We start from the raw sequence: 114,128 nt of genomic DNA, 5'->3' as shown, positions 1-114,128 counted from the left end.
CCTTAACTGAGGGGGTGGCCAGCATCCTGGCCTGGCGGGCATGGGCTTCCAGATCCGCCGCTGCGGGAGCGGGCAGATCGATAATGCCGCGGAGCGCCCCGCGCAGGCTGCGGTAGGCGCCGTCGACCTCCGACGGAGCAGCCGCGCCGTCGAGGATGAGATTCAGGGCGGTCCGGGCGGTCGCAAGCTTGCTCCGTTCCTGGTCCGTGAGCTTCGACTGCCCGCAGCGCCGGGCGTAGTTCTCCGCCGTCCGCAGGGCCACCTCAAACCGGTCCACCGCCAAATGCAGACGGGCCGGATCAGATCCGCGTTCGGCTTCACGAATACCCTGCATGGCCACGAGGACTTCCCGGATCACCGGATCGGAGTAATCGGTCATCACCGGATAATCGATCAGGAGCGCGACGTCGGTTTCATACCGGGACCACGCCACGAGGGAGGAGTCCCGGCGGCGGCACGCGGCTTCCCAGGAACCCGTCCTGGCCTGTGCCTCGGCCCGGGCGGTGCGCTTACGCCGAAGCGCCCTGGAGGTTTTCTGCGCCCCGATACCCAGACCGGTCAGGGCTCCCACCGCCAGCGGAGGGATCACAAACGCGAGGACGAACGTGTACACCGGCGGAACGGCACCCCAAATGGCCCAGGCCGCAAAGCTGATCAGCGCGTACACACCCAGGACCACCATCCCGGCTGTGAACGCGAAAAGAACCAGTGCGGCCGCAGCCACTCTCCGGGCAATTCGCTTCAGCATCCCCACAGGATAGCCGCCCAAGCTGAATCGCGGCAGGGAATCCGGACAACCGGACGGCAGTGCACGAATCCGCTTTGAAACCAGCGGGGATGGCAAAAGAGGGCACACCGCGATTTGTGGCAAGACTGCGGATTTCCACAGTGAATCTTCAGGCAGGCCTACCTATGGTCAGGTGCATGGGGACATACAACGCACTTTCACCGAAGATCCGGGCCGCGGACTACCTCACCCTCCTGCCCGGGAGGCCCACCTCCGAAACCCGGCTATCCGCCGGAGCGGCACCGGAACCAGCGGCGCTGCCGCCGCTGGAGCCGGGCCAGGTTTACGTCACCACGAAGGGCACCGCCTACCATCCCGGCTGGTGCCAGGTGGTGCAGCGGACCTGGGAGTTCAACCGGTCCGCCCTGCAGATCCTGGCCGGTGCCAATACCGGGGACCGGCGGCTGTGCCGGTCCTGCGAGCGGGACTCAAAACTCCCCTGAACCGCGCCGGCCTCCGGCGGGGCCGGGCGAGCCGGAAGGAGTTCAGGCGCTGCCCGCGCGGGTAGCTTCAAGCGAACGGATCAGTGCCGCAGCATCGTAAGGGCCCCGGTGCCGCACACCGTTCACGAAGAACGTAGGGGTCGAATGCAGGTCCATGGCTTCGGCATCCAGGGCATCGTCCCGCACCCGGTTAACGACGTCGGCTGAACGCAGATCTGACTCAAAACGGTCCAGGTCCAGTCCAAGGCGCTCCGCCAAGGCCAGCAGGTCTTCCGGATCAAGGTGATCCTGGTCTGCGAAAAGGCCGGAAGCATACGGGCCAAAGCGGCCCTGCAGGGAAGCAGCCTCCGCCGCTTCCGCGGCCAGCACCGCGTGGGGATGGACCCGGGTGAGCGGCAGATGCCGCCAGACCCAGCGGAGCTCCGCACCGAAGTACTCGCGCACCTCGTCAACAACGCCAGTGGCCCGGCTGCAGAACGGGCATTCGAAGTCCCCGTACTCCACCAGGGTCAGCGGCGCGTCCGGCGCGCCGAACACATGATCCCGGCCGGGGTCCACCGGGCGGGCCAGATGCTTGCCAACCGGTTCGATCGGGGCGCGCACCTCCAGCACCTTGAACACCACGGTGCCGAGCCCAAAGGCCAGCAGCGATCCCGACAGCACCCCCACGCGGGCCTCGTTGGCCGCAGCGGGGTCATGGATCGCCAGGCTGATGATAAAGAGCGAAATCGTGAACCCGATGCCGGACAGGGCTGCGCCGCCGGCGATCCGGCCCAGCGTCAGGCCGGGCCCGAATTCTCCCGCTCCCAGCCGCCGGAGCAGAGCTGAGATACCGAAGATTCCGGTGAACTTGCCCACCGCCAGGCCGCCGGCAACGCCCCAGGTGAGGGGGGAGCGCGCTGCAGCCGCGAGCGTGGCGCCGTCGAGCTGGACGCCGGCATTGGCCAGCGCGAACAGCGGCAGGATCAGATAGGAAACCCACGGCGCCAGCGCGCTTTGGAGCCGCTCGTTGATGGAAATGGACTCCCGCAGGCTGCCGGCCGCGGCACGCGCATACTCGGAGTTGGGTGACTGCCGGAACGTCTGTGCCAGTTCCAGCGCCCGTTCCACCTCGTGCCGGCGCGGCGCGAAGACCGGAACAAACAGTGCGACGGCGACACCGGCCAGAGTGGGGTGGACACCGGCGTAGTAAAACGCCAGCCACGTTGCCGCGGCCAGGACCGCGTAGGCCGCGCCCCGGCCGCGGGGAAGATACCGGGAGGCAGCGACAGCGGCCAAACCGCCGAAGCCTGCCAGGAGCGGCAGAACCTGCAGCTGTTCCGTGTAAACCAGGGCGATGATGCTCAGCGCCGCGACGTCGTCCACCACTGCCAGGGTGAGCAGGAAAATCCGCAGCCTGCCGGGAAACCTTGGTCCCACGATGGCCAGGGCTCCGAGCAGGAACGCGGTGTCCGTCGAGATCACCACACCCCAGGCATGGGCGTACTCCGTACCCCCGGCGATGACCAGGAAGATCACGGCGGGCAGCGCAATGCCGGCTGCCGCGCCGGCGACCGGAACCACGGCCCGGGAGCGGTTGGTCAGTTCCCCGAGCGCGAACTCGCGGCGCACTTCCAGCCCGACGGCGAAGAAGAACAGGGCCATGAGGAGATCGTTCACGACTTCCTGCAGCGTCAGCTCCAGGTCCCAGCGTCCGGCCCGCAGCTCAACAGTCGTTTCCCAAAACTCTGAATAGGTGAAGGACAGGGGAGAATTCGCCCAGAGCAGGGCCAGCAGCGTGAAAAGCAGGAGCAGGGCCGCGGCCCGTTTTTCCTGGCCCAGAGCACCCAGGCGGACGAGCAGCCCGCTGACACTGTGGCTGCTGGACATGGGCTGATCCTTCCTCCGGGCCGGATGCTGCGTCAGAGACTAGCGGTCACCGCGGAGGCGTTCCATCTCCCGGCGGTCCTTTTTGGTGGGGCGCCCGGTGCCGCGGTCCCGCTGCGGCAGGCCAAGCGCCGGGGCCGGGGGACGTTCCGGGGTGTGGTCGGTGAAGCAGTGCGAGGCGGCTTCGGCGCCCACCCGTTTGGAAATGAGTGCCCGGACCTCCAGGATCCGTTCGAAGCCCGGCTGCCGGACCCGGATGCTGTCTCCGGGTTGTACCGGCTGCGCGGCCTTGGCCGGGTTGCCATTGAGCTTGACATGCCCCGCACGGCACGCTGCGGTGGCAGCGGAACGGGTTTTATAGGCACGGATGGCCCACAGCCAGGCGTCAATCCGCACGCTCTTCGGGGTGCTGGTTGGAATGCTCATGATGGTCCCGAGTTTAGTCCGGACGGGGCGTGCGGGTCCTCAGCAGCCTGGCAGCGTCCGCTTGGGCCTGCACCGCCTCCGGCGAGAGCAGGATCCCGTCCACGGCCTGCGCGGCGGCGGGACTGCGCTGCGCCTCGAGCAGGCGGCGCAGCTCTGCCGGGGTGTAGGGATCGGGGGAGCCGGCATGGGCCATTGCATGGCAGTTGGGGCACAGAGGAACCAGATCCACCGCCGGGTCCAGGGCATAGGTCTCGTCCACCAGCCGGGGCGGCACAATGTGGTGAACCTGCATCAGCTGTGCACCGCCGGAACCAAAGGCCGCGGCAAAGTCGAAACCGCAGGCAGCACACGCCGGACCGTGATGGACCAGGCACATCCGCGCGGCGTCGGGATCGTTCTCCCAGCGGCTCGCCAAGGACCAGCGCAGCGCCTGCTGGGGCAGCGTGCCCGGGACGGGAGAGACGGCCCGGCCGGGAACACCGGCCACCTGCCGGGCCCATGCGGCGCGCAGCGCATTCCCGGCGCGCCCGTCGAGAACCGCAATGCCGCCGTCGCCCTCGAGGGCATCCGCTGGCAGGTCAGGCAGCAGCGCGGGCAGCGGAATCTGCTCTCCCAGCGGCAGGAGCATGTCGATGTCCACGTCCGCGACGGTGAAAAGCGTTCCTTCGCCCGCATCAGCGATGTGGTACGGAAATGACACGACGACGCCGTGGCCGGCCACGCCGGCAGCTTCACCGGGAAGCACGAACCAGGTATCGGAGCCGGGCTCGATTTCCGGGTTCGCCGAGACGTCCCAAACAACCCGGAAAAACCCGGCGTCCTGTGCCCCGGCTGCCGCTTCGGAATAATCCGGCTGCCAGGCTTCGGGCCACACCGGATCCCAGCCCAGCAGGACAGCGGTCACCGGCTGCTCCACCAGCGGAGTCTCAACGCGGCTGATACGTGAGACAGTCGGCGAACTCGGCTCCGGGACCAACACGCACGTCATGCGCATCGCACATCAGGTGATCGTTGAAGCGGCATTCGCCCCGCTGGCAGGCACCCACGCTCGCAAGGACTTTGGGAAGCCCCCCGGTTGCAGAGGTATCAATGAACGTCGCGCAGCTGGCGTGTTCCGGGGCGCCGCCGACGGTAATCGCGTACGCGGTGCAGCCGTCATGGTTGAAATCGCAGTTGTGGACAGAACAGTCGGAAACGGGTGCTACGTGGTTAGTCATGGTTCCTCCCGTGCAGTGGCCGGAGTACTTCTTGCCTGAATTCCGAACGTACCATCGTTGCCGGTGAATAATTAGCACGAATTTTCGGACCCTAATTCAGCCGGTATTCACTTCGGCGCACAGCCGGCTACCGGCGCAGGATCGACACGGCGAGCAAGATCGCGGCAACTGTCAGCGTGAGGCGCAGCAGGAAGGAGGCCTCGGGATAACCGCCCCGGAGCACGGGCCGCAGCCGTCCGGTGCGGGCCGGCCAGGAGCGGGCATCACAGCGGATCACGGTAATCGTAAAGATAATGCCGCCCCCCACACCGCAGACTGTGGTCAGCATGCCCACCAGCGTGGACTGCGCCGTCAGCCCGCCGGAGAGCAGCACGCCCACAGCCAGGCCCAGGGCACTGCCCCGGCCGACGAAATCCAGATAGCGGCCCATCGCCGGCAGGAAGACGCTCAGGAACCGGCGGACAGCGGGACCGCGCAGCAGCGCACCGGCTGCCTTGGTGCGCAGCGGCCGCACCGTGGATAACTCATCGAGGGTTTGCGCGTTCCGGACCGCGGGTTCCAGCTCTGCCACGGCATTCCGGATCAGTGCTTCCTGCTCCGGCACCAGCTCAGGACGCCTAAGCAGGGACGCCAGGGAATCGGCCGCCAGCCGGCGCTGAACGGCGTCGGGCCGCGACCGCCGTGCCTGCTCAACCCGGCGGAGCCAGCCACCGTCCGTCCCGCGCAGTATCAGGCGGGGATCGGCAACCGAGCGGGCGGCCCGCCGGGCGTAGGCCGCAGCGTTCTGCCGGCCGGCAGGAACACCGCTGCGCAGTTCAGCGGCCCGTGCCGAGACCAGTTCAAGGTAGCGGTCCTGGAGAGCGGGCAGGCCGGTGTTATCCCAGCACGCGCGCGTGACCGTGAACACCCCAAAGACCGCGGACACCAGAGCCGTTGTCTGGGCAACGGTCCAAAAATCCAGGACTGCCAGCAACTCCCGCACTTCCGCCCCCGCCTTCGTCTGGATATCCACCAAAATCCTGCCACACGGCTGTATTTGGAGCCGTACTTCAGGGTCGGTATAACCGGTATATGACCTCAGCGCAGCCGGACCATCTGATCGACGTGCTGGTCCGGCAGGCGGAGGGCGCGGGAATGGAACTTGATGCCGGCCAGCGGGCGGTCCTGCCGCTGCTGGCGCGTGCGGCTGCTGTGGCCGGGTCCGGGGATCCGGTTCCGGGCAGTTCCGTCTATCTGTGGGGACCGCCGGGCCGCGGCAAAACCTGGCTCCTCGACGCGTTCTACGCCTCCGTTCCGGTGGAGCGGAAACGGCGGCTGCACTTCCATGACTTCTTCCGTGAACTCCACGCCCGCACTTTTGCCGGGTACGGCAATCCGGGGTACCGCCAGGGGTCGGCGTTCGCGGACGGGTTGGACGAGCTCCTGGGCGACGCCCGGCTGGTCTGCTTCGATGAGTTCCATGTCAACGGGCCGGCGGATGCGGCGTTTGTCACCCGGTTCCTGGAGCAGGTCCTGGCCCGGGGGATCGTGCTGGTGGCGACCTCGAACTACGCACCGCAGGACCTGCTTCCGGATCCGATGTTCCATCACCTTTTTGAACCCGGAATCGCACTCATCACCGAGCACCTGCAGGTAGCCCGGCTGGACGGCGGGGTGGATTACCGTTCCCAGGACCGGTGCCGGCCATCCGGGTTCGCCGCCGGATACCACCTGCGCCACGCGGGAACCCAGCTCCTGACCGCTGCTGGACTGTGCCCTCCGGCACCGGAGGAAAGCCGGGTCCTGAGGCCTGGCAGCGTTCCCCTTACCGCGGACCGCGCGGGGAACGCCCAGCTCTGGTTCCGATTCTCCGAGCTGTGTGAGGCGCGTTCAGCGGCTTCGGACTATCTGGCGCTCGCAGCTGAGTACCCCCACTGGGTGGTTTCGGATGTCCCGCAAACCGGCCAGGCCGGTCCCGACGCCTGGCAGCGCTTCGGCAACCTGGTTGATGTCCTGTACGACGCCGGCTGCCGCCTGGACGTGATTGGCTTTGCCGATTACGACGGCGTGTTCCCGGGTGCTGCGCACGAGGTTGACCTGGCACGTACCCGCAGCCGTTTTGGCCTGCTGAGGGTCCTGAAGTAGCAGCACCGGGGTCAGCGCAGGGAGTCCAGCCTGGTTTCGGCCTTCTCAACGGCCCGGCGTGCCGCCCGGGCCTCGCGGCGGGCTGCGTCGCGGGACCGTTCCAGGGTCCCGCGGCGCCGGTCCACGGTGTTGACGCTGCGTTCGAGTTCCCGGATCTGTTCCTTGAGCTCGTCGATCTCATCGGTCAGCCGGTCCCGGGCCGCGGTTTGTTCTTCCAGGTCCGCCAGAACGGACGCGAGCCGGGATTCGGCCTGGCCGGCTGAGTCCCGTGCGGCGGCCAGCTCCTGTTCGGCGGCGGCGAGTGCTTTGGCACGGCCGGCCTGCTGTTGCCGGCTCGGTTCGCTGTCCTTGGTTTTCCCGGGGGCCGCCGGGCTGCGGCGGCCCTCTTTTGTCCGGGTGCCGGCAGTCACCAGCGGCGACGCGGTGTCCGGCTCCGCTACCGCGCCGTCAAGGTCCACCGGTTCCCAGCCGTTGGCTTCCAGACTGCGGACCAGACGTCCCGTTGCCAGTGCCGCGGCAGCGTCGGCGTCTGTCATTGCGGCCCACAGTGTCTGTTCGACCTCGGCCGCCACCGCAGTGCTGACCGGATTGCCAACCTCGTCGGCCAGTTCGCGCGCCTCCCGGGCCAGGGAACGGAGCATGCGGTGCCGTTCGGCGTTAAGCCTGCGCAGTTCCTCCCGGTCAAGGTCCTGCTGTGCCTCGCGCAGGGAGGCGCCAAGAGTCAGGACGTCCGTGATTGCCTCTTCCCGCTCCCGGACCAGCAGGTTTGCCAGCCACGCGGCGGCGGAGGGCTTGGGCAGGGCCTTGAGCCGCTTCCCCAGCTCCCGTTCTCCACGGCGGGCTGCCTCCGCTGACCGGGCGTTACGGGCAGCGGTGAATTCGGCGGGCAGCAGCCCGTAGAGGCCGGTGACTATCTCCGCCGGATCTGCTGCCGAAGACTCCTGGGCGGCATTCATGCCGGGTGCGGACCGAACCGGCCGACGGCCACGAGGACATTCACCACCAGCAGGATTGCCGGCAGCGCCACGCGCTGCCGCTCACCGCGGCGCAGATGGACGAGCACGGCCAGGGCCATCATGACAGCCAGGGCACAGGCCGCGATGGGGGTGAGGACGGGAGCGATGTCCGTGGCGGCGGGAAGCAGCAGGCCAATTGCTCCAAGGATTTCAGCAACACCGATGAGTTTGACGGCCCACGCCGGGAAATCGGCGGGCCAGCGGAGCACCCGGACCAGTTTCGGATACGGCTGAACCAGGCGCATGACACCCAGGCCAAAATACAGCAGCGCCAGCACGATCTCCGCAACCCATAGAAACACCAGCATTGATGGTTCCTTCATCCCCCTGTGATGCCGGAAGCCCGGCACCGCCATCCTATCCAGCCGAGCGTGGCCCGCATACTGCCCGTCGTTCTCCCGGGGCCCAAACTGATCGGCGGACTGTCAGGCCCGGAACGCAGACGGCACCGCGGTGCTGGAGCGGACCACGAACTCCGTGGGGTAGAACCCGTGCAGCAAGTCAGCAGGGACACGGTTGTGCTGCAGCAGCGAAAGCACCGCATTGACCGCGGCGACGCCCTGGCCAGCCGGGTCCTGACTGATAGTGGTCAACCCGAAAACCTCCCCAAGTTCGTGTCCGTCAATGCCGATCACCGACACATCCTCGGGAACCCGGAAACCCAGCTCGCGGGCTGCCAGGATCGCACCGATGGCTATTTCGTCTGCCGCGCAGAAAATCCCCGTCACCTGGCCGGCAGGATCGGCCAGCAACCGTTTCGCAGCGGCGAAGCCGCCGGCGACGCTGAACGGGGAGTTGCTCAGCCACTGCGGTCCTGACGGCAGACCAGCTTCGGCCATGGCATGGAGATAGCCGTCCTGCCGGGTGCTGCCCAACCGGAAGTCCCGCTCAAGTTCTTCGCCTCCACCGATGTGCGCGATCCGGCTGTGCCCCAGGGAGATGAGATGGCGGGTGGCCAGAGCTGAGATGCTGAACTCATCGACCCGGACTGTTGGTGTCTCCGGCAACGGCCCCCCAATGGCCACGATCGGTTTGCCGACCTCGCGGAGCTGGCCAAGCTCCTCATCTGTGAGCCGCAGCGCGACCGTGATAACGGCATCGAGCCGTTTGCGGCGCAGCATCTCCTTCAGCACGCTTTCTCGGTGGCCCGGGCCGTCGCTCGTGTTGTAGAGCGTGAGGTCGTAGCCGGCTTCGATCAGGGCAGATGCCGCACCCTCGAGGACCTGCGAGAAGTACCAGCGCCCTACAGTGGGGATGACGATTCCGATGTTGCGGCTGCGCCCGGAAGCCAGGGAAGAGGCGTTGTAGGAGATGACAAAGCCAAGCTCGTCTGCCGCTAGTTGGACCCTCCGGCGGGTAGCATCCGAGACCCTGCCCTTCCCGCTGAGCGCCCGCGAGACGGTTGCAGCCGAGACCCCTGCCCGGACTGCGACTTCCTTAATACCTGCCCCACGGGCGTTCCGTTCCACGCTGCCTAGGCTAGCCGAAGCCACACTGCGGCGTCTGGGGCCAGAAAACCGTCCTGCCCGGCCTCCGGGACGCTGCGCACCAGCAGCTCACCTGCCGGCAGCTCCACCGGTTCCGACCCCATATTCATCAGGGCCAGGACGTTCCCGTTGACCAGCGCCACCACACTCTGTGCATCGTGCTCCGGCCACCAGGCCAAGGACCCGTGGCCCAGGTTTAGTTCGCGTCGCAGTGCCAGGGCATCCCGGTAAACGTTCAGCGTTGAGTTGGGATCCTGTTCCTGCAGGTCCCTGGAAAGCTCCCGCCACTGCTCCGGTTGCGGCAGCCAGCTCTGGCCGGTGCTGCTGAACCCGTACGACGGCGCGTCCGCCACCCAGGGCAGCGGCACGCGGCAGCCGTCCCGGCCGAGGCGCTCCCCGCTGGTCCGGTGGAAGGTGGGGTCCTGCCGGTGGCTGTTCTCCAGCATGGTGTGGTCCGGCAGGCCGAGTTCCTCGCCCTGGTAGAGGTAGACCCCGCCGGGCAGGGCGAGCATCAGCAGGGTGGCCGCCCGCGCGCGGCGAAGGCCAAGGTCGTGGTCTGGCTGCTGGTCCTCCGGTCCCAGTCCGTCGCCGGGACGGGTATGGCCGGGGGCCTGCCCGAACCGGGAGACGTGGCGGACGACGTCGTGGTTGGAGAGCACCCAGGTGGTGGGGGCACCGACCTTGTCGAACGCTTTGAGGGAGGTTTCGATGGTGCTGCGCAGATTCCCGGCGTCCCAGGGGTGGTGGAGGTAGGCGAAGTTAAAGGCCTGGTGCATTTCGTCGGACCGGACCCAGTCGGTGAGCCGGTCCAGCGGGTCGATGGTGGCTTCGGCGCAGAGCACGCGGTCGCCGTCGTAGTCCTCGAGGATTTTGCGCCAGGACCGGTAAATGTCGTGGATTCCGGCTTGGCCGAACATGGGTGCCTCGTGGCCGGGGAAGCCTTCGATGGAGGCGCCGTCGGCGCGGCCGCCCCAGTCCGGGAGACCGGACTTTTTGATCAGGGCGTGCGCGACGTCCACGCGGAAGCCGCCGACGCCGCGGTCGAGCCAGAAGCGCAGGATGCGTTCGAATTCCTTGTGGACGGCGGGGTTGTCCCAGTTGAAGTCGGGCTGGGTGGAGTCGAAGAGGTGCAGGTACCACTGGCCCGGGGTGCCGTCGGGGTTGGTGATGCGGGTCCAGGCGGGACCGCCGAAGTGGGACTGCCAGTTGTTTGGCGGGTTTTCGCCGTTTTCTCCGGTGCCGTCGCGGAAGATGAACATGTCCCGGGCGGGGGAGTTTTCCGGGGCGGCGAGGGCGGCCTGGAAGAGGGGATGCTGGTCGGAGCAGTGGTTGGGGACCAGGTCAACGATCACCCGGATGCTGTGTGCCTTTGCGGTGGCGACGAGGGCATCGAAGTCTTCCAGGGTGCCGAAGAGGGGGTCGACGGAGCAGTAGTCGGCGACGTCGTAGCCGGCGTCTTTCTGGGGGGATTTGTAGAACGGGGAGAGCCAGATGGCGTCGATGTCCAGTTCGGCGAGGGCGGGGATTTCGGCGGTGATGCCGGGAAGGTCACCGATGCCGTCGCCGCGGAGGTCGCGGAAGGAACGGGGGTAGATCTGGTAGATCACGCTGGAGCGCCACCACTGACGGTCGCGTTCAGCGGAAGCCTCATGGACCGGCACCAGGCAGGCGCCCGGAAGCGGGGTGGACGGGTCGGCAACGGAGCTAAGCATGCCTTGCATCCTAAGCGACACCCCGGGGAAGAATGCAAACGCTTGCGCAATATTTTCCTGCGTGTTGTTCGGGAGTTTCCCCTCTCCCATCTGCAAGATCCCAAGCGGCGCACCTGGAAGAACGGTTCTAATGTGCGGATTCATACTGTGACTGGACGCACAGTGCGCACACGCTTACACTTTCCCCATGCCATCGTCCGGGTCTCGGTCAGGCATACCTTGTCTCCCTGGCCTGCAAGGCCATTCATCACCCGCCCAAAACACAGAAGAGGTACACCAATGAAGGTGCGCACAACGGGTACGACGGCGTTTGGCCGGCGTACCTTTACTCTCGGTGCCGTGTCGGTCACCGCGGCCCTGGTCCTCAGCGCCTGCGGCGGTTCCGACGCCGGCGAGTCCACTGAATCATCCGATCTCGCTTCCGGCGGAGCCACCACGCTCACCATGTGGGTGGACGCCGAACGCTCACCCGCCCTGACCGACGTCGCTGCCCGGTTCAAGGAAGATACCGGCATCGAGGTCAAGCTGGTCACCAAGGACTTCCAGCAGGTTTCCGACGACTTCATCACCCAGGTTCCCAGCGGCAAGGGCCCGGATCTGATCGTCGGCCCGCACGACTGGCTGGGCAAGTTCGTCCAGAACGGCGTTGTCGCCCCGATTGAGTTGGGCGACAAGGCCGGGCAGTTCCAGGACACCGCTGTTCAGGCCATGACGTACGAAGGCAACACCTACGGTGTGCCGTACTCCATCGAGAATATCGGCCTGCTGCGCAACACCGACCTGGCACCGGAACCGGCGGCGACCATGGATGAGGTCATAGCCAACGGCAAGGCCGCCGTGGACGCCGGCGCCGAGTTCCCCTTCCTGGTTGGTCTGGACCCGAAGCAGGGCGACCCGTACCACCTTTATCCGCTGCAGACCTCGATGGGTGCTCCGGTCTTCGGCACCGATGAGACCGGGGGATATGACCCGTCGAAACTGGAGCTGGGCAACCCCGGCGGTGCTGAATTCGCAGCTAAGCTTCTGGCCTGGGGCGAAGCCGGAGACGGCATCCTGAATTCGAACATCTCCCCGGACATCGCCAAGGAGAAGTTCAACGCCGGCGCCTCACCGTACTTCCTTACCGGCCCCTGGAACGTCCCGGATGCTCAGGCGGCAGGCATCAACCTCGCCGTCGACCCGTTGCCCACAGCCGGTGACCAGCCGGCTCAGCCGTTCGTCGGTGTCAACGGCTTCTTCATCAGCGCCAAGAGCCAGAACGCACTGGCTGCCAACGAGTTTGCCCTGAACTACCTCACCACCGAGGCCGTGCAGGACGCGATGTTCAAGGCCGGCGGCCGCCCGCCGGCGCTGACGGCTTCCTTCGACAAGGCCGCCAGCGATCCGATTGTTGCTGCCTTCGGCGAGATCGGAGCCGAAGGCGTGCCGATGCCGGCCATTCCGGAAATGGAAGCGGTTTGGGCTGACTGGGGCGGCACAGAGCTGGCCCTGATCAAGGGCGAGGGTGATCCTGCCGCCGCCTGGGCCACCATGGTCTCCAACATCCAGTCCAAGATCACTAAGTAGCGGCACCCAACTAGCCGCAGGCGCCAGCAGGTCCGGGCGGGTCACCCCGTCCGGACCTGCGCCGGAGGAGAAACACCATGGCCGTATATCTGGACGCTCCAGTCCGCCCCACCCAATCCGCACCGGTCCGCAAGCCGAAACGCGGCCCGGATTCCCTGGCCGGAACGCTCGCCAAGATCGTGCTCCTGGGGCTCGTGGACGCATTTGCCGTCTACGTTCTGATTGTCCTGTTCCTTGCAGAAGAGTGGATAATCCTGGCGGTCACGGCGGCCGTGACACTGAGCATCAACTGGATTTATCTGCGCCGCGGCGGGCTCCCTGCCAAATACCTGGCCCCCGGTGTCCTCTTTCTGCTCATCTTCCAGGTCTTCGTGGTGGTCTACAGCGGATACGTCGCGTTCACCAACTACGGAGACGGGCACAACAGCACCAAGGAAGACGCCGTTGCCGCCATCTCGCTCACTGCCCAGCAGCGCGTACCGGACTCCCCGGCGTACCAGGTATCCGTACTGGAGAAGGGAAACGAACTCTTCCTGCTGGTGACCGACCCGGACGGACGTGTCGAACTCGGCGGCACCGAACAGCCGCTGGAAGAAGTCCAGGACGCTCAGATGGGAAGCGCCGGTAAGGCAACCGGCGTCGACGGTTATGAAACGCTGGCCTTCAATGACCTCCTCAGCCGCCAGTCGGAGATCCTGGAACTCACGGTTCCCTTCTCCGACAACCTCGAAGACGGCACGCTGAAGACCGCGGACGGGTCCAACGCCTACGTCTACAAACCCGTCCTGGTTTACGACGAATCCGCGGACACCTTCACCAACGCTGAGACCGGCACGGTCTACCGTGACAGCGGCGAGGGTAACTTCGTCTCCGACACAGGGGAAGCGCTGCCTACCGGCTGGAAGATCCACGTCGGTTTCGAGAATTTTCAGCGCGCCGTGACCGATCCCGATCTGCGCGGACCGCTGTTCAGTGTGATTGGCTGGACCTTCACCTTTGCGGTTGCCTCGGTGGGCCTGTGCTTTGGGCTGGGGCTTTTCCTGGCCCTGACGTTCAACCATCCGACTCTCAAGGGCAAGCGGACCTACCGGATCCTGATGATCATGCCCTATGCCTTCCCGGCGTTCCTTGCCGGCCTGGTGTGGTCCGGAATGCTGAACCAGGAGTTCGGGTTCATCAACAACTCCCTGCTCGGCGGTGCGTCCATCCCGTGGCTGAATGACCCGTGGCTCGCCAAAGTGAGCGTACTGCTCGTGAACACGTGGCTGGGTTTCCCCTACATGTTCCTGGTCTGCACCGGAGCCCTGCAGTCCCTTCCGGAGGAAGTCAACGAAGCCGCCAGGATGGACGGAGCCTCGGCATGGCGGATCTTCCGCTCGATCAAGCTGCCGCTGCTGCTGGTCTCGACCGCGCCCCTGCTGATCTCCACGTTCGCGTTCAACTTCAACAACTTCAACGTGATCTTCATGCTCACCGGCGGCGGCCCGCGCTTCCCAGGCACCAGCCAGGACATCGGCGCCACCGACCTGCTGATCACCGTGGTGTACAAGGTCGCCTTCGGGCAGGGAACAGGCCGTGACTACGGCCTGGCCAGCGCCCTGGCCATTCTGATCTTCATTATCGTGGCAGTCATTTCCGCCGTCAGCTTTAGGCAGACCAAGTCGCTGGAAGAAGTGAACTCATGAGTACCTCCACAGCCGTTCCGCCGCGTTCCACGGCACCCGTTCCGGTTTCCCGGCCAACCGTCCGTCCACCCCGCCGCCGTTTCGGCGCCTGGTTCCGGGACACCGGCTGGCGCCACCTTGTGGGGCTGGTTATGACAGCCTTCGCGCTGCTGCCGCTGGCCTATGTCCTGTCCGCCGCGCTGAGCCCCACTGGAACGCTCGTCGCTTCCAGCGGCCTGTTCCGCGACATTGGCTTCGAGAACTTCCAGGCGCTGTTCACCGATCCACAGAAGCCGTTCGGCCGCTGGTTCCTCAACACGGTGGTAATCGGGCTTGTTACGAGTGCCGCCACGGTGTTCCTCGGAGCGCTGGCCGCGTACAGTTTCTCCCGGATGCGGTTCACCGGCCGGCGCGTTGGCCTGCTGAGCTTGCTCCTGCTGCAGATGTTCCCGCAGATGCTCGGCGTCGTCGCCATCTTCCTCCTGCTCTCCGAAATTTCCGACATTGTGCCCTGGCTGGGCCTCGGCAGCCAGCTGGGCCTGATCACGGTTTATCTCGGCGGCGCACTGGGTGTGAACACCTACCTCATGTACGGCTTCTTCAACACCGTGCCCAAGACTCTGGATGAAGCTGCCCGCATCGACGGTGCCGGACACTTCCAGATCTTCTTCACGATCATCCTGCGCCTGGTCACACCCATCCTGGCGATCGTGGGCCTGCTGACCTTTATCACCACCACGGGTGAGTTCATGATCGCCTCGATTGTGCTGAACGACCCGGACTCCCAGACACTCGCCGTCGGGCTCTACTCCTTCGTCGGTGACAACCAGTCACGGACCTGGGGCGTTTTCTCGGCCGGGGCCGTACTGGCCGCACTGCCGGTGATGGCACTGTTCCTGTTCCTGCAGCGTTACATTGCCTCCGGGCTGGTGGCCGGGGCAGTCAAGGGCTGATCCGGCTTCCTCAGCGCCTAGAAACCGACGACGTCGTGGGGCACGTAGTGCTCCTCCAGCAGGTCCAGGTCCTCCGGGGTGAGCTCCAGATCCAGGGCCCCGACGTCGTCCTCTAAATGGCTGACACTCGTGGCCCCGATGAGCGGCGCGGAAACCACCGGATGCGCAAGCACCCAGGCGAGGCCCACCTGCGCCCGCGAGACTTCGTGGGTCTGCGCCACCTGGCCCACGGCGTCGGTTATCCGGCGGTCGGTAGCCTCCTGCATGCCGTACAAGGCATTGCCGAGTGTGTCCTGCACACGCCGCCGGCTCACCTCATCCCACGGCCGTGCCAGCCGTCCCCGGGCCAGCGGGGAATACGCCAGGACGCCGATGCCCTGATCCAGGCACAGCGGGTACATTTCCCGCTCCTCTTCCCGGTAAATCAGGTTGTAGTGGTCCTGCATGGTGATAAACGGTGCCAGGCCGTGTTCACGCTGCAGGCACAGGGCACGGGAAAACTGCCAGGCGTACATGCTGGAAGCGCCTAAATAACGGACCTTTCCATCCCGGACCAGCTGATCAAGGGCTGCGAGGGTCTCCTCCAGGGGAGTGGAAGCATCCCAGCGGTGCACCTGGTAGAGGTCAATGTAATCGGTGCCAAGCCGTCTCAGGCTCTCCTCCACCTGCCAGAGGATGTGTTTACGGGAAAGCCCCCATCCATTGGGTCCGGGCCCCATTTCCCCGTGCACCTTCGACGCAATCACCACTTCCTCACGGCGGGCATACTCGCCCAGCGCCTGACCCAGGATCCGCTCGCTGTCACCGTTGGAGTAGACGTTGGCGGTGTCGAAAAAGTTGATGCCCAGTTCGACTGCCCGGCGGATGAGCAGCCTGGCCTCCTCCTCCCGGAGCGTCCAGCCATGGGGTCCGCGGTGTGGGTCACCAAAGCTGAGGCAGCCCAGGCCGACGGCGGAGATGGTTGCCCCGGAGCGGCCGAGTTTGACGTAGCGCATGGAGTTCATGGACCTTGCCTCCAGGATGCCTTGGACAGCAGGTGCACCGGCGCCTGCATCGGTACTGCCGATGCTACGGCGACGGCTCCGCGCGGTACAGGGTTGAGGGCGGGATGTGCCTGCACCAGGCTGCTTGGGCAGCGCCTGCGCTGCCGGGGCTGCCAGCCGGGCAGCGCACCGACCTATACTGAGCCATGGCTTCCCCCGACCTTCCCGCCGTGCGTGCTCCGGGACGGGATGTCCCAGCGCCTGCCGCCGGTGTTCGTGGGCCGGGCGGGGGTCCAAGCCGTTCTGCCGGGGGGATTCGGGCGCGGGAGCTGCTGCTGGACTACCTGCAGGAGCAGCTCGGCGAACTGCTCAGGGAGCAGCAGCGGGTCCAGTCCGGGGAAGCGGACGCGATCCACAAAATGCGGGTCAGTACCCGGCGGCTGCGTTCGGCCCTGGCCAGTTACCGCAAGCTCCTCTCTCCTGAGCCGGGGAGGTCCCTTCGCGGTGAACTCAAGTGGCTGGCTCGCGTGCTGGGGGCAGCCCGTGATGCCCAGGTCATGCGCCACCGGCTGCAGGACCTGGTGGCGTCCCAGCCGCCGGAACTGGTCCTGGGGCCCGTCTCGGCGCGGATCGATGAAGAACTGCTCACCAATTATTCCGAAGCCGTGCGGATTATCGGCAGCGAACTGGCGGGGGAGCGCTATCTCCGGACGGTGGCGGGACTCCAGGACCTCGTCGCGGAGCCCGCCTGGACAGCGGAGGGAACCGGCCAGGACCGTTCCGCCGTCGCCCGGATGCTCCGCAGGGACCGTAAGCGCCTGCGCTCACGGGTCCGCCTTGCCCGGCAGGAAACGGACCGGGAAGCGCGCGCGGAGATCCTGCATGAAGCGAGGAAGGACGCGAAGCGGCTGCGGTATGCGGCAGAGACCTGGCGGCCCGACGGCGGAGCGGCTGCGGAGACCATGATGAACGCAGCTGAAGCGCTGCAGAAAATCCTCGGAGAACTCCAGGACAGTGTGGTCGCCCGGGCGCTGCTGCAGCGTCTGGGCAGCACAGCCGGATCCGGAGAAAACGGCTTTACCTATGGCCGGCTGCACGCCATCGAGGAACACCGGGCGGACGCTGCCGAAAAGCAGTTCCGCCGGCTCTGGAAGGACTTCCCCAAACTCCCATGATCTGCCGGTCCCGGCGGGAAGGCGGGCGGACTCTGGACTCCGGCCGCCGCGCGGACTTAACCTGCTGGGAGCGGGTGCTCGTTCTTCCGGCAAAGACCGGGCGGCGGAGCGCAGCCGCTGACGGAGGGATCCAATGGAATCTCCCTGGGCACCCCTGCGGAACCGGATGTTCTTCATCCTCTGGCTGGCCCAGCTCGGGTCCAACATTGGCGCCTGGATGCAGACAGTCGGGGCCCAGTGGTATCTGGTGGAGACCGGCGCCAATCCGGCCCTGGTCTCCCTGGTGCAGACGGCGTCGCTGGCACCCACCCTGCTGCTGGGACTGATTGCCGGTGTCCTGGCCGACGCGTTCAACCGCCGGCGGCTGATCCTGGGGAGCAACCTCTTCGCGGCCGGAGCCGGGATCCTCCTGACCGTCATCGCCGCCCTTGGCCTCCTGACGCCGGACTCGCTGCTGCTCTATACGTTCCTGATCGGCTGTGGTGTGGCCCTGAGTGCCCCGGCCTGGCAGGCCGTCACACCGGCCTTGGTCCCGAGGTCCCAGATCCGGTCCGCCTCCGCGCTTGGCTCGGTGGCGGGAAACACCGCCCGCGCCATTGGTCCGGCAGTGGGCGGCCTGCTTGTCTCCCTGGCCGGTCCGGCCTTCGTTTTCGGGATCAACGCGGCATCCTTCCTGGGAACAGCCCTCGCCGTTTTCATCTGGCGCAACGCTCCGGATGACCCGGAAGACCGCGAGCAGATCGGAGAAGCGCTGGCCGCCGGCATCCGGTACATCCGGGCAGCACCGAGGATCCGCCGGATCCTGCTGCGCTGCGTGCTCTTTATGGTTCCGGCCAGTGCCCTGTACGCCCTGCTTCCAGTGGCCGTCAACGGGCACCTGCAGCTCGGTTCCAGCGGTTACGGACTGCTGCTGGCCGCCCTGGGAATCGGGGCGATCCTCGGCGTCGTGTTTCTCTCCCGGACCCGGAAAATCCTGCACGACAATGCCCTGCTCGGCCTGTCCGCAGGGGTCTTTGCGGCGGGTGTCTTCGCCGCCGGATACCTGCCGGTGCTGCCGCTGGCCATCCTGCTGGTCCTTTCCGGCGCAGCCTGGATCAATACGTTTTCCACCTTGAACAGTGCCATGCAGCTGACCCTTCCGGAGTGGGTCCGGGCCCGGGGACTTGCCATCTATTTGATGGTTTTCACCGGGACCCAGGCGCTGGCCTCCCTGCTCTGGGGTTCCTTGGCCACCGCCTACGGTTACGCTCCCGTGCTGGCGGCTTCCGCCGTCGTGCTGGTCCTAGTGGGCCTGAGTATCCTGGTGCTTCCTTTGCTGCCGCGCACCGGAAAACTGGACCGCAGCGTCCCGGATCCGGAGCTGGGGCTGGAAGTGGAAACCGAGCCAAAGCCAAACGACGGCCCGGTGACCATCCTGGTTGCCTACGAACTTGCCCCCGAGAATATTGAAAGTTTCGTGGAGGCCATGCATGAAGTCCGGCTCTCCCGCATGCGGACCGGTGCCACGGTGTGGGAACTGGTGCATTCGGTGACCGATTCCCGGGAATTCCGGGAGATTTATGATGTCCCCACCTGGCGGGAGTACATGCGGCAGGAACACCAGCGCCTGACCGGTGAGGACCGGGCAAACATCCGGCGGGCGGCGGCAATGGCGGTGGAGGAACCCCGCACCCGGTGGTTCCTCCCCGCGTCAGCCTAGCCGGCCAGTGCTTCGCGGACCCGCGGAGCCACTTCGGTGCCGTACAACTCGATGGCGGTCATCAGTTTCTCGTGCGGCAGGGTGCCTAGGCTGTACTTGAGATCGAACCGGGACAGCTCCAGTGTTCGGGCCGTGCGCAGGATCTTGGCGGCCACGGTCTGCGGTGAGCCGATAAACAGGGCTCCGTCGGGACCAGCCATGGCTTCGTATTCCCGGCGCGTCGCCGGAGGCCAGCCGCGCTCGCGGCCGATCCGGTTCTGCATCCGTTCATAGTGCGGCCAGGCTTCCTGCAGAGCCTGTTCATCAGTTGCGGCGATGTAGCCGGGGGAGTGCGCACCGATGGGCAGCGCGGGCTTGCCGAACTCCTTCAATGCCCGTTTGTAGAGGGACACAAACGGCGTAAAACGCGCCGGTTCCCCGCCGATGATGGCCAGCATCAGGGGCAATTCGTAATGCGCTGCCCGGACGACTGACTGCGGCGTACCCCCGACGGCGATCCAGGCCGGGAGGGATCCGCTCTCCGTGGGCGGGTAAACCGGCTGGTTCTCGAGCCCGGGCCGGGTGGAACCCTGCCAGGTCACCGGTTCTTCGCGGAGCAGGCGGGTAAAGAGTTCCAGTTTCTCCTCGAAAAGGACCTCGTAGTCCGCCAGCTCGAAGCCGAAGAGCGGAAAGGACTCGGTGAAGGAGCCGCGGCCGAGGATGACCTCCGCCCTGCCGTTCGACACGGCATCGAGGGTGGCGAACCGTTCATAGACCCGAATCGGATCGTCCGAGGAGAGCACCGTCACGGCCGAGCCCAGCCGGATGCGGCTGGTCTGCCCCGCGATCGCCGCGAGCACGGTTTCAGGGGAGGAGACGGCGAAGTCGTCGCGGTGGTGCTCGCCGATTCCGATGAAGTCGAGTCCGACCGAATCGGCCAGGACCGCTTCGGCCACAACGTTGCGGATTACCTGTGCCATCGGAAGCGTGTCTCCGGCGGCGTCGACAGTCACATCCCCAAAAGTATCCAGTCCAAGTTCAATGTGCTGTGCCACTCACTCCACCCACCAATCATCGTATGCTTTTGCATCTATTATTGCGGACAACCCGTGCGGTGCCTGACCTATTCCCGGCAGGTCGCCTGGGGGAAGGCAATCCGCAGCGGGTGCCCGGTGCCCGGAGAGCCGCAGAGTGCCGTACTGGTGTCAGGCAGCCTGCGGATAGACTGGGAACGGCCCGGAGCCGGAGCTCCGTGCGGGGGCAAAAGGATTGATCCACCAACCGAGGACTAGTTGAGGAACTTTGCGAGATTTTAGTGCACGCCTGGCCACTGCCGAGGAGATTGCGGACTGGGACAGTCACGTTCAGGCGAACCCGGGCGGCGGTAACGTCCTTCAATCCGCAGCCTACGCCGAAGTTAAGTCGCACCACGGCTGGAACCCGGTTTATGTGGTTTTTACCTGCGCGGACTACACCTCCTACAACCTGGTGATCGAGAAAAAGGTCCCTGTCCTGGGCAGCCTCTGGTACCTCATTAAGGGGCCGGATGCCGCAGCGCCGGAGGACGTCCCGGCCATGGCGGCGGCACTGGGCGACTTCATCAAGCTGACCGGACGCCGGGTCTTCGCCCTCAAGGTGGAGCCGGATGTTGTGGACGGTGAAGACGTGCAGAAGCTCTTCACCGGTGCCGGACTGGTCAAAACCTTCAACCTCCAGCCCAATGACTCCACTGCGCTCCTGGATACGACTCCGGACACGGAGCAGATCCTCAAGAACATTTCCTCCCGGGCGCGCAACGCAGTGCGGCGGGCCATCCGTGAGGGCGCCGACGTGCGCCGGGTTGAACCCACGGAAGAGAACATGCAGGCGATGTACAAGCTGATGAGCCACATCGAGGACCGTTCCTCCGCCCGGATGCGTTCCTATGAGTACTACCGCCGGTTCTGGTCCAACTTCGTGGCCGCGGGGCAGGGCCGCTTCTACTTCGCCTTCGAAGACGGCGAGCCGAGCGTCGGTGCTTTTGTTATTGCCTATGGAAAGAAGGGCACGTACAAGGACGGCGGCTCCAAGCCGCGGCGCAAGCAGTACGGTGATTCCCATCTGGTGCAGTGGACCGCGCTGACCGAACTCAAGGAAGACTTCGGAATCGAAGAATACGATTTCTGCGGGACGCCTCCGAGCAGCGAACTGAAAAACAAGGAACATCCCCACCACGGGCTGGGACTGTTCAAGACCAGTTTCTCGAAGACCGTCACCGACTTCGCCGGGTGTTACGACCTGGTCCTGGATCCGCTCCGGTACCGGATCTGGAACACCATTGGCGAGCGCGTGACGCGCCAGATTTACTGGCGCCGTCACCACCAGCCGTTCTACTAAACCGCACACACGAAGGGACCTCTCGGGGTGGACACCGTGGATAACGACGACGACCGCCACAAGCCTGCCTCGAATCCGGAGCCTGTGGCCGGTCCGATTCCGGTCATCAAGGTGCCGGAAGCCACCGCCAGGAAAGCCAAGTCCCGTCCCGTGGCAGCACCGGCCGCCCGCCGGGAACCGCCGGTGGAGACGGCTTCGCTTTCCCTGCCCGGAACCGGCGGGCTGCGCAGCACCAAACCCAAGCCGCCGCCCGCCACCACCTCGGTAGTCCGGCTGGCTAAGGCCGCCGCGCGGAAAACCGTTCCTTCGCAGGGCGCCGGGTCATCGGGGCCGCGGCAGGGCACCGGGGCACCAGCGGCGCCGCGGCCGGGAGTGCCGGGCCGCCCGGGTAAACCCCGTGCCCGCAAAACTGCCCCACGCCAGCACAGCCAGAATGCGGCGCAGCGCGCGGATTCCTCCTCGGCTGCCGCGCGCAGGATGCTGCGCCGCCTCGTGCAGGGTGAAACTCCGCCGACCCAGGCCATGTCAATTGTCGAACGGCTGGCCGGCAGCCCGTATGCGAACCCGAGGGTCCGTTCCGGCGGGCCGGACGCCAGTGCCCGCAAAACACTGGACCTGGCGCTGAGCATGGCGGAAACCATGTTCCGCTACGGTGCCGGTGCGCTGGAGGTGGAGACAGCGATGATTGCTGTCACCGCGGCCTACGGCCTGGACAACATCGAAGTGGATATCACCAACCAGTCCGTCCTGCTCAACTATTCACCCAAGGATCAGACCCCCATTACCGTGATGCGGGTTGTGCGCTCCTGGACGAACAACTATGCCGGACTGGCCCTGGTCCACCGGCTTGTCACGGACATCGTGGACGGCAATGTGTCCCGCCCCGAGGCAGCGCAGCAGCTGAACGCCATCGTTCACCAGCCCAAACCCTTCCCTCGGTGGGCGGTGACGTTCTCCGCCGGATTGTTCGCCGCGGCCATCGTGGCCTTCATCGGCAGCGGTCCGCTGGGATCCGCCGTCGCATTCTTCAGCACCATCCTGGTCAGCCTGCTGCAGCGGTTGCTGGGGCGCTGGCGCGTGCCGGACTTCTTCACCACAGCCGCCAGCGGTTTTCTGGTCACGGCCTTGGCCATGCTGTTTTGGGCCCTGGACGCCACGGATTCACTGGACCTGAACATTGCCCCGGGCATCGTGGTGGCCGGTGGAATTCTGCTGCTGCTGCCAACCGGCCGGCTCGTTTCGGCGGTCCAGGATGCGATCAACGGCTTCCCGGTCACGGCAGCGGGCCGGTTCCTGTCCGCTTTCCTGACCTTTGCCGCGATCGTTGCGGGCATCGCCGTCGCGCTGGTGATGGGTGCACTGGTGGGTATGCCCCGCTTGGAAGTTACCGAAGTTGCGTCTTCCCAGTACCCCTTTGCGGTGACCGTGCTGATCCTGGCCGTGGCTCTGGCGACGATCAGTATCACCGAACAGTCGCCGATGAACCTGATCCTGCCCACGGTGCTGATTGGTGTGGGCGGGTTCCTGGTTGGGAGCCTGTCCGAGGCAGTTGGGGTGGGGCCGCGGCTGACTCCGGCGGTTGCGGCCATCGCCATTGGTATGGCCGCACGCATCGTAGCCCTGCGGATGGGCGCACCTCAGCTGGTGATTGCTGTGCCGGCCGTTCTTTTCCTGTTCCCCGGGCTGAGTATTTTCCGCTCCATGTACGGGTTGAGCATCGGGCTGGACGATGTTTCCGGCGGCGTCATCGGCCTCTTTAACGCGCTGACGGTGATCCTGGCGATTGCGGGCGGCGTGGTCTTCGGCGACAACCTGGCTCGTCCCCTCACCCGGAACCTGAACGGCAATGACCGGCGTAACCGCCGCCGCTGACGTCCCGGTCCGGGTTCGATGAGCTACAGGACCTTGCCGGCCGGAGTGCGCTTTTCGGCCTGGAATGCGTCTTCCGTTCGTCCTGCCGCCCAGTAACCGGACAGCGAGACCTGGCCGCGTTCGAGCTTATGCCGGGTGAAGAATATTTCCCGCAGGGATTTCATCGCCTCACGCTCGCCGTGTGCGAAGACCTGGACCTGGCCGGGGCGCCAGGCCAGCGCGCCCACGGCCTCCGTGAGGAGTGCACCCGGCGCAGCCTCTCCCCGGTGCACCCAGGTCACGGTCATGCCTGCGGGGGCAACCAGCGCCAGCTCGTCGGCCGGGCCGCCCACCTCGATCAGCACGTGCCCGGTGGCGGCTGCGTCGAGGGTTTCCAGGGCGGCTGCGGTAGCGGGAAGCGCGGACTCGTCCGCGGCGAAGAGATACCAGTCGGCGTCGGGGTCGGGGCTGAAAGCGCCGCCCGGGCCGCCGAACGTGATCAGCTCGCCGGGTTGTGCGGAGTCGGCCCACGGCCCGGCAATACCGTCCGCGCCGTGCACCACAAAGTCCATGGCCAGCTCGCGCTTCACGATATCAACCCAGCGAACCGTGTAAGTGCGGGAGACCGGCCAATTCTCGCGCTCGTTCTGTTCGCGGAGGGTTTCCAGGCTCACGGAGCCGTCCAGCGGCCTGCCATCGGGGCCAAACCAGATTTTGCAGTATGCATCGGTGCGTCCATTTGGCTCGAAGGTATCGAAGCCCTCGCCGCCGGCCACGATGCGGACCATATGCGGGGAAAGCTGCTCGCGGCGCAATACCTGCATGGTGTGGGCCGGGCGGGTGCGCCGCGCAGGGGCTTCGGCACGGATGGCAGGGACGTCAGGCATAGCGGATCTTCTCCTTGGGGGTTTGCCTCTACCGTACCCCGGGCAGCCGCCAGTCCACGGGGGCTGCGCCCTGGGCAAGTAACATCTCGTTGGTGCGGCTGAAGGGCCGGGAACCAAAGAATCCACGTGCCGCTGAGAGCGGGCTGGGATGTGCTGATTCAATCCGCGGTACACCGTCGAGCAGGGGAGCCAGGGCCTGTGCCTGGCGGCCCCAGAGGATGGCCACCAGGGGAGGGCGGGTGCCGTCGGGGAGCCGGCGTGCGGCCAGGGCGCGCACCGCCAGGTCCGTTATCTCCTCCCAGCCGCGGTTCCGGTGCGAGTTCGCCGCACCCGCCTCCACCGTCAGGGCACGGTTCAGGAGCAGGACCCCCTGGTCCGCCCACGCGCTGAGATCGCCGTGCGGCGCCGGGGGAAGAGCCAGGTCTGCAGCAAGCTCCTTGTAGATGTTGGCCAGGGAGCGCGGCAGCGGCCGCACTCCCGCCTCAACGGAGAAGGAAAGCCCGACGGCGTGGCCCGGTGTCGGGTACGGATCCTGCCCGGTAATCAGCACCTTGACCTCAGCCATCGGGCGTTGGAAGGCACGGAGGATGTTGCCCGGGGCGGGCAGGATGCGGCTTCCGGCCAGACGCTGCCGCTCCAGGCTGTCCCCCAGGGCATACAGCCGGGATGCCGCCGGCTCCAGCGCCTGGGCCCAATCAGCGGCCATCACCTCCGTCAGCGAGGTGCCGCTGACGAACGGAATGGCCGCGTCCGCGGACTCTGGCAGGCCCGGGCCTGGCTCCCCGCCGTGGTGTGCGGGGTGGGGGTCGTAGCTGAAGAGGGCCGGTTCATCGCTGCTGATCACCCTTCCAGTCTTGGCTATTTGCGCCGGGGATCCCAGCCGGCGCAAAGCCGGGCTAAATGACAAGCCTGTTATTCCGGTTTACGATTGCTGCAGGAAGCAGACTCTTTTCCCTGGACACCCCGCTATGCGGCTGTGCCCGGGGGACGGGACGGGAAACGGGGACAACGCAGTGGCAGGATCAGCCGAAGCCGGGGAATTTTCACTGGACGGTGCCGTCGATCCTGATAGTCCCCTGAGCGAACGTGAGCAGCAGATGCTCTCCCTGGAGCGTTCCTGGTGGAAGTACGCCGGCGCCAAGGAACAGGCGATCCGTGACCTGTTTGGACTTTCTGCGACCAGCTACTACCAGATCCTCAACGCTCTGATCGATACCGAGGAAGCACTCGCGCACGATCCGATGCTGGTAAAGCGGCTGCGTAGACTACGTACTACCCGCCAGCGTGCGAGGACCGCCCGCCGTATCGGTTCAGACGCCTAGGCCGAGCCACAGACCAAGGACAGCAAACACAACCATGAGCCAATATCCCAGGGACGAGTTCGACAAGGTCCCGGAGACCTCGACGCGGCAGGGTGTCCACCGTGAACGCCTTATCCCCGCCCGTTCCAGCGGCGTCGGACTGATCATTACCGTTGGTGTCCTTGCTCTGCTGGTAGGGCTCGCTGCTTATTTCGTGCTTCCGCGCCTGGGGATCGGCGAGGGAAATGCCAGCCCGGCCGCTTCTGAGACGCCGGCCGTGGAATCCAGCGAAGCCCCCGCAGACGCCCCGGAGGAGACACCCTCTCCCACGCCGTCGTCCTCCCCTTCTTCCTCCCCTTCTTCTTCACCTTCTTCCTCAGCTTCGGAGACTCCGTCAGAGACGCCTGAACCGTCCCCCTCGGCGCCGGTCGCTGATCGGTCGCAGCCGGTAGTCGTCTTCAATGCCAGCGGGATTTCCGGCCTTGGTGCCGGTATCTCGGCCAGAATCGGAGCCGACGGATGGACGACGGCTCTGGTGGGGAACTGGGCGGGAACTCCGCTGCAGACCTCAGTGATTTTCTACAACGGCGAGGCTCAGCGGGCGAACGCGGAGGAACTGTCCGCGCTCCTGGGGATTCCCACGCTGAGTGAGTCACCTGAGTTCTCGAACGTCACCGTGGTGGCGGGGCCGGGATTCCAGTAGCCGGAACGGCCGCTGCTGCCCCTAGATAAAATCTCCATAACTATCCTCCCGGCCCATGCTTGTTGGTCACGCGTGTGGCTAAAGTAAGGGCCAGCCTCCCGGAGACAGAGATCCGGCCACACCTCGGCCGGACTCGACCGGGCGGCTGTTCCGGTGGATCACAGGCCGCCGGAACGGAACCGAAAAGGGGAGAGAAGCATGGCGCAGGGGATCGTCAAATGGTTCAACGGGGAAAAGGGCTACGGATTCATCACCGTTGATGAGGCCCAGACCGACGTTTTTGTTCACTGGTCAGCGATCCAGTCCGCGGGATACCGCACCCTGGAAGAGGGGCAGCGGGTGGAATTTGAAATCGGTGAGGGGCAGAAGGGTCCGCAGGCCGAAGACGTCCGGACGGTGTAGTCCAACAGGCCAGTAACTGACAGTGCCGGCAGCCGGTATTCCGGCTGCCGGCACTGTCAGTGTCCGCAGGCTGTCCGCGGCGCTTATTCGCGCAGTGGGACACCGCGGGCATCGGTGCGGAATGTTTGTGCTCCGGCCAGGATCATGATCCCTTCCACGAACCCCCACATCGCGGAGAGCCCGAAGGTGAACCAGAAGGTGAGCACCGTGACCAGGATCTGCACCACGCCGATGGTGGTGTAACCGAGGTAGAACCGGTGGACGCCAAAGCTGCCGAGGAAGATTCCCAGCAGGCCGGCTGCCAGGCGGGACTTCGGCGGGTCCACTGCGTAGTAGTAACCGGGAGGGTACTGTCCCTGAGGCACCGGCTGATAGTAAGCGCGGTGCGGCTCCTGCGGGTTGGGGCCCGGCGCTCCATAGTCCCCGGGGGCCCGGCCATAGGGTGGTGGCGGTGGGGCAGGGTGTGGGCCAGGCGCGGACGGCGACGGGGACGCACCGGTGTTCTCGTCTCCTTCCGGAGAAGGAATCGGCGGCTGGTTCATGGACATGGTCCGGTCCTCACAGGGTCGGGGAATGCCTGCCGGCTTTGCGGCGCCGGGCGGGCGGCTGAGAGCTGCTGCAGAACCAATCTACGCCGCCCCGCCGTCAATCGGGTGAGGCGCCTGGCAGAATGCCGGCGCGTGTTTGCTGCGGCAGGGGAATAACACTGAAACCCCGGTCACAAGCCACCGTGACTGCTTGCACTCAAAGGGCGGGAGTGCTAATTATTGACTTAGCACTCTTACGGGTTGACTGCTAAGTCGCCGGTGTTGAGTGAACCAGCAAGCCACTGGGGTGAGGGGCCGGGACGCACGTAAAGAGATCGTGCGCGTGGCTCCGTCCGTCGCGGGCATCTCAGCCAGGAATGCAACATCCAAGCATGACTGTTCCGGAAGGACGATAGCCGTTATGGCCAAGATCATTGCATTTGACGAAGAGGCACGCCGCGGCCTCGAGCGGGGCCTGAACACCCTCGCCGACGCCGTCAAGGTCACCCTCGGCCCGCGTGGCCGCAACGTCGTACTCGAAAAGAAGTGGGGTGCCCCCACGATCACCAATGACGGCGTTTCCATCGCCAAGGAGATCGAGCTGGACGATCCCTACGAGAAGATCGGCGCCGAGCTGGTCAAGGAAGTTGCCAAGAAGACGGACGACGTCGCAGGCGACGGCACCACCACGGCAACGGTTCTCGCTCAGGCCCTCGTGAAGGAAGGCCTGCGCAACGTTGCTGCCGGCGCCGATCCCCTGGGCCTCAAGCGCGGCATCGAGAAGGCTGTTGAAGCCGTCACCGCCGAGCTGCTGAACTCCGCCAAGGAAATCGAAACCAAGGAGCAGATCGCTGCCACGGCTTCCATCTCCGCCGGTGACCAGCAGATCGGCGACCTGATCGCCGAGGCGCTGGACAAGGTTGGCAAGGAAGGCGTCATCACGGTCGAGGAGTCCAACACCTTCGGCCTGGAGCTCGAGCTCACCGAAGGCATGCGCTTCGACAAGGGCTACATCTCCGGCTACTTCGTCACCGACGCTGAGCGCCAGGAAGCTGTCCTCGAGGACCCGTACATCCTGATCGTCAATTCCAAGATCTCCAACGTCAAGGACCTCGTTGCCGTCCTCGAAAAGGTCATGCAGTCCGGCAAGCCGCTGCTGATCATCGCCGAAGACGTTGAGGGCGAAGCCCTGGCAACCCTGGTTGTCAACAAGATCCGCGGCACCTTCAAGTCCGTTGCCGTCAAGGCTCCGGGCTTCGGCGACCGCCGCAAGGCACAGCTGGCGGACATCGCCATCCTCACCGGTGGCCAGGTCATTGCCGAGGAAGTTGGCCTCAAGCTCGAGAACGCCACGCTGGACCTGCTGGGCAAGGCACGCAAGGTTGTTGTCACCAAGGACGAAACCACCATCGTTGAGGGTGCCGGCGACGCCGACGAAATCGCGGGCCGCGTCAACCAGATCCGTGCCGAGATCGAGAACTCCGATTCCGATTACGACCGCGAGAAGCTGCAGGAACGCCTGGCCAAGCTGGCCGGCGGCGTTGCAGTCATCAAGGCCGGTGCCGCAACCGAGGTTGAGCTCAAGGAACGCAAGCACCGCATCGAAGATGCTGTGCGCAACGCCAAGGCAGCAGTCGAAGAAGGCATCGTTGCCGGCGGCGGCGTAGCACTGATCCAGGCTGGCCAGAAGGCATTCGCCAACCTCAAGCTCGAGGGCGACGAAGCAACCGGCGCTAACATCGTCAAGGTCGCCATCGACGCTCCGCTGAAGCAGATCGCGTTCAACGCCGGTCTGGAGCCGGGCGTCGTGGCCGACAAGGTCCGCGGCCTGTCCGAAGGCTTCGGCCTGAACGCTGCCACCGGCGAGTACGAAGACCTGCTGGCAGCCGGCGTCAACGACCCGGTCAAGGTGACCCGCTCTGCACTGCAGAACGCGGCTTCCATCGCCGGTCTGTTCCTGACCACCGAAGCAGTTGTTGCCGATAAGCCTGAGAAGGCTGCTCCGGCAATGGGCGGCGGGGACGACATGGGCGGCATGGGCGGTATGGGCGGCTTCTAGTCCCCATCCCACCGGCCAGAGCCGGTAAGCGCCACAAACGCTGAGAGGGCGCGGTACCCAACCGGGTGCCGCGCCCTTCTTTTGTCCTGGCTAGCCTCTCTGCGGTCCGTCCAGCGCCGCTCAGCGCATAAACAGTGCGGTGTTGGCAGCTTCTGTGTCTGCGTACTGGGCCGAGGCGTAGGCCAGCGCCTGGTTGATGCTGGCCAGGGACTCCTCCACCCGCGCCTGGGTGGCGCGCCAGTCTGCGATCAGCAGCTGGAAGTTTGCCGACGCCTGCCCCTGCCAGGACTCGCCCAGGGACTGAAGCCCGGCCTGCATAGTGTTGACGTCCGTCTGCAAACGGTCGATGGTGCCGCGCACCTCGGCACTCTTGGCAGCCAGGATGTCACTGTCTACGAAAAAACCCGCCATGGAACCCCTCCAGTCCTTATGGCCCGCCGGGTGCGGTCCTGGGCCAGATCCTAGGCAGGAGTACCGGGCTGTCCGCGGGTGAACCGGGGCGCTGTGGACAAGCCGCCTGCACCGGAAATCCCAGAGCACAGTGTGGAGGAGCAGCTGCTCCCGATTCAGCCTCAGGCGCCGGCAGCTGCGGGGCTACGGCTGCCGCCGGTCATCCTCCGGCCCGCGGCTGTTCTCCGGGGTGCCGGGCTCCTGGTCGCGGGAGGCGCGTGCCTCCACCTCGAGGCTGCCGTCCTCAGCCCTGGGTGCACCGTCCTTCCGGCTGCCCGCCGGTGCCCCGGAGGCGCCGCCGTCGTCCTCATGGTCCGGCATGCTTTCGGGCTGCTGATAGGGGAGCCGGATGGACATGGTGGCGCCGCCGCCTTCCGTCTCTGTCAGCCGCACGGTGCCGTCGTGCTGGGCCACCAGGGCCGCGACGATGGCCAAACCAAGCCCGGTGCCGCCGGTTTCCCGGTACCGCGAGGAGTCGGCCCGGTAAAACCGCTCGAAAACCCGCGCTGCGTCCTCCTCGGAAATACCCGGCCCGTGGTCGCGCACTTCCAGTACAGCGTCCATGCGGTCATGGATCACCGGTGCCACCCCGACAGCCACCTCAATGGGGGAGCCCGCGGGGGTGTAGCGCAGCGCGTTGGTCATCAGGTTCGCCACCACCTGCCGCAGCCGTGCTTCATCGCCCATGGTGGGTGCGCTCCGGGGAGAGCTGCCGCCCAGCCCCACCACCTTGATCTCCCGGTCCGGCGCACTGGCCCGGGCGTCGAGGGCGGCGTCGTTGCCCAGGATCATCAGGTCCACGGGGCGGTATTCCAGCGGACGCTGCTCATCCACACGGGCCAGGGTCAGCAGGTCCTCGACAAGCTGGCCCATGCGCTTCGCTTCGCTTTCGATGCGTCCCATCGCCGCGCCGATGTCCTCGGGTTTCTGCAGCGCTCCGTGCCGGTACAGCTCGGAGAAGCCCCGGATCGTGACCAGCGGAGTCCGGAGTTCATGCGAGGCATCCTGAACGAACCGGCGCATCTTCTGTTCGGATTGGGTGCGCGCGGCGAAGGCCGTTTCGATGTGGGCCAGCATGGCGTTCAGGGAGCGTGAGAGCCGGCCGATCTCAGTGGCGGGGTTGCCGACTTCGACGCGGCGGGAGAGGTCACCGGCGGCGATGGCGGCGGCGGTTTTCTCAACCTGGCTGAGCGGGCGGAACTGGCGGGTAACGGCCCAGTAAGCGATCCCTGTGGCGCCCAGCGTTCCCAGCAGCCCGACGGAGAACACGAGCGAGGCGGCCTCGTCAACGGTCTCCGCCACGGAGTCCAGCTGGACGGCGACGGCGACCGAGCCCGGGAAGTTGGCGATCGGAAAGACCTGGACCCGCCAGCCCTTGCTGCCGGGCGCAGTGCCCGGGACGTCGAAGCCGCGTCCGGCAATCTCGCTGACGGTTTCCGAGTTGAGGTTGCCGAGCACCGGGGTGTCGAAGTTGTCTTCCGAATGGGTCTCCGGCCCGTGTTCGCCGTCGTCATTGAGGTAGAGACCGTAAAACCGGAAGAGCGACGTATCCACAGCCGGCCCGCCGGAAATGAGGTAGCGGGAGATTGCGGTGGCGTTGTCCTGGATATCGGCGTCCAGCCGGCTGACCAGGATCTGCCGCAGCACATAAATGGTCGCGAGGCCGGTGATGGTCACAGTAACCACCATCAGCACTGCCATGATGGCCACCAGCTGCGATCGCAGTGAGGCCGATTTCCAGCGCCGGGTCAACGTTTAGCGCTTCTCCGTGGTGCGCAGCAGATAGCCAACTCCGCGTTTGGTCTGGATCAGCGCCGGAGCGTCCGGGCTGCGGTCGATCTTGCGGCGCAGGTAGGAGATGTAGGACTCCACAATCGAAGCATCGCCGTTGAAGTCGTACTCCCAGACGTGGTCCAGGATCTGCGCCTTCGAGAGCACCCGGTTGGGGTTCAGCATCAGGTAACGCAGCAGCTTGAACTCGGTGGGGGAGAGATCGATGGTGACGCCGCCGCGGCGCACTTCATGGGCGTCGTCGTCGAGCTCCAGGTCTTCCACCCGGATGACGGCGTCGTCGTCGTCGAGGGGCTGGGTACGCCGGAGCACGGCCCGGATCCGGGCCACGACCTCGTCCAGGCTGAAGGGCTTTGTGACGTAATCGTCGCCGCCGACCGTGAGTCCGGTGACCTTGTCCTCAGTGTCGTCCCGTGCGGTAAGGAACACCACGGGGAAGTGCCGGCCGGCAGCCCTGAGCCGGCGGGTCAGGGTAAAGCCGTCCATGTCCGGGAGCATAACGTCGAGGACAGCCAGGTCGGGACTGTGCTCGTCCACCGCTGCCAAGGCCTCCCGGCCGTTCCCGGCGGCTACGACGTCGAAGCCTGCGAAACGCAGCGACGTGGAAAGCAGCTCGCGGATGTTGGGTTCGTCGTCGACGACGAGGAGCCTGGCTTCGGGGGCAGACGATTTGTTCACCCGCCTAGTTTCTTACATTTAGCTGGACGTTGTCTGTAGGCCGGCAGAAAGAGAGCTGGAAATACCCAAGGTGGCCGCTGAAGCTGCCGCGGCGCCGGAGGGCGCTCCTGCGCCGGGTTAGACCGGCTTGCCGATATCCGCGGCGTCCTGGATGGAATACGCGTAACCCTGCTCCGCCAGGAACCGCTGCCGCTTGGCCGCGAAGTCCTGGTCCAGGGTGTCGCGTGCGACGACGGTGTAGAAGTGCGCGGCCCGGCCGTCGGCCTTGGGCCGCAGCAGGCGCCCCAGCCGCTGCGCTTCCTCCTGGCGCGAACCGAAGGAGCCGGACACCTGGATGGCCACGGAGGCTTCGGGTAAGTCGATGGAGAAGTTCGCGACCTTGGACACCACCAGGGTCTTCAGCTCACCCTTACGGAACAGGTCGAACAGCCGCTGGCGTTCCTTCACCGGCGTCTCGCCCTTGATCACCGGGGCATTGAGGCGTTCGGCGAGCTCATCGAGCTGGTCGATGTACTGCCCGATCACCAGGATCTGGTCTCCCTCATGGCGGTGGACCAGCTGCTCAACCACCTTTGACTTGGTTTCCGACGTCGAGCACAGCCGGTACTTGTCGCCGTCCTCCGCCATCGCGTAGGCGACCCGCTCGTCCCGGGGCAGGTCCACCCGGACCTCGATGCAGTCGGCGGGCGCAATGTAGCCCTGCGCCTCGATGTCTTTCCACGGCGCGTCGTAGCGCTTGGGACCGATGAGGGAGAAGACCTCGCCCTCGCGTCCGTCCTCGCGCACCAGGGTGGCGGTCAGGCCGAGCCGGCGGCGGGCCTGCAGGTCAGCGGTCATCCGGAAAATGGGTGCCGGGAGCAGGTGGACCTCGTCATAGATGATCAGGCCCCAGTCGTTGGCGTCCAGGAGTTCCAGGTGGGGATAGAGTCCGCCGCGCTTGAGCGTCAGCACCTGGTAGGTGGCGATCGTGACCGGACGGACTTCCTTCACCGCCCCGGAGTATTCGCCGATCTCGTCCTCGGTCAGGGACGTGCGCTTGAGCAGTTCGTCCTTCCACTGCCGGGCGGAGACGGTGTTGGTCACCAGGATCAGGGTGGTGGTGGAGCTGGTCGCCATGGCGGCCGCCCCAACCAGGGTTTTTCCCGCGCCACAGGGCAGGACGACGACGCCGGAGCCGCCGGCCCAGAAATTCTCCGTGGCCAGCTTCTGGTACGGGCGCAGCGCCCAGCCGTCCTCGTTGAGCAGGATGGGGTGGGGAGTGCCGTCCACATACCCGGCGAAGTCCTCAGCGGGCCAGCCAAGCTTGAGCAGCAGCTGCTTCAGCTGACCGCGCATGGCCGACTGCACCACCACGGTTTCACCGTCAATCCGCGGCCCAAGCAGGGGCTGGATCTTCTTGGCGTGCAGCACTTCCTCGAGCACCGGGTAGTCGTTGGTCCGCAGGACCAGACCGTGCTGCGGGTCCTTCTCCAGCCGCAGCCGGCCGTACCGGGACATCGTTTCCTCGATGTCGATCAGCAGCGAGTGCGGCACCGGGAAGCGGGAATAGGTGAGCAGTGTGTTCAGCACCTGCTCGGCGTCCAACCCGGCCGCCCGGGCGTTCCACAGGCCCAGCGGAGTCAGCCGGTAGCTGTGGATGTGCTCGGGGGCCCGTTCCAGCTCAGCAAACGCCGCAATCGCGTGGCGCGCTTCGGTGGCCTGTGCATGATCCACTTCCAGCAGGATGGTCTTATCACTCTGGACAATCAAAGGTCCGTCAACCATGTGCCGGGCTGCCCTCCACTATTTCCACGTCCATAATCCGATGTATCGACACTACGCGCTCAACGTCGCGGCGTGGATCAAAGACCCGTACCCGGCCTTCTCCCACTGACAGAGGAACAAAAATCTCCTGCCGCTCATTCCCCTGGCTGTCCACCACGCCCATGCGGACCGAGCTTTTAATCCGGATGGCCGTGCGGAGGGTTTCCAGGCTGACCAGCGGCATTGACTCATCGTGCTTCTGGGCGCCGGCAGGTCCGCGGCCGCGCAGGGCGGCTATCTGAGCATCGAGGTCGGTGTCGCTCAGTTCCCACTGATTCACCCGGACCCGGGACGACGACGACGCGGGCACAGGCGGGCGGGCATGGGAACCGTTGGCTTCCCGGGCCCGGCCTTCCATCACCGGAGCGTAGCCAAGATCCCGGATGGCGAGTGCCAGTTCCTGGGGAGTAGCTGCCGAGGAAATGACGGTCGGCGCAAGCCGGGTCAGCCCGAGCGAGGCGGAGCGCGGATCAGCCATCAGGGCGTTCAGTCCGGCTTCGTCATCGCTGCGCAGGTAGCTCCAGGCCGCCCCGATGCGCAGGCGTCCGTGCCGGGCGGCGGTGTCCTCCACCAGGTACCGCAGGGGCTGGGGGATTTCGGTGGCCGAATAGTGTGCCAGGAACTCCAGGATGGACGCCGCATCCATCTCCGCGTCCAGGGCCCGCCGGATGGAATCGGCGGAGAACCGGTAGATTGCCGCGGGTCCCTGGCCTTCGGGGGTCGACATCAGGGCCAGCTGGCGGGCCACGGACGGTTCCAGGTAGCCGGGAGCAACGGCGGTGAGGTCAGCCTGCAGCAGGAAGGAGCTCAGCGGCTCGGGCAGAGCCTCGCGCAGCCGGCTGGCCGCTTGTTCAAAATCGGACGCGGCAACGGCCGCACCGAGTTCGGTGAGGGCGCCGGAACCGATCAGGCCCAGCTGGGCCGCTTCTTTCAGGATCCCGGGTACCAGACGGGCGAAGCGCCGCTGCAGGCGCGGCTGGTGCCAGGTGAGAGCGCTGAGCAGATCCTCGACGTCGAAGGCGCCGGAATGCGATTCGTGGCCTTCGCCGTCCGCGGAGAGGGCCGCGAGCATTTCCAGTGTTCGACGCCGGACCAGGGGAGCGTCCGGGCGGGAGAGCTCCCCGGCGAGGGCATTCAGCGATCCGCCGCCGGGCAGCGGGCCACCCACCAGGGACGGTGCCCGTTCCGCTTCCAGCCAGGACTCCACCAGGCGGCGCCACTGCACCTCGCGGTCCAGTGTCAGCCAGTCATTCTCCGCGGTTCCCCAGCGGGCGGTGGCGGCGTCGAGAACCAGGAGCCCGGAGAGCGCCGCCAGTTCCAGCAGCCAGGCGGTGGCCCCGATATCCAGCCGCAGCGCTTCGGAGACCCGGCGGACTTCCCGAACCCCGACTCCGCCTGAACGCAGGGTGCCAACGGGTGCCGTACTGGTCAGGGAGAGCAGCTCGGTGAGCAGGCGCAGGGTCTCAGCCACCGCTCCGAAGGCAGCATTGTCCCGCAGCGTGTGCGGCACGGGCCGGGGCTCCGGAGCCACGGGTTCCAGCTGGAAATCCGAGACGATGACGTGGCCGCGGGAAGCCTGTCCCACGGGCCGGGGGAGCTCCACATGCAGGGCATCGAGCGGAACCAGCAGACCGTGTGCCACGAGCCATTCCACCGGTGTAGGGGAGGGATTGTCGAGGACCGCCCGGCTGATGGCGGCCTTCTTGGGAATCGTTCCGACCGGCGAGTATTTGAAGCGCCGGAGCAGTTCACCGGTCTGCGGCGGGGCATCAGCCATGAGTGCCTCCCAGCCGGCCGGGTCTGAGACCAGATGGTGCAGCGAGTGGGCGGCGGTTGCCGGGGTATCGGCCTTCTCCAGGGGAAGCCCGCGCTCGCGCAGTCCCTCGACGATCCCCACCAGGCGCTGGCCGAACTCGGGCTGCTGGGCAGCCAGGGTGGAATAGGGCCGTCCGAGTCCGGCCGGATAGGCGCCCAGCGCATCCCCCAGAACGGAGACGGGCAGGTAGAAACGGCGTCCGGCATCGGCTTTGGGGGCGCCCGGGTGCGGCGTGGCGCGGCGGAGGAGGGCGAGGCTGTGCAGGTAGCTCAGGATCGAATCCAGGGCCTTGATGGTGGAACCGGCAATCGAGGCTTTGAGCCAGGACGCGGTGGTGCTCAGGTGGGAATCTTCATTGGTGGTCAGATCCAGTGCTTCCAGCACCTGCAGCTGAGGAGCGGTGAGCTTTTCCAGGGCGCGCTGTACGCTGATGCGCGTTGAAGCGCGGGCCGCCAGGGCCTGGAAATCCGGGACCGGGGGAAGTGCCAGGTCCGGCCGGGCGGTGAGGAGCTCACGCAGTTGTTCGTCACTGCGCGCTGCAAGGTCTTCTGCCAAGGCTCGGATCGCGGACATCGTCCAATACGTTACCCGAGTAGGGCCAAAAACAAACGGGTTAGCCGCGCCGCCGGTGCACGATTGAGCCAATTACCAGCCCGGCCATCAGGAGAAACGCGGCCGGCAGTGCGTAGAAGGCTCCGGCAGCGAAACCGGGCCAGATCTCCGCCCCTCCCAGCGCCTGCAGCAGAAGCAGTCCCAGGCTGGCGACGCCGGCGACGGCCAGCACGGCGGCCAGCACGGTCAAGATCCGCCGAACCGCCGAACGGCGGGACCGGGGCACGGCGCCTGGTCCCGGCGCAGTGCTTCCGAACGCGGAATTGGCTGTTTGTCCGGGGGTTTTACCGGTCTCGGGCAGGCGGGGCTCCATGGGCTTAAACGCTAGCAGCTAAAAATTCACGCTCACAAAGCTGCGGCCGGGGGAAGGCTTGGGGGCAGGGGATATTCTAAAGGGAACAGACTTCACCGTAGTATCTCTCTAGGTGTCCGGCCGCTGCCGGCGGATGCAGTATGGCGAGCAGTAACATACGTGCGCGTGAGCGCGCCGTACCCATTAACGAAGAACTTCAGACAAGAACGAGGTAAGCGAAGTGCCCATCGGCAAGGTCAAGTGGTTCGACACTGGTAAGGGATTTGGATTCCTGGCCACTGACGACGGCCAGGAAGTATTCCTGCATGCCTCAGCGCTTCCCTCCGGTGTGACCGAGGTGAAGCCCGGAACACGCATGGAGTTTGGTGTCGCAGACGGGCGCCGCGGCCCGCAGGCGCTGTCCGCCCGGATACTGGAGGCTCCGCCGTCGGTGGTCAAGGCTACGCGCAAACCTGCGGATGACATGGCTGTGATCACCGAAGACCTGATCAAGCTGCTCGATGGCATCTCCAATGGCCTGCGCCGTGGCAGGTACCCGGAGAAGAAGCACGCCGCCAAGGTCGCGGCGGTGCTGCGGGCCGTAGCCGACGACCTCGACGCCTAGAGGTAGAGCCTCCGAGTGAACAACGACACGACTGCTCCCACAGAAGAGCCCAAAAAGGCAACGGCCAGGAAAGCCCCGCGGCGCCCGTCCAAGCCGGATGCCGTGCTGGCTGCTGCGCTGGAAACGGCACGGGCTGGATTGCTTGAGGTGGTTCCCGAGGAACAGATCGGCGACTACATCGGCGTAGTTCCTGAGGCGGACCGGCTGGTAACGCACCGGTTCGCGGCCAATCGTCCCGGCTACCGCGGCTGGCAGTGGTTTGCCACCCTGGCCCGCGTTCCCCGCGGAAAAACCGCCACGGTTTGTGAAGTCGGGCTCCTGCCCTCGGAAGACTCGATCCTGGCGCCGGAATGGGTGCCCTGGTCCGAGCGGATCAGGCCCGAAGACGTGGCCGCCGAGGCGGCGGAAGCTGCCGCGGCCCAGGCCACTGCTGACGCAGCCGTCGAATCAGGCGCGGAACCCGAAGACACCGAAGCAGAACAGGACGCCGCTCCCAAGACTGCGGCAATGGAGGACGAATAACCGGTGAGTGTTTGGAACGCGGTTCATGATCCCGATAGGGAGGAGTGAACCCGGATGTTCCGTTCGCTTCGCATTTTCAACTACCGCATCTGGTTCCTGGGAGCGCTTGTCTCCAATATCGGCACCTGGATGCAGCGCACCGCCCAGGACTGGCTGGTTTATGACATCCTGACCCACCAGGATGCAGCAGCCATGGGGATTGTTATGGCGCTCCAGCTCGGTCCCCAGCTGCTGCTGGCCCCCTGGGCCGGCCTGATAGCGGATACGTATGACCGCCGCAAGGTCCTCCTCACCACCCAGGTGGCAATGGCTGCCCTGGGTGCGGGGCTGGGCCTGCTGGTGCTGTCCGGCCACGCGCATCTCTGGCATGTCTATGCGTTTGCCCTGGCCCTCGGCATTGTGTCAGCCATCGATGCGCCGGCACGGCAGAGCTTCGTTTCCGAAGTGGTCAGCGAAGAAAACCTGCCCAACGCCGTCGCGCTTAACAGTGCCTCCTTCAACGGTGCCCGGATGATCGGTCCGGCTGTCGCCGGTCTGCTGACCGTGGCAGTTGGTCCGGGATGGGTCTTCCTGATTAATACGGTGACGTTCGCGGCCATGATCCTGGCTCTGCTGAAGATGCGGTCCGGAGAGCTCCGCATCCTGCCGAAGGCTCCGGCCGGGAAGGGACGGATCCGCGCCGGACTGAAGTACGTGCGCTACCGGCCGGACCTGATCATGGTGCTGGTGGCCATCTTCATCGTGGGTACCTTCGGGTTGAACTTCGCCGTCTATATCGCGGCCATGGCCCGGACCGAGTTCGGCCAGGACGCCGGGATCTTTGGCCTGCTGAACTCGATCATGGCCATCGGTTCGGTGACCGGAGCCCTGCTCTCCGCCCGCAGGGACAAACCAAGGCTCCGGTTCATCTTCGGGGCAGCGGGCGCCTTCGGTCTTTCCTGCGCCGTGGCCGCGGCGTCACCCACACTGTGGATTTTTGCGCTCTCCCTGATCCCCACCGGGCTGTTTGCGCTCACCCTGATGACCAGTGCCAACGCGTACGTGCAGACGACGACGGCGCCGGTGATGCGCGGGCGGGTCATGGCGCTTTACTTCGCCATCTTTATGGGCGGCACCCCGCTGGGCGCTCCAATCGTCGGCTGGGTATCGAATGCCTTCGGACCCCGCTGGAGCCTGGGCGTCGCCGCGGCTTCCGGACTGATCACCGCCGTCATCGGCCTGGTCTGGGCCTGGCGGTCCCACCACCTGCGGCTGCACTATGACCGCACGGTCCGCCGCCGTCTGGTAGTAACGAGCCGGGAAACAGAACAGGACCCCAAGGCACCGTAGCGCCCGGGGTCCTGTCCGCGGATCGGACCGGGAGTCAGCTCACTCCGGTCCGGTCCGGCAGGATGCTACGAATGCTCGATCACGTAGTCGATGCAGTTCAGCAGGGCACTGACATCGTCCGGCTCGATTGCCACGAAGGTGGCGATGCGCAGCTGGTTGCGGCCGAGCTTGCGGTACGGCTCAACGTCCACAACGCCGTTGGCGCGCAGGGTCTTCGCGATTGCTGCAGCGTCAATCGACTCATCAAAATCAATGGTGGCGATGACGTTGGACCGGTCTTCCGGCCGGGTAACGAAAGGCGCCGCAACGGAAGAGGCCTCTGCCCAGGAGTAGATCCGGCTGGCGGAGTCCGCCGTGCGTCCGGCCGCAAAGGACAGGCCGCCGTTCGCGTTGAGCCACTGGACCTGGTCGTTCAGGGTCACCAGGGTGGCCAGGGCCGGCGTGTTGTACGTCTGGTTAAGGCGTGAATTGTCGATCGCCGTCTGCAGGTTCAGGAAATCCGGAATCCAGCGGCCGGACGCATTGATCCGGGCAGCCCGCTCAATCGCTGCGGGGGAGAACATGCCAAGCCACAGGCCGCCGTCGGAGGCAAAGTTCTTCTGCGGGGCGAAGTAGTAGACGTCCGACTCGGCAAGGTCGACGTCGAGGCCGCCTGCGGCGGAGGTGGCATCAATCAGGACCAGGGAACCTTCATCGGCGCCGGCAACCCGGCGCACGGGGGCGGCAACACCCGTGGAGGTTTCGTTCTGCGGCCAGGCGTAGACGTCCACGCCGGCTTCTGCGCGGGCCTCGGGGCGGGTGCCCGGCTCTGCCTTGATGATGCTTGAATCTGCCAGGAATGGTGCCTTGTTGGTGGCGGCTGCAAACTTGGAGCCGAACTCACCGAAGGAAAGGTGCTGGGCCTTGTTCTCCACCAGGCCGAAGGAAGCGATGTCCCAGAACGCCGTCGAACCGCCCACGCCGAGGACTACCTCGTAGCCTTCGGGAGCGGAGAACAGGCCGGACAGCCCTTCGCGGATGGAGCCGACCAGGTTCCGGACCGGTGCCTGGCGGTGGGAGGTGCCCAGGAGCTTGGCGCCGGCTGCGGACAGCGCCTCGATCTGCTGGGGACGTACCTTGGAAGGACCAGCACCGAAACGCCCGTCCTGGGGAAGAAGTTCTGCGGGGATCGTAAGCGTGGCGGTTTCGCCCATTATTGTTTGCTCCAAGCGGATTGGCAGGGTGCTGTAGATACTCCTCTATTCTGCACCTCCGGTCCCTGCCGCAGGTATTTGTGAACGGGAGTTGGCAACGGGCAGCGAAAGTGGATAATTGCCCCCGAATTGGCGCCATGGGCTAACGTGGAAGCGAACCTGCGGCGCAGTCTGCGCCGCAGTGGTTTTCAACCCAATCTTCCGCACGAATTCTAGGAGCGGCTGGTCATGACGGACCTCATCGACACAACTGAGATGTATCTTCGAACCATCCTTGAGCTCGAAGAGGAGAACATCGTGGCCCTCCGCGCGCGGATCGCAGAGCGTCTGCGGCATTCCGGCCCGACGGTCTCGCAGACCATCGGACGGATGGAGCGTGACGGGCTGGTTGTTGTGTCAGGGACCCGGCAGCTGGAACTGACCGAACTTGGCCGGCGCCGCGCCACCGAGGTTATGCGTAAACACCGTCTCGCCGAGCGGCTGCTGGCGGACGTGATCGGGCTGGACTGGGCGTACGTCCACGATGAGGCGTGCCGCTGGGAGCATGTGATGAGTGAACGCGTTGAACGCCGGCTCTATGACCTGCTCGGCCAGCCCACGGAGTCCCCGTACGGCAATCCCATCCCGGGCCTGGAGGCACTGGGCGGAATCACCGCCCTGGCCCCTGCGGACGGCTACCGGGACCTGGTCTCCGCCGTCAGCGCAGCCGCTCCCGGCACGCCGATGAACCTGCTGCGGCTGGCAGAACCCATCCAGGTGGACCCGGAGCTGCTGGCGCAGCTGGATGAGGCCGGGCTGCGCCCCGGCGCCTCCATTACCGCGGAGGTGGTCGGCGGGTACATCTCCGTCCGTGTGCCCGGCATTGAAGGCGCTTTGGAGCTCCCCACCGAAGTGGCCGCGCACGTTTTCGTCACCAGCCAGGCGTAGCCGGTCCGGTTCCGGAACCGCACGGTTTCCCGGTGGTTATGGCGGGCGCTGCCGGCCAGCTGTCCGGGGACTGGGTAACGGAATGGTATCTTTTGGGATTTTTCCCCTATAGTGACTTCTGACTACAGCAACAACACCGTTCACCGGTCCGACAGCCGAACCCTGCCACTGGACCGCAGGTGTAACCGTTCGCAGGCAGGGGCGGAGGACCCATCAACCGGCAGTGCCAGCACTGTCTTGGGGTGAAGCCTCCGAGCAGCACAGGAATTCCGCACAGCGGTACTCCCGCGCGTCGTGGGCCGAGTTCTCTACTCGAATCCGACAGCTAACTTCGCAGGCTTTGTAGAGAGGGAACCACTTGTCGAAGCACGTTGCTTCGGGCAGGCGCAGGGCCGAAACCACGGCCGCTCCAGTGCGCCCACGTGCCGCCGCCGGGACCACCGGCCGGCGACGCGCGGAACCTGTCCGCCGCCCGCTGGGGGGATCTGCCCAGAAATTTGCCATCACGGCCGCCGCCTCCGGGCTGGTGCTGACCGTTGCCCTGCCGACGACGGCAGCAGCCGTCGATCCGCTGCCGGCGCCGGAAGCCACTGCGGCTCCCGCCCCGGTTTCCGCCGATCCCAACGCCACACTGGAGTTCGACCGGGCGGCGCTGACCAGCAAGTTTGATCCGGATGCGAAGCTGCAGGGACTCAGCGTGGCCGGCTCGGATGTCATCCCGGCAGCTGCCAAAGGCACGCTCGCGACTCCGCTGGACTCCGAGCTGGTGCAGACCTCAGCCTTCGGTTACCGGGTCAGCCCCATCACCGGCGCGGCGGGAGAGCTGCATACCGGCCAGGACTTTGCGGCAGCCTGCGGCACTGAGGTGTCCGCCGCCGCGGCAGGCAAGGTTAAGTCCGCCGGATGGCACGCCTACGGCGGTGGAAACCGGGTAGTCGTGGACCACGGCAACGGGGTGGAAACCACGTACAACCACCTCTCAGCGATCAGTGTCTCTGTGGGGGATGAAGTCCAGCGCGGTGACCTGGTGGGAGCCAGCGGCACCACGGGCGCCTCGACGGGCTGCCACCTGCATTTTGAGGTACTCGTAAACGGCACTCCTGTCGACCCTCTCGGCTGGCTGTGACCGCTCCAATATCTTTTCGTGACCTGAGCGTGACATTTCCTTGATGTTGTTATATTCTCGTCACCGTGCCTGATCGGCCTAAAGGTCAAGCACTCTCAAGCGGATCGCCGAGCTCTGCCACCGTTTGAGATCCGTTCGCAAAATCGCATGGCAGAGGCGGGGGAACCAATTTCGGGTTTCGAAAGAAGCCCTAGGGGTTAAGTTGCCGGACTTCGCAGTCCGGCGGCCGGGTGACTCCCATCCGAATCCGACAGCTCACCTCGTAGGCATTGGGAGAGGCAAAAACTGTGTCATCAATCAAATCTGGCCGCCGTCGCGCTGCCACCGCTCCGACCAGCACGCTTACGGCCCTTTCCAAGGCTGTAACCGCCAACGCAGGAACCGTCGGCCGCCAGGCCGCCGTCGTCGTCGCAGCTTCCGGCCTTGTTCTGGCCGCTGGTATGCCGGCCCAGGCCGCTCCGGTTTCGACCGACCGCCAGGCACTTGAAGCAACCCCCCTTAACGTTGTGACCTCCAACGGGACCGTAACGGTCTCCGAGCAGGCACCCTTCGATCTTCCGGTTGCCCCGCTTGCGGGCTCGCTTTCCGGTGCTGAAGCCCGCGCCCAGATCGCTGCCGCTGAGCTGGCTGCAGCGGAAGAAGCCGCTGCCGCCGTCGCCGCCCAGCAGGAGGCATACGCTGCACAGCAGGCCGCCGCCGCACCGGCGCCGGCCCCGGCCGCCTCAGGCGTCACCACCGCCTCCTCCGCACCGGCAGCTGCTGCACCTGCGGTCAGCGCCAGCGGCGTTGCTGCGGGCCTGGTTGCGTCCGCCTACGCTCAGATCGGCGTCGCACAGGACTGCACCGCCATGGTCGAGAAGGCTCTGCGTTCGGTTGGCAAGTCCGTCGGCGACCTCGCCCCGGCCCAGTTCTTCGCCTACGGCACCGTAGTGGGATCCCCGCAGGCCGGCGATCTGGTTATCACCGGCGGGCACGTTGCGATCTACGTCGGCAACGGCCAGGTCATCAGCGGCGGTCTCAACGGCATGAACACCGGCCTCCACTCCCTGTCCGATCTTCCCGGCGCAAGCTTCGTCCGCGTCAGCTGACACGGTCAGATAAACGGAGCACACCGCCATGACCTCGACAACTGAGCGCGCCCGCCACCGGGCGCCTGTCCAGCGCACCAGCTCACTGACCGCGCTGGCCGACGCCGTCACCTCCAACGCGGGAACGGTCGGCCGCCAGGCTGCCGTCATCGCCGCTGCCTCCGGCCTGGTGCTCAGCACCGGCGTCGCCGCAAATGCAGCAGGACCGGAACTTTCCCGCGATGTGCAGACCAGCAAGCTGGATCTGTCTTCTATCCCGCTGCAGGTTCCCGCGGATGCCGTTGGCCCTGAGCTCACGTTCGCTCCGGTTCCGGGCGTCATCGTGGCCGAAGAGCCGGTAGTTGAGGCCGTGACGGTTCAGTCGCAGGAAATCACCACTCCGGCAGCTGAGGCTCCCGCCCAGGCGGCAACCGCCCAGACCGCAGCTGCTCCGGCGGCTTCCGCGGCACCGGCTGCCTCCTCCGGGATTGCCGCCACAATTGCCGCAGCTGCCTACGCCCAGCTGGGTGTGATGCAGGACTGCACCATGCTCGCTACCAACGCCCTGGCAGCGGCAGGCATCAACTTCCACGGATGGCCGGCGGGTTACCTCTCCCTGGGCCGTACCGTAAGCGCGGGCGAAGCAATTCCCGGCGATCTGATCTACTACGCCGACGGCGGCATGGGCATGGCCCACATTGCTGTTTACGTTGGCAATGGTCAGGCCGTCCACGGCGGTTTCTTCGGCAACCAGACCGTTGTTGCGCCGGCTGAGCTTGGCTCCGGCGGCGTGTACATCCGCGTCGGCGGCTAGCAGCAGCCAGAACCTGACACAGTTCACCAAAGGACTCTCCCCTCCGGGAGGGTCCTTTGGTGTTTCCGGACGCGAATCACGCTCAGCCTCCGCCGGTATTTCGAGCCGATTAAATAGCGGGAATCGAAATCCCGGCTTACCCTTGCAATGAAGATTCAAAGAACCGCAGTGCCGGTGGACCTTTTTTCTTGCCGGACCCGCGGGAAGGCGTAGAGGAACGTGCATGCGAACCCTGGTGCTGAATGCGGGCTACGAGCCGCTGGCCGTTGTCACCTTCCGGCGCGCACTGGTTCTGGTGCTGACCGGAAAGGCGAGTGTGCTGGCAGAGAGCGGTGTGCCTGTGGTGAGTCCGGCCGATGTTTTTGGGCGCCCCTCGGTGATCCTGCTGAACCGGTACGTCAGTATTCCCTACCGTGAGGACTCCGTTGCCACCCGCAGGGGAGTCCTGCGGCGCGACGCCCACTCCTGCGCGTACTGCGGCAAACAAGCCTCCACCGTGGATCATGTGGTCCCGAAGTCCCGGGGCGGTGAGGACAGCTGGGAGAACCTGGTGGCGTGCTGTCTGCGCTGCAACAACAACAAAGGGGACAAAACGCTGAACCAGCTCGGCTGGAAGCTGCGGTTTACTCCAAGGCCGCCCCGCGGCGCCCGCTGGCAGATCCGTGAACTTGACCAGCCTGCGGCTCAGTGGAGCCCTTTCCTTGGCGACACGGCCGCCTGATGAAACCTCAAACCGGGACGCTGCCGGTCTTCAACGCGGTGGTCCTCGCTGGCGGGAGGTCCTCCCGGCTGGGCGGAGTCCCCAAGGCAGGACTCATTCTTGAGGGGAAAACCCTCCTCGAACGTACTCTTGACACTGTTCGGCAGGCCGGCCGTGTCGCTGTTGCCGGGCCCGCCGAGCTGGAGGACGTCCTGCCCGCTGTACCCGCGCAGTGTTTCTTTGTCCGGGAAGAGCCTGCCTTCTCCGGCCCTGCGGCGGCCGTCGGGGCGGCGGTGGATGCGCTTTGCCGTGCCGGCGCCGCTGAGGACTCTGTGCCCCCCTGGACTCTGGTGCTGGCCTGCGACATGCCCGGGGCTGCCGGAGCCGTCCAGGCACTGCTGGCCGAGGCCAGCAGTGAGCCAGGCACGTCGCTCATGGCCAGGGACAGCAGCGGGGCGCTGCAGCCGCTGGCAGCTCTGTACCGGACGGATGAGCTGCGCGGTGCAGTGCAATCGCGCAGTTCGGTGAACGGACATCCCGGGGGACTGGAGAATCTCTCAATGTTCCGGCTCCTTGCTAGGGTGCAGTGGAGAGAGGTTGCCGTGCCGGAGGGAAGCACCGCTGACGTGGACACCTGGGCCGATGCCGGAAAGTGGGGGATCAGCCCGGGCAGCCGCGCTGTTTGAGCCCTGCCGGTTCCGCGCCGACGCCCCAGGAACAAAAGGAGCCAAGATGGGAAGCCAGCAGGAAACACTCGAGACCTGGGCGCAGCAGCTGCTGCGGTCCCTCGAACTTGAGGGAACAGCAGTCGACATTGACGCCGTCCTGGACCTGGCGGCAGCTGCAGCGCACAACGTTGTCCGCCCGGCGGCTCCGTTGACGACGTTCATCGCCGGCCTCGCCGCCGGACTGGCCGCGGGAAGCGGGCAGGCGGACGAGAACCTCGCCATGCGGGCGGCTATCCGTGCCGCCCAGCGCGAATGTGAAGCCGCAGCTTCGGAGGCAGGCAAGTGAACGCTCCGGTTCCGGTGATTCTCCCGCTGCAGCCCAACACCTCCTGGGACCAGGCCCGCAAGGCAGCCTATGCGGCCGCGCGTCCGCTGCCGTTTGAGACGGTCCCCCTCGCCGAAGCGCTGGGGCTGACTTTGGCATCGGATGCCCTCGCACTCCAGCCGGTTCCGCACTATGCGTCCTCGGCCATGGACGGCTGGGCCGTAGCCGGAGCGCCGCCGTGGAAAATCGTCACAGCGGAAGAGCCCGAGCATGAGCGCTGGCAGATCCATAAGGAATCCGGCCGCCGGCCACTGCAGCCCGGAGAAGCTGTGCCCATCCTCACCGGCGGGCTGGTGCCCGTGGGCGGAGAAGCGATCCTTCGGTCGGAAAACGGCCAGCTGAGCGAGGGGGACCCGGCAATCCTGGTGCCGGGGCCCACAGCCCGGAGCGATGAACCCCGTCCCGGTGAGCACATCCGGCCGGCAGGTGAAGAAGCCGCGGCGGGGGAGACCGCCATTGCCGCCGGGACAGTCCTTAACCCGGCGCATATTGCCCTTGCCGCCGTCTGCGGTCACGACACCCTGCCCGTGCTCCGTGCTCCGCGTGTTTCCCTGCTGCTGACCGGTGACGAAGTTATCGAAGCCGGTCTGCCCGATTCGGGTCAGGTCAGGGACACCTTCGGCCCGCAGCTCCCGCAGCTGATCGGCATGCTGGGAGGCCGGGTCGATGCCGTTCGGCGCCTGGCGGACCGGTTGGAGGACGTTATTGCCGCCCTGAGCACGGACGCGGTCGACGAAACGTCACTGGCCATGTCATCCGGGGACGTGCTCGTAACCACCGGCGGCACTGGGACTTCCGCCGCGGATCATCTGCGCCGGGCCCTGCATGCTGTGGACGCGGAACTGCTGATCGACGGCATTGCCATGCGCCCCGGTCATCCCACCCTGCTGGCACGCTTGCCGGACGGACGTTTCGTCGTCGCGCTTCCCGGGAACCCCCTGGCGGCGATGATGGCTGTCTTCACCGTGCTGCAGCCGCTGCTGGCCGGACTGCGGGGCGCCGAGTTCCCGCGGGAGCGCCACGTCCTGGCCGGCGTCGACATCGATCCGCTGCCTGGCCGGACCCGGCTGGTGCCGAGCCGGATCCAGGACGGACGCTCCGTACCCTCGCAGTACTACCGTTCGGGGATGCTCCGCGGGCTGGCGGACGCTGATGCCGTGATGGTGATCCCCGAATCCGGCTGCACTGCGGATGAGTCGGTTACCGCGCTTCCCCTGCCATGGCAGGTGAAGCAGGCTCCAGCCGGATAATTACGGATTTGGAGGTGGGGGTGCCGCTGACATCGGCCACGGAGTCCAGCGGCACGAGCACGTTCGCCTCCGGGTAGTACGCCGCAGCGCAGCCGGCCGGGGTGCTGTAGGCAACCGCCCGGAACCCCGGCGCCCGCCGTTCCACGCCATCGCGGTACTCGGAGACCATGTCCACCATGTCTCCGTCCTGCAGCCCGGCAGCCGCCAGGTCAGCGGCATTGACGAAGACCACGCGGCGTCCGCCGTAGATGCCGCGGTATCTGTCGTCCTTGGCATAGATAGTGGTGTTGTACTGGTCGTGCGCCCGCAGGGTCTGCAGGATAAGCCGGCCTTCGGGGACCCGCGGGTACTGCAGCTCATTTGCGGTGAACCGTGCCTTGCCGGTGGCCGTGGCGAACTTCCGCCCGTCCCGTGGACCGTTGGGAAGCACGAATCCGCCGCCGCCGTGCCGAATCTTCGCCTCGAAACCCTCAAAGCCCGGGATCACGTTTTCGATGTGGCTGCGGATCACCGAGTAGTCTGCCCGGGCGGCTATCCAGTCCAGTGTCGGGGCGTTCGCGCGGAACGGGGCCTTGGCGCCGGTGAACAGCCGTTCAGCGAGCTCACATACGATGGCCACTTCCGAGCGGACCTGCGGGCCGGGCGGATCCAGACGGCCCTGGGACGCATGGACGGCGCTCATGGAATCCTCCACCGTGACCCGCTGGTCCCCGCCGGCCTGGGTGTCCCTGTCGGTGCGGCCCAGGGCCGGCAGGATCAGGGCCCGGCGGCCGTGCACCAGGTGGGACTTGTTCAACTTCGTCGATACCTGCACGGTAAGCGCGGTGTTGCGGAGGGCCTCTTCCGTGACGTCTGAGTCCGGGGTGGCCCGGATGAAGTTACCGCCCATGGCCATAAAAACGCGCACCTTGGAATCGCGCATGGCCCGGATCGCGTTGACGGTGTCGTACCCGTGCCTCCGCGGAGACGCAAAGCCGAATTCGCCGTCTAGCCTGTCATGGAAGGCCTCCGGCATCCGCTCAAAGATGCCCATGGTGCGGTCACCCTGAACATTGGAGTGCCCGCGCACCGGGCACACGCCGGCACCGGGACGGCCAACATTGCCCTGGAGCAGCAGCACATTCACGACGTCGCGCAGCATGGGTACGGAGTGCTTGTGCTGGGTCAGGCCCATGGCCCAGCAGACCACCGTGGACTTCGCTGCGGTCATGCGGGCTCCGAGCGACTCGATCTGCGCCCGGGTCAGGCCGCTGGCCGTGCAGATTTCCTCCCAGGAAACCCCGCGGACAGCGCTCAGATACCCGTCCAGCCCATCGGTGTAGGAAGTGATGAACTGGTGGTCGAAGACGTTGCCGTGTTCCTCCTCCTGTTCCAGCAGGTATTTTCCCAGGCCTTGGAAGAGTGCCTGGTCCCCGCCGAGCCGGATCTGCAGGAAGTCGTCGGCGAGCTGGGTGCCCCCGCCGAACCTGCTGCCCAGGAGGCCCGACGCCGTTTGCGGGTTGTCGAACCGGAGCAGGCCGGCTTCCGGCAGCGGGTTGACCGCGATGATGGTGGCCCCGTTCTTTTTGGCCCGTTCCAAGGCCGTCAGCATGCGGGGATGGTTGGTGCCGGGATTCTGCCCCGCCACAATGATCAGGTCCGAGCCCTGGACGTCCTCCAGACTGACGGTGCCCTTTCCGATGCCGAGCGTTTCGGTGAGTGCCGAGCCGGAGGACTCGTGGCACATGTTTGAGCAGTCCGGCAGGTTGTTTGTTCCGATTCCGCGCACCATCAGCTGATAGAGGAAGGCAGCCTCATTGGAGGTCCGGCCGGACGTATAAAACACCGCCTCATCCGGGGAGTCCATGGCCGCGAGTTCCTCGACGATGATGTCGTAGGCCTGGTCCCAGCTGATAGGGCGGTAGTGGGTGCCGCCCGCGTCGAGCACCATCGGATGGGTGAGGCGGCCCTGCTGCCCCAGCCAGTAGTCGTCCATTTCCAGCATGTCCGCCACCGAATGCCCGGCGAAGAACTCCGGTGGGACCCGGCGTTTAGTGGCCTCCTCGGCAACGGCTTTGGCCCCGTTCTCACAGAATTCCGCGGCGTGGCGCTTATCCCCTTCCGGCCAGGCACAGCCGGGGCAGTCGAAGCCCTTCTTCTGATTGACCTGCAGGAGTGTCTGGGCACTGCGCAGGGGCCCCATCTGATCGAAGGACAGACGCAGGGAGTTGATGACTGCCGGCAGGCCCACGGCGTGCTTGGCCGGTTCACCGATCCGCAGCCGGGATTCGTCGATTCCATCTTTCGGAGCCTTGCTTGGCACAGCCACCACGTCCTTGTGTAGGAAATCACCTAGTCTGTTGCTAGGGCCAGTGTAGGACGTATCAAGGAGTGTAGGCATGGGACGGGTTTCACGGCGTGGCCGGGTCACGCGGTTCCGCACGGATGGCACGGTCAGCCGGCGGGATGACGTGCTGGCGGGGGAAGAGCCGTTGGAAATCCGTTTCCAGGGGCGTTCCTTTACGGTGACCATGCGCACCCCCGGAGATGACTTTGACCTGGTGGCAGGGTTCCTGGTGTCTGAGGGGGTCATCTGGGAAGCGGGGCAGCTCATCAGCCTGCGCTACTGCGCCGGGGTGGACGAGCAAGGGCAGCAGACATTCAATGTGGTGGACGTCCAGCTGCGTCCGGGAACCCCGCTGCCGGACACCGGTATGGAGCGGCACGTCTACACCTCCAGCTCCTGCGGCATCTGCGGAACGGCATCCATTGAAGCGGTGCGCAAGTCATCGCATTTCGACGTCGCTTCCGACGGCGTCCGGGTGCCGCTTGATGTCCTGGCCTCGCTGCCGGACAGGCTCCGCAGCCACCAGGCACTGTTCGAAAAGACCGGCGGTGTGCATGCGGCAGGACTTTTCACTGCAGATGGTGAACTGCTGTGCCTGCGGGAGGATGTAGGCCGGCACAACGCGGTGGACAAAGTGGTGGGCTGGGCGCTGCGGGCAGGGCTTCTGCCACTGCGCGGGACCGTGCTGCAGGTCTCCGGACGAGCGTCCTTTGAACTTGTTCAGAAAGCACAGCTGGCGGGTATCCCGGTCCTCGCTGCGGTCTCCGCGCCCTCCGCACTGTCCGTGGACCTGGCCCGGGACGCGGGCATGACGCTGGTGGGCTTCAGCCGGGGGACATCCCTGAACTGTTACTGCTTCCCGGAGCGCATCGAGGCAAAATCCTCCGTTGTGGCTGGCGCCGGGACCGGTGCCTAGCTGCTGGGCAGCAGCACTTCCACGCAGGTGCCCTCGTTGACAACGGATGTCAGGCTGATCTGTCCGCCGTGCTGGTGGACCATGTCCTGGACGATTGCCAGGCCCAGTCCCGTGCCGGGAATGGCAGCGGATGTCGCATTGGAAGCCCGGAAGAAGCGGCTGAAGAGCTTAGGCTGATCCTCCGCCGGGATGCCGATGCCAGTGTCCTGGACCCGGACGCGCGCCATCGCCGGAGTGCCGTCCGTCCCCGGAAGGAGATCGGCAAAGAGGCGGACGGCGCCGTCGGCGGGAGTGAACTTCACCGCGTTGGAAGCCAGGTTGGTGAAGACCCTCTCCAGCTGTTCCCTGTCCCCGTCCAGTCGAAGCCCGGCGTCTGCACAGGTCAGCGAGAGTTCGATGTTCCGGCTCGCCGCAGCGGGGGTCAGGGATGCGATGACCTGCTGCAGCAAATCCTGCAGGTTGATGTGCTCGATGTCCATGCGGACTTCTTCGGCGTCGCTGCGCGAGATGGTGAGCAGGTCGCCGATGAGGTGGTTCAACCGGTTCGCGTTCCGTCCGACGATCTCCAGCATCTGGGCGGTTTCGGGAGAGATCCCGCCGCCGGAGCCGTCCAGGATCAGGTCCAGGTAGCCGGTGATCGATGTCAGCGGGGTTCGGAGCTCATGGTTGATGGTGGCGACGAAGTCAGTTTTCTCCCGGTCCAGCTGGCGCTGCCGGGCCAGGACCGCCCGCTGGGCGGTGATCAGGTGCCCCTGCACCAGGCCGTGCGCCAGGTTGCCGCTGACATGCTGGATCAGCGAAAGTTCGGTGGGAGTCCAGACCCGGGCAGCGTTCTCCCCGGCAAGCCAGATGATGCCGAAAGGCCGGTCACCGTGGCCCAGCGGAACGATCACCGAGGTGCGCAGTCCCGCGTTCCGCGGTTCCGGATGGAGAATCGGGTGGGTGTCGCACTCCGGGTCCAGATGGTCCCGGGCCGCCAGCATCGTGTTGTTGTCCCACAGCATCTCGGCCACCGCGGCCGCCTGTGCGGGGTCCGGCACCGGGATGGACGCTGCCGCACCGGGCCTGCTCCAGGAGTTCCCCAGCTCCGGGACCCGTTCATCCGGAAAAATGGTCAGCAGCACGTGGTCCGCAGCGAAGGCATCGCCCAGGCCGGAAACCACGGCCTCAGCCATAATGTGCGGATCGTTCGTGGCCCGCACTGCCGCCGAGATGACGCGCGCTTTTCCCCGCAGGAGGTTGTTGGATTCCCGGCGGCGGCGCAGGGCCAGCGACTCCGCCCGGATGAGCGCAGCCCGGTAGGAGAGTTCGTTGCCGGTGAGCGGAGTCAGCACAAAGTCGGTGATCCCGCGCCTGACCATGTCCTCGACGTCGAGCAGTTCACCCGGCGTGACCAGGATGACCGGGGGGCCGGAACCTTCCGCGGCGGGGAGCAGCCAGCGCCGCAGCTCGGGTCCGGCAGCGTCCACGGCTGCGGTATCGACGACGGCGAGGACCGGGAGCGCGGCGGAATCGGCGGCGGTGCCGGCGGGCAGCGGCCGCAGTTGCGCCTGCATCAGCGCCTGCTCAACAGCCGTCCGAAGGCCGGGGTCACTGACAGCAACCAGCGCCGGGAAGTCATCGTTGGGGCTGTCCGTGAATGAGCCCTGATGGGTCGGCGCCGTAGTCATAGCGGCCTTTCGTTCTGTGTGCCCGGCCGGGTGCGGACCGTTTGCAGTGTATCCCAGCGGCGGCCGGGTTACCCGTGGTGCAGCCCACAGATGACAGGTGTGTCCGCAGCCGGGAATTCGGCGCCAGGCAACGCTGTTATGCCCCGCGTCGGATGGTCAGTGCCAGCACCTAAGCTGGAGAGTGCCATTACGTAAGGAAGCCGTCATATGAGCATGGAAGGCGCGGCCTGGAGTTCCCTGTACAAGATCTCCACCGCCAAAGGAACAGACAACAAAATTTCCCGGGCAACGCTGAAACGGATTGTGGCCTTCGCCTCGCCGTACCGGCGGCAGCTGATTGGATTCCTGCTGCTCTCCATCGGCGGCGCGTTTCTGGCCGTTGCGACGCCGGTCCTGGCCGGTGAAGTCGTTAACGCGATTGTCGCCGGCACCGCCGTGGACCGGGTTTTGTGGCTGGCCGGGCTGATCGCCGTGGTCGCCATTGCCGACGCCGGCGTATCGCTGGCCACCCGGTGGTTCTCCTCCCGGATTGGCGAGCAGGTGATCCTGGACCTGCGGACAGCGGTGTTCGATCATGTGCAGCGGATGCCGGTTGCGTTCTTTACCCGCACCCGCACAGGTGCCCTGGTGAGCCGCCTGAACAATGATGTGATCGGCGCGCAGCAGGCGTTCAGCGGAACCCTGTCCGGTGTGGTCAGCAATATTGTGGCGCTGGTCCTGACCCTGGTCGTGATGCTCACGACCTCGTGGCAGGTCACGGTGCTGGCAATGCTCCTCTTACCGGTGTTCCTCATTCCGGCACGCCGGATGGGCGGGAAGCTGGCGGCGCTTCGCCGGGAAGCGGCGAACCACAACGCTTCGATGGGCTCCCAGATGACAGAGCGGTTCTCCGCTCCGGGGGCCACGCTGGTGAAGCTCTTCGGCCGGCCTGACCAGGAATCCACCGAGTTTGCGGTCCGCGCCGCCCGGGTGCGGGATATTGGCGTGAAGACGGCGATGATGCAGTCCATTTTTGTCACCGCCCTCACCCTGGTCTCTGCCCTCGCGCTGGCGCTGGTGTATGGACTGGGCGGCTACCTTGCCATGACCGGGACCCTCAACGCCGGCGACGTCGTGACCCTGGCCCTGCTGCTGACGCGCCTTTACGCCCCGCTGACCTCGCTGGCCAACGCCCGGGTGGAGATCATGAGCGCCGTCGTCAGCTTTGAACGGGTCTTCGAGATCCTGGACCTGAAACCGCTGATCTCGGAAAAGGAACAGCCGGCTCCGGTGCCGGATGGTCCGCTGGGCGTGGAGTTCAGCGACGTGAGGTTTGCCTACCCGACGGCGGACAAGGTCTCCCTGGCCTCCCTGGAGGACGTGGCGGTCCTGGACAGCCGCGGCGGCGAGGAAGTGCTGCATGGCATCTCCTTCCGGGTGGAACCGGGACAGACCGTTGCCCTGGTGGGCAGCTCCGGAGCCGGGAAGTCGACCATTGCCCAGCTGCTCTCCCGGCTGTACGACGTCGACTCCGGGTCCGTCCGGTTCTCCGGCACGGACGTCCGGGACCTTAGTTTCGCCGGAATGCGTTCTGCCCTGGGTATGGTCACGCAGGATGGGCACCTCTTCCACGAGAGCATCCGGTCCAACCTGCTGCTCGCGAATCCGGAGGCCAGCGAGCAGGAGATCTGGGATGCCCTGCGCCGGGCCCGGCTTGAACCACTCATCCGGTCGCTGCCGGACGGACTGGAAACCATGGTGGGGGAGCGCGGCTACCGGCTCTCCGGCGGTGAACGCCAGCGCATGACCATCGCGCGCCTGCTGCTGGCCCAGCCTCGCATTGTGGTTCTTGATGAAGCCACGGCTGCGCTGGATTCCACCTCGGAGGCCGCTGTCCAGGCGGCACTGACCGAGGCACTCCAGGGCCGGACCGCCGTCGTTATTGCCCACCGGCTTTCCACGATCCGCAATGCGGACCGGATTCTGGTGATCGAGGACGGGCGGATCGCCGAACAGGGCACGCACACGCAGCTGCTGGCGCAGGAAGGCCGGTACGCCGAGCTGTACCGCACCCAGTTTGCGGACGGGGACACTGCCGCTGCCGGCACCGCTCCGGAGGGCGGCACCTCCTCAGGGGCTGCCGGCTACAGCTAGGCGGCTGTGGGCGGTCACCGGTAGGCAGGCACAGGCCTGCCCACCGGTGACGGTTGATTTGCATGATCCACACAAATTTTTTATTAATATTTGTAGCGCCGCACCGGTGGGTGATTCCCCCTGCCGCGGTGGTCCTCCTTCCCGGTCCTGAGACCAGGAGGCCCTGTCGGCGGTGCTGGCGTGGTCGGAGTTTGTCTGCGCGCTTCGCAAGAGAGCGCCCTTTCGAACACGGAGTGACTACATGCCTTCTACCGATACCCGCAATACCCGTAAGAACCGCAACGTCCGCAAGACCGCTGCCATCGCCCTCGCTGCGGCAGGTGCGGCAGGCCTGTCTCTCGCTGCGGCTGCTCAGCTGAACCTCGGCACCGGCAGCCTGGGCGCGGGCACCACCGTCGTCGCCAGCTGCCAGGACGAGGGGACGCCGATCGGCGTCAACTTCGAGACCAGCTTCGCACCGGGACCCGACGCGGGATACAAGGCGTCCAGCCTCAACCTCACGTCGATCTCCTCAGCCTGCCAGGGCCTGAAGTACAAGGTGACGCTCTCTGATGCTGACGGCACCGCGCTCGGTGCAGAGGCAACCGGGACCGTGTCCGGTACCTCTGTTACCGTTCCGCTGACCGATGTCCCGGCCTCGGAGGTCTCCAACGTTGCGGTTGTCATCCACTCCTAACCGCAGTGTGATGGCCGAACCGTCCTCAGATCATGGGACGGCCGCCGGCGTGCCCCGCGCACGCCGGCTTCGGTCATTGTTGACGGGCGCCGTCCTGGCAGCCCTCGTTGCCGGCCTGTTGTACTTCCTGTGGCCGTCCTCCCTCGGAGGATGCAGCACCCTGACGATCGTCTCAGGACACTCCATGGACCCCACTTACGCCACAGGTGACCTCGTGTGGTCCCGCTGTGGGGAGCCTTCCGTCGGCGACATCGTTGTGTACAGCCCGGCGGACACCAACGGCGCGCAGGTGATTCACCGGATTGTCGGTGGAGACGCCGAGTCAGGATGGATTCTGCAGGGTGATAACAACGACTTTCTTGATCCGTGGAAGCCGGATAATTCACAAATCGTCGGTATCGCCACGGTGCACATCCCCCAGCTGGGGAGCATTCTTTACAGTCTGGGCAGCCCCTTCGTCTGGGTATCACTGTTTATTCTCGCCGCGGCGTTCTTCCTGTGGCCCCAGCCCGGCGAGGAAGAGGCCGACGAAGCCTCCGACGGTCCGGATTCCGCAGCCAGCCAGGATCCCGAGCCGATGCCTGATCCGGATGCGGCCCCGGATCCCGATGCGGCCCCGGGGACGGAGAAGCTGCCCGCCCTTAACCTGCCTACCTCAAACTTGCATACCTCTTAGTCAGCCCGCGCAAAGGAAGGAGTCCTGCACTGAACCGTCAGGGGTACCGTAACGTGCCGTCACGGCGTCGACCGCTGTCCGCGGCTGCCCTCCTCGCAGCGCTGGTGCTGCTTTTGGTTTTCGCCGTGCATCCGGGCGCGGCCGCGCAGCTCCCGCTTCTGCCTGGAAGCGTCCCGAGCGCCTCTGTCGCCGAGCGGTGTACGCCAGCAGTCAAGGCGACCAACGGGACCACCACCGCAGGCCAGGCATCCACGGTGACGGTGTCCGGCCTGGGTACTGCCTGCGCAGGCAAGGAACTTGCCTTGACGCTGTTTGATGATGCCGGTGCCGCGTTGGCGGCCGGCTCCACGGATCTGGCGGGCGGTGGTTCGGCAACCGTAGCGGTGCCCGGTTATGCCCCGGCCGACGTCGCGGGCGTGGCGCTTACCATCGGTACCTGGGGGGTACCCGGAATCTGGACGTACGAGCCGTCGGTCGATGCCCCCATGGTCAGCTGCACTGTGCTCAATGACCCGACGGGCACCAAAACCTGCGACGTCACCGATGTGCGGGTGGATGCCTGGGGCTATCCGGAACCGGACAACTTCAACTTCTACGCAACCGTCACCTCTCCCTCCGAGGCAGAAGACGTTGAATGGGAACTCACGCTCAATCTGGCGGATCCCGGATACAAGCTGAACGCCAACGTGGCGGACAGCAACAACGGCGTGACCCTGGCCCCGGGCTGGTCCTGCTCAGAGATGCCGCTGGTGAAGCTGCGCGGGCAGGAGAGCGTGAGCACCAAATACGTCGGCGGCGGCAAGACCGTAACGGTGTGGGTGCAGGGTAAGGCAGCATCCAGCCCCACCAGCGGGGGAAGCCTGTTCAACTGCTCCTGACGAGGGTGCGGGGTCTGACACCCCGCACCCTTCACCGCTCCGGCGCTGCCTTTTTGGGGCCCGCGACAATGACCTTGGTCCCGCCGGCCTCGAAGGCGGCTTTTTCCTCGGCGGTGATGCCGTTGTCCGTGATGAGGTTGCTGAAGACGAATCCGCCCAGGGTAGCGAAGCTGCGGGTGCCGATCTTGGAGGAATCAGCCACGATGAAAGTTTCCGACGCGCGCCGGGACATCAGTGAGTTCACGGCGGCTTCGGCCTCGTCATTAATCGTGGGTCCGACCTCCGGATCCAGCCCGTTGACGCCGACGAACGCGAAGTCCAGGGCCACCCGCTGGAGGATGGTGTCGGTGTACGGGCCGACCAGTTCGTAGGAGCGGGGATTCACCACCCCGCCAGTGACCATCACGCGGATGTTGGGCCGGACGACCAGCTGGGCTGCAATATTGATGGCATTGGTTACCACGGTAAGGGTGGGTTTGTTGGATGGCTCCATCAGGTCCCGGCGCATGCCCAGGGCGTGGGCAATAGCGGTGCTGGTGGTGCCCCCGCACAACCCGATCACCGCACCCCGCGGTACAAGTGCGCTCGCGGCCTGGGCGATGGCCTGTTTCTGAGCCGCTTGGTCGTCCCGGGTATAGCGGGCGGGCAGGTCATAGGCAACGGCTTCCATCGTGGCACCGCCCCGGGTGCGGGTCAGCAGGCGCTGTGCGGCGAGGGCATCCAGGTCCCTCCGTGCGGTGGCGGGGGAGACCTGCAGGCCCGACACAATGTCCTCCACCTGCACCTGACCCTGCGCCGCGAGCAGGTCGAGGATTGCGTTCAGCCGCTCTGTCTTTTCCATTGGTTCCTAATCTTGGCTAGTCGCCAGGCCCCCGCAAAGCGAGAAGAGGGCCAGCAGCCTTCCCGCTTCCGGGGCGAGGGCCTGCCGGCCGGCGTGGACGTACTTTCGTGAATCCACCAGGTCCGGGTTGCTTTCGAGGACCCTGCGGACGGCTCGGGTGAAGAAACCGTTCAAATGCGTGGAAACATTGATTTTAGTCATTCCGGCTTTGATGGCGGACACCAGCATGTCATCGCTGACGCCCGAGGATCCGTGCAGGACCAGGGGAACGTCCAGTGACCGGCGCAGCTCCGCGATGAGGTCCAGGTCCAGTTCGGCGCTGCGGCGGGTCATTGCGTGGGAGGATCCCACGGCGACCGCGAGGGCATGGACCCCGGTGGACAGGACGAAGTCCACCGCTTCGAAAGGATCTGTTCTGACGCCCGGGGCATGGGCGCCGTCCTTCCCGCCGACCTCGCCCAGTTCAGCTTCCACGAAGACCCCGTGGGGATCCGCGTGCTTGACCACGCGGGCCGTGGCTGCCACATTCTCGCTGTACGGCAGCCGCGAGCCGTCATACATAACAGACCCGAAGCCCAGCTCCACCGCCTGGTGCACCAGCGCCTCATCCTCTGCATGGTCCAGGTGAAGGGCCACAGGGACCGAGGCTCCGGCGGCAACCGCCCGGCAGGCGACGGCCAGCGGCTCCAACGCGCCATGGTAGAGGGCACAGTTCTCGGAAATCTGCAGGATGACCGGAAGGCCGGCCTCCTCGGCACCGCGGACAACGGCCTCCGCAGTTTCCAGATGCAGGACGTTGAATGCGCCGATTCCGGTGCCGGCTGCGGCGGCGTCTTCGATCAGTGTGCGGGTGGGGGTGAGGCTCATACGGTTTCCTTCCGGAGGGGGAACAGGTCCCGATGAATCTGCTGAACCTGCACCTCATCGGCGAACGTGGTGTGGCGGGGTGAGATTTCACCAGCCGCCGGCATAAGAACTGCGGCGGCAGACCATGCCGTGGCCGCCCGGATCAGCCGGTGCGGATTCCTGTCGCCTGATGCCAGCAGAACCGCGGCGGCGGCGACGGCGGCGTCGCCGGCTCCGGTCGGGTTGCCGCTGAGCTCCCGTCCCAGAGAGGCAGCGAGGAAGGTCTGCGGTGACTCCGCGCTGAACAGCCACATGCCTTCCGCACCCGCGCTCACCAGGACGTGCTCAGCCCCGGTGCTCAGCAGGAGGGCGGCGCCGCTAACGACGTCGGCACATCCCGTTGCTTCCTCAAGTTCCTCCCGATTGGGCTTCAGCAGGTAAGCCCCCGCCGCGGCTGCTTCCAGCAGGGCCGGGCCAGACGTGTCGATGATGCAGGGGAGGCCAGCGTCTGCGCTGCTGCGGACGAGCCGGGCAAAAAAATCCTGGGGTGCCTGCGGGGGCAGGCTGCCGGCACCCACCACGCAGGCGGCCTCCGGCAGGGTCTGCCCGACGACGGCAAGCAGGTTATCCCATTCGTCGGGACGCAGCGCGAAGCCGGTCTCGTTGAAAATACTGGTGAGCCCGGTTCCTTCCTCGACGAAGGCCATGCTGCGCCGGGTGGCAGCTGATGCGTCCAGCAGAAGGTGGGGGACGCCGGAGGAGGCCAGTTCGGAACGGCACGCCGCTCCCGCCGGTCCCCCCATCGGCGCGACCGCCAGCGTCCGATGGCCCAGCTGGTGCACTACCCTGGCGGTGTTGATACCCTTGCCGCCAGCCCGGGCGAGCGGAGGCTGGACCCGGTGCGTGCTTCCCTGTACCAAGGCGCGCAAGGCATAGGTCTCATCCAGTGCAGGGTTGGGCGTAACCGTCAGGACCATCCCGCGCCCGCCGGTCATCTGGGCTCCGCCAGGAGATCGCGGGCACGCAGGCCCGCACCCATAAGTCCGGCGTCCTGCCCGAGAACCGAGCGCAGCAGGCGCGGGCGGCGGTGGAAGGACAGCAGAGAATCCACCCGCTGGCCCAGCGGTTCCAGCAGTGCGGACCCCGCCTGAGACAAGCCGCCGCCCAGGATCACCGCCTCGCTGCCCAGCACGGCGACCATTTGACTCAGGGCTACCGCAAGCGCTTCGACCCCTTCGTTCCAGACGCTGCGTGCGTCCTTGTCCCCTGCCCCGGCTGCGGCCAGGACTTCAGCCGCGCCGGCAACCGGTCTGCCGCTGGCCTCGGTGTAGCGGCGGGCAATCGCTCCCGCTGAGGCGAGAGTTTCAAGGCACCCGGTTGCGCCGCAGGCGCACTGAAGTCCCCCGGGAACCGGTGCGTGTCCTATCTCGCCGGCGAATCCGCCGCCGAGGACCCGCCGTCCGTCGCAGAAGAGAGCCCCGGCAATTCCGGTGCCGATGATGATCACCACCACATCCCGCAGCCCGCGCCCCGCTCCCAGCCGCATCTCGGCGTCGCCGGCCATGCCGACGTCGTGTCCGAACGCCACCGGCAGCCCGGTGGCTTCCTGCACCATCCGGGAGAAGGGATAGCTCCGCCAGCCCAAATTTGCCGAGAGGATTCCCACGCCGGCATCTTCGTCGACCAGGCCGGGGACGACCAGCCCGATAGAGCGGATCGGGGAACCTCCTGCCTGGTCCCTGTATTCCCGCACCAGTCCGGCCACCCGCTCGACAATGACGTCGCCGGGCCGGTACGGATCAAGCGGCGTGGGCAGGCGCCGCAGTCCGTGGAAGCCGCCCGCGGCATCCTGCAGGGCGACCTTAATATCGGTGCCGCCGACGTCCAGGGCAAGGACGAGGCCTTGGCCCTCCTGCGGCATCGTGCTGTGCATCGAAGTGCTAGTTCGCCAGAATTACGGAGCGGGCCAGGTTGCGCGGGCTGTCCGGGTCCAGCCCGGCAGCCAGTGCGCGTTCCAGGGCAATCCTGTGGACCCGGACAAGCTCGGCCAGGGGATGGCGCGGCACTGCCTCGAACCGGGCACCGGCAGCACGGACATCGTCGCCGAGGCCGGCCGGCTCAGGGGCAAGGATCCAGGTCACGCGCCCGGGAGCTGCAATGGCGATTGGTCCGTGGCGGTACTCCATCGCGGGGTAGGATTCGGTCCATTCCTGAGCGGCCTCACGCATCTTCAGCGCGGCCTCGTGAGCCAGGCCGACTGTCCAGCCCCGGCCCAGGAAGGTGAACTGATCCGCCTCCTGCAACGCGGCGGGCGTCTCTTCAGCCAGGACTTCCCGGGCATCAGCGACGGCGGGCGCAAGATCCCAGCCGAGGGACGCCAGCAGGTAGCTCAGCGCAGCGGTAGCGAAGCGGGTCTGCACAACGGAGGTTTCATCGGCGTAGGGCAGTGCCACGACGGCGTCAGCCAGCTCGGCCGCGGGAGTGTTCGAAGCGCCGAGAACCAGCACGGTGGGGGTTCCATTGGCTCGCAGAACCGACAGCAGATCCACGATCTCACTGGTGGTTCCGGACCGCGTGATGGCAATGACGGCATCGTAGCCGCGTCCGGGCAGGCCACCTGCTTCGGAAGCAGCAAATGCATCGCTCACACCATGCCCCGAAGCCTCCCGCGCAGCTGCGAACGCTTGGGCCATGAACCACGACGTGCCGCAGCCGACCACCGCCACCCTGGCACCTCGGGGCGGCAGGAGGCGTTCGGCCATTGCCTGCGCGATTGCCTGCTCCCAGATTTGCGGCTGGGAGTAAAGCTCGTCGCGCATCCATTGTCCGGGCAGGGCGCGGGAAGGGGAGGACGGGGTCTGCGGCTCGGGCATAGGGGATCTGCTCCTTCTTCGGGATGCGCCTCGCTCACTGGGGCACATGCCTCCATGATGAATGATGATTGGTTCTTCTGTCTAGCAATCAATAAAACTCATTTGATTTCACGTTGGTTTCTTGGCCCGACTCCGGCGGGCAAAACCGGCTCCGACCTGTCGATCCACGGAATTTCTCAAGGTCTCGATCCAAAGTAACTTTTCCCAAACCCTTGACTCCGTGCCATGTGCAGGAAATTATGTGGACACTGCCTGCTTATCAATGATTGTGAGACGGCAAAAAACATCAAGTTCCATCATTTGCTTGCCGGGGCACCCGAAACCGGGTGACCGTTCGACTCCGCCAGCTCCACCAGCTCCGCACCACCACTGAAAGAGGATTCAATGAAGAGAAAACTCCCCCTGGGCCTATTTGCCGTGGTTGCTGCGGGCACCCTGGCAGTCTCCTCCTGCGGCTTCGGAGGAGGCAGCGGCGGCGAAGACGGCGCCACAACCGTGAACCTGCTGGTTCCGACCTACTCCGACGGGACCAAAGCGCTCTGGGAAGGCGTCATTGAAGATTTCGAAGCTGCTAACGACGGAATTGACGTCGTCCTGCAGGTGGAGTCCTGGGAAAACATCGAATCGGTGCTGCAGACCAAGATCCAGGCGGGTGAAGCCCCGGACATCTACAACGGGGGTGCGTTCTCCGCGTTCGCGGACGAAGGTTTGCTCTACTCAGCGGAGGAAGTGGCCTCGGAGGCCACCCTTGCTGACTTCCAGGAATCCTTCGCCGAGAACGAAGAGTTCGAGGGCACTCAGTATGGACTGCCGCTGATCGCTTCCGCGCGCGCACTGTTCTACAACCAGGACCTGTTCGACCAAGCTGGTGTGACGGCTCCGCCCACCACCTGGGACGAGCTGTACGATGCTGCCAAGAAAATTTCCGCTACGGGTACACCGGGCTACGGCATGCCCCTTGGTTCGGAGGAAGCCCAGGGCGAGAGCCTGATTTGGTTTGCCGGCAACGGGGGAGGCTACGGAGACGAAACGACGCTCACCATCAACAGCCCCGAAAATGTCGAGGCGGCCGAGTTCATGAAGAAGATGATCGCAGACGGAGTTACCCAGCCCGATCCTGGTGCCACACAGCGCACCCCCATGATTAACGTTTTCGCCCAGGGGCAGATCGGCATGGTCTATGCCCTTCCGCAGACGGTGGGGCAGATCGAGGAATCGAACCCCGGCCTCAATTACGCAATTGCCAGCGTTCCGACGAACACCGGTGAGCCCTCCACCCTGGGTGTGGCCGACCGGCTCATGGCCTTCAAGAACGACGGAGACAAGAGCGAGGCTGTCACTAAGTTCATGGACTTCTTCTTCGCAGAGGACCAGTACCTGAACTGGGTGCAGACCGAGGGTTTCCTGCCCACCACCAAGAGCGGCTCCGAGGCCATGGCCTCGGATGAGACCCTGAAGCCGTTCTTGGATATGCTCCCCAGCGCCAATTTCTACCCGACCACCAACCCGGCGTGGAACGCAGCTGACGGTGCCTTCAAGTCGCTGATGGGCCAGCTCGAAGACCAGGATGCAGCCGCCGTCCTGGACCAGATCCAGGCCAAGGCAGACGCAGCCTAAACCGCAGCCGCCAGCAGGGGCTGGTCCCGCCGGGACCAGCCCCTGCCTCCAAGAACGGTATCCATACATGAGCACACTGCCCCAGACGCGCCCTTTGGCACACACGCGCAAGCCACGGAACAGCCAGGGATTCCTGGCGTCCCTTCCATGGATCGGTCCCGTGCTGGTTCTGATATTCGGCATAGTGATCTTTCCAGCCGGTTACATGGTGTACAGCTCTACCCGGCGCATCAGCCAGGCCGGCACCAACGTTGAAGGCGTCGGGCTGGAGAACTTCGGCACGGTCTTCAGTGATCCAAACCTGCCCCGGGTCCTTCTGAACACTGTGGTCTGGGTGGTTGTGGTTGTTACGTTGACGGTGCTGCTTTCCCTGGCGCTGGCGAACTTTCTGAACAAGCCGTTTCCGGGACGAACGCTGGTCCGCATGGCCGTCGTCGTACCCTGGGCGGCGAGCGTGGTGATGACCACCACTGTTTTCTATTACGGGTTGGACCGGGACTACGGCATCATCAACAAGTTCATGGTGGACATCGGCCTGATGGACAGCCCTTACGGCTTCACTAAGAATGTTGTTTCTGCACTGGCAGCGGCGATTGTCGTGGGCGTTTTCGTCTCCCTGCCCTTCACCACTTACACCCTGCTGGCCGGCTTCCAGGCGATCCCCGCCGATGCTCTGGAAGCAGCCAAAATGGACGGCGCCGGACCGGCCCGGACATTCTTCAGCGTCGTCCTGCCGCAGCTTCGCGGAGCCCTGGCGGTGGCCGTGCTCATCAACATCATCAATGTCTTTAATAATCTGCCCATCCTGCGGATCATGACCGGATCCATCCCCGGATACAGTGCGGACACCCTGATGACCTACATCTTTAAAGTGCTCCAGTTCGACCGGCGGCTGGATATCGCCAGCGCCCTCAGTGTGGTCAACTTCGCCGTTGTGCTGGTGATCGTTGCGGTCTACGTCAAAGTCGTCAAACCCATGAAGGAGGTCTGAGATGGCTGCCACTGCGCCCGCCCCGGTCCTGGACCGGCCAACCGCAGCGCAGCCGCCGCGGACCAAGACCTACCGTGTTGACGGAATCAGCCGCCGCCGGATGGCCGGACGGACCATCACCGGTGCACTCATCGGCCTGGCTTTCCTCACGCCCTACCTGATCATGCTGGTCGGCTCGCTGAAGACCCGTGCGGAGATTCTTAGCGTTCCCCCGGCGTATTTCCCGCAGGACGGGCTGCAGTTCGGCAACTACGCCACGATGTGGGACACGCCGGAAACGCCGCTGCCATTCAACCTGGGGTCCACCATCATCATCGCCGTCTCAGCCACCCTCCTGGTGCTGCTCGTGGCTACACCTGCCGCGTACTACACGGCGCGCTTCCGGTTTCCCGGACGGATGGTCTTCCTCTTCCTGGTGATCATCACCCAGATGCTGCAACCTGCGGTTCTGACTGCCGGGCTCTTCCGGCAGATGCTCTGGCTGGATCTCAACAACACGTGGCTGGCCATGATCCTGATCAACGCCGCGTTCAACCTGTCCTTCGCCCTCTGGATCATGCACAGTTTCTTCGCGGCCATCCCCAAGGAAATCGACGAGGCTGCACAGATCGACGGCGCCGGACGGCTCAGGGTGCTCTTCACGATCAACCTGCCGCTGGTGTGGCCCGGCATTGTTACGGCAGTGATTTTTACCTTCGTCTCGGCCTGGAATGAGTTCGCGGCCAGCCTGGTCATCATGTCCACCGCCGAGAATCAGCCGCTGTCCGTGGCCCTGACAAAGTTCATTGGCCAGTACTCCACCAGCTGGCAGTACGTTTTCGGCATCTCGATCGTCGCGATCGTTCCGGTCATCATCCTCTTCGCCGTAATTGAGAAGCGGCTTATCGGCGGCCTGACCGCCGGCGCGGTGAAGTAGCCCGGACGAGGTCCGGACAGAAGCGGGAGCCCGGAAACAAAAAAGTGCCCCCGGCCGGAATCGAACCGACGACCTGCCCTTTAGGAGAGGGCCGCTCTATCCTACTGAGCTACGGAGGCGTGGCTGCCGTTGGCGGGCAGCGATAAACAGCTTACCTGTTTTCACACACCGCTGCCGCGGCCCGGGTCGGCGGGGCGGGAGGCAGCCGGTGCCGGCTGGGTCTCCGGGCCGCCGGTGCCGGAATCCGTCTCCAGCACCCGAAGGTACGTTGTGTAGACCTCCCGCATCCCGTCAAGGAAATTCCGGATGGTCTGCAGCTCGGCCTCCGTGTACCTGTCCATGACTTCGCTGCTCAGCTCACCCAGCGGCCCGAAATAGGCGCCGGCCAGCTGGCGCGCAAGTGCCTCGAAATGCAGGGTGACTTTCCTCCGGTCCTCCTCGGAGCGGCTCCGGTGGATGTGGCCGATCCGTTCGAGCCTGTCAATCACCGCAGTCGTGGCTCCCGTGGACGTGCCCAGCAGGGCGCTGAGCCGGCCGGCGGTCAATGGTTCGCCGCCGATTTCCGCCTCCATGATCGCCGTCAGGGCGCGCATGTCGGTGGAATTCAAGCCATGGCTGTGCGCGAACGTATCCGCGACCTGCTGGCCGTCCAGGGTGAGATCCCGGACGGCGTTGACGATTTCCCGCCTCAACTGATTTCTCTGCACGTGTCCCATGGTAGCTTCAACTTGAAGTATCTCTTTCGTAGAGATACTTTGTTCCCTAGTTATTTTTTCCAAGCCCCCAGGAGACCTCAGATGCATGCAGGGATTGTCCGTTCGGCTAAGGCGGCGTGGATCACGCTGCTCCTCGGCCTGGCGGTGATAGTGGGGCTCTTTGCGCTCCCGGTACAGGAGAACGAGGCTTCCACCGTAGGCGGCCTGAGCGACAAGTACCAGACCACGCAGGTGCAGGAACTGCTGGAGGAATTCCCCGACGCCCAGCAGTCGACGGCACTGATCGTGGTGTCCCGCACTGACGGCGCTGCAATGAACGACGCCGACCGCGCGGCCATTGCGGACATCAGTGCGGCCGCAGCGGAGGCCGGGGTTTCGACGCCGCCGGCGCAGGTTCCGCCGATCGTTGCGGACAACGGACTGGTTGCCCTGGTTCCCGTCACCCTCCAGGCGGCGAGCGACGACGGTGACGCCGTGGGCGACGAAGTGGAAAGCCTGCGCGAAGCAATTTCCGGCGCGGCCCCCGAAGGCATCACCGCGGAGCTGACCGGCGGCGCGGCGTTCACCGCTGACCTCGCCGGAGTGTTCTCCGGAGCCAACTTCACCCTGTTGACAGTTACGGCCGCCGTCGTGGCCCTGCTGCTCCTGATCACCTACCGCTCGCCGTGGCTCTGGATGGTGCCGCTGGCGATTGTCGCCACCGTCGAGCAGCTCGCGCTGCGTATGGTGGATTTCCTGGCCCCGGTGTCCGGAATCGAGGTGGACCCCTCCGCCGTCGGCATCACCAGCGTGCTGGTCTTCGGTGCCGCCACCAACTACGCGCTGCTGCTGATTGCCCGCTACCGCGAAGAGCTCCGCGTCCATGAGAGCGTCTTCGAAGCCATGGGCGTGGCCCTGACCCGCACCCGCGAGGCCATCATTGCTTCCGGCGGAACCGTCATCCTGGCCCTCCTGACCCTGCTCTTCACCGACACCCTGAGCTACCGCGGACTGGGCTTCTCTGCGGCCGTTGGAATCGTGTTCGCTATCCTCAGTGCCCTGTTCCTGCTGCCGGTGGCCCTGGTGCTGCTGGGCCGCAAGCTGTTCTGGCCCTTCGTTCCGAAGGTGGGCGACGCAGCGCGCGAGGGCAAGTTCTGGGGACGGCTCGGCGAAGCAACCGCCCGCCGGCCTAAGACGATCGCCGGGATCGCCGTCGTCGTCCTGCTGGTAATGGCCACCGGCCTGTTCAGCGCCAAAATTGGCCTCAGCGAGAACGAACAGTTCACCGAGAAGCCCCAGGCCGTGACCGCTGCGGAAACCCTGGCCACCGGGTTCCCCGCGGGCTCTACCTCTCCGGTGATCGTGCTGGTCAATTCCGACAGCGCTGATGCCGCAGCCGCGGAACTCGGTGGACTGGACGGCGTGGAAACGGCCACAATCTCCTCGGAACACAACGGGCTGACCCGGATTGATCTGGTGAGCAGCTACGAGGCAGGAAGCGAGGAGGCCAACACCTTCGTCGAAGAGCTGCGCACCGATCTCGGCGCACACCCGGAATACGAAGGAATCGTGGGCGGCGAAGCGGCCGAGCGCGTTGACCAGCTCGCAGCCAACACCCATGACGTGATCCTGGTCGTTTCGCTGGTAATCGTGCTCGTCTTCCTGGTGCTGCTGGTCCTGCTGCGTTCCCTGGTTGCCCCGGTCCTGCTGGTGGCCTCCGTGCTGCTGACCTTCTTCGCCTCCACCGGGATCAGCTGGCTGCTGTTCGTGAACGTGCTCGGGTTCCCCGCACTGGACACCCTGACACTGCTCTACAGCTTCCTGTTCCTGGTCGCCCTCGGCGTGGACTACAACATTTTCCTGGTCACCCGTGCCCGTGAGAACGCAGCAGCACTGGGCACCCGCAAGGGCATGCTCGCGGCACTGCGCTCCACCGGAGGGGTGATCACCAGTGCCGGCATCCTGCTCGCCGCAGTGTTCGCCGTGCTCGGTGTCCTTCCGCTGGTCACCCTGACCCAGGTGGGCATCACCGTGGCGATCGGCGTCCTGCTGGACACCCTGGTGGTGCGGACCGTTGTGGTGCCGGCCCTAGCCTTTGTCCTCGGCGAGAAGTTTTGGTGGCCGGGACGTCCGGGAGCTAAAAACCGCAACCACGGACGCCACGAGGCTCAGCCCGAGCAGGATCCAGCGGGCGACCGTGAGCACGCTGGCCAGGCCGGCATCACCGGCTGACAATTCGGCGGCGCCCAGAACGTTGTCAATGGCGACGTTTTCCCACAGATCCACGATGACGAAGAGGATCGGCATGGCCCACAACACCCAGCGCAGCGATCTGCGCTGGGTGTTGAGGCCGATGATCAGGAGCCAGGCGAACCCGAACATCAGCGGAAACAGCGTTCCCGCGGTTTTATGCACGTAGCTGAGCTGGCCCAGGGCATCGGTGTCCAGGGCCGAGCGCAGCGCGGCCAGATGGTCCATGCCATACCCGCCAATCAGCGAATCAGGCATGGCCAGGCCACCTGACAGCTGGGTCATCTGATCCAGCACCAGCAGGTGGTAGTACCAGAACATAAACAGAGCGGTCCCCGCCGCGGCGATCAGGAGGAGATTCGCATTGTTCCTGGCCTGCTGCGGAGTCCGTTGCGTGGTTTCGTTGACGGAAGGCTGAGTGGCTGCAGGGGTAACGGCGTTACCGCCGTGCTTTGCTGCGCGCTGTGCCGGAGTTTTTCCCATACCAACAGTATGGCTGAGGCCGGCTTCGGCCTCCCCGGCCCCTTGCGGAGCCGGATAGGGTGGGCATCATGAGTGCGTTCGCCACCGAATCAGACTTTGTCCTGGCAGCCAGCCTCGTCCGCGAGGCGGGGGCGCTGGCCTTCAAAATGCGGCAGGAGGGCGTGACCGGAACGCAGAAAACGTCAGTGTCCGACGTCGTGACGGCGGCGGACCACGCTGCCGAAAGACTCGTGGTTGACACCCTGCGCCAGCTGCGCCCCGAAGACGGGATCGTCGGGGAGGAAGGTGCCAGCCACACGGGCACCTCCGGCCGGACCTGGGTCATTGATCCGGTGGACGGCACCTACAACTTTCTGTCCGGGTCTACCTACTGGTGCTCCGCCCTGGCCCTGCGCACCGACACCGCCGACACCACGGATACCGCCGACACGCAGCCCGCAGACAACGTGCTGCTCGGCGCCATCTTCCAGCCGCAGGAGGACAAGCTCTGGCTCGGCGGTCCCGGCCGGCCTGCCACGCTCAACGGAGCCGTACTTCCGGCGCTTCCCGACGCCGGCCTGGACCGGCTCAGTGCCGGCACCTACCTCCACCCGACCTGGCTGCAGCGGGAGGAAGTTGCCGGTCCCTGGAAACAGGCAGCCCAGGCGGCGGCCACCATCAGGATGCTCGGCTCCGGTTCCTGTGACCTGGGATCGGTGGCCACGGGGGCGCTGGGCGCCTGGTTCCAGCACAGCTGCCCGGAGTGGGACTGGCTGCCGGGCAAAGCGGTTGTGGAAGCTGCCGGCGGAACCACAGCCATCGCGGAAGTGCACGGTTTCCGCTGGCATATCGCCGGCCCCGCTGCTGCCGTCCGGGAAATCCAGCGCCTGCTGGCCGGAAACTAAGCATCCAGTCGGGCACATTCCCGGCCGCCGGAAGCACTCCGGGAAAATGTCCCTGGCAGCACCTAGACTTAATCGCACCATGGACTATCTCTTTGATCCGTACTTCTCCACGCCCGGCAAGTCCAAGACCGCTCCTGGGTCCGCCAAGGACGACACCGCCCCCGGCGCTGCACTGCCCGGCGCTGCGCTGCCTGGCGCTGCACTGCCCGGTGCCCCGGCACCCGGCACCGCCGGCACCGGCGGCGGGCGGAATTCCCGCGTCGACGAAGCCCGTGCGGCGGACCTCCTGCGCGGCCTGAACCCGCAGCAGGAGGAAGCGGTCAAGCACGGCGGTTCGCCCCTGCTGATCGTGGCCGGCGCCGGCTCCGGCAAAACCCGGGTGCTCAGCCACCGGATCGCCTACCTGATGGCGACCGGCCGGTCCAACCCGGGGCAGATCCTGGCCATCACCTTCACCAACAAGGCCGCGGCGGAGATGCGCGAACGCATCGAATCCCTGGTGGGCGGCGTCGCGAAAACCATGTGGATCTCCACCTTCCACTCCTCCTGCGTGCGGATCCTGCGCCGCGAGGCCAAAACGGTGGGGATGAACTCCAACTTCTCCATCTACGACTCCGCGGACACGCTGCGGCTGATCACCCTGGTGGCGAAGGGCCTGGACCTCGATCCCAAGCGGTTTGCGCCCAAGGCCATCGCCAACAAGATCTCCGGGCTCAAGAACGAACTGATCGACGACGAGTCCTACGCCTCGAGCGCCAACTACTCGGACCCGTTCGAACAGGCAGTTGCCCAGGTCTACACCGGCTATACCCAGCGCATGCGCCAGGCCAACGCCATGGACTTCGACGACCTGATTGCCCAAACCGTCTACATGTTCCGGGCCTTCCCCGGCGTGGCCGAGTATTACCGGCGCCGCTTCCGGCACATTCTGGTGGACGAGTACCAGGACACCAACCACGCCCAGTACGCGCTGGTGCGCGAACTCGTGGGCGTGCCGGGGGAGGGGCAGCTGGATATTCCGCCGGCCGAGCTCACCGTAGTGGGCGATTCCGACCAGTCCATCTACGCCTTCCGCGGCGCGGACGTACGCAACATTGTGGACTTCGAGAAGGATTATCCCTCTGCGCGGACCATCCTCCTGGAGCAGAACTACCGGTCCACCCAGACCATCCTCTCCGCCGCCAATGCGGTAATCTCCCGCAACCCGAACCGGCCGGAGAAAAAACTGTGGACCGCGGAGGGCGACGGCGCCAAGATCGTGGGCTACGTCGGTGAGAATGAACACGAGGAAGCCCGGTTTATCGCCGAGGAGATCGACCGGCTGCAGGACGAGGAAAACCTGCGCCCGGGCGACGTCGCCATCTTCTACCGCACCAATGCCCAGTCCCGTTCCCTGGAAGACGTGCTGGTGCGCGTCGGCCTGCCCTACAAGGTGGTCGGCGGCACCCGGTTCTATGAACGCAAGGAAATCAAGGACGCGCTGGCCTACCTGCGGGTGCTGGCGAACCAGGACGACGTCGTAAACCTGCGCCGCATCCTCAACGAACCCAAGCGGGGGATCGGCGACCGCGCCGAGTATTCCGTGGCCGCGCTGGCCGAACGCGAACGGATCAGCTTTATGGAAGCGCTGCGCCGGGCCGAGGACGCGCCCGGCCTGGCCACCCGCTCGCTGAACGCCGTCAACGGCTTCGTCAAACTGATCGACGACCTGGCCGAGGTAGCATCTGGATCCGGCGCTTCCGCGGCCTTGGAAGCCGTGCTGGAACAAACCGGCTACCTCGCGCAGCTGCGCTCCAGCAGCGATCCGCAGGACGAGTCCCGGGTGGAGAACCTCGCTGAACTTGTGGCCGTAGTCAGGGAATTTGAGCGGGACAACCCCGAAGGCACCCTGTCCGAGTTCCTGGAACAGGTCTCCCTGGTGGCCGATGCAGACCAGATTCCGGACGCGCCGGAAGGCTCCGCCGAGGAAGTCGCTGCTGCGGTGGAGGAATCCCGCCGGCAGGGTGTGGTCACCCTGATGACACTGCACACCGCGAAGGGCCTGGAGTTCCCGGTGGTGTTCCTGACCGGCATGGAGCAGGGGATCTTCCCGCACCAGCGCTCAGCCACCGATCCGGCCGAACTGGCAGAGGAACGCCGCCTGGCGTATGTCGGGCTCACCCGTGCCCGCGAACGGCTCTACGTGACGCGCTCGGAAGTGCGCAGCATGTGGGGGCAGAGCCAGTACAACCCGGCAAGCCAGTTCCTGGGCGAGGTTCCGGCGGAACTGATCGAGTGGAAGCGCGAAGGCATGGACCGCCCGGCGTGGGGCGGCGGAAGCGGCATCACCTCCAGCCGCTACAGCGGATCACACTGGGGCGCCGGGGCGCCGTCCTCCACCGGCGGCAGCATCGCCGCCGCGCCGGTCGCCAAAGCAATGGGCCGGGTCCAGCCGCAGAAGGAAGTCATTTCCGTGGTGGTGGGGGACAAGGTCAACCACACGTCCTTCGGGCACGGCACGGTGCTCGCCGTCGAGGGTGCCGGGGACAAAACAGTGGCAAAGGTGAAGTTCGACGCCGGGGAGAAGCGCCTGCTGCTGCGCTACGCCCCGCTCACCAAGGAGGCCTGACGGGTCCTTTCAGCCCTCTGCCGCCTTAGCCGAAAGACGCCTTTTTCTACAAACCATAGAACTGTGCGCTTCATCACTAAAGCGGTACTCTGTGAGGGGCCTCCGGTGCCAAGGGACTAAAGTTCCTTTGGAGCAGCCCGGCTTCACGCATCTGCTTCCCGATCAGCTGATCGACTGTAAACCTACTTCGACGTAGAAGGACACTAGCCCGTGGACCTGTTTGAATATCAGGCGCGCGATCTGTTTGAGGCGCACGGTGTACCCGTGCTTGCCGGAATCGTGGCGCACACTCCTGAAGAAGCCAAAGCTGCTGCCGAGAAGATTGGCGGCGTTGTCGTCGTCAAGGCACAGGTTAAGGTCGGAGGCCGCGGCAAGGCCGGCGGCGTCAAGGTAGCCAAGACCGCTGACGAAGCCTTCGAGCACGCCAGCAACATCCTCGGGATGGACATCAAGGGCCACACCGTCAACAAGGTGATGATTGCCCAGGGTGCCGACATCGCCGAGGAATACTACTTCTCGGTCCTGCTGGACCGTGCGAACCGCAACTACCTGGCCATGTGCTCGGTTGAAGGCGGCATGGAGATCGAGCAGCTGGCTGTGGAGCGTCCCGACGCCCTGGCCCGCATCGCCGTGGACCCGGCCGTCGGCATCGATCAGGCCAAGGCTGAAGAGATCGTAGACGCCGCCGGTTTCGCTCCGGAACTGCGCAACGGCGTGATCGACGCGATCATCAAGCTGTGGGATGTCTTCGTCAAGGAAGACGCCACCCTGGTGGAGGTCAACCCGCTGGTGAAGACCGGCGCCGGCGACATCGTTGCCCTGGACGGCAAGGTCTCCCTGGATGAGAACGCCGACTTCCGCCAGCCCGGCCACGCCGAGCTCGAGGACAAGGACGCAGCAGACCCGCTGGAAGCCAAGGCCAAGGAAAACGACCTCAACTACGTCAAGCTCGACGGCGAAGTTGGCATCATCGGTAACGGTGCCGGCCTGGTCATGTCCACGCTCGACGTCGTTGCCTACGCCGGTGAAAAGCACGGCAACGTCAAGCCCGCAAACTTCCTGGACATCGGCGGCGGAGCCTCGGCATCCGTTATGGCTGCCGGCCTGGACGTCATCCTCAACGATGAGCAGGTCAAGTCCGTCTTCGTGAACGTCTTCGGCGGCATCACCGCCTGCGACGCCGTCGCAAACGGCATTGTCAAGGCGCTGGAGATCCTCGGCGACGAGGCCAACAAGCCGCTGGTTGTCCGCCTGGACGGTAACAACGTCGAAGAAGGCCGCCGCATCCTGGCCGAGGCCAACCACCCGCTGGTTACCCTCGCCACCACCATGGACAACGGCGCCGACAAGGCTGCCGAGCTCGCCAACGCAGCTCGCTGACCGAGCCGACCCCAGAAAGAGAAAACACACATGTCTATCTACTTGAACAAGGACTCCAAGGTCATCGTTCAGGGCATCACCGGCGGCGAAGGCACCAAGCACACCGCCCTGATGCTCAAGGCCGGAACCCAGGTTGTCGGTGGCGTGAACGCCCGCAAGGCCGGCACCACGGTGACCCACGGCGACGTCGAGCTGCCTGTTTTCGGCACTGTTGCCGAAGCCATCGACAAGACTGAAGCTGATGTTTCGATCGTCTTCGTTCCGCCGGCTTTCACCAAGGACGCCGTCATTGAAGCCATCGACGCCGGCATCGGCCTCGTTGTGGTCATCACTGAGGGCGTTCCCGTCCAGGACTCCGCCGAATTCTGGGCCCACGCCCAGTCCAAGGTGGACGAGAACGGCAACCAGGTCACCCGCATCATCGGCCCGAACTGCCCCGGCATCATCACCCCCGGCGAAGCACTGGTGGGCATCACCCCCGCCAACATCACCGGCAAGGGCCCGATCGGCCTCGTCTCCAAGTCAGGCACCCTGACCTACCAGATGATGTACGAACTGCGCGACCTCGGTTTCTCCACCGCCATCGGCATTGGCGGAGACCCGGTCATCGGCACCACCCACATCGATGCCCTCGCAGCCTTCGAAGCTGACCCCGAGACCAAGGCGATCGTGATGATCGGCGAAATCGGCGGCGACGCAGAAGAACGTGCCGCAGAGTTCATCAAGGCCAACGTCACCAAGCCGGTTGTCGGCTACGTGGCTGGCTTCACTGCTCCCGAAGGCAAGACCATGGGCCACGCCGGCGCCATTGTCTCCGGTTCCGCTGGAACCGCCCAGGCCAAGAAGGAAGCACTCGAGGCTGCAGGCGTGAAGGTCGGCAAGACCCCGTCTGAAACCGCTGACCTGCTGCGCGAGGTTTTCGCAGCCCTGTAGGCTCCCTCCAGCACAACCCCCGTGTCCGGATTAGTCCGGTGCACGGGGGTTTTGTGCGTCTCACTGTACGAAAGAACACCATGCACCGAACTCCCACAGCACCGTTCGACACCGGACACCGGAAAACGCTCCGCAGGGCCACCTGGATTGCCACCCTGGGCGGCTTCCTTTTCGGCTATGACACAGGTGTGATCAACGGCGCCCTGCCATACATGCAGGACGATCTCGGGTTGACCCCCTTCACCGAAGGATTAATCACCTCCAGCCTGCTGTTCGGTGCAGCTTTCGGTGCGCTGGGTGCAGGGCAGCTCGCCGACCGGCTGGGCCGACGGCGGCTGCTGATCATCCTGGCCGGGGTTTTCCTGCTGGGTGCGGTGGGCACCGCCGCAGCTCCCGGCGTCGGGCTGATGGTCCTGGCCCGTGTGGTCCTGGGCCTGGCGGTGGGCGGCGCGTCCGCCGTCGTGCCCATGTTCCTGGCTGAACTGGCACCGGCAGCCCGCCGCGGACAGGTGGTCACCCGGGACCAGCTGATGATCGTCACCGGACAGCTTGCCGCGTTCATCTGCAACGCCATCATCGGCAATCTCTGGGGTGAAGAGGGCAACGTCTGGCGCTGGATGCTGCTGGTCGCCACGCTGCCGGCCATCGCGCTGTGGATTGGCATGAACTTTGTGCCGGAAAGCCCCCGCTGGCTCGGGTCCAAGGGCCGGTACGCGCAGATGCTCACCGAACTGCAGCGGATCCGCAGTGCCGAAGACGCGCAGGCGGAATACGAGGAGGCCAAGGCACTGGCCGGCAGTGTCCCCACCCGCACCGGCCGCCTGAAAGACTTCGCCGAACCCTGGCTGCTGCGGGTCCTGCTGATCGGTATGGGCCTCTCCATCGTCCAGCAGATCACCGGCGTCAACGCGATTATCTACTACGGCACGCAGATCCTGGCCGACGCCGGATTCGGCACCGAAGCGGCACTGACCGCCAACATCGCCAATGGCGTCGTCTCGGTCGGCGCTGCCCTGCTGGGCATCTGGCTGCTCGGCAAGGTGGGGCGCCGGCCCATGCTGCTGACCGGACTGATCGGCACCTCCAGCACGCTCGCCATCATCGGCGTCGCCTCGATTCTGCTGCCGGAAGGCTCCGCCCGGGGTTTCACCGTCCTGTCCATGACCGTTCTGTTCCTGGCCTTCCAGCAGGGTGCCGTCTCTCCGGTGACCTGGCTGATGCTCTCTGAAATCTTCCCGCTGCGGGTTCGGGGCCTGGGAATCGGGCTCTCGGTGTTTGTGCAGTGGATGGCGAATTTTGCCGTCGGCTTCTCCTTCCCCATGTTGATGTCCGCGCTGGGCATCTCCAGCACATTCTTCATCTTTGTTGCGCTGGGCATCTGTGCAGCCCTGTTTGTCCGGCGCTACCTGCCGGAGACCCGCGGGCTTTCACTGGAGGAAGTCGAGCTTCAGCTGCGCAAGGCCTAATCCCGGGGAACACCGGCTGCTGATTTCCAACAGCTGGCGGTACTCGTTGACGGAGTAGCGCACAGTGCTTCCGGCGTACGTGCCGAAGAAAGTGAAGTCTGTTTCGGGCGGCGCACCGGGGCCGGGCGTCAGCGCCGAGAGCATCTCTGTTCCGGCTGATTTGAGTGCCTGCTGGGCCTGGTCCCGGGCACGTTCGGCAGCGGCAGGAGGCGGGCCGGTGAACGTCGTCGTCAATTTGTGCGGCCGGGGGCCGGGCCCGTCCGCAGAGCACGGGGTGAGGCGGGGTGCCGGTCCAGCCGGGGTATCCGTGTACGGTGTTCCATCCACATCCGTCCAGCCCGGGCTGCCAAAGCCCGTCATCACGGCCCTCACGAGTTCCTGTTGTCCGGAAGCGATCTCCGCTGCCGACAGCTCGGGGCTGCCGACCCCGGGACCGGCGGCGGGGGCAGCGGGCGGCGGAGTCCCACCAGAGCCTGCTGCCAGCACGATCACCGCGGCAAGAACCCCCAGGGAACGTGGATCCGGCCGTCTCATCTGCGGCATTCTGCCGGTGAACAGGCGATGTGTCGAGGGTGGCGGGTTGCAACCGCCCAGACGCAGTTCCGAAATTACTTGCAGGGCTGCAATTTTGCAGTTGTGAAAAATTCCTCCGAATGACAAAGTGGTTCGGTGAGTCAACAACCTTCCCTCCGCGACCGCAAACGCGCCGAAACCTGGGCGGCGCTGCACGCCGCTGCTGCACGCCGCGCGATCAAGGACGGACTGGACTGCGTCAACATCGACGTAGTTGCGCAGGAGGCAGGCGTTTCAACCCGCACCTTCTTTAACTACTTCCCCTGCAAAGAAGACGCCGTCCTGGGCCTGCAGGAGCCCTCCGTGGAACAGACAGCCCTCGACGCCTTCGATATTGAAGGGGACCTGCTCACCGAAGTGAGCCGGCTGATGCTGTCGGTACTGCGCACCCTGCAGGGCGGAGATGACTCCAACGAGCTCCGCAGCCAGATCTACCAGGCCTACCCGCATCTGATGCACCGGCGATACCAGTACATCCTCAAGGTGGAGCAGCTGGTCCTTGAGACCGTCCGCGCCCAGCTGGGGGAGTCGCGCCGCTGGAAGGATCAGGCGCCGGATTCCGCGTGGCAGGGGCACAGCGTTGACGACGTCGCCTTCACCGTCGTGCTCGCCGCCAGCACGCGCATGCGTTACGTCATGCAGAAAACCTGGTCCAACCCCACCCACACACTTCAGTTCGAGGCTCTCGGGGAGGGCCTGGAGCTACTCCGAGACGTTCTCAAGGAAGTCCTATGACGCGAACCGCTGCCGATGCAGCCCCCAAGAACACCGGGAAGCAACCCAGCCTGGTCCTGGTGTTTACCGCACTGGTCCTGGCCATGCTCCTTTCGGCGCTTAACCAGACCATTCTGGGCACCGCCCTGCCCACCATCGTTGGTGAACTCAACGGGGCAAACCTGATGCTCTGGGTGATTACGGCGTTCATCCTGGCCTCCACGGTGATGATGCCGATCTACGGGAAACTGGGCGACCTGATCGGCCGCAAGTACCTGCTGGTGGCTGCCATCCTCATCTTCCTGGCCGGTTCGGTGGTGGGTGCTCTGTCTCCGGACATGACCTGGCTGATCATCGCCCGGGTTATTCAGGGACTCGGAGCCGGCGGCCTGATGATCCTCTCCCAGGCGATCATTGCCGACGTCGTTCCGGCACGTGAGCGCGGCAAGTACATGGGGTGGATGGGCGGCGTGTTCGCCTTCTCCTCGGTGGTGGGTCCGCTGATCGGCGGCTGGCTGACCGAGGGGCCGGGCTGGCGCTGGGCGTTCTGGTTCAACATCCCGGTGGGTGTCCTCGCGCTGCTTGGCGCGTTGTTCTTCCTGAGGCCGCGCGCTGTCACGTCGCGCCCGCGGATTGACCTCTGGGGCATGGTGTTCATTGCCTTCGCCACCACCGGCCTGGTGCTGGTCAGCAGCTGGGGCGGCAGCACCTATGCCTGGAACGATCCGGTCATTCTGGGCCTGATCGCCGGCACGGTTATTGCCGCCGTGATCTTTGTGATGGTCGAGCGCCGCACGGCGGAGCCGATCATTCCGATGGAGCTCTTCCACGACCGCAACTTCAACCTCGCCACGGCCTCCGGCCTGCTCACCTCCGTCGCCATGTTCGGAGCCATCGGCTACCTGCCGACCTACCTGCAGATGGCTACCGGCGCCAGCGCCACGGAAGCCGGCATGCTGATGATCCCCATGATGGGTGCCCTGCTCTTCACCTCTGTGCTCTCCGGTTCCCTGGTATCCAAGACCGGACGCTACAAATGGATGCCGATTACCGGCTCCGCCTTGATGGTGGTGGCGCTCTTCCTGATGGGCACCATTACCGCCGACTCCCCGGTCTGGCAGCTGTGCGCCTACATCGGCATCCTGGGGCTGGGCCTTGGCCTGAACATGCAGATCCTGGTCCTGGTGGTGCAGAACTCCTTCCCGCTGCGCCAAGTGGGTACAGCCACTGCCGCGAACAACTACTTCCGCCAGATTGGCGCCACCCTCGGTTCTGCCGTGGTGGGCAGCCTGTTCGCCCATCGGCTGACGGATCTGCTGGGCGAGCGGCTGCCGGCGGACGCCGCTTCCGCCACCGGAGGCGGAAACTCACTGACACCGAAGCTTGTCCATGAACTACCGGAAGCAGTCCAGGACATCATCATCCGTTCCTACAACGAAGCCCTGATCCCGTTGTTCCTGTTTATGGTGCCGCTGGCGGTCGTGGCCACGATCCTGTGCCTGTTTATCAAGGAAAAGGCGCTGGCCACCAGGCTGGAACCGGAGGTTATGCCGGAGGCAATCGGTGAGGGCAACGTCCTGATCAGCACCGAGGACGAAGGCAACGGACCCAGCACCACGGAACTGCGCCAGGCAAGCCACGCCGGGCCTAAAAGGTAGAACCAAGTCAGCAGCAGGGAGCCAGCTGACCCAGGTGTCAGGCTGGCTCCCCGCTGCGGGCCCGGTGTGCGCTGTTGTCAGGCGGCTCCGGTGCCGAAGAGCAGTCCGAGTGCATAGGTCACGGCCGCAGCGCCCAGTCCGATGGCCAGCTGACGCAGCCCGCGTTTAAGCGGAGACGCACCGGAGAGCAAACCAACCACGCTGCCGGTCACCAGCAGTGCCAGGCCAACAAGGGCACAGGACAGTGCCACGGCGGCCAGTCCTTCCATCCCGAAGATATAGGGCAGCACCGGGATGATGGCGCCTGAGGAAAAGAAGCAGAAGCTTGAGAGCGCGGCGCCAAGGCCGGTCCCTACCGTTTCATGCTCTTCGCCGGACTCCTCCTGCTTTTCCGGCTGCAGCGACAGCGACGGATCGCAGTCGCAGCTGTAGAGTCCCAGGCGTTCCGCAGCGCGGTGTTCGGCTGCCTCCTGGGACATACCCCGGGCGCGGTACACCAGGACAAGTTCGTTGGCATCTATGTCCAGCGACTTGGCCGCGGCAAGGGTGATCTGGGTTGGCCGGGACGCCTCAAGCAGTTCCCGCTGCGAACGCACCGAGACATATTCGCCCGCGCCCATGGACAATGCACCGGCCAGCAGGCCGGCAAAACCGCTGAAAAGCACAAAGGTGCTTGAAACGCCGGTGGCACCGATTGCCATCACCAGGGCCAGATTGGAGACCAGGCCGTCGTTCGCGCCGAAGACGGCGGCCCTGAAGTTTCCGGAAAGGCGGACCCGTCCGCGTGTCGCAAGCCCGCGGACCACCTCCTCATGGATTTGCTCATCCGCGGCCATGGCGCTGGTGGCACTGGGCTCGGTGCTGTAGGGCGAACGCCCTTCCGCCCGCTGCGCGAGAGCCAGCACAAAGACTGAGCCGAAGCGCCGGGCCAGCAGCCCCAAAACCCGGTTGCGGAAGGACGGACGGACCGGCTTATCCGCTTCCGGGCCCAGCAGTTTCCGCCAGTGTTCCTCATGGCGTCCTTCGGCCTCGGCAAGGGCGAGCAGGATGTCCCGTTCCTCCCCGTCCCGGCGCTCGGCGAGATACCGGTAGGTTGCAGCTTCCGCCTGTTCATCGGCGAGGTATTGCCGCCAGCGGCGGCGGTCGGCAGGGGTGGGCCGGGGTTGGCCAGGGGGCATAGGCCCTGGCACCGGTGGGGTAGTCACTAACTGCTCCTGGTCATGGCCGGAGCGGCAGGGGGCTCCGGCCAGCTGTTGGGATACTGGCCGAAGGTCTCGCTCGCCGGGTGCGGTGCACCTGCGGTGGACTGCCGGGCTGCTGCTGCAGCCAGTATGTCGACAGGCCTCGGAATTACCGCCAGTTTCGGTGTGGCCTGCGCCGTCACTAAAATTGGAAATAAGACCGGAGCTACTCCCCTTCAGATTGACAGTGTAGCGGAGAACCCACGGTGATTCCCTAGGAGGGCGAACGAACGATGACGGGCCTGCATCTACCTCACACCGGGTGCCCGACCCCGGCGCCGCAACCGATAGAGTCAATGCCGTGAGTAAAGCTGCCAAAGCACTCTTCGACCATCACCGCCCCTGGACGCGCCATTATGCCGAGGGTGTGCCGGCGGATCTGTCGCTGCCCGAAGGTTCCCTCGTGGACATGGTGGAGGCGTCAGTCAGCCGCTACGGGTCCAAACCGGCGCTGCAGTTTTTCGGTGCCGTCACGTCCTACCGTGACCTGGGTGAACAGATCCGCCGCGCGGCGGCCGGACTGAAACGCCTCGGTGTCCGTGCCGGGGACCGGGTTGCGCTGGTGCTGCCCAACTCGCCGCAGCACGTCGTCGCCTTTTATGCTGTGCTGCGCCTGGGCGCCGTCGTCGTGGAACACAATCCGCTGTACACCGACCGGGAACTGCGTCACCAGTTCGAGGACCACGGTGCCACCGTGGCCATCGTCTGGGACAAAACCGCAGACCGGATCCAGTCCCTTCCCGCGGATATCCCGGTCCGCACGATCGTGTCGGTGGACCTGATCAGTGCCATGCCCCGGATGACCCAGCTGGCGCTGAAGCTTCCGCTGCCGGCAGCTCGGAAAAGCCGTAAAGCCCTGGCGGCGGACAAGCCGCCCCGCAGCGCCGGACGCCGGGTCCTGACCTGGAAAAAGCTCCTGGACAACAGGCCGCTGCCGCGGCGGCATCCCAAGCCCACGGCCGGGGACCTGGCGGCCATTCAATACACCTCCGGAACCACGGCGGATCCCAAGGGTGCCATGCTCACGCACGGAAACCTCATGGCCAACGCCGCCCAGGGGCGCGCCTGGATTCCCGGGGTGCGCCCGGGCAAGGAAACGGTTTACGGCGTCCTGCCGATGTTCCATGCCTACGGGCTGACCCTCAGCCTGACCTTCGCCATGAGCATCGGGGCGTGCCTGGTCCTGTTTCCGAAGTTCGACGTCGAGCTGGTCCTGAAAGCCGCCCGTAAGACTCCGCCAACCTTCCTGCCGGCGGTCCCTCCGATCTATGACCGGATAGTGGCCGGCGCCGATGAAGCCGGGGTGTCCCTGAAGGGCGTCCGCTTCGCCATCTCCGGTGCCATGAACCTCCCGGCGGCAACCGTGGAGGCGTGGGAAAAAGCGACCGGCGGTTATCTGATTGAGGGCTACGGCCTGACGGAAACCTCCCCGGTCGCGCTGGGCAATCCCATGGGCCCGACCCGCAAACCCGGCACCGTGGGGGTGCCGTTCCCGCTCACTGACATCAAGGTGGTTGATCCGGAGGATCCCACCAAGGAGCGGAAGCGCGGGGAAGCGGGCGAGCTGCTGATCCGCGGTCCCCAGGTGTTCCAGGGGTACTGGAATAAACCGGTTGAAACCCGGGCGGCCCTGCTCGAGGGCGGCTGGTTCCGGACCGGAGATATCGTCTCAGTGGACGACGACGATTTTGTCACCATCCGCGACCGGATCAAGGAACTGATCATTACGGGCGGGTTCAATGTTTCTCCCTCCGAGGTGGAGGAAGCGCTGAAGCGCCACCCCGCGGTGGCGGAAGCAGCTGTCGTCGGCCTGACCCGCACAGGCGGTGGCGAGGATGTGGTGGCCGCCGTCGTGGCCAAGCCCGACGCCGTGTTCGACCCCGATGAACTCCGATCCTTCGTCCGCAACGAACTGGCCGCGTACAAGGTTCCGCGCCGGATCGTGCAGATTCCGGATCTGCCGCGCTCGCTGATCGGTAAGGTCCTGCGGCGGCACGTGCGCGAATCGTTGCTGGGCGACCACGGCGATAAAGCCACAGGCACCGACACAGGCACGAGCGATGCCCCGGGCACTGCCAAAGACTGAGACACAGCCAAAGACTGGGGCATCGGCCACCAGGCCGGAGCTGTAACCTAAACCGGCACGACACCGGCACTCCAGCCGGCACTTCAACCCAATGGGGGAAACACACGATGGACAGCCAGCCTGGTTCCGGGCCCAACCTGACTCAGCCGCGCCGCTACTGGGAGGACGGTCTTGGCCATGCCGCGCTCCGGTCAGCGCAGGTGCTGCTGGTCCTGCTGTTGGTCAGCCTGGGCGTTTTCGCCCTGACCCGGGTAAGCCTGGTGGTTATTCCCGTGCTCCTGGCCCTTATCCTCGCGGCAGCCATTGCTCCCTTCGTCAATTGGCTGCGGCGCAAGGGATGGCCCGGTGCACTGGCGACGGGCGTGTCGTTCCTGCTCCTGCTGGGCGTGTTCGGCGGACTGATCACGGGAATCGTTTTTGCGATCCGCAGTGAGTGGTCCTCGCTGGTGGACCAGGCTACGGCCGGGTTCAACAAGCTGTATGAACTGGTCCAGAACGGTCCTTTCACCATCGACTCGCAGGCGATCGAGGATGCGCGGGACGCAGTGCTGGACTTTGCCACGTCCAGCACCGCGGGCAGCGGAGCCATTGCCGGGTTGAGTGCTGCCGGATCCTTTGCCACCGGCTTTTTGCTGATGGCCGTGGTGCTCTTCTACTTCCTCAAGGACGGTGACCGCATCTGGGCTTTTATGCTGCGCTGGTTCCGCGGTGAGCGCCTGGAGAAGGCCAAGCTGTCCGGAGCCCGGACCATGGAAGTGCTTGGCGGCTATGTCCGGGGGACCGCGATTGTCGCGGCCGTAGACGCCATCTGCATCGGTGCCGCCCTGTTCATCCTGGGCGTGCCGCTGGCCCTGCCGCTGTCCGTCATTGTGTTTGTGGGTTCCTTCATTCCGCTGGTTGGTGCCACGGCGGCCGGTATCCTGGCCGCGCTGATTGCGCTGGTTGCCAATGGTCCGGTGGTGGCGCTGATCGTCGTGGCCGTGATCATCGCCGTCAACCAGCTTGAGGGGAATTTCCTTCAGCCGGTGGTGATGGGCAAGACCCTCAGCATCCACGCTCTGGTTATTCTGCTGGCACTGACCGCCGGCACCATCCTGGCCGGCATCATCGGCGCGATCCTCGCCGTGCCGATCGCCGCGGTTACCTGGGCAGTCATCAAGGTCTGGACCGGTGAGGACACCGGTGACCCCGCCGAGCCGGCCGAAGTGGCGGACACCGCGGACGCGGAAGCGCCAGCTGAGTCCTCCTAGAAATAGCCACCGCGGAAAGAGCCCACCGCGGAAATAGCCGCCGCGCCCGCCGCGGGCACGCCTGCTGCAGGCGGGCGTCACATGCGGCAAAGCGGGCAGAACACGAGGAAAGCACCGGGCCCGGACGGGCAGGGGGTAATCCGTCCGGACCCGATGCGGCTTTAAGGGCCGGACAACCGGCGTTTGCTGCAGGGAAACGTTTGTTTACCCGTACGCTAGTTCCGCGTGAGGCCGCTCGTCAAAAGGGGTGAAATACAGCCCCAGACCTCCGACTTGTCCAAGGCTCGGGCGACATGTTGCCCGCCGGAAATTCTTCTGACCCGGTTGACCCGGGTATGCTCGCGGAACGGTGAGGAAAGGAGCTCCCAGCCAATGAAGGCACTCACTATTGAGCCCAGCAACGCGCCACTGGCCATCGGATCACGGATCCGCACTGCCCGCCAGGCCCGTCACCTCACGATTGAGCAGGTAGCCGACTCAACCGGACTGACGAAGGGCTTTCTCAGCCGGGTCGAACGTGACCTCACCTCCCCGTCCGTTGCCTCCCTGGTGACGCTGTGCCAGGTACTTTCGATCTCCATCGGCGATCTCTTCGTCCCGCCGGAGACCACGCTGGTCCGCCTGCCCGATGCACCCGGGATCAACCTGGGCGGTGACGGCATCAACGAACGTCTGGTCACACCGCGCACCGAGCGCCGGGTTCAGGTCATCCGCTCGGAGATAGTCCCCGGCGGTTCCGGGGAATCGGATTTGTATTCCGTGGACTGCGACGTCGAAGTCCTGCATGTGGCGCAGGGGCGCCTGGACCTGGTCTTCAACTCGGAAACCATGGCCTTGGCGGCCGGAGACACTGTCACCTTCCCGGGTAAGGAACCACATTCCTGGCGGAATCCGGATGACTCGGCCTCCGCCGTCGTCATCTGGACACTGGTCAGTCCCGGGACGCCCTGAACATCACACTGTTTGTAGTGAAGACCGTTCGCCGGCGCCGGTGAGCCGCTCCAGGTAGCCAACCGCACCGTTGATGTTAGTCCCGGAGGAACGGTAGCCAATGTAGCCGTCCGGGCGGATGACGATGACTTCCGGGCGGCGGACTGACAGGCCGAGGCGTTCAAACGCCAAACCGCTGGTGTCCTGGATAATCCCCGGGCCACCGAACAGCAGCGGACTGCCCACCACCAGACGCTGCACGCTCAGCAGGCCACCGAGCGCGGACAGTGCGGAATGCAGCTGCTGCGGAGTGTCCTCCGGCCAGCCGGGACCCGTGAGCAGGACGTGGAAAGCCGGCGCAGCCACCAGGTCCTGCAGCCTGCGTTCGCGGTCCTCGTACATCACGACGGCGTCCGGCAGCCGGTCCCCGGGCCGCGGCCCGGCGGAGAGCAGGGCAGGGAGCCGGTTGGCCCCGGACTCTGACAAGGTGCTGCTGCGGTAGTTGATGCCCAGCTGGGACAGGGTGCGGAAAGCCCGGCCGCGCAGCCGTTCGCTGGCCGCCGCCGCGGGTGCCAGCGCCGGAAGGAGCTTGGTCCGCGGCAGTTTCTTCAGCGCATTGCGGCTGGTGGCGAGCTTGAACAGCCGATCCGTGAAATCCACGATGCTGCGCGCAACCGGGCGGCGTTCGGCAGCATAACTGTCGATCAGTTCCTCCGAGGCCAGGCCCCGGGCTCCGAGAGCCAGTTTCCAGCCCAGGTTCAGGGCGTCCTGGATACCGGTGTTCATGCCCTGGCCGCCCACGGGGGAGTGGACGTGCGCGGCGTCGCCGGCCAGGAAGACCGATCCCCACTGGAAGGACTCGGCCATCTGATGGGAGAGCTTGAAGCTGCTCATCCACTGCGGATCCCGCAGGGTCAGGGCTCCGCCGGAAAAGCGGTCAGCGGTTTCCTGAAGTGTCTCCAGCGTGGTTTCGCGGCGGTCACCGCGTTTTTTGAGGCTGATCATCCGCCAGCTGGCGGGATGCCCGAGCGGGAAGAGCACCATAAACCCCTCATCCGTGGGGTAGGTATGCACGGCGGCAGGCTCGGCGCCGTCGATCTCCAGGTCCGCCAGCACAAAGGTGTCCGTGTAGCCCGACCCGCGGAAGTCCATCCCGGCGCGGCGCCGGACGGTGCTGTCCACGCCGTCGGCCCCCACCACGTACCGGGCGCGGATGCGGTCGATGCCGCGGTCCTGGCGCTGTACGCGGGCCTCCATTCCGGCATACGGGTCTGCGGGATCAAGCCGTTCGAGGTCCAGGAGCTCCGCGCCGCGTTCAACGCGCACCCCCTGGCTGGCCAGGTAGGAGGAGAGAATGCGTTCGGTATCCGCCTGCGGTAGGAACAGCAGCTGCTGGTAAGCGGAATCGTCGATCCCGGTGTCGAACAGGCCAACCGGGACAGTTTCGCTGCCGGGCAGATGGAGATGGAGCTGGTGCGCGGGACTGCCGCTGCGCGTCATAGCGTCACTGATCCCAAAGGGCCGCAGCGCTTCGAGGGTGCGCGGCTGGACTGCCAGGGCCCGGGATTGGAGCGAGGGGGTCTGCCTGCGGTCGATGATCCGGAAGCTGACGCCGAAGCCGGAAAGCTGGGCGGCCAGTGCCAGCCCAGTCGGTCCTGCGCCCACAATCAGGACATCGACGTCGTAGTTCATTCCATCATTGTTCGCAAAGCTCGCCCGGTCCGCCATAGTCACAGCCTAGTCTTGACGCCAACCGGTCTTCCACTTTAGCGTGTCGATAAACATTTGATGCCTATTAGATAACTTTTGCAGTCTGGGCGGATAGCATCTAAGCAGATGCCGTTACGGCACTACAGAACCAAACCGGAAGAGATACTCAGTGGACAAGAACCAGCCGCGCATCAACGTCAATGGCAAAGTCGGCCCGATCGACGCAGCACAAATCCCGCGCTACGCAGGAGCAGCCACCTACGCACGTCTTCCGCGGCTGGACCAGGTAGAGCATGCCGACGTCGCCGTGGTTGGCGTACCCTTTGATACCGGTGTCTCCTACCGCCCCGGAGCCCGCTTCGGCGGCAACCACATCCGCGAAGCCTCCCGCCTGCTGCGCCCGTACAACCCGGCGCAGGACACCTCCCCGTTCGAGAACCTGCAGGTCGCCGACGCCGGTGACCTCGCAGTGAACCCGTTCAACATCAACGAAGCCATCGAAACGATCCAGGCAGGTGCCCTCGACCTGACCGAAGGCGGCACCAAGCTGGTGACCCTCGGCGGGGACCACACCATCGCCCTGCCGCTGCTGCGTGCCGCCGCAGAGCGCGCCGGAGAGCCGGTTGCCATGCTGCACTTCGATGCGCACCTGGACACCTGGGACACCTACTTCGGCGCCGAATACACCCACGGCACCCCGTTCCGCCGGGCAGTGGAGGAAGGCATCCTGGACACCGAAGCGATCTCCCACGTGGGCACCCGCGGCCCGCTCTACGGCAAGAAGGACCTGGAGGATGACAAGCGGTTCGGCTTCGGCATCGTGACCTCCTCGGACGTGTTCCGCCAGGGCGTGGATGAAGTTGTCGCGAAGCTCCGGGACCGGATCGGCAACCGTCCGCTCTACATCTCGGTGGATATCGATGTGCTGGACCCCGCGCACGCTCCCGGCACCGGAACCCCCGAGGCCGGCGGCATTACCAGCCGCGAGCTGCTGGAAATCCTGCGCGGTATGCGCGGCATGAACCTCGTCGGAGCTGACGTGGTGGAGGTCGCCCCGGCCTACGACCACGCGGACATCACTGCCGTAGCCGCCTCCCACGTCGCGTACGACCTGATCACCCTGATGGGGCTTTCCGCATGAGCCAGGTGGCGCCCGGTGCCGCGGTACGCAACGGTGGAGACCTCGTCGTCGAAACCCTGGAAGCGCTGGGCGCCACCACGGTCTTCGGCATCCCGGGCCAGCATGCGCTCGGGCTGTTTGATGCCCTGTCCCGTTCCTCCCTGGAGTTCGTTTCCTCCCGGGTGGAAAACAATGCCGCCTTCGCCGCAGACGGGTTTTCCCGCGCCACCGGCGAAGTCGGCGTCCTCTTCCTCTCCACCGGCCCCGGGGCGCTGACCTCGCTGGCCGGGCTGCAGGAGGCTTACGCCACCGGTGTGCCCATGGTGGTGGTTGCCAGCCAGATTCCGATCGAGGGACTCGGCGCCCGCCGCCGCGGTATGCTCCACCAGCTCGATGACCAGAAGGCTTCGGCTGCGAACGTCACCAAGAGCCAGCGCCTGATCCAGCATGCCTCCGGTATTCCCTCCGCCATCCAGGACGCCTGGACGGAAGCGATCTCCTCTCCCATGGGCCCCGTGTGGGTCGAGGTACCGCAGAACGTCCTGCTGGCGCCCATCGTGGTGCCCGCAGTGGAGGACGCCCTGGCCGAACCCTTCGACAATCCGCCGCGCCGTGAACTGGTCACCGAGGCGGTGAAGTGGCTCAGCGCCGCACGCCGCCCGGCGATCATTGCCGGCGGCGGCACCCGCCGCGGCCGCGGCGAGGCACACCTGCTTTCCCTGGCGGAGAAACTCCGGGCACCGGTGATCTGCACCCCCGGCGGCAAGGGTGCCTTCCCCTGGACCCACCCGCTCTCCCTGCAGTCCTGGGTGGAGGACAAGTGGGCCACCGAGCTGCTGGAGGACGCCGACGTCCTGCTGGTCATCGGGTCCTCCCTCGGGGAAGTCACCTCCAACTACTTCACCTTCGCCCCGCGCGGACGGATCATCCAGATCGATGCCGAGCCGCGGGTGCTGGAATCCAACGGTCCGGCCCTGGGCATCCGGGCCGACGCCGGGCAGGCACTTGCGGCCCTCGACGCCGCGCTTGAAGATCCGGCCCAGACCCCGGACTGGCACGGCCAGACACCCGAAGAACTCACGGCAGACACGCTGGCACGTATCACGGCCCGGCTTGATGCCCAGGATCTGCGCCATGAGCGAACGTTCATGGCGGACATCCGGGCGGCTGTGCCGGCCGGGATGCAGACCTTCTGGGACATGACCATCGCCGCCTACTGGGCCTGGAGCTGCTGGGACGCCAAGTCCGGGGGCTTCCATTCCGCCCAGGGCGCCGGCGGCCTCGGCTTCGGTTATCCAGGCGCGATTGGCGCCGCGGTAGGCCTCAACGAGCGCGTGCTCGCCGTGTCCGGTGACGGGTCGGCGATGTACTCCATTGCCGAACTGGCCACGGCCCGGCAGCACAATGCGCCCGTCACCTGGCTCATTGTCGACGACGGCGGTTACGGCGTGCTCCGCGAATACATGGTCGATGCGTTTGGCAAGGCCACCGCCACCGAGCTGGCCGGACCCGACTTCGTCCAGCTGGCCGAGTCCTTCGGGATTCCCGCCCGGCGGGTGGCACCGGAGAACGTAGGCCAGGCGCTGGAGGACTCCTTCGCACAGGAAGGCCCGAACGTCGTCGTGGTGGAAACCCTGCTGCGGCTCTTCGCCCCCACGCACCTCGAGGCGTAGGTTTCCCGAGAGCCCTTCAGGAAGCTGCGATAAAGTTTACTCAGGCAACTACTTGGGAGGTCTGTGGTGAACCAATACCCGGCGAGGCGGCGTTCAGCCGCCCAGAAAGGGTTCCAGGCGTGGAATTCCTGATCCTGCTGGTCGGCCTGCTCTTCGGAACCGTGCTGGTGGTGGGCATCGGGGAGCGGATACGGCTGCCCTATCCGGTGCTGATGCTCATCTTCTCGGCGCTCTTCGCGTTCCTGCCCGTGCTGCCGGAGATTCACATAGACCCGGAACTGATCCTGCCGCTGTTCCTGCCGCCGCTGCTTTACGCAGCTGCCCAGCGCAGCTCCTGGTCAGTGTTCCGGCTCCGCTGGCGTTCCCTCGTGTTGCTGGCCGTGGCTCTGGTTGCCGTTACCGTGCTGGTGGTTGCCGGCATTTCCTGGGCCCTGGTTCCGGCCATCGGACTGCCCGCGGCGATCGCGCTGGGGGCCATTGTGGCCCCGCCGGATCCCGTTGCCGTCGAAGCCGTTGCCGGCAAGGTCAACATGCCGCGCCGCCTGGTCACCGTCCTGCAGACGGAAGGGCTTTTCAACGACGCGATCGCCATTGTGATCTTCCAGGCCGCGGTGGCAGCGGCCGTCAGCGGCGGGGACGTCGGCTGGGATGTTGTTCCCAAATTCCTGATCGGCGCGGCCGGTGCGGTGGCTCTGGGCCTTGCCATGGGCTGGCTTGTGGGCGCGCTCAACCGGTTTGTGCCCAATCTGGTGGCGCGGTCGGCTGTGACGCTGGTGGCCCCCTACGCCGTGTACATCCTGGCCGAGGAAGTGCACTTCTCCGGCGTTGTCGCCGTCGTCGTCACAGCGCTGGAACTGGGGCGCCGGGCGCGGCCGCAGGACTCCCAGGAGCGCCTGACCCGCACCGCCTTCTGGGAAGTCGTGGAGCTGCTGACCACCGGAGTGGCCTTTGGGCTGGTGGGAATCGAAATGCGGTACGTGATCGAGGATGAAGGCAGCGAGATCTTCACCTTCATCCCCGGCGTTGCGGCCGTCTGCGCCGCCGTTGTGCTGGTGCGCTTCCTCTGGATGTACGGGATTTACCGGTTCGGCGGAACCGAGAAGCGCAATGCGGTTCCCGGGTCCCTGAAGGAAGTCCTGGTTCTCACCTGGTGCGGCATGCGCGGCCTGGCCACGCTGGCACTGGCGCTGGCTCTGCCCGCCACCAACCTCGCCGGGGAGGAGCTGCCGGGCCGCAACTTCATGATCGTCGCGGCCGGATCCGTCCTGCTGGTCACCCTGGTGCTGCCGGGCCTGACCCTGCCGTGGCTGATGCGCAAACTGAATCTGCCCAGCGACCACAAGGCGATCGAACGGCAGGAGCGGGAGCTGGCCCGCCGCGCCGAACGCACAGCCCTGGAAACCATGAAACGCTCGACGGCGGCGGACGCCCTGCCGCCCGAGCGGCGCGCTGCGCTGGCGCGGCGGATGTCCTCGCTGCACTCCATCCTGGGTGCCGATGCCGAGGACGACCCCCAGAAGATGCTGCAGCTCAAAGCGACGCTGGAAGTGATGGACGCCGTTCAGCGCGAAGCACTGGCCGCAGCCCGGAAGGAAGTGCTGGCGGCCCGCCGGCAGTCCGGGGTGGACCCCGAAGCTGTGGACCGTGTGCTGCGCCGCCTCGACCTGCGCACCGTCACCCTGGACCACGGCCCGCGGTAAGGCTGCTGCCGGCCGCTGCAAGCTGTTGCCTGCTATTGCATGGTGAACCGGCGGGCTACCAGATCAGAGACCGGCTGCGCCCGGAAGAGGATTGAGAGTGCCGTGTTGCGGACCCGCATGAGCCGTGCGGGGAGTGGACGGCCCAGCGCCATGTTGAGCCGGGCCTGGGCTGAGGCAATCCTGGCGGCCCGCCGTCGTCGTCGGTCGAACTGCACCAGCTGCGCCTGGACGTTTTCACCGCGCACACCGGCCGCGAGGAGCGGTGCCAGTTCCGCGGCGTCCAGCCAGCCCAGGGTGAGGCCCTGGCCGCCGATGGGACTGACTTCATGGGCGGCATCGCCGGCCAGAATGGTCCGGCCATGGACCAGCTGCCGCGGCAGGGCCGTCCGGACAGAAAACGCACTCAGCATGGAGTTCCCGGCCGCGCTGGGCTGTTGGCCGGTGCGTTCCCGAACCATGCTGGCCAGGGCCTTGGCATCGGCGTCCGTCCGCAGGCTGCGGGTGTGGGCCACCCAGCGCCGCTTGCCCCCGGGCAGCGGAAAGGACTCGACGATGCCCTCCGGTTCCAGATACAGCACGCCCGTTGGGCCGTCGCCGGTGGTGTCGGGGAAATCGCCCATCAGATAGTGATCCCGCAGGGTGCGTTCCGTGACGGCGGCCCCGAGCATGCTGCGCACGGGGGACCGGGCGCCGTCCGCCGCTACCGCGAAGGCCGCATGAACCGCGAAACCTGCGTCCTCACCCGCAACGGCGTCGGCGCGGACATCGTCCGGACTGCCGGTTTCGGCACCGAGAGCGCTGGCGAGCCGGCTGGAGGCAGGCTCGGCGCCTCGAACGCTGGCCCTTCTGCTGCCCGCGAGGAGAACGGATGCCCCGGTATCCACCAGCCCGGTTACCGTCCGCCCGCGCTGCAGCACAGTGGGGTCCAGGGACTGAAGACGTTCCTCGAGGATGGTTTCGGTGCGTTCCTGCGGCAGGGCCAGCACATAGGGATAGGGCGTGGAGGTCCGGGAGAAACGGATGGAGACCAGGCTGCGGTCCCGGGTCCGGGCGGCGCCTCTGCGGATTTGGACCCCTTCGGCCGTGAGCTGGCCGGTTACTCCGGTGCCTTGCAGTGCCACCAGCCCGGGCGGATGAATTCCAATGGCACGGGAATGGCTGCTGCGCTCCGTCCGCCGTTCCAGGACCGTGACCCGCACTCCCTCCTGCACCAGGAGAATCGCCAGCGCCAGGCCCACCGGCCCGCCCCCGACGATGGCAACGTCAACCTCGAGCACCTCCCCGGCCCCGGCCCCGGCCCCGGGTGCTGGTCCCAGCACTGCCCCAGTCACCGGCCCGGCCGATGTAGGAGCAGGTTCTGCCAGGGCCGCTGCCGCCGGACTTCCCATCCGGCCGGCACCGCGGCAGCCAGCTCAGCGGACGTGTAGCTGCGGCGGATCGAGGTCAGGCCGTCGGCCCGGATGAAGGACCCGTGGAAGAACGGCAGGGTCCCTGCGGAGAACAGGCCGTAGGCCCACGGGCTGCGTTCGATGTCGCTGTGCAGCACCAGGGCCCGGGCCAGTGCCTGTGAGTCGGCGAGCAGCCCGTCGAAAGCCTGGGTATCGAGGTGGTGCAGCACGTGGTTGGAGAGCACCACATCGAACCGTTGGCCCTCAGCGACCAGCTGCGAACTGAACGCGGCGCGGAACGTCAGGCCCGGGACCGCTGGTTGGGACTCGGCGTAGGTATGGGCCCGGGGATCCGGATCGATCCCGGTGACCGCCACGGTGAGGCCGTCCCGGTGTGCCCAGCGGGCCAGTGCCCGGGCCAGGTCCCCGCCGCCGGATCCGATGTCCAGGACGGTGCCGCCGCCTTGGGTGCTGAGCGCCGGCCGCACAAATCGGCGGTAGTTCCTGCGCCATCCGGAGACAACCGCGTTGATCACGGGGAACTGCGCATAGGTGCGTTCCAGCCGGACCGGATCGCAGTCCGGGCGGTCCATTTCCTCCACTGCGTCTACCGCCCGGCGGCTGAGGTCCGGCGGGAAAAACGGCGGCGCACCGGTGTCCAAGAGGGGCATGGGCCTAACCCACGGCAGCCGGAACCGGCTCGGCAGCCGCTGCGGCACTCTGCGCGGATGCGGCTGCTGTTCCCGGGACACGGGTGAAGAGCCCGGTTTCCACGGTCAGTCCGGGTCCAAAGGCCATGGAGCAAATCCGCTCGTTCCCTCCGGTGAACGGCTGTTCCAGGATGTATTTGAGCACGAACATGACTGTCGCGGAGCTCATATTGCCGAAGTTCCGCAGAGTCTCCCGTGCCGGCACCAGCTGCTCCGGGGTGAGCTCCAGCTTGGCCTCCACCTTGTCCAGGATGCTGCGCCCGCCCGGGTGGATGGCCCAGTGGCCAATATCGTTGTAGGCAAGCCCCGCGAGGGAAGGATCACGGGCCAGCAGCGGCTTCAGGGCACCGACAATGTGGTCGTCGATAATGTGCGGCACGTAGGTCCCCAGGACCATCTCGAAACCTTGATCTCCGATGTTCCAGGCCATGGACTCCTCGCCGACCGGCGTGAGGATGGTCTCGAAATGATCCAGGACTATTGCTGGGCTTTCGCCGGGCAGATCGCGGCCGGTAATGATGGCCGCCGCTGCGCCGTCGGCAAACAGTGAGGAGCCCATGATGCTGTCCGGATCGTTGGAGGAGCGCACATGCAGCGAGCACAGCTCAGCGCTGACCACCAGAACGACGGCGTCCGGATCGGCATCGCAGAAGGACTTGGCTGCGCGCATCGCCGGGAAAGCGGCATAGCAGCCCATGAACCCAAGGTGATAGCGCTGCACCGACGGGTTCAGCCCCAGGGCGCGGACCAGTTTGTAATCCGGCCCCGGATTGTAGAAGCCAGTGCAGGACACGGTCACCACGTGGGTCACGTCCGCGGGTGAGATGCCCGGGCAGTTTTCCACTGCGGCGTGCCCGGCTTCAACAAACAGCTTGGTGGCTTCCGCAGCGAAGATGTCATTGCGGGTCTTGGTGCTGGGGGAGAGGAGCAACCCGGTCTGCGGGTCATAGAACTGTGGATCCTCGGCCGTGGAGTTGAGTGTGAGCTCTTCCAAAGCGGTCCGCCGGGTATCGATTGCGGCCGAATTGAAGCAGGTGTTGACCAGGCGGGTGCCGAGCCGGGTTAGACCCGGCTGCGCAGCGAACACGTCGCGGACCTGGTCCTGAACAAGGACAGTGGGAGGGACGGCCGTTTCGAGGGATCTCAGCGTGACTGGCATCCTCCATTGTTAGGGAAAGGTGTGGCAGGACACAATGGTCCGGTCCGCCCGGTTCTGGCCGAAGCTGCTGGTGCCCGCACCGCCTGCGCCGAACGGTGGGTTTCCCAGAGTGGAGGGGCGCCCCCGAATTACGTCTTCCGGGACTGGGGCAGCCGCCGGCCCAGACCCTGCTGCTGATCCAGCAGGAACAGCCCCAGAACTGCCTGAACGGCAGCACCGGTTCCCAGCAGGATGAGCGCCCCGGGAGCTCCGGACACCACGCCGGGAGGCGGAGCAGCCAGCAGGCCGACGGCGAGAGCAGCGTGCGCTGCGGCTGCGGCCAGCAGGGCGGCTGCGCGTTGCCGGAAGCTGTGCGGCGCCGGAGCGGTGCCCAGGACAGCGGCGGTGAACAGGCAACCGGTTCCCGTCAGATATCCGGTGACCAGCCAGTGCACCGGCATGGACTCCTGCATGGCCGTAAACAGGCTGGTGTGGAACATCGCCCACATGCCCGCAACCACCAGCACCGTGGCGGTTGCGGGATGGGAGAGGAAGCGGCAGGGGGCACTCTCCAGGACCCGGCGCAGCCGACGGGCGGGAAAATCGTCCAGGGTCCGCAGGGCCAGGGCAGCGGGACGGGCCGCCACCAGCAACAGCGGGCCCACCATGCCAGCCAGGATGTGGGAGAACGCCAGTGCCGTGAAGTCCCGGTGAGCCCATCCCGCCAGGGGCTCAAGCAGGGTGGCCAGAACGGCCAGGACACCGGCAATAAAGCTCACCAGCCGCCAGGCCGCCCACCGGCCGGATTTCGCCGAAGCCATTCCGGCCCAGTAGGCGGCAACAGCGGCGACGGCGGGAATCAGGAACAGTGATTCCGCGGAAAAGGCGCCGTGGTTATGCATGGCCGGGGCACTGCTGAAGGGAGATCCGGAAACGCACGAGGAGCGACGGCGTCATGCGGGCGAACTTAGCACTGCTGCTGCCGGGCAGGCACCCCCTGCCGGTAAAACGCGGCATCGGAATCACCGGTTGACAGCTGCCGGCAGCAGGCAAGGATGGAACGCATGTGGACGGGGAGCCTGGAATTCGATCTGCTGCTGGCTGATGTGCATTCGCTTAAGCAGAAACGCTCTGTGGTCCGTCCCCTGGTCGCCGAGCTGCACCGCCGGTTCGCTGTGTCCGCTGCTGAATCCGGGCACCTCGGCCTTCATCGCCGTGCGGCCGTGGGCATTGCCGTGGTGGCGGCTGACCGGGCGCACGTGGTGGAGGCTCTGGATGCGGCGGAACGGATGGTGGCCGGACGGCCCGAAGTCCAGCTGCTCAGCACCCGGCGCCGCATTCTGGCGGGGGAGGACGAATAGCTCACCACTCCCAGTGGGCCGCCGCACACGATGGTTAGGCACCCGATCTTCCGGGTATATGCTGTCCGAACGACAGTAAATGTGATCCGTAGAAGAGAGATTTTCCATGCTTTTTGAGAACCAAGCAGCACTCGTCACCGCCGCCGGCGCCGGAATCGGCAGGGCTATTGCGCTGCGGCTGGCTGCCGAGGGAGCCGCCGTCGTCGTCTCGGATGTGAATGACGAGGCCGGCGCGGAAACTGTTGCCCTGATCGAAGCCGCCGGCGGCCGCGCGGCGTACAAGCACGCCAACGTGGCAGAGGTTGAAGAAGTCAACGCGCTGGTTCCGTTTGCCGTCGAGACGTTCGGGCGCCTGGATCTGGCCGTGAACAACGCGGGCGTTGGGGCCATGCCCAAGCCCGTGCAGGACATCACCGCCGCAGAGTGGGACCGCAGCATCAACGTGACACTGCGCGGAACCTTCCTGGCCCTGCAGTCTCAGATGGCCCACTTCGTGGAGCAGGGCAGCGGCTCGATCGTAAACATCGCCTCGCTGGCCGGCATCAGCGCCACCCCGCAGCTCACACCCTATGGTGCAGCAAAACACGGGGTGGTTTCACTAACCCGCAGCGTCGCCAAGGAATGTGCGGAGCAGGGCATCCGCGTCAACGCCGTGGCACCGGGTGCCATCGAAACCGCAGCCCTGGCATCGCTGCCGGCCGAGGCGAAGGCCGGGTACGCCGCGGAAATCCCCATGAAGCGCCTGGGACAGCCGGAGGACATCGCCAATGCCACCGCCTTCCTCCTTTCGGAGCAGGCATCCTTCATCACCGGCGTTGTGCTGCGCGTCGATGGCGGAACCGAAGCCTAACCGTGGCGCACGCGGATCAGAATACTGAGCTGATTGAGGTCCTGAACCGCCTGCTGGCGCAGTGGACAGCTCCCGGGTTCACCACCGCGGTGGCCGCCCGCGAGGGAGTGGTCCTGGATCCGGCAGCGCTCACGCTGCTGTCCATCCTGAACAATGCCGGTGCCCAGCGCCCCTCGGCGCTGAGCGAGCGGATGGTCACGGGAGCTTCCAACATTTCCAAGATCACGGCCCGGCTCGAAGCAGCCGGGCTGGTCCGCCGGACCCCGGACCCCTTGGATTCGCGGGCCTCGCTGATCGCGCTGACCGAGGCGGGAGAACGGGCGGGGAAGGCCCTGCGGCGCTCGGGGAACTCCCTGGTGGACCAGCTGCTCGAGGGCTGGGACGCCCGGGACCGCAGCGACCTGGTACGGCTCCTGTCCCGGTTCGAGGCGGAAACCCAGCGGGTGGCCGGCACCCTGCGGGATGCAGACCAGCGGTAGCCCCAGAGGCCGGACCTGGACCGAGGACGTAACCCAGAGGCCGGACCTGCTCCCGGCCGGCGGATTCCGCCGGCCGGAAAGCGGGCCTAGTAGGCCTTGACCCGCTGCTCCACAACCAGGTGGATCAGGGCAAACGTTTTGTCCTCATCGATCGCGCGCAGTGCCGCCTCGAGCGCTGCCGGCACCTCGGAGTCGCGCTCCACCTTCACACCGAAGCCGCCGAATGCCTGCGCCATCAGCGCGAACTCCGGGTTCTTCAGCTGCGTGCCGGAGATCCGGTCCGGATAGTGGCGTTCCTGGTGCGTGCGGATAGTGCCGTACTCCTGGTTGTCCATCACGATCACCAGGGGAGTGGCGCCGTACTGAGCGGCGGTGGCCAGCTCCTGTCCGTTCATCAGGAACTCCCCGTCGCCGGCAATGGTGACAACCCTGCGGCCCGGGGCGGCGAGGGACGCGGCGATGGCGGACGGCACCGAGTAGCCCATGGACCCGTTGCGGGCGCTGAGCATCGAGGCGTAACGCCGGGTGGGGAAGTAACGGTGCGCCCAGTTGGTGTGTTCACCGGCGCCGAGGGTGATCACGGCGTCCTCCGGCAGCGACGGCACGAGGTTCGCCATCAGCGTGTCCATCCGGGCCTGCCCGGACGACGGCTCGGCCGGCGGCAGGGCCGCGAACTTCTCCTGCTCCTGCCGCATCCGGGAGGTCCAGGCCTTCCACTCTTCCTTGACCGGCAGGTCCATCAGCACCAGGTCCCGGACGAACACATCCGGCTTCGCAACGATCTGGTAGGACACCGGACCGGAGCGGCCGCGCATGGACGGGTCGATCGTGACCAGGAAGTTCTTCTTCTCCCAGTCCTGGCGCACCACAAAACCGTCGGTGATCACGTCACCGGGCACGGTGCCCACAAACACCAGCAGATCGGTTTCCTCCAGCAGGTCATACGTGGGTTTGGGCCGGCCGTAGCCGATCGGGCCCACGTAGGAGGGGGAATCGAAGGAGATGGTCCCTTCACAGCGCCATTCGGCTGCGGCCGGGAGGTGGTGTTCTTCCAGCCAGCGGGTGAGCGTGTCTGCGCCCTCCTGGGTCCAGTCGTTGCCGCCGGTGACAAACAGCGGTTTGTCCGCCTCCTTCAGCGCAGCCTGCAGTGCCTTCCAGTCCGTCACGGTCATGCCGCCCGGTGCCACCGGGATGGGCGGGTGCAGCGTGGCATTGATCTCCTTCCGGATCACATCTTCCGGGAGGCCGACGACGACGGGACCCGGGCGGCCGCTCATGGCGGCGAAGAACGCCTCGGCCACGATCTCGGACGCACGTTCGGGGTGGTCCAGGACCATCACGCGCTTGGCACCGGTATCAAACCAGGCCTTGATGTCGAATTCCTGGAACGCTTCGCGGTCCCGGTGCTCGAAAGGGATCAAACCAACAAAAAGCACCATCGGTGTGGAGTCCTGCCAGGCTGTGTGCAGCCCCACGTGCGCATTCGCCGCGCCGGGTCCACGGGTGACCATGGCGATGCCGGGCAGCTGGTTCATCTTGCCGTCTGCCTCGGCCATGTAGGCGGCTCCGCCTTCATGGCGGCAGACCACGGTTTCCACCTCGCTGTTATGCAGGCCGTCCAGAACATCGAGGAAGCTCTCGCCGGGAACTACATAGGTGCGTTTCACGCCGTGGGCGATGAGGGAATCGACAATGACATGTCCGGCGGTCTTCACCTCCGCCCGTGCTGCAGCGGGGGCTGATACCGGGGCAATCTGAGTCATCTTTGACCTTTCTCCATTGAAACGCTGAACAGCGCGTCCCGGCGCCGCGGCGCGGCCGGGCGGCGCATCCCTATGTTTACCCCATAGAAGGCCCGGTTCCGCAGAGCATGAGCCATTGTGTCAATGACCGCTCAGCATTTCCGGATCGGTCTTGGTCCGGGGTTGGCCGCATTCGGCGCTGATAAGGAACAATTGGGCGGGTGAGCCTCACCGTCGCCCCGCAGTCAGCGTCCCGCCAACCCGGATCGGTCTCTCCTGCGCCCGTCCGCACCGATTCCGCCGCACAGCTGCATGAGCAGATTGCCCGGGAACTCGGCGTCGCGCCGTGGCAGGTGCGCGCCGCCGTCGAACTCCTGGACAGCGGATCAACCGTTCCTTTCATTGCCCGCTACCGCAAGGAAGTAACCGGAACCCTGGACGACGCTCAGCTCCGTGAGCTGGACGAACGGCTGAGGTATCTGCGTGAACTGGCGGACCGCCGCCGGGCCATCCTGGAAGCCATCGAGGCGCAGGGCAAACTGACTTCTGAGCTGCGTGCGGTGATTGAGGCCGCAGACACCAAGTCCCGGCTTGAGGACATCTACCTGCCGTACAAGACCAAACGCCGCACCAAGGCGCAGATCGCCAGGGAAGCCGGGCTGGAGCCGCTGGCCGAGTCGCTGCTGGCGAATCCCGCCCTGGACCCGGAGACCGAAGCGGCCCGGTACCTGGGCGACGCCGTCCCCGACACCGCCGAGGCGCTCGCCGGCGCCCGCGCCATTCTGGTTGAGCGCGCAGGCCAGGACGCAGATCTGCTGACCACAGCCCGGGAAAAGTTGTGGAAGCAGGGCCGCTTCCGTTCCTCTGTCCGTCCGGGCAAGGAAACCGAGGGGCAGAAGTACGCGGATTACTTCGACTATTCCCAGGCGCCTTCCGGGATGCCGTCGCACCGGGTGCTGGCCCTGCTGCGCGCGGAGAAGGAAGGCATCCTGGAGCTTGGGCTGGCCGAGGCCGATCCGGCCGATGCTGAAGCTGCAGCTGCGGCGCGGCAGCGGTTCGAGAATTCGGTGGCAGCCCGGCTCGGCGTGGCAGCCAGCGGTGGTGCTGCCGACGCGTGGCTGCGCCAAACCGTGCAGCTGGCCTGGCGCCGGATCCTGGCGAAGCTCTCAGTGGACCTGCGGGTGCGGTTGTTCCAGGACGCCGAGGCGGAGGCCGTCCGGGTTTTTGCCGCCAATCTCCGCGACGTGCTGCTCGCCGCTCCGGCCGGCAACCGGGCAACCCTGGGGCTGGACCCGGGCCTGCGCACCGGCGTCAAGGTCGCCGTCGTGGATGGCACCGGCCAGGTGGTGGCCACTGACACGATCTATCCGCATCCGCCCGCCCGCAAGTGGGATGATGCGCTGGTGCGGCTGGCGAACCTGGTGAAAAAGCACGGGATCGAACTGGTGGCGGTGGGCAACGGCACCGCGTCCCGCGAGACCGACAAGCTGGCAGCGGAACTGATGCGCCTGGTACCGGAGGCGAACCTGCAGAAACTGGTGGTTTCCGAGGCTGGTGCCTCCGTCTATTCCGCGTCTGCGCTGGCCTCGGCGGAACTGCCGGGTATGGACGTTTCCCTGCGCGGCGCCGTTTCAATCGCCCGGCGGCTGCAGGACCCGCTGGCCGAACTGGTGAAAATCGACCCCAAGTCCATCGGTGTGGGGCAGTACCAGCATGACGTCACCGCCGCGAAGCTGGACCGGTCCCTGGACGCGGTGGTCGAGGACTGCGTCAACGCCGTGGGGGTGGATGTGAACACTGCCTCCCCTGCGCTGCTGAGCCGGGTGGCCGGCGTCGGCCCGCTGCTCAGCGAGAATATCGTGGCGTACCGCAACGCCAACGGACCCTTCGCCCGCCGCGCGGATCTGATGAAGGTTCCCCGTCTGGGGGCCAAGGCCTTTGAACAGTGTGCCGGCTTCCTGCGGATCACCGGGGGAACGGAGCCGCTGGATGCCTCCAGCGTGCACCCTGAGTCCTATCCGATCGCCCGCCGGATCCTGGCCGCCGCGAAGGCTGAGATGAGCCCCGCCGGTGCGGATCTGACCGGACTGGACCCCTCTGCCTTTGTCGACGAGTCCACCGGCCTGCCGACCGTTCTGGACATCATGTCCGAGCTGCGCAAGCCCGGCCGTGATCCCCGCCCGGCGTTCAAAACGGCCACGTTCTCCGAGGGCATCGAAAAGATCGCCGACCTGCGCCCGGGCATGGTGCTGGACGGCGTTGTCACCAATGTGGCTGCCTTCGGCGCCTTTGTAGACATCGGTGTGCACCAGGACGGACTGGTGCACGTCTCCGCGATGTCCTCCTCCTTCGTTTCCGACCCGCACGACGTCGTGAAGTCCGGGCAGGTTGTGAAGGTCAAGGTCATGGAGGCGGACCCGGAGCGGCACCGCATTTCCCTCAGCCTGCGGCTCGACGACGACGCGCCGTCCCCGCGTTCCGGCAACGGTTCCGGTTCTGCTTCCGGCAACGGCAACGGCAACGGCTCTGCCCGCGGCAGCGGCAGAGGCAACGCCGACCGCCGCGGGCCAAAGCCTCCGGTGCGGGCCACGCAAACCACGGGAAGCGGCCAGGCCAAGGGAAACAGCCAGACCGGCCGGGGCCGGTCAGGTGCGCAGCCGAAAGAGAGCGCACCCAGAGGCGCCGCGCGGAAGGGCACTGCTTCCGCGGCCCCGGATGGGGCGATGGCGGAGGCACTGCGACGCGCAGGACTGGTCTAGCGCAGCTGCGCTTCCCGGCGCCAGTCAGTCGTCTGCGTCGGCCACTGCGGCGTCTTCAGCGTCGGCGGTGTCCGGCTCCTGCAGGGCGTCTTCCGGCCGCCGGCCAGCCTCCCCGGCTCCTCCCAGATAAGCAGCGGGCACGGTGCCGGCTGCATGCGTCCCCTGCTCTTCGCGGATGTTCTCGGCGTTGTGGGCGGATTCGGTGGGTTCGGTGGTCATCGGGGTCCTTTCGAAAAGAAGCGTGTTAGCGGTTGCTTAGCTGGCCAATCAGGCTGTCCTCAAGGCCTTCCAGCAGGTCCCGGGGTCCGGCGAATACCTGTTTGGCGCCGGCGTCGCGCAGTTCCGCCTCGCTGGTGCCGCCGCAGGTCAGTGCCACGGTAGGGATCCCCAGTTTTCCGGCCGACTCGATGTCCCAGACGGAATCGCCCACGAAGATAGTCTCGCCGGCCTCCAGTCCTGCCGAGTCCAGGGCGGCCTGGAGAATGTCCGGCGCCGGCTTACTTTCCGAGGCATCGGAGGAGCTGGTGGCCTTGGTGATTGCATCGTCGGCATTGATCGCCTCACGCAGGGCGCCCAGATCGGCTGCCGAAGCGGAGGAGGCCAGCACGACGGCGAGTCCCCGGCCGGCGGTGGCCCGCAGCAGCTCCGCGGCGCCGTCGAACGCCCGGAGGGAGGGCCAGAAGGTGGAAAAAACCGCAGCGTGGGTGGAATCCAGCTGCTCTTCGACCTCTGGGTCCGGATCAGCACCGAGCAGGTGGCCAATGAGTTTGTCTCCGCCCATGCCGATTGCCCGGTGGATACCGGCCATCGGAATGTCATAGTCCAGCCGGCGGAAAGCCTGCCACCAGGCCACCGTGTGGAGGTAGTTGGAATCAACCAGCGTCCCGTCGACGTCGAAAAGTACGCCGCGTATCTCAGTCATGCAGATCCCCTCTGTGTAGGTGCAGTGGATTCTCCGAGTCTAGCGAGGCTGTGGATGCGGCGCCGGGTGGGCCGGAGCTCCGGAGTGACCGTATCTGCCATGCCGCCAGTCTAGGTCCCGGAGCGGGTTGCCCGCCGCGGACCGCGCGAATGTCCCGGAGTCCTAGCCACGGCACCGGAAGCGGGCTTATGTTGGCTGTGGTGATGCCGGCGAGAGGACAGCGGTTCAGTGGCCCACATCAGGATTATGGCGACCGGCGGGACCATTGCGTCCCGGACCGGCAGGGACGGGGCAACATCGGCCGAGCGGGCGGAGAAAGTGGCCGCAGGCCTTTCCGGACGGCACGGTTATTCGATGCAGGACCTCACGAATGTCAACAGCTTCCAGCTTCGGTTTGCAGACGTGCGGGGCATTGCGGAAGCAGTGCGGGACGCGGTTGCGGATGAAGGTGTGGACGGCGTTGTTATAACGCACGGTACCGACACCATGGAAGAGACCGCATTCCTGCTGGACCTGGTCCATGAATCGCCCAAACCGGTGGTTTTCACCGGTGCGCAGCGGACCGCGGACAGCGCCGCGGCAGATGGACCGGCCAATCTTGAGGAAGCCGTAGCTGCGGCGGCAGCCAGCCAGCTGCGCGGAGCGGGTGTCCTGATTTCCTTCGCCGGGCAGATCTTCGCGGCCCGCGGCACCCGCAAAACCCACACTCTTGCCGCCAATCCCTTTTCCGGCGGCGTTCCGGTGGCGCACTTCATCGCCGGGACGCTCCACGTCACGGCGGTTCCGGTCCGTCCTGCCGCCCTGCCACTGCCCGGCGAGGACTTCGACAATGCCCGGGTGGAAATCATTCACTGTGCCCTGGGCACGACGCCGGACCTGTTCACGGACGCGGTCAGATCCGGAGCGAACGCGGTTGTCCTTGCCGGAACGGGGACCGGCAACGCCGGTGCGGGATTCGCTGAAGCTGTCCAGGACGCGGTACGCGGAGGCTGCCCCGTGATCCTGTGTTCCAGGGTTCCCTCCGGTCCAGTGGTTCCTGCTTACGGTGCCGGAGGCGGCGTGGATCTGGTCCGCGCCGGAGCGATCCCCAGCGGAGATCTTGGCCCGTCACAGGCACGGATGCTGGCTGCCCTGCTGACGTCTCTGCCGGCCACGCAGGACGAAATCCTGCAGGCGCTTACCTCCGGCACAGCCCGCAGCGGCGGCTAAGTCCCGGGCAAAGATATCGATCAGGTATCTTCGCTGACAGTTCTTCCACAGGGGGTCCCAAAGCTGCTCAGTCGGCTTACCATTAATGGCACTGAAGGTACCCCTTACAAGGAGGTAAGTGATGTCGGGCTACTTTAAGCTGGTTGACGCCCACGACGGCGCATTCCGGATCAAGCTCATTTCCGGTGACGGGGCGCTCATGGCAGTTTCGGCCATGTTCCCCACCAAAGCGGCCGCCGCGGCCGGAATCGAGCAGCTGCGCGAAATCGCGGGTACCGGTCCCGTGGTTGACCACAGCAAGGATGCCGACGTGATCGCGGACGCCAGCAGAAATCCCGGCCGGGCCAAGGCTTCCTAGCCGCAACAGCAGCATCCTCAAAGGCCTTCTGTCCCCGGAGCCAAAAAGTGCCGGGAAACAGAAGGCCTTTGCTATGTCTGGACTGCTATATCTGGACTTACGTCCGGACTCCTATGTCTGTTCCTCGTCGCCTTCGGCGGCGTCCTGGGAATGCTCACGGCTGGAGTCCGGCTGTGAGGTCTGGTCTCCTTCTGCCGGGCTTTCGTTGTGGCTGCGGTCTTCGTCATGCGGAGTGGTGCTCATACGTACCTCCGGTGGGGATTTGTCCGTGCCTGGGTCGCAGCCGGCCGGTGCCGGCTCGTTTCGCGGAACGGCCCTCGTTGTCCCAGTTTAGGAAGCGGCGGTCCCGCTGGACAGGGGCTCGGGACAGGAGCCTAGGGCTCCGGGCGGGTCTAGGCAGGAGCGCGGGGCGGCCGGTAGCGTGTGCCGGATGCAGCGAAACGAGGCAGATGTCATTGTGGTGGGGGCCGGCCTGTCCGGCCTGGCGGCCACCGCGGAACTTGTCGACGCCGGGCGCTCCGTCATTCTGGTCGAACAGGAAGGCGAACAGAGCCTGGGTGGCCAGGCCTGGTGGTCCTTTGGTGGATTGTTCTTCGTGGACTCGCCCGAACAGCGCCGCCTCGGGGTCAAGGACTCGGTGGAGCTGGCCTGGCAGGACTGGCTGGGAACCGCGGGGTTCGACCGCGAGGAGGACTACTGGCCGCGCCTTTGGGCCGAAGCCTATGTGAACTTCGCCGCCGGTGAGAAACGGTCCTGGCTGCACCAAATGGGGCATCGGTCCTTCCCCGTGGTCGGGTGGGCTGAACGCGGCGGCTACGGTGCCACCGGCCCGGGAAATTCCGTCCCGCGGTTTCATATCACCTGGGGCACCGGGCCCGGGATCACCGCACCGTTTGAAGCCAGGGTCCGGGACGGGATGGAGCGTGGCCTGGTGCATCTGGCCTGCAACCACCGGATGGAGGCGCTCGTGACCAGCGGCGGAGCGGTCACCGGGGTGCGCGGGACCCGCCTGGAACGGACGACGACGCCGCGCGGCCGCCCGGCGGTGCGCGGCACGGAGGGAGAATTCGAGTTTTCAGCCGGCGCCGTCGTCGTCACCACCGGAGGCATTGGCGGTGATCACGGGCTGGTCCGCTCTGCCTGGCCGAAGCGCCTGGGAGCGCCGCCGGAACGGATGCTCAGCGGAGTGCCCGGGCATGTGGACGGGCGGGGCCTAAAAGCGGTGCAGGCCGCCGGCGGCCGGATCATCAACCCTGACCGGATGTGGCATTACGTCGAGGGTATCCGGAACTGGGACCCGGTATGGCCCAACCACGGCATCCGGATCCTTCCGGGCCCGTCCTCCCTGTGGCTGGACGCTGCCGGTAACCGGCTTCCGGGCCCGCTCTTCCCCGGTTTCGATACGCTCGGCACACTGGAGTACCTGCGCGGCACCGGGTATGACTACAGCTGGTTCATTCTCAATAAGGCAATCATCCGAAAGGAATTCGCGCTCTCCGGATCCGAACAGAACCCAGACCTGACCGGGAAATCTGTCCGGGACGTGCTCGGCCGGGCGGCTGCCGGGGTGCCGGGCCCGGTGCAGAAATTCCTGGACCAGGGGGAGGATTTCCTCACCGCGGGCACTGTGGGGGAGCTGGTGGCAGCCATGAACTCGCTTGCCAAGTCCTCCACGGAGGGCACCGCGCCGGTGCTTTCCGCTGAGTCGGTGCTCGAGCAGCTGCAGGCCCGGGACCGGGAGATCGCCAACCGGTTCAGCAAGGACGCCCAGATTACCGCCATCCGCGGTGCCCGCGCTTATCTGGGGGACCGGCTGATCCGCACTGCCACGCCGCGGCCGATCCTGGAGCCGAAGGACGGCCCGTTGATCGCCGTCCGGCTCTCCGTCCTGACCCGCAAGACCCTGGGCGGACTGGAAACCGATCTGGATTCGCGGGTGCTCAGCAGCGGCGGTTCACCGGTTCCGGGACTTTACGCTGCCGGGGAAGCCGCAGGATTCGGTGGGGGAGGGATGCACGGCTACCGGTCGCTGGAAGGCACATTCCTGGGCGGGTGCCTGTTCAGCGGACGGGCCGCGGGACGGGCCGCGGCACGTTGAGGCACGGTTAACGAAACGGAGCCGGTACCAGAAAATCTGGTACCGGCTCCGTTTCCCAGGTGCTAAGCGCCCGGGTTGAAGTTCTTATACTGGCGGTAGGCCTTGGCGGCCTGGAAGTACTCTGTGGCCGGTTTCATCCACAGAAGGACAACGGCGACAACCGGGAGCAGCACGCCCAGTCCCGACGTCAGGGCCATCAGTCCACCGGTGGCCAGGCCGGTGAGGTTGAACAGGGACAGGGCAGCGAAGACGGTCGCCACAATCCGGGCCCAGTTGTGGCCCTTGCGGATGAACAGTGCCACAAGCACTGAGATGGCCACACTGACAACGGCGAAGAACAGGGTCATCACCACGGTGGCGGAGATCAGGGCATCCAGCTGGTCCGCGGAGATTCCGGCAGCAATCATGGACTCCTGGTAGCCGCTGGAGTTCAGCCAGGCCATGCCGACCGGAATGCTGATGACGCTCAGCACTGCAGCGGCAATCAGCAGCCAGAAGCCCAGATCGACCTGCTGCGGGCGGACGGGAGCGGGCGGCGCTGACGGCGCCTGGTTGCTCGCATAGGCGTTGTAGCTGTAGTTATTTGCCGGAGGCTCTTGCATGGTTCCCCTCAGAGTGTCTGCGAAGCGGTACATGCCGGCGGGTGCAGAGGCCTCCGGCGCATGACGAAAGTCAGCTTAGTGAACTTCAGTCACTTTGGCCTCCCCTACAAGGCGGATATTGAGCCTCTTTTTGGGCCTGCTGGCCACCTTCGCCACGATGCAACTGCCCTGTGCGGACTACGCCAGAGGCGCCAGCCGATGCCGCAGACCCAGGCGGACCGAGGGCCATTCACTGTCAAGGATCGAGAAAACCACTACGTCGCGGCGGGAGCCGTCCACCCAGAGTTCGTTGCTGCGCAGTACCCCGTCCTGCTTGGCGCCGAGCCGGGCAATGGCCCCCCGTGAGGCATGGTTGTGCCAGTGGGTGCGGAACTCCACAGCAATGCAGTCCAGGTTCTCGAAGGCACGGGTAAGCAGCAGGTATTTGGCTTCGGCGTTCACAGCGGTTCGCTGGGCGCTCGCCGCCAGCCAGGTGGAGCCGATTTCCAGCCGCCGGTGTTCGGCCTTGATGTTCAGGTAGGTGGTCATTCCGCAAATCATCCCGGTGTCCAGGCGGCGGATCACCCAGGGTGCCATAGCGCCGGCTGCCTGCTGTGCCAGGCGGGACTCCACCTCTTCGGCCATCTTCTCCGGCGTGGGAATGCGGGTGTACCAAAGGTTCCACAGTTCCCCGTCCTTCACGGCATCGCGAAGCTCCGGCACGTGGTCACGGCTCAGGGGTTCCAGACGGACGGTATTGCCCTGCAGCGGAACGGGCGTGGAGTAATCCTGGAAAGTCATGGCCCCATCCTAGGGCGGGAATAACCGGCAGCCCGGCAGGGTTCTCAAAGTAGATGCAATAACATCTACAGGTTTGAATCTAGGAAAGGGGCCGTCATGGCCGAACGCAGGATCGTAGCTCTCTCCGCAGGATTGGGCACGCCTTCCTCCAGCCGTATGCTGGCTGATCAGCTCAGTGCCGCGGCGCGGCAGAGCCTGCAGGATGCCGGGCATGAGGCCTCGGTGACCACGTATGAGCTGCGGGAATACGCCGTGGACATCGCCAACGCCATGGTCTCCGGTTTTGCGCCACCGAACCTGGAGGCGCTTATTAATGAGGTGATCGACGCCGACGCCCTGATCGCGGTGACCCCGGTGTTCACCGCGTCGATGAGCGGCCTGTTCAAGTCCTTTTTCGATGTGATCGACAAGGATGCCCTGGACGGCAAACCCGTGATGGTGGGCGCCACCGGCGGCAGCGCCCGGCATTCCATGGTCCTGGACTTCGCCCTGCGTCCAATGTTCAGTTACCTTCGCGCCCGCATCACGCCCACTGCCGTCTTTGCTGCCCCCGATGACTGGGGAGCGGGCACCGACGGGACCGGCACCCTGGACCGCCGGGTCCGGCGGGCAGGATCCGAGCTCCTTGCCCTGCTGGGGGACGCGCCCGCACCGGCTCCCCGGCAGAACCCGAACGAGTCGCTGCCCTTTGAGCAGCTGCTCGCCCAGGTCCAGGCGCGCCCGGCCTAGGGGCTGCGGGAAAGCGGCCGGTTAGGCGCCGGCGGATTCCACCAGCGCCAGCACACGCGCCGGACTGGCCGTTCCACCGACGATTTTCAGCGGGGACACAACGATGAGGGTACCGGTCGGGGGCAGCTGCGCCAGGTTCTGGAGCAGCGTGACGCCGTACTTGTTGTTGCCCAGCAGGTAGTAATGCACCGGGAAGGGAGGATCGAACGCCCCGGCATTCCCGGCGTCGATCCCCACCGTCTCCACGCCCAGACCGGCAATCGGGGTTTCCTCCGCCAGCCACTTCGCGCAGTCCGCGGACAGTCCCGGCGTGTGGGAGCCGGTGTCGTCAGTGTTGAGGAAGGCATCGGCGTCGTCGAAGAACTTGTCCCAGCCCGTGCGCAGCAGCAGCCACCCGCCGTCCGGCAGTGCGCCGTGCTCGGCCTCCCAAGCCTTGATGTGGTCCACCTCGACCAGGAAATCCGGGTCGGTTGCCGCTTCGGCACTGAAGTCCAGGACGACGGCGGGCCCCACCAGCCGCTGCACCGGGATCTGTGACACATCGTCCCCGTCGCGGCCGGTGATCCAGTGCGACGGCGCGTCCACGTGGGTGCCGATGTGCTCCCCGGTGTGGATGTTGTTGTGCTTCCAGAACGGTCCGGGCCCGTCGAAAGCGCTGACCTCCTCCAGCTGGAAGTCAATCAGGTTCGTGAACGGCGCCGGCAGCTTCAGGGTGGGAATTCCGGCGCTCAGCGGAGCGGTGAGGTCGATGATTTCCAGGGAGCCGCCGTCGAGTGCGGCGAGCAGGGCCGGGATAACACCGGGTTCAGTGCTGTGGAGACTCATGTGCAGGTCCTGTCCGGGATGGAGGAGCGTTTGCCTGAGAATACCGTTCGGGCGCTGACCTGCAGGTAAAGCGAAGTCACACGAGCCGGTTGTGACGCCCGTCCGTTGAGGGCTCCCGCGTCCGGCGGCCTAGAGTTCTTGCTGGGACAGCGCAGAAGAACCAAGGCAGGAGCCGCGTCGGATGGACAAGATGAATATCGCCTCGCTGGTGGGCCGCACCCTGGCCCAGCTGGGGGCAGGACATGCCTTCGGTGTGGTGGGCAGCGGAAACTTCCACGTCACCAACGCGCTGCGGGAATACGGTGTGCCGTTCACCGCCGCCCGGCATGAAGGCGGGGCAGCCACCATGGCCGACGCCTACTCCCGGATGTCGGGGCTGGTCAGCGTCCTCAGCACTCATCAGGGATGCGGTCTGACAAACGCCGCCACCGGCATCGGCGAAGCGGCGAAGTCCCGGACTCCGATGATCGTGCTGACCGCGGACACCGCCGGCGCCGCCGTCCGTTCGAACTTCCGGATCGATCAGGATGCCTTTGCCCGCAGCCTGGGCGCCGTCCCGGAACGGGTGCACTCCGCGCAGAGCGCCCTGGCCGACACTGTCCGTGCCTTCCGCACGGCACTGAACGAACGCCGCACCGTTGTCCTCAGCCTGCCGCTCGACGTGCAGGCCCAGCCGGCTCCGGAAGACACTCCTGACGTTGTTCCTCCGGTCGCCCCGGCCGGGCGCATTCGCCCGGATTCCATCCTGGTCCGTGGAATGGCCGATCTGCTGGCCAACGCACAGCGTCCGGTTTTCGTTGCCGGCCGCGGAGCACGGCACGCAGGACCCGAAATAGCGGCGCTCGCCGCCCACTCGGGAGCTCTGCTGGCCACCTCTGCTGTCGCCAATGGACTCTTCAACGGCGAGGAGTTCAACCTGGGCATTTCCGGGGGATTCTCGACGCCGGAAACCGCTGCGCTGATCAGCGGTGCGGACCTGATTGTGGGCTGGGGCTGCACCCTGAACATGTGGACCATGCGCCACGGATCCCTGATCAACCCGGATGCTGCCGTCCTCCAGGTGGACGTCGACGGCGCGGCGCTGGGCGCGAACCGGGAAGTTCATCTGGGTGTCACCGGTGACTGTGCGGCAACCGCTGAAGACGTGCTGGCCGAACTCCGGGCCGTGGAGCCGGAACCCGTGGAGAAGTACCGGTGCCGTGCGACGGCGGAGCGGATCGCGGCCGGTTCGCGCTGGCGCGACGTCCCCGTTCAGGATCTTTCCACGGCCACGCAGATCGATCCGCGGGTGCTGAGCCTGGAACTCGATGCCCTGCTCCCGGCGGAGCGGCTGGTGTCGGTGGACTCCGGTAATTTCATGGGTTATCCCGCCACCCATCTGCAGGTGCCGGACGAGTTCGGCTTCTGCTTCACCCAGGCATTCCAGTCAGTGGGGCTGGGTCTGGCGACGGCGATAGGAGCGGCTCTGGCGCGCCCGGACCGCCTGCCGGTGCTGGGCACCGGCGACGGCGGCTTCCTGATGGGGATCTCCGAACTGGAAACGGCCGTCCGGCTGCGGCTGCCGTTGGTTGCCATTGTCTACAACGACGCCGCGTACGGCGCCGAGGTTCACCACTTCGGCACCGGGGACGCGCCGGCGGACATCGGAACGGTGACTTTCCCGGATACCGACATTGCCGCGATCGCCCGCGGCTACGGAGCTTCGGGGATCACTGTCCGCAGCCGAGGGGACCTGGCGGCGGTTGCGGGCTGGCTGGCGGGCCCACGGGACACTCCTCTGGTCATCGACGCCAAAATCGCGTCCGACGGCGGTGCCTGGTGGCTGGCGGAAGCGTTTAAAGGCCATTAGCCCCGGATTTGCTCCGGGGCTAATGGGCTTCGGTCGCGCTGATCCGCGGGCGGGTTCAGCGGGCGCGAGCCGTTGAGGAGCGGACGAGCAGCTGCGTTGCCAATTCGACCCGGGCAGAATCTGCCCGCTGGCCGTCCATTTCACGCAGCAGGGCACGCACAGCCGTGCAGCCCATGTCCCGCAACGGCTGGGCCACGGTGGTGAGCTGTGGCGAGGTCAGCTCGCTGATGTAGGTGCCGTCGAAACCGACCACGCTCAGCTCCTCGGGAACCGCGACGCCGCGGGTCTGGGCTTCTGCCAAAACACCCAGCGCTATGCTGTCCGAGGCGGCGAAGATGGCCTGCGGCGGCGTTTGCAACGCGAGGAGCTGATCCAGGCCGCGCCGCCCGGTCTCCGGATCGAAGCCGCCGGCCAGAATGTAGTCCTCGGCCACCTGGATGCCGCGTTCGAGCAGGGCCGCCACGTAGCCGTGCTCGCGGTCCTGGCTGCATTCGGCGCTCTGAGGCCCGCCGATGAACGCGATGCGCGAGTGGCCGAGCCCGAGCAGGTGCTCGGTTGCAGACTTGCCTCCGGCCCAGTTCGTGGCGCCCACGCTCGTGACACCGCGGCCTGGCGGATTTATGGGGTCGATGACTACCACGGCAATTCCCCGCCTCTTCACCTCGCGGATTTCGGCGGGGGACCAGCGGGAGGTGACCAGGAGCAGCCCGCGGCGCCCTGACGCCTGCATTTTCTCGGCCCGCTCAGCCACTGAAGGTCGGGTGCCTCCCGTCTTGGACAGCACAATCTCGGCGCCCTGAGTCTGGGCGCACTCAAGAATGCCCTCCATCACCTCCGCATAGTAGGCGGTGGTGACGCTGTCGACGGCGACGTCGATGAGCACTGAAGCTGCGCTGCTATGGCGCTGCCCCGGCTGCTGGTAGCCGGATTGGCTCAATGCTTCCCGGACCCTCCGCCGCGTGCCTTCGGCCACGTCTTCGCGCCCATTGAGGACCTTCGACACCGTCGAGATTGATACGCCGGCGAGGGCTGCGACGGAAGCCAAGGTCGCCTTGGTGCTCATCTCAGTTTTCGACAAAATTTCGAGATTCCTTTCTTGCCCGGTCTCATAGTTTTCGGAGCAGTGAACAGTCGTAGCGTCGCAGGGTGACCGGCTGCGCCAACATTAGCGGAATTTGAACGGTTGACCATTGAGTGTGATGCAGGTAACTTTACGCTCGCTAGCTTGTTTTATCGAAAAGTTTTCGAAATCTCTTCCGCAGAGTGGCGGTCAGCGACCGCGTGCCCCGCGGAGCTGACCCGTCCACCTCAGCCGACCGCCGGGTTGAAGCTGACTTGACTTACGGAAGATCTGATGAACATGCGAACAACCAAGACCCTATCTGCTGCAGCGGCTGCGCTCGCACTCGGCCTGACTCTCGCTTCCTGCGGCTCCAGCGGACCGTCCGATTCCTCCGCCAACTCCGATTCGCCGAGCATGTGGGCACTGACCGGCAGTAGTGAGAAAATCTTCAAATCTTCGGTGGATTCCTGGAATGAAAGCAACCCCGACGACTCGATCAACCAGGAATTCTTCGCCAACGACGCCTATAAGACCAAAGTCCGCACAGCCATCGGCGCAGGCGAGGGCCCCACATTCATCTACGGATGGGGCGGCGGCGTGCTTCAGTCCTACGTCGACGCCGGCCACGTGGAGGAACTGGACCAGTTCCTCGCAGACAACCCCGAGGTGAAGGACCGTTACATCGAATCCGTCTTCCAGAACGGAGTGATCGACGGTAAGACCTACGCGCTTCCCAACAACAACATGCAGCCTGTTGTCCTCTACTACAACAAGGAGCTCTTCGATCAGATTGGCGCGGAACCGCCTGAGACCTGGGATGAACTGATGGCCCTGGTGCCCAAATTCAACGACGCCGGCGTTGCTCCCTTCTCACTGGCGGGACAGTCCAAGTGGCCCAACCTCATGTGGCTGTCCTACCTCGTGGACCGCATCGGTGGCCCGGAAGTTTTCAAGGCAATCCTGGACGGTGACGAGGGTGCCTGGTCCCATCCGGCCGTCCTGGAAGCGCTCACCAAGATCCAGGAACTGGTCGACGCGGGCGGATTTATCAATGGTTTCTCTTCCATTGCGGCTGATGCCGGTGCCGACAGTGCCCTCCTCTACACCGACCGGGCAGCCATGATGCTGCACGGCGGGTGGGTCTACCAGAACCTGAAGAACGACGCCCCGGAGTTCGTGGAGTCGGGCGCGGTCGGCTTTGTGCCGTTCCCGGAGGTCGAAGGCGGTGCGGGGGATCCGATGAACGTGGTGGGCAACCCTGCCAACATGTGGTCCCTTTCCGCCACTGCGTCTCAGGAACAGAAGGCGTCGGCCATGAACTATCTCAAAGACGGATTGTTCAACGAGGAGTACACCCAGGCCATGATCGACTCCGGCGCGGTTCCGGCTGTGAAGGGCATCGAAGACCAGCTGGCAGCCTCCGACGATAAGAATTTCGTGGAGTTCGTCTACGGACTGGCCCAGGATGCACCGAGTTTCCAGTTGTCCTGGGACCAGGCACTTAGCCCGGCGCAGGGTGACGCCATGCTGGCGAATCTCGATCAGATCTTCATCGGAGCGATCACTCCCCAGCAGTTCGCCGAGAACATGAACGCGACACTTGGCAAATGAGCACACTGCTAAAAGCAAAACCCGCCCTGGCGGTTCGGGGGGCCCGGCGAACGGGCCCCCCGGCGTGGATGGTTGTTCCGGCGCTGGTCTTCTTTCTGGTCTTTGCGGTGGTCCCACTGCTCGGCGTGGTGTTCCTGAGCTTCACCAACTGGAACGGATTGGGTGCGATTTCCTTCGCTGGCCTGGAGAGCTGGCGAACAGCCCTCACGGATCCGGTGACCTTAAACGCCCTGGTTGTGACGTTGAAGATCATGTTCTTCTCCCTCATCGTGCAGCTGCCTATTAGCCTCCTGTTGGGCGTGTTCACCGCCGGTACCCAGCGGTACCGGGCACTGCTCGCGGTCCTCTACTTTGTTCCGCTGCTGCTCTCATCCGCGGCGGTGGCGATCGCGTTCAAAGCCCTGCTGGATCCTAACTTCGGGATGGGACCGGGCCTTGGCGTGCCGTTCCTTGCCCAGAACTGGCTCGGCAGCTCGGACTTGGTGCTCTTTGTGGTCATCTTTGTCATTGCCTGGCAGTTCGTTCCGTTCCACACACTCATCTACCAGGGCGGCGTTCGCCAGATCCCGGCGTCGTTCTATGAGGCGGCGCAGATTGACGGAGCCAGCAGGATGCAGCAGTTTTTCCACATCACGCTGCCTCAGTTGAAGTACACCATCATCACCTCTTCGACCCTGATGGTCCTGGGGTCGCTGGCCTATTTCGACCTGATCTTCATCCTCACCGCGGGCGGGCCGGGCTACGAGACGCGGCTGCTGCCCCTGCACATGTACCTCACCGGGTTCCGTGCGAACGACATGGGTGCCGCGAGCGCCCTCGGCGTGATTCTTGTGGTGATCGGCCTCGGCCTCGCCCTCGTTCTGCAGCGGATTGGCGGCAGGAACCGCGGCGCCAGTCAGTTGGAAGGAGCATAGCGATGGCACTCGCTACCGAAACAGAACGGGACGCGGCACCGAACCCGAAAGCCCGCCAGCGCGGCAGAGGGACGCGCCGAAGCACGCCCAACTTTCTGGGCGGCCTCGGAGGGTGGCTGTGGCTGGCCCTGATCATCCTTCCCGCCTACTACGTGGTCATCACCAGCCTGAAGAACCAGGCGGGGTTCTTCGGATCGAACCCCCTGGCCCCGCCCAGCGACCCTACTCTTGCCAACTACCAAACGGTCCTCGAAGCGGACTTCGTCCGATACTTCGTCAACAGCGTCATCGTGACGGTGGGCAGCGTAATCCCGGCAGTCGCGGTTTCTTTCATGGCTGCGTACGCCGTGGTCAGGGGGACCGGGCGGATCATCGCTGCTTCACACACCCTGTTCCTCATGGGCCTGGCTATTCCGCTGCAGGCAACGATCATTCCTATTTACTTCATGATCACGCGGGCAAACCTCTACGACACCCTGCTGGCACTGATCCTGCCCTCCATAGCTTTTGCCATCCCCATCTCGGTGCTGATCCTCTCGAACTTCCTCCGTGACGTCCCCCGCGAGTTGTTCGAGTCCATGCGCTTGGACGGATGCTCGGAGTTCACCATGATGTGGCGGCTGGCACTGCCGCTGGTTCGGCCCGCGGTGGTCACTATCGCCATTTACAACGCCCTGCAGGTGTGGAACGGCTTCCTCTTTCCGCTCATCCTTACGCAGAGCCCCGACAAACGGGTGCTGCCTCTCTCGCTCTGGGCCTTCCAGGACGAGTTCACCG

103 protein-coding genes, 1 tRNA gene, 1 pseudogene and 2 riboswitches (2 of these 107 cut by a window edge) are annotated in these 114,128 nt (G+C 65.8%); of the genes and pseudogenes, 58 read left to right on the top strand and 47 right to left on the bottom strand.

From position 1 onward, the window contains the following. Nucleotides 1-748: the 5' portion of a hypothetical protein gene (locus tag H9639_RS15100; protein WP_191808889.1), read on the bottom strand. The gene continues 5 nt to the left of window position 1, outside the view; the window shows 748 of its 753 coding nt (coding positions 1-748); the start codon lies at nucleotides 746-748; the stop codon falls past the left edge of the window. A gap of 176 nt (nucleotides 749-924) precedes the next feature. Between H9639_RS15100 and H9639_RS15095 the strand changes: the two genes are divergently transcribed. Beyond that, nucleotides 925-1,230 (top strand): hypothetical protein, encoded by a 306-nt coding sequence (locus H9639_RS15095; protein ID WP_191808888.1) that lies wholly within the window; start codon nucleotides 925-927, stop codon nucleotides 1,228-1,230. Nucleotides 1,231-1,272: 42 nt separating this feature from the next. On the opposite strand, the gene nhaA is transcribed toward H9639_RS15095, so the two are convergent. The 5 genes from nhaA to H9639_RS15070 form a co-directional block, all read right to left on the bottom strand. Further along, nucleotides 1,273-3,099 (bottom strand): Na+/H+ antiporter NhaA, encoded by a 1,827-nt coding sequence (gene nhaA / locus H9639_RS15090; protein WP_191808887.1) that lies wholly within the window; start codon nucleotides 3,097-3,099, stop codon nucleotides 1,273-1,275. A 39-nt stretch (nucleotides 3,100-3,138) separates the two neighbouring features. Next, the gene (locus H9639_RS15085; protein ID WP_191808886.1) at nucleotides 3,139-3,522 is read right to left on the bottom strand and encodes an RNA-binding S4 domain-containing protein; all 384 of its coding nucleotides are present in this window, start codon (nucleotides 3,520-3,522) and stop codon (nucleotides 3,139-3,141) included. A 13-nt stretch (nucleotides 3,523-3,535) separates the two neighbouring features. Continuing rightward, a complete protein-coding gene (locus tag H9639_RS15080; RefSeq protein WP_191808885.1) occupies nucleotides 3,536-4,438 on the bottom strand; it encodes an HNH endonuclease in 903 nt (300 codons plus the stop codon). A 10-nt stretch (nucleotides 4,439-4,448) separates the two neighbouring features. Continuing rightward, nucleotides 4,449-4,739 carry a DUF1540 domain-containing protein gene (locus H9639_RS15075; protein ID WP_191808884.1) on the bottom strand — a complete coding sequence of 97 codons (291 nt, stop codon included), beginning with the start codon at nucleotides 4,737-4,739 and terminating at the stop codon, nucleotides 4,449-4,451. A 127-nt stretch (nucleotides 4,740-4,866) separates the two neighbouring features. After that, the gene (locus H9639_RS15070) at nucleotides 4,867-5,751 is read right to left on the bottom strand and encodes a hypothetical protein (RefSeq protein ID WP_191808883.1); all 885 of its coding nucleotides are present in this window, start codon (nucleotides 5,749-5,751) and stop codon (nucleotides 4,867-4,869) included. 59 nt (nucleotides 5,752-5,810) lie between these two features. Between H9639_RS15070 and zapE the strand changes: the two genes are divergently transcribed. Next, nucleotides 5,811-6,863 carry a cell division protein ZapE gene (zapE, locus tag H9639_RS15065; protein WP_191808882.1) on the top strand — a complete coding sequence of 351 codons (1,053 nt, stop codon included), beginning with the start codon at nucleotides 5,811-5,813 and terminating at the stop codon, nucleotides 6,861-6,863. Nucleotides 6,864-6,874: 11 nt separating this feature from the next. Here zapE and H9639_RS15060 read toward each other — a convergent pair whose 3' ends face one another. From H9639_RS15060 to H9639_RS15045, 4 genes are all read right to left on the bottom strand, one after another. Next, a complete protein-coding gene (locus H9639_RS15060; RefSeq protein ID WP_191808881.1) occupies nucleotides 6,875-7,819 on the bottom strand; it encodes a hypothetical protein in 945 nt (314 codons plus the stop codon). Continuing rightward, complete coding sequence (locus H9639_RS15055; protein WP_191808880.1) at nucleotides 7,816-8,187, bottom strand: DoxX family protein; 372 nt, start codon at nucleotides 8,185-8,187, stop codon at nucleotides 7,816-7,818. The genes H9639_RS15060 and H9639_RS15055 overlap by 4 nt, the downstream gene beginning before the upstream one ends. 117 nt (nucleotides 8,188-8,304) lie before the next feature. Then, the gene (locus H9639_RS15050) at nucleotides 8,305-9,348 is read right to left on the bottom strand and encodes a LacI family DNA-binding transcriptional regulator (RefSeq protein WP_191808879.1); all 1,044 of its coding nucleotides are present in this window, start codon (nucleotides 9,346-9,348) and stop codon (nucleotides 8,305-8,307) included. Between the two features lie 5 nt (nucleotides 9,349-9,353). Continuing rightward, nucleotides 9,354-11,078 carry a glycoside hydrolase family 13 protein gene (locus tag H9639_RS15045; RefSeq protein ID WP_191808878.1) on the bottom strand — a complete coding sequence of 575 codons (1,725 nt, stop codon included), beginning with the start codon at nucleotides 11,076-11,078 and terminating at the stop codon, nucleotides 9,354-9,356. A 279-nt stretch (nucleotides 11,079-11,357) separates the two neighbouring features. Here H9639_RS15045 and H9639_RS15040 point away from each other — a divergent pair, with 279 nt between their 5' ends. From H9639_RS15040 to H9639_RS15030, 3 genes are all read left to right on the top strand, one after another. Then, nucleotides 11,358-12,644, top strand: a complete 1,287-nt coding sequence (locus tag H9639_RS15040; protein ID WP_191808877.1) for a sugar ABC transporter substrate-binding protein — start codon at nucleotides 11,358-11,360, stop codon at nucleotides 12,642-12,644. A gap of 77 nt (nucleotides 12,645-12,721) precedes the next feature. Next, the gene (locus H9639_RS15035; RefSeq protein WP_191808876.1) at nucleotides 12,722-14,329 is read left to right on the top strand and encodes an ABC transporter permease subunit; all 1,608 of its coding nucleotides are present in this window, start codon (nucleotides 12,722-12,724) and stop codon (nucleotides 14,327-14,329) included. Continuing rightward, nucleotides 14,326-15,261 carry a sugar ABC transporter permease gene (locus H9639_RS15030; RefSeq protein WP_191808875.1) on the top strand — a complete coding sequence of 312 codons (936 nt, stop codon included), beginning with the start codon at nucleotides 14,326-14,328 and terminating at the stop codon, nucleotides 15,259-15,261. Before H9639_RS15035 ends, H9639_RS15030 begins: the two co-directional genes overlap by 4 nt. A 17-nt stretch (nucleotides 15,262-15,278) precedes the next feature. Here the strand turns inward: H9639_RS15030 and H9639_RS15025 are convergent, their stop codons facing one another. Further along, on the bottom strand, nucleotides 15,279-16,256 hold the full coding sequence (locus H9639_RS15025) for an aldo/keto reductase (RefSeq protein WP_191808951.1): 978 nt from the start codon (nucleotides 16,254-16,256) through the stop codon (nucleotides 15,279-15,281). 194 nt (nucleotides 16,257-16,450) lie between these two features. On the opposite strand from H9639_RS15025, the gene H9639_RS15020 reads away from it, so the two are divergent. Together H9639_RS15020 and H9639_RS15015 are read left to right on the top strand one after the other, a co-directional pair. Then, the gene (locus tag H9639_RS15020; protein WP_191808874.1) at nucleotides 16,451-17,419 is read left to right on the top strand and encodes a CHAD domain-containing protein; all 969 of its coding nucleotides are present in this window, start codon (nucleotides 16,451-16,453) and stop codon (nucleotides 17,417-17,419) included. Between the two features lie 133 nt (nucleotides 17,420-17,552). After that, entirely contained in the window at nucleotides 17,553-19,118 is a 1,566-nt protein-coding gene (locus H9639_RS15015; protein WP_191808873.1) for an MFS transporter, read from the top strand. Here the strand turns inward: H9639_RS15015 and H9639_RS15010 are convergent. Next, nucleotides 19,115-20,152: an LLM class flavin-dependent oxidoreductase gene (locus H9639_RS15010; RefSeq protein WP_191808872.1), complete on the bottom strand. Its 1,038-nt coding sequence runs from the start codon at nucleotides 20,150-20,152 to the stop codon at nucleotides 19,115-19,117. The genes H9639_RS15015 and H9639_RS15010 overlap by 4 nt on opposite strands. Before the next feature lie 247 nt (nucleotides 20,153-20,399). On the opposite strand from H9639_RS15010, the gene H9639_RS15005 reads away from it, so the two are divergent. Continuing rightward, complete coding sequence (locus H9639_RS15005; RefSeq protein WP_191808871.1) at nucleotides 20,400-21,473, top strand: lipid II:glycine glycyltransferase FemX; 1,074 nt, start codon at nucleotides 20,400-20,402, stop codon at nucleotides 21,471-21,473. A 372-nt stretch (nucleotides 21,474-21,845) separates the two neighbouring features. Further along, entirely contained in the window at nucleotides 21,846-23,345 is a 1,500-nt protein-coding gene (locus tag H9639_RS15000) for a threonine/serine exporter family protein (RefSeq protein ID WP_404799766.1), read from the top strand. 23 nt (nucleotides 23,346-23,368) lie between these two features. On the opposite strand, the gene H9639_RS14995 is transcribed toward H9639_RS15000, so the two are convergent. Continuing rightward, nucleotides 23,369-24,211, bottom strand: coding sequence for a siderophore-interacting protein (locus H9639_RS14995; protein ID WP_191808870.1), 843 nt, complete (start codon nucleotides 24,209-24,211; stop codon nucleotides 23,369-23,371). Between the two features lie 28 nt (nucleotides 24,212-24,239). Beyond that, nucleotides 24,240-25,052 (bottom strand): uracil-DNA glycosylase, encoded by an 813-nt coding sequence (locus H9639_RS14990; RefSeq protein ID WP_404799765.1) that lies wholly within the window; start codon nucleotides 25,050-25,052, stop codon nucleotides 24,240-24,242. Nucleotides 25,053-25,224: 172 nt separating this feature from the next. Between H9639_RS14990 and H9639_RS14985 the strand changes: the two genes are divergently transcribed. From H9639_RS14985 to H9639_RS14975, 3 genes are all read left to right on the top strand, one after another. After that, complete coding sequence (locus H9639_RS14985) at nucleotides 25,225-25,533, top strand: DUF3263 domain-containing protein (protein ID WP_191748821.1); 309 nt, start codon at nucleotides 25,225-25,227, stop codon at nucleotides 25,531-25,533. Between the two features lie 34 nt (nucleotides 25,534-25,567). Then, a complete protein-coding gene (locus tag H9639_RS14980) occupies nucleotides 25,568-26,215 on the top strand; it encodes a LytR C-terminal domain-containing protein (RefSeq protein ID WP_191808868.1) in 648 nt (215 codons plus the stop codon). Nucleotides 26,216-26,413: 198 nt separating this feature from the next. After that, nucleotides 26,414-26,617 (top strand): cold-shock protein, encoded by a 204-nt coding sequence (locus H9639_RS14975; protein WP_066301805.1) that lies wholly within the window; start codon nucleotides 26,414-26,416, stop codon nucleotides 26,615-26,617. An 83-nt stretch (nucleotides 26,618-26,700) separates the two neighbouring features. Here the strand turns inward: H9639_RS14975 and H9639_RS17220 are convergent, their stop codons facing one another. After that, complete coding sequence (locus tag H9639_RS17220) at nucleotides 26,701-26,982, bottom strand: TM2 domain-containing protein (protein ID WP_318242112.1); 282 nt, start codon at nucleotides 26,980-26,982, stop codon at nucleotides 26,701-26,703. A gap of 583 nt (nucleotides 26,983-27,565) precedes the next feature. On the opposite strand from H9639_RS17220, the gene groL reads away from it, so the two are divergent. Then, nucleotides 27,566-29,203: a chaperonin GroEL gene (gene groL, locus H9639_RS14965; RefSeq protein WP_191808866.1), complete on the top strand. Its 1,638-nt coding sequence runs from the start codon at nucleotides 27,566-27,568 to the stop codon at nucleotides 29,201-29,203. A gap of 120 nt (nucleotides 29,204-29,323) precedes the next feature. On the opposite strand, the gene H9639_RS14960 is transcribed toward groL, so the two are convergent. The 6 genes from H9639_RS14960 to H9639_RS14935 form a co-directional block, all read right to left on the bottom strand. After that, complete coding sequence (locus H9639_RS14960) at nucleotides 29,324-29,614, bottom strand: WXG100 family type VII secretion target (protein ID WP_191808865.1); 291 nt, start codon at nucleotides 29,612-29,614, stop codon at nucleotides 29,324-29,326. Between the two features lie 183 nt (nucleotides 29,615-29,797). Next, on the bottom strand, nucleotides 29,798-31,354 hold the full coding sequence (locus H9639_RS14955; protein WP_191808864.1) for a sensor histidine kinase: 1,557 nt from the start codon (nucleotides 31,352-31,354) through the stop codon (nucleotides 29,798-29,800). 54 nt (nucleotides 31,355-31,408) lie between these two features. Continuing rightward, nucleotides 31,409-32,122: a response regulator transcription factor gene (locus H9639_RS14950; protein WP_066301796.1), complete on the bottom strand. Its 714-nt coding sequence runs from the start codon at nucleotides 32,120-32,122 to the stop codon at nucleotides 31,409-31,411. Nucleotides 32,123-32,239: 117 nt separating this feature from the next. After that, nucleotides 32,240-33,886 carry a DNA repair helicase XPB gene (locus H9639_RS14945; RefSeq protein ID WP_191808863.1) on the bottom strand — a complete coding sequence of 549 codons (1,647 nt, stop codon included), beginning with the start codon at nucleotides 33,884-33,886 and terminating at the stop codon, nucleotides 32,240-32,242. Further along, nucleotides 33,879-36,314, bottom strand: coding sequence for a helicase-associated domain-containing protein (locus H9639_RS14940; RefSeq protein ID WP_191808862.1), 2,436 nt, complete (start codon nucleotides 36,312-36,314; stop codon nucleotides 33,879-33,881). Before H9639_RS14940 ends, H9639_RS14945 begins: the two co-directional genes overlap by 8 nt. A gap of 40 nt (nucleotides 36,315-36,354) precedes the next feature. After that, nucleotides 36,355-36,666: a hypothetical protein gene (locus tag H9639_RS14935; protein WP_191808861.1), complete on the bottom strand. Its 312-nt coding sequence runs from the start codon at nucleotides 36,664-36,666 to the stop codon at nucleotides 36,355-36,357. Between the two features lie 220 nt (nucleotides 36,667-36,886). Between H9639_RS14935 and H9639_RS14930 the strand changes: the two genes are divergently transcribed. Genes H9639_RS14930 through H9639_RS14920 form a run of 3 tightly spaced genes read left to right on the top strand, consistent with a single transcriptional unit; the run spans nucleotide 36,887 to nucleotide 39,121 of the window. Further along, entirely contained in the window at nucleotides 36,887-37,270 is a 384-nt protein-coding gene (locus tag H9639_RS14930) for a cold-shock protein (protein WP_191808860.1), read from the top strand. Between the two features lie 15 nt (nucleotides 37,271-37,285). Continuing rightward, nucleotides 37,286-37,792 carry a DUF3027 domain-containing protein gene (locus H9639_RS14925; RefSeq protein ID WP_191808859.1) on the top strand — a complete coding sequence of 169 codons (507 nt, stop codon included), beginning with the start codon at nucleotides 37,286-37,288 and terminating at the stop codon, nucleotides 37,790-37,792. A 54-nt stretch (nucleotides 37,793-37,846) separates the two neighbouring features. After that, nucleotides 37,847-39,121, top strand: a complete 1,275-nt coding sequence (locus H9639_RS14920) for an MFS transporter (RefSeq protein ID WP_191808858.1) — start codon at nucleotides 37,847-37,849, stop codon at nucleotides 39,119-39,121. Nucleotides 39,122-39,186: 65 nt separating this feature from the next. Here the strand turns inward: H9639_RS14920 and serC are convergent, their stop codons facing one another. Continuing rightward, the gene (gene serC / locus H9639_RS14915; protein ID WP_191808857.1) at nucleotides 39,187-40,314 is read right to left on the bottom strand and encodes a phosphoserine transaminase; all 1,128 of its coding nucleotides are present in this window, start codon (nucleotides 40,312-40,314) and stop codon (nucleotides 39,187-39,189) included. Between the two features lie 228 nt (nucleotides 40,315-40,542). On the opposite strand from serC, the gene H9639_RS14910 reads away from it, so the two are divergent. The 8 genes from H9639_RS14910 (at nucleotide 40,543) to H9639_RS14880 (ending at nucleotide 47,251) form a co-directional block, all read left to right on the top strand. After that, a complete protein-coding gene (locus tag H9639_RS14910) occupies nucleotides 40,543-41,241 on the top strand; it encodes a metal-dependent transcriptional regulator (RefSeq protein ID WP_191808856.1) in 699 nt (232 codons plus the stop codon). Between the two features lie 143 nt (nucleotides 41,242-41,384). Beyond that, nucleotides 41,385-41,596, top strand: a riboswitch (cyclic di-AMP (ydaO/yuaA leader). A 3-nt stretch (nucleotides 41,597-41,599) separates the two neighbouring features. Beyond that, on the top strand, nucleotides 41,600-42,367 hold the full coding sequence (locus H9639_RS14905; RefSeq protein ID WP_191808855.1) for a M23 family metallopeptidase: 768 nt from the start codon (nucleotides 41,600-41,602) through the stop codon (nucleotides 42,365-42,367). Nucleotides 42,368-42,493: 126 nt separating this feature from the next. Continuing rightward, nucleotides 42,494-42,650, top strand: a riboswitch (cyclic di-AMP (ydaO/yuaA leader). Nucleotides 42,651-42,654: 4 nt separating this feature from the next. Continuing rightward, a complete protein-coding gene (locus H9639_RS14900; RefSeq protein ID WP_191808854.1) occupies nucleotides 42,655-43,455 on the top strand; it encodes an NlpC/P60 family protein in 801 nt (266 codons plus the stop codon). 28 nt (nucleotides 43,456-43,483) lie between these two features. Further along, nucleotides 43,484-44,248, top strand: a complete 765-nt coding sequence (locus H9639_RS14895; RefSeq protein WP_191808853.1) for an NlpC/P60 family protein — start codon at nucleotides 43,484-43,486, stop codon at nucleotides 44,246-44,248. Between the two features lie 223 nt (nucleotides 44,249-44,471). Then, nucleotides 44,472-44,969: an HNH endonuclease gene (locus H9639_RS14890; RefSeq protein ID WP_191808852.1), complete on the top strand. Its 498-nt coding sequence runs from the start codon at nucleotides 44,472-44,474 to the stop codon at nucleotides 44,967-44,969. Next, a complete protein-coding gene (gene mobA, locus H9639_RS14885) occupies nucleotides 44,969-45,634 on the top strand; it encodes a molybdenum cofactor guanylyltransferase (protein ID WP_225219648.1) in 666 nt (221 codons plus the stop codon). The genes H9639_RS14890 and mobA overlap by 1 nt, the downstream gene beginning before the upstream one ends. 46 nt (nucleotides 45,635-45,680) lie before the next feature. Continuing rightward, nucleotides 45,681-45,962 carry a DUF6457 domain-containing protein gene (locus H9639_RS16945; RefSeq protein WP_225219647.1) on the top strand — a complete coding sequence of 94 codons (282 nt, stop codon included), beginning with the start codon at nucleotides 45,681-45,683 and terminating at the stop codon, nucleotides 45,960-45,962. Beyond that, on the top strand, nucleotides 45,959-47,251 hold the full coding sequence (locus tag H9639_RS14880) for a molybdopterin molybdotransferase MoeA (RefSeq protein ID WP_191808851.1): 1,293 nt from the start codon (nucleotides 45,959-45,961) through the stop codon (nucleotides 47,249-47,251). Before H9639_RS16945 ends, H9639_RS14880 begins: the two co-directional genes overlap by 4 nt. On the opposite strand, the gene H9639_RS14875 is transcribed toward H9639_RS14880, so the two are convergent. Continuing rightward, complete coding sequence (locus H9639_RS14875; RefSeq protein ID WP_191808850.1) at nucleotides 47,202-49,553, bottom strand: FdhF/YdeP family oxidoreductase; 2,352 nt, start codon at nucleotides 49,551-49,553, stop codon at nucleotides 47,202-47,204. The genes H9639_RS14880 and H9639_RS14875 overlap by 50 nt on opposite strands. 76 nt (nucleotides 49,554-49,629) lie before the next feature. Here H9639_RS14875 and fdhD point away from each other — a divergent pair, with 76 nt between their 5' ends. Beyond that, nucleotides 49,630-50,493, top strand: a complete 864-nt coding sequence (fdhD, locus tag H9639_RS14870; protein ID WP_191808849.1) for a formate dehydrogenase accessory sulfurtransferase FdhD — start codon at nucleotides 49,630-49,632, stop codon at nucleotides 50,491-50,493. Here fdhD and H9639_RS14865 read toward each other — a convergent pair. Beyond that, entirely contained in the window at nucleotides 50,490-52,163 is a 1,674-nt protein-coding gene (locus H9639_RS14865) for a sensor histidine kinase (RefSeq protein WP_191808848.1), read from the bottom strand. The genes fdhD and H9639_RS14865 overlap by 4 nt on opposite strands. Before the next feature lie 207 nt (nucleotides 52,164-52,370). Here H9639_RS14865 and H9639_RS14860 point away from each other — a divergent pair, with 207 nt between their 5' ends. From H9639_RS14860 to H9639_RS14845, 4 genes are all read left to right on the top strand, one after another. Then, entirely contained in the window at nucleotides 52,371-54,296 is a 1,926-nt protein-coding gene (locus H9639_RS14860; protein ID WP_191808847.1) for an ABC transporter ATP-binding protein, read from the top strand. A gap of 241 nt (nucleotides 54,297-54,537) precedes the next feature. After that, nucleotides 54,538-54,972 carry a hypothetical protein gene (locus H9639_RS14855; protein WP_191808846.1) on the top strand — a complete coding sequence of 145 codons (435 nt, stop codon included), beginning with the start codon at nucleotides 54,538-54,540 and terminating at the stop codon, nucleotides 54,970-54,972. Nucleotides 54,973-55,021: 49 nt separating this feature from the next. Next, nucleotides 55,022-55,648: a signal peptidase I gene (locus tag H9639_RS14850; protein ID WP_191808845.1), complete on the top strand. Its 627-nt coding sequence runs from the start codon at nucleotides 55,022-55,024 to the stop codon at nucleotides 55,646-55,648. Nucleotides 55,649-55,701: 53 nt separating this feature from the next. Continuing rightward, nucleotides 55,702-56,526 (top strand): hypothetical protein, encoded by an 825-nt coding sequence (locus tag H9639_RS14845; RefSeq protein WP_191808844.1) that lies wholly within the window; start codon nucleotides 55,702-55,704, stop codon nucleotides 56,524-56,526. Between the two features lie 31 nt (nucleotides 56,527-56,557). On the opposite strand, the gene H9639_RS14840 is transcribed toward H9639_RS14845, so the two are convergent. The 5 genes from H9639_RS14840 to H9639_RS14820 are packed head-to-tail and all read right to left on the bottom strand — an operon-like array spanning nucleotide 56,558 to nucleotide 61,086. Beyond that, nucleotides 56,558-57,367 (bottom strand): DeoR/GlpR family DNA-binding transcription regulator, encoded by an 810-nt coding sequence (locus H9639_RS14840; protein ID WP_191808843.1) that lies wholly within the window; start codon nucleotides 57,365-57,367, stop codon nucleotides 56,558-56,560. A gap of 6 nt (nucleotides 57,368-57,373) precedes the next feature. Then, nucleotides 57,374-58,234, bottom strand: coding sequence for a class II fructose-bisphosphate aldolase (locus tag H9639_RS14835; protein WP_191808842.1), 861 nt, complete (start codon nucleotides 58,232-58,234; stop codon nucleotides 57,374-57,376). Beyond that, a complete protein-coding gene (locus tag H9639_RS14830) occupies nucleotides 58,231-59,208 on the bottom strand; it encodes a 1-phosphofructokinase family hexose kinase (RefSeq protein ID WP_225219646.1) in 978 nt (325 codons plus the stop codon). Before H9639_RS14830 ends, H9639_RS14835 begins: the two co-directional genes overlap by 4 nt. Next, complete coding sequence (locus H9639_RS14825; RefSeq protein ID WP_225219645.1) at nucleotides 59,205-60,146, bottom strand: ROK family protein; 942 nt, start codon at nucleotides 60,144-60,146, stop codon at nucleotides 59,205-59,207. Before H9639_RS14825 ends, H9639_RS14830 begins: the two co-directional genes overlap by 4 nt. A gap of 7 nt (nucleotides 60,147-60,153) precedes the next feature. Further along, nucleotides 60,154-61,086 carry an SIS domain-containing protein gene (locus tag H9639_RS14820; RefSeq protein ID WP_225219644.1) on the bottom strand — a complete coding sequence of 311 codons (933 nt, stop codon included), beginning with the start codon at nucleotides 61,084-61,086 and terminating at the stop codon, nucleotides 60,154-60,156. A 384-nt stretch (nucleotides 61,087-61,470) separates the two neighbouring features. Here H9639_RS14820 and H9639_RS14815 point away from each other — a divergent pair, with 384 nt between their 5' ends. From H9639_RS14815 to H9639_RS14805, 3 genes are all read left to right on the top strand, one after another. After that, a complete protein-coding gene (locus H9639_RS14815; RefSeq protein WP_191808841.1) occupies nucleotides 61,471-62,703 on the top strand; it encodes an extracellular solute-binding protein in 1,233 nt (410 codons plus the stop codon). Between the two features lie 160 nt (nucleotides 62,704-62,863). Beyond that, the gene (locus tag H9639_RS14810; RefSeq protein ID WP_318242111.1) at nucleotides 62,864-63,694 is read left to right on the top strand and encodes a carbohydrate ABC transporter permease; all 831 of its coding nucleotides are present in this window, start codon (nucleotides 62,864-62,866) and stop codon (nucleotides 63,692-63,694) included. 1 nt (nucleotide 63,695) lies between these two features. Next, on the top strand, nucleotides 63,696-64,610 hold the full coding sequence (locus tag H9639_RS14805; RefSeq protein ID WP_191808839.1) for a carbohydrate ABC transporter permease: 915 nt from the start codon (nucleotides 63,696-63,698) through the stop codon (nucleotides 64,608-64,610). Nucleotides 64,611-64,655: 45 nt separating this feature from the next. Here H9639_RS14805 and H9639_RS14800 read toward each other — a convergent pair. After that, nucleotides 64,656-64,729, bottom strand: a tRNA-Arg gene (locus tag H9639_RS14800). A gap of 42 nt (nucleotides 64,730-64,771) precedes the next feature. Next, nucleotides 64,772-65,317 carry a MarR family winged helix-turn-helix transcriptional regulator gene (locus H9639_RS14795; RefSeq protein WP_191808838.1) on the bottom strand — a complete coding sequence of 182 codons (546 nt, stop codon included), beginning with the start codon at nucleotides 65,315-65,317 and terminating at the stop codon, nucleotides 64,772-64,774. On the opposite strand from H9639_RS14795, the pseudogene H9639_RS14790 reads away from it, so the two are divergent. Further along, a pseudogene (locus tag H9639_RS14790) lies at nucleotides 65,222-67,369 on the top strand (MMPL family transporter); the annotation flags it as partial. The gene H9639_RS14795 and the pseudogene H9639_RS14790 overlap by 96 nt on opposite strands. Before the next feature lie 24 nt (nucleotides 67,370-67,393). On the opposite strand, the gene H9639_RS14785 reads toward H9639_RS14790, so the two are convergent. After that, complete coding sequence (locus H9639_RS14785) at nucleotides 67,394-68,038, bottom strand: hypothetical protein (RefSeq protein WP_225219642.1); 645 nt, start codon at nucleotides 68,036-68,038, stop codon at nucleotides 67,394-67,396. Nucleotides 68,039-68,106: 68 nt separating this feature from the next. On the opposite strand from H9639_RS14785, the gene H9639_RS14780 reads away from it, so the two are divergent. The 5 genes from H9639_RS14780 to H9639_RS14760 all read left to right on the top strand — a co-directional run bounded on the left by H9639_RS14780 (nucleotide 68,107) and on the right by H9639_RS14760 (nucleotide 75,309). Next, nucleotides 68,107-68,922, top strand: coding sequence for an inositol monophosphatase family protein (locus tag H9639_RS14780; protein WP_191808836.1), 816 nt, complete (start codon nucleotides 68,107-68,109; stop codon nucleotides 68,920-68,922). A gap of 79 nt (nucleotides 68,923-69,001) precedes the next feature. After that, nucleotides 69,002-71,530, top strand: a complete 2,529-nt coding sequence (gene pcrA, locus H9639_RS14775) for a DNA helicase PcrA (protein WP_191808835.1) — start codon at nucleotides 69,002-69,004, stop codon at nucleotides 71,528-71,530. Nucleotides 71,531-71,740: 210 nt separating this feature from the next. Continuing rightward, nucleotides 71,741-72,910, top strand: a complete 1,170-nt coding sequence (gene sucC, locus H9639_RS14770; RefSeq protein WP_191808834.1) for an ADP-forming succinate--CoA ligase subunit beta — start codon at nucleotides 71,741-71,743, stop codon at nucleotides 72,908-72,910. A gap of 30 nt (nucleotides 72,911-72,940) precedes the next feature. Continuing rightward, a complete protein-coding gene (sucD, locus tag H9639_RS14765; RefSeq protein WP_191808833.1) occupies nucleotides 72,941-73,843 on the top strand; it encodes a succinate--CoA ligase subunit alpha in 903 nt (300 codons plus the stop codon). Nucleotides 73,844-73,923: 80 nt separating this feature from the next. Continuing rightward, nucleotides 73,924-75,309, top strand: coding sequence for a sugar porter family MFS transporter (locus H9639_RS14760; RefSeq protein ID WP_191808832.1), 1,386 nt, complete (start codon nucleotides 73,924-73,926; stop codon nucleotides 75,307-75,309). Here H9639_RS14760 and H9639_RS14755 read toward each other — a convergent pair. Continuing rightward, a complete protein-coding gene (locus tag H9639_RS14755; protein WP_191808831.1) occupies nucleotides 75,271-75,843 on the bottom strand; it encodes a hypothetical protein in 573 nt (190 codons plus the stop codon). The genes H9639_RS14760 and H9639_RS14755 overlap by 39 nt on opposite strands. Nucleotides 75,844-75,978: 135 nt before the next feature. Between H9639_RS14755 and H9639_RS14750 the strand changes: the two genes are divergently transcribed. Beyond that, complete coding sequence (locus H9639_RS14750; protein ID WP_191808830.1) at nucleotides 75,979-76,617, top strand: TetR/AcrR family transcriptional regulator; 639 nt, start codon at nucleotides 75,979-75,981, stop codon at nucleotides 76,615-76,617. Then, nucleotides 76,614-78,254: an MDR family MFS transporter gene (locus H9639_RS14745; RefSeq protein WP_191808829.1), complete on the top strand. Its 1,641-nt coding sequence runs from the start codon at nucleotides 76,614-76,616 to the stop codon at nucleotides 78,252-78,254. Before H9639_RS14750 ends, H9639_RS14745 begins: the two co-directional genes overlap by 4 nt. A 77-nt stretch (nucleotides 78,255-78,331) precedes the next feature. Here the strand turns inward: H9639_RS14745 and H9639_RS14740 are convergent, their stop codons facing one another. After that, nucleotides 78,332-79,432 carry a VIT1/CCC1 transporter family protein gene (locus tag H9639_RS14740; RefSeq protein ID WP_191808945.1) on the bottom strand — a complete coding sequence of 367 codons (1,101 nt, stop codon included), beginning with the start codon at nucleotides 79,430-79,432 and terminating at the stop codon, nucleotides 78,332-78,334. A gap of 364 nt (nucleotides 79,433-79,796) precedes the next feature. Between H9639_RS14740 and H9639_RS14735 the strand changes: the two genes are divergently transcribed. From H9639_RS14735 to H9639_RS14725, 3 genes are all read left to right on the top strand, one after another. Then, entirely contained in the window at nucleotides 79,797-81,581 is a 1,785-nt protein-coding gene (locus tag H9639_RS14735) for a long-chain-fatty-acid--CoA ligase (RefSeq protein WP_191808828.1), read from the top strand. A gap of 107 nt (nucleotides 81,582-81,688) precedes the next feature. Next, entirely contained in the window at nucleotides 81,689-82,831 is a 1,143-nt protein-coding gene (locus H9639_RS14730; protein ID WP_191808827.1) for an AI-2E family transporter, read from the top strand. Between the two features lie 372 nt (nucleotides 82,832-83,203). Further along, a complete protein-coding gene (locus H9639_RS14725) occupies nucleotides 83,204-83,782 on the top strand; it encodes a helix-turn-helix domain-containing protein (RefSeq protein WP_191808826.1) in 579 nt (192 codons plus the stop codon). Between the two features lie 3 nt (nucleotides 83,783-83,785). On the opposite strand, the gene H9639_RS14720 is transcribed toward H9639_RS14725, so the two are convergent. After that, entirely contained in the window at nucleotides 83,786-85,453 is a 1,668-nt protein-coding gene (locus tag H9639_RS14720; protein ID WP_191808825.1) for an FAD-dependent monooxygenase, read from the bottom strand. Nucleotides 85,454-85,640: 187 nt separating this feature from the next. Here H9639_RS14720 and speB point away from each other — a divergent pair, with 187 nt between their 5' ends. From speB to H9639_RS14705, 3 genes are all read left to right on the top strand, one after another. Next, complete coding sequence (gene speB / locus H9639_RS14715) at nucleotides 85,641-86,612, top strand: agmatinase (protein ID WP_318242110.1); 972 nt, start codon at nucleotides 85,641-85,643, stop codon at nucleotides 86,610-86,612. Beyond that, entirely contained in the window at nucleotides 86,609-88,264 is a 1,656-nt protein-coding gene (locus H9639_RS14710) for a thiamine pyrophosphate-binding protein (protein WP_191808824.1), read from the top strand. Before speB ends, H9639_RS14710 begins: the two co-directional genes overlap by 4 nt. Nucleotides 88,265-88,383: 119 nt before the next feature. Next, nucleotides 88,384-89,964 carry a Na+/H+ antiporter gene (locus H9639_RS14705; protein ID WP_191808823.1) on the top strand — a complete coding sequence of 527 codons (1,581 nt, stop codon included), beginning with the start codon at nucleotides 88,384-88,386 and terminating at the stop codon, nucleotides 89,962-89,964. Between the two features lie 32 nt (nucleotides 89,965-89,996). Here the strand turns inward: H9639_RS14705 and H9639_RS14700 are convergent, their stop codons facing one another. The 4 genes from H9639_RS14700 to H9639_RS14685 form a co-directional block, all read right to left on the bottom strand. Continuing rightward, complete coding sequence (locus H9639_RS14700; RefSeq protein WP_318242109.1) at nucleotides 89,997-91,283, bottom strand: FAD-dependent oxidoreductase; 1,287 nt, start codon at nucleotides 91,281-91,283, stop codon at nucleotides 89,997-89,999. 8 nt (nucleotides 91,284-91,291) lie between these two features. After that, complete coding sequence (locus tag H9639_RS14695; RefSeq protein WP_191808821.1) at nucleotides 91,292-92,023, bottom strand: class I SAM-dependent methyltransferase; 732 nt, start codon at nucleotides 92,021-92,023, stop codon at nucleotides 91,292-91,294. A gap of 4 nt (nucleotides 92,024-92,027) precedes the next feature. Then, nucleotides 92,028-93,221: a type III polyketide synthase gene (locus H9639_RS14690; RefSeq protein WP_191808820.1), complete on the bottom strand. Its 1,194-nt coding sequence runs from the start codon at nucleotides 93,219-93,221 to the stop codon at nucleotides 92,028-92,030. A 128-nt stretch (nucleotides 93,222-93,349) separates the two neighbouring features. Beyond that, complete coding sequence (locus H9639_RS14685) at nucleotides 93,350-94,102, bottom strand: cytochrome c oxidase assembly protein (protein WP_191808819.1); 753 nt, start codon at nucleotides 94,100-94,102, stop codon at nucleotides 93,350-93,352. A gap of 162 nt (nucleotides 94,103-94,264) precedes the next feature. Here H9639_RS14685 and H9639_RS14680 point away from each other — a divergent pair, with 162 nt between their 5' ends. The 3 genes from H9639_RS14680 (at nucleotide 94,265) to H9639_RS14670 (ending at nucleotide 95,890) form a co-directional block, all read left to right on the top strand. After that, complete coding sequence (locus tag H9639_RS14680; RefSeq protein ID WP_191808818.1) at nucleotides 94,265-94,561, top strand: DUF503 domain-containing protein; 297 nt, start codon at nucleotides 94,265-94,267, stop codon at nucleotides 94,559-94,561. A gap of 106 nt (nucleotides 94,562-94,667) precedes the next feature. After that, complete coding sequence (locus H9639_RS14675; protein WP_191808817.1) at nucleotides 94,668-95,411, top strand: SDR family NAD(P)-dependent oxidoreductase; 744 nt, start codon at nucleotides 94,668-94,670, stop codon at nucleotides 95,409-95,411. 2 nt (nucleotides 95,412-95,413) lie between these two features. Beyond that, nucleotides 95,414-95,890 (top strand): MarR family winged helix-turn-helix transcriptional regulator, encoded by a 477-nt coding sequence (locus tag H9639_RS14670; RefSeq protein ID WP_318242108.1) that lies wholly within the window; start codon nucleotides 95,414-95,416, stop codon nucleotides 95,888-95,890. Nucleotides 95,891-95,976: 86 nt separating this feature from the next. Here the strand turns inward: H9639_RS14670 and H9639_RS14665 are convergent, their stop codons facing one another. Further along, nucleotides 95,977-97,653 carry a thiamine pyrophosphate-dependent enzyme gene (locus H9639_RS14665; RefSeq protein WP_191808816.1) on the bottom strand — a complete coding sequence of 559 codons (1,677 nt, stop codon included), beginning with the start codon at nucleotides 97,651-97,653 and terminating at the stop codon, nucleotides 95,977-95,979. A 200-nt stretch (nucleotides 97,654-97,853) separates the two neighbouring features. Here H9639_RS14665 and H9639_RS14660 point away from each other — a divergent pair, with 200 nt between their 5' ends. After that, entirely contained in the window at nucleotides 97,854-100,391 is a 2,538-nt protein-coding gene (locus H9639_RS14660; protein WP_191808815.1) for a Tex family protein, read from the top strand. A 24-nt stretch (nucleotides 100,392-100,415) separates the two neighbouring features. On the opposite strand, the gene H9639_RS14655 is transcribed toward H9639_RS14660, so the two are convergent. Both H9639_RS14655 and H9639_RS14650 read right to left on the bottom strand, forming a co-directional pair. Next, nucleotides 100,416-100,610 (bottom strand): hypothetical protein, encoded by a 195-nt coding sequence (locus tag H9639_RS14655; protein ID WP_191808814.1) that lies wholly within the window; start codon nucleotides 100,608-100,610, stop codon nucleotides 100,416-100,418. Between the two features lie 25 nt (nucleotides 100,611-100,635). Further along, nucleotides 100,636-101,313 carry an HAD family hydrolase gene (locus H9639_RS14650; protein WP_191808813.1) on the bottom strand — a complete coding sequence of 226 codons (678 nt, stop codon included), beginning with the start codon at nucleotides 101,311-101,313 and terminating at the stop codon, nucleotides 100,636-100,638. Nucleotides 101,314-101,541: 228 nt separating this feature from the next. Here H9639_RS14650 and H9639_RS14645 point away from each other — a divergent pair, with 228 nt between their 5' ends. Both H9639_RS14645 and H9639_RS14640 read left to right on the top strand, forming a co-directional pair. Next, nucleotides 101,542-102,522, top strand: a complete 981-nt coding sequence (locus tag H9639_RS14645; RefSeq protein WP_191808812.1) for an asparaginase — start codon at nucleotides 101,542-101,544, stop codon at nucleotides 102,520-102,522. 121 nt (nucleotides 102,523-102,643) lie between these two features. Beyond that, nucleotides 102,644-102,880, top strand: coding sequence for a YegP family protein (locus H9639_RS14640; protein WP_191808811.1), 237 nt, complete (start codon nucleotides 102,644-102,646; stop codon nucleotides 102,878-102,880). 111 nt (nucleotides 102,881-102,991) lie between these two features. On the opposite strand, the gene H9639_RS17095 is transcribed toward H9639_RS14640, so the two are convergent. After that, nucleotides 102,992-103,123, bottom strand: a complete 132-nt coding sequence (locus H9639_RS17095) for a hypothetical protein (protein ID WP_263598561.1) — start codon at nucleotides 103,121-103,123, stop codon at nucleotides 102,992-102,994. 187 nt (nucleotides 103,124-103,310) lie between these two features. Here H9639_RS17095 and H9639_RS14635 point away from each other — a divergent pair, with 187 nt between their 5' ends. Continuing rightward, on the top strand, nucleotides 103,311-104,978 hold the full coding sequence (locus H9639_RS14635) for an FAD-binding dehydrogenase (protein WP_191808810.1): 1,668 nt from the start codon (nucleotides 103,311-103,313) through the stop codon (nucleotides 104,976-104,978). 62 nt (nucleotides 104,979-105,040) lie between these two features. Here H9639_RS14635 and H9639_RS14630 read toward each other — a convergent pair whose 3' ends face one another. Both H9639_RS14630 and H9639_RS14625 read right to left on the bottom strand, forming a co-directional pair. Continuing rightward, a complete protein-coding gene (locus H9639_RS14630; RefSeq protein ID WP_191808809.1) occupies nucleotides 105,041-105,580 on the bottom strand; it encodes a hypothetical protein in 540 nt (179 codons plus the stop codon). A 177-nt stretch (nucleotides 105,581-105,757) separates the two neighbouring features. Further along, nucleotides 105,758-106,360, bottom strand: coding sequence for a GNAT family N-acetyltransferase (locus H9639_RS14625; protein ID WP_191808808.1), 603 nt, complete (start codon nucleotides 106,358-106,360; stop codon nucleotides 105,758-105,760). Between the two features lie 96 nt (nucleotides 106,361-106,456). On the opposite strand from H9639_RS14625, the gene H9639_RS14620 reads away from it, so the two are divergent. After that, nucleotides 106,457-107,089: an FMN reductase gene (locus H9639_RS14620; RefSeq protein ID WP_191808807.1), complete on the top strand. Its 633-nt coding sequence runs from the start codon at nucleotides 106,457-106,459 to the stop codon at nucleotides 107,087-107,089. 21 nt (nucleotides 107,090-107,110) lie between these two features. Here H9639_RS14620 and H9639_RS14615 read toward each other — a convergent pair whose 3' ends face one another. Next, a complete protein-coding gene (locus H9639_RS14615; RefSeq protein WP_191808806.1) occupies nucleotides 107,111-107,914 on the bottom strand; it encodes a cyclase family protein in 804 nt (267 codons plus the stop codon). A 181-nt stretch (nucleotides 107,915-108,095) separates the two neighbouring features. Here H9639_RS14615 and H9639_RS14610 point away from each other — a divergent pair, with 181 nt between their 5' ends. Continuing rightward, on the top strand, nucleotides 108,096-109,763 hold the full coding sequence (locus H9639_RS14610) for a thiamine pyrophosphate-binding protein (protein ID WP_404799763.1): 1,668 nt from the start codon (nucleotides 108,096-108,098) through the stop codon (nucleotides 109,761-109,763). A 55-nt stretch (nucleotides 109,764-109,818) separates the two neighbouring features. Here the strand turns inward: H9639_RS14610 and H9639_RS14605 are convergent, their stop codons facing one another. Further along, entirely contained in the window at nucleotides 109,819-110,841 is a 1,023-nt protein-coding gene (locus H9639_RS14605; RefSeq protein WP_225219641.1) for a LacI family DNA-binding transcriptional regulator, read from the bottom strand. A gap of 276 nt (nucleotides 110,842-111,117) precedes the next feature. Between H9639_RS14605 and H9639_RS14600 the strand changes: the two genes are divergently transcribed. The 3 genes in view from H9639_RS14600 to H9639_RS14590 are tightly spaced (at most 2 nt apart) and all read left to right on the top strand, a layout consistent with a single transcriptional unit that may run on beyond the window. Beyond that, a complete protein-coding gene (locus tag H9639_RS14600) occupies nucleotides 111,118-112,437 on the top strand; it encodes an extracellular solute-binding protein (protein WP_191808805.1) in 1,320 nt (439 codons plus the stop codon). Next, nucleotides 112,434-113,351, top strand: coding sequence for a carbohydrate ABC transporter permease (locus H9639_RS14595; protein ID WP_191808803.1), 918 nt, complete (start codon nucleotides 112,434-112,436; stop codon nucleotides 113,349-113,351). Before H9639_RS14600 ends, H9639_RS14595 begins: the two co-directional genes overlap by 4 nt. Before the next feature lie 2 nt (nucleotides 113,352-113,353). After that, nucleotides 113,354-114,128: the 5' portion of a carbohydrate ABC transporter permease gene (locus tag H9639_RS14590; protein WP_191808802.1), read on the top strand. 116 nt of this gene lie beyond the right edge of the window; the window shows 775 of its 891 coding nt (coding positions 1-775); the start codon lies at nucleotides 113,354-113,356; its stop codon lies beyond the right edge, outside the window.

The sequence above is a fragment of the Arthrobacter gallicola genome, assembly GCF_014836775.1.
In the GTDB taxonomy this organism is placed as follows: domain Bacteria; phylum Actinomycetota; class Actinomycetes; order Actinomycetales; family Micrococcaceae; genus Arthrobacter_B; species Arthrobacter_B gallicola.
Note: the sequence above shows the minus strand (reverse complement) of the source record. Positions and strands in the feature narration are given on the sequence as shown.

Coding starts and splice junctions, on each gene's coding strand:
- H9639_RS15095 (WP_191808888.1), top strand. CDS start 925: ATGGGGACATACAACGCACTTTCACCGAAGATCCGGGCCGCGGACTAC.
- nhaA (WP_191808887.1), bottom strand. CDS start 3,099: ATGTCCAGCAGCCACAGTGTCAGCGGGCTGCTCGTCCGCCTGGGTGCT.
- H9639_RS15085 (WP_191808886.1), bottom strand. CDS start 3,522: ATGAGCATTCCAACCAGCACCCCGAAGAGCGTGCGGATTGACGCCTGG.
- H9639_RS15075 (WP_191808884.1), bottom strand. CDS start 4,739: ATGACTAACCACGTAGCACCCGTTTCCGACTGTTCTGTCCACAACTGC.
- zapE (WP_191808882.1), top strand. CDS start 5,811: ATGACCTCAGCGCAGCCGGACCATCTGATCGACGTGCTGGTCCGGCAG.
- H9639_RS15060 (WP_191808881.1), bottom strand. CDS start 7,819: ATGAATGCCGCCCAGGAGTCTTCGGCAGCAGATCCGGCGGAGATAGTC.
- H9639_RS15055 (WP_191808880.1), bottom strand. CDS start 8,187: ATGCTGGTGTTTCTATGGGTTGCGGAGATCGTGCTGGCGCTGCTGTAT.
- H9639_RS15045 (WP_191808878.1), bottom strand. CDS start 11,078: ATGCTTAGCTCCGTTGCCGACCCGTCCACCCCGCTTCCGGGCGCCTGC.
- H9639_RS15040 (WP_191808877.1), top strand. CDS start 11,358: ATGAAGGTGCGCACAACGGGTACGACGGCGTTTGGCCGGCGTACCTTT.
- H9639_RS15035 (WP_191808876.1), top strand. CDS start 12,722: ATGGCCGTATATCTGGACGCTCCAGTCCGCCCCACCCAATCCGCACCG.
- H9639_RS15030 (WP_191808875.1), top strand. CDS start 14,326: ATGAGTACCTCCACAGCCGTTCCGCCGCGTTCCACGGCACCCGTTCCG.
- H9639_RS15025 (WP_191808951.1), bottom strand. CDS start 16,256: ATGCGCTACGTCAAACTCGGCCGCTCCGGGGCAACCATCTCCGCCGTC.
- H9639_RS15020 (WP_191808874.1), top strand. CDS start 16,451: ATGGCTTCCCCCGACCTTCCCGCCGTGCGTGCTCCGGGACGGGATGTC.
- H9639_RS15015 (WP_191808873.1), top strand. CDS start 17,553: ATGGAATCTCCCTGGGCACCCCTGCGGAACCGGATGTTCTTCATCCTC.
- H9639_RS14995 (WP_191808870.1), bottom strand. CDS start 24,211: ATGCCTGACGTCCCTGCCATCCGTGCCGAAGCCCCTGCGCGGCGCACC.
- H9639_RS14980 (WP_191808868.1), top strand. CDS start 25,568: ATGAGCCAATATCCCAGGGACGAGTTCGACAAGGTCCCGGAGACCTCG.
- H9639_RS14975 (WP_066301805.1), top strand. CDS start 26,414: ATGGCGCAGGGGATCGTCAAATGGTTCAACGGGGAAAAGGGCTACGGA.
- groL (WP_191808866.1), top strand. CDS start 27,566: ATGGCCAAGATCATTGCATTTGACGAAGAGGCACGCCGCGGCCTCGAG.
- H9639_RS14960 (WP_191808865.1), bottom strand. CDS start 29,614: ATGGCGGGTTTTTTCGTAGACAGTGACATCCTGGCTGCCAAGAGTGCC.
- H9639_RS14955 (WP_191808864.1), bottom strand. CDS start 31,354: ATGGCAGTGCTGATGGTGGTTACTGTGACCATCACCGGCCTCGCGACC.
- H9639_RS14945 (WP_191808863.1), bottom strand. CDS start 33,886: ATGGTTGACGGACCTTTGATTGTCCAGAGTGATAAGACCATCCTGCTG.
- H9639_RS14940 (WP_191808862.1), bottom strand. CDS start 36,314: ATGTCCGCGATCCGAGCCTTGGCAGAAGACCTTGCAGCGCGCAGTGAC.
- H9639_RS14935 (WP_191808861.1), bottom strand. CDS start 36,666: ATGGAGCCCCGCCTGCCCGAGACCGGTAAAACCCCCGGACAAACAGCC.
- H9639_RS14920 (WP_191808858.1), top strand. CDS start 37,847: ATGTTCCGTTCGCTTCGCATTTTCAACTACCGCATCTGGTTCCTGGGA.
- serC (WP_191808857.1), bottom strand. CDS start 40,314: ATGGGCGAAACCGCCACGCTTACGATCCCCGCAGAACTTCTTCCCCAG.
- H9639_RS14910 (WP_191808856.1), top strand. CDS start 40,543: ATGACGGACCTCATCGACACAACTGAGATGTATCTTCGAACCATCCTT.
- H9639_RS14895 (WP_191808853.1), top strand. CDS start 43,484: ATGACCTCGACAACTGAGCGCGCCCGCCACCGGGCGCCTGTCCAGCGC.
- H9639_RS14890 (WP_191808852.1), top strand. CDS start 44,472: ATGCGAACCCTGGTGCTGAATGCGGGCTACGAGCCGCTGGCCGTTGTC.
- mobA (WP_225219648.1), top strand. CDS start 44,969: ATGAAACCTCAAACCGGGACGCTGCCGGTCTTCAACGCGGTGGTCCTC.
- H9639_RS16945 (WP_225219647.1), top strand. CDS start 45,681: ATGGGAAGCCAGCAGGAAACACTCGAGACCTGGGCGCAGCAGCTGCTG.
- fdhD (WP_191808849.1), top strand. CDS start 49,630: ATGGGACGGGTTTCACGGCGTGGCCGGGTCACGCGGTTCCGCACGGAT.
- H9639_RS14865 (WP_191808848.1), bottom strand. CDS start 52,163: ATGACTACGGCGCCGACCCATCAGGGCTCATTCACGGACAGCCCCAAC.
- H9639_RS14860 (WP_191808847.1), top strand. CDS start 52,371: ATGAGCATGGAAGGCGCGGCCTGGAGTTCCCTGTACAAGATCTCCACC.
- H9639_RS14855 (WP_191808846.1), top strand. CDS start 54,538: ATGCCTTCTACCGATACCCGCAATACCCGTAAGAACCGCAACGTCCGC.
- H9639_RS14840 (WP_191808843.1), bottom strand. CDS start 57,367: ATGGAAAAGACAGAGCGGCTGAACGCAATCCTCGACCTGCTCGCGGCG.
- H9639_RS14835 (WP_191808842.1), bottom strand. CDS start 58,234: ATGAGCCTCACCCCCACCCGCACACTGATCGAAGACGCCGCCGCAGCC.
- H9639_RS14830 (WP_225219646.1), bottom strand. CDS start 59,208: ATGACCGGCGGGCGCGGGATGGTCCTGACGGTTACGCCCAACCCTGCA.
- H9639_RS14825 (WP_225219645.1), bottom strand. CDS start 60,146: ATGCACAGCACGATGCCGCAGGAGGGCCAAGGCCTCGTCCTTGCCCTG.
- H9639_RS14820 (WP_225219644.1), bottom strand. CDS start 61,086: ATGCCCGAGCCGCAGACCCCGTCCTCCCCTTCCCGCGCCCTGCCCGGA.
- H9639_RS14815 (WP_191808841.1), top strand. CDS start 61,471: ATGAAGAGAAAACTCCCCCTGGGCCTATTTGCCGTGGTTGCTGCGGGC.
- H9639_RS14805 (WP_191808839.1), top strand. CDS start 63,696: ATGGCTGCCACTGCGCCCGCCCCGGTCCTGGACCGGCCAACCGCAGCG.
- H9639_RS14785 (WP_225219642.1), bottom strand. CDS start 68,038: ATGGGAAAAACTCCGGCACAGCGCGCAGCAAAGCACGGCGGTAACGCC.
- H9639_RS14780 (WP_191808836.1), top strand. CDS start 68,107: ATGAGTGCGTTCGCCACCGAATCAGACTTTGTCCTGGCAGCCAGCCTC.
- pcrA (WP_191808835.1), top strand. CDS start 69,002: ATGGACTATCTCTTTGATCCGTACTTCTCCACGCCCGGCAAGTCCAAG.
- sucD (WP_191808833.1), top strand. CDS start 72,941: ATGTCTATCTACTTGAACAAGGACTCCAAGGTCATCGTTCAGGGCATC.
- H9639_RS14760 (WP_191808832.1), top strand. CDS start 73,924: ATGCACCGAACTCCCACAGCACCGTTCGACACCGGACACCGGAAAACG.
- H9639_RS14755 (WP_191808831.1), bottom strand. CDS start 75,843: ATGAGACGGCCGGATCCACGTTCCCTGGGGGTTCTTGCCGCGGTGATC.
- H9639_RS14745 (WP_191808829.1), top strand. CDS start 76,614: ATGACGCGAACCGCTGCCGATGCAGCCCCCAAGAACACCGGGAAGCAA.
- H9639_RS14740 (WP_191808945.1), bottom strand. CDS start 79,432: ATGCCCCCTGGCCAACCCCGGCCCACCCCTGCCGACCGCCGCCGCTGG.
- H9639_RS14730 (WP_191808827.1), top strand. CDS start 81,689: ATGGACAGCCAGCCTGGTTCCGGGCCCAACCTGACTCAGCCGCGCCGC.
- H9639_RS14725 (WP_191808826.1), top strand. CDS start 83,204: ATGAAGGCACTCACTATTGAGCCCAGCAACGCGCCACTGGCCATCGGA.
- H9639_RS14720 (WP_191808825.1), bottom strand. CDS start 85,453: ATGAACTACGACGTCGATGTCCTGATTGTGGGCGCAGGACCGACTGGG.
- H9639_RS14710 (WP_191808824.1), top strand. CDS start 86,609: ATGAGCCAGGTGGCGCCCGGTGCCGCGGTACGCAACGGTGGAGACCTC.
- H9639_RS14695 (WP_191808821.1), bottom strand. CDS start 92,023: ATGCCCCTCTTGGACACCGGTGCGCCGCCGTTTTTCCCGCCGGACCTC.
- H9639_RS14690 (WP_191808820.1), bottom strand. CDS start 93,221: ATGCCAGTCACGCTGAGATCCCTCGAAACGGCCGTCCCTCCCACTGTC.
- H9639_RS14685 (WP_191808819.1), bottom strand. CDS start 94,102: ATGCATAACCACGGCGCCTTTTCCGCGGAATCACTGTTCCTGATTCCC.
- H9639_RS14680 (WP_191808818.1), top strand. CDS start 94,265: ATGTGGACGGGGAGCCTGGAATTCGATCTGCTGCTGGCTGATGTGCAT.
- H9639_RS14675 (WP_191808817.1), top strand. CDS start 94,668: ATGCTTTTTGAGAACCAAGCAGCACTCGTCACCGCCGCCGGCGCCGGA.
- H9639_RS14665 (WP_191808816.1), bottom strand. CDS start 97,653: ATGACTCAGATTGCCCCGGTATCAGCCCCCGCTGCAGCACGGGCGGAG.
- H9639_RS14655 (WP_191808814.1), bottom strand. CDS start 100,610: ATGACCACCGAACCCACCGAATCCGCCCACAACGCCGAGAACATCCGC.
- H9639_RS14650 (WP_191808813.1), bottom strand. CDS start 101,313: ATGACTGAGATACGCGGCGTACTTTTCGACGTCGACGGGACGCTGGTT.
- H9639_RS14640 (WP_191808811.1), top strand. CDS start 102,644: ATGTCGGGCTACTTTAAGCTGGTTGACGCCCACGACGGCGCATTCCGG.
- H9639_RS17095 (WP_263598561.1), bottom strand. CDS start 103,123: ATGAGCACCACTCCGCATGACGAAGACCGCAGCCACAACGAAAGCCCG.
- H9639_RS14635 (WP_191808810.1), top strand. CDS start 103,311: ATGCAGCGAAACGAGGCAGATGTCATTGTGGTGGGGGCCGGCCTGTCC.
- H9639_RS14630 (WP_191808809.1), bottom strand. CDS start 105,580: ATGCAAGAGCCTCCGGCAAATAACTACAGCTACAACGCCTATGCGAGC.
- H9639_RS14625 (WP_191808808.1), bottom strand. CDS start 106,360: ATGACTTTCCAGGATTACTCCACGCCCGTTCCGCTGCAGGGCAATACC.
- H9639_RS14620 (WP_191808807.1), top strand. CDS start 106,457: ATGGCCGAACGCAGGATCGTAGCTCTCTCCGCAGGATTGGGCACGCCT.
- H9639_RS14615 (WP_191808806.1), bottom strand. CDS start 107,914: ATGAGTCTCCACAGCACTGAACCCGGTGTTATCCCGGCCCTGCTCGCC.
- H9639_RS14610 (WP_404799763.1), top strand. CDS start 108,096: ATGGACAAGATGAATATCGCCTCGCTGGTGGGCCGCACCCTGGCCCAG.
- H9639_RS14600 (WP_191808805.1), top strand. CDS start 111,118: ATGAACATGCGAACAACCAAGACCCTATCTGCTGCAGCGGCTGCGCTC.
- H9639_RS14595 (WP_191808803.1), top strand. CDS start 112,434: ATGAGCACACTGCTAAAAGCAAAACCCGCCCTGGCGGTTCGGGGGGCC.